Genomic DNA, 100009 nt, shown 5'->3' with positions numbered 1-100009 from the left:
AATCACATTGAGACTCTAAATTTTTTGCCTTGCTTACCTATCTAAAAAGAAAGTTAAGCTCGGCTGTTAGAACTCAATCTGTACGAGTGCCCACACAGATGATTGCTTTATATTGTTAAAGAACGTTTTGATTCGCTTTAGCGACTCAAGGGATGCGAATAATACACCCTTTATTTTTCGAGTCAATACTTTGTTTTAAATTTTCTTTTGGAATATTTAAAACCGAAGTTTTATTTAACTCTCTGATAAGTCCGTGCCTCGCTATGCGTTGGCGTTTCCCGTCTCAGTGGGGTCGCATTATAGGGAGATCCAAAAACAGATCAACACTTTTTTTGAACTTTTTTGATTTAATTGGTTGTTCGAGTGAAATTAGTACAGAAAGGCGGTTTTTAATACTATAAAAGGGCTTTATAGCCCTTTTATCTACTTAACTATAAACTTCCAACCTGCCTTTTCTTGCTGTTTAGACTCTTGTTGAAGCTCACTTGCCATTAAAGGGTGTGCTTTTAACCAATCATTTTCAAATGATAGTGTTAAAGCCTCATTATTAGCAATTAAGGTAAGTTTTGGTAGCACATCATCTTGACGACGCATTGATAGAATCACTGCAATTCTTATTAAACGTGTTACGTATTGAGTTAACTGGGCATGACAACCTAAATAATCAAAACCATTTTTTTGCAGATCCGAACGATGTGCATTTGCAGTCGCCACTATTATCTTATGTTCTGATTGTGAGAACCCTGGCATCTCAGTATTTTCAAGAATATAAGCGGTGTGTTGCTGATATTGCTTGTACTCTATTAATAATCCAATTTCATGTAATTGTGCAATCGCTTTGAGCAAAGGCAATCCGCTTGTATCTAGTAGTGTCCATTGCTCACTAACTTGAAGCGCTAGCTGGCTGGAAAGATCTGCTACACGATTAGCTTGTTTTTGGTCTACATGATAACGCGCCATTAAACCATCAATAGTACGCTTACGAATGTTATGGTTATGAAACTCAGGGATCATGCTATACAAGACGCCTTCTCGGAGTGCTCCTCCGGCAAGTCCCATTTTGTCAATTTCAAGCGACTCAAATAAAGCAATCAAAATTGCTAGCCCAGAAACAAAGACTAATCTGCGTTCTTCACTTAAGCCTGGCAAATCTAATGCGGCAATAGTTTTATAGGTAATTGATTGCTCTTTAATAGCATTGAGTTTGTCTAGACTCAGTAATTCATCTAAAGATTGCGCGACCATAATTTCTTGGATCGCTTGCACTGTACCAGAAGCCCCAGAGGCAATTTCCCACCCAGCGCTCTTATAATCAGATGCTATTTCATCAATCACGAGACGCGCGGCTTTTATTGCTGCATTAAAATTGATTTCATTTAGCTGACAATCTTTGAAGTAGCGTTCAAGGTAGGTAACGCAACCCATATTTAGGCTTTTATAATGCAGTGCATCAAAACCTTTACCAATTACAACTTCAGTGCTCGCACCGCCAATATCGATCACTAACTGACGACCACTACAAGAAGAAGTATGCGCGACACCTTTGTAAATAGTTCGCGCCTCTAACTCACCACTGATAACGTTAATTTTATGGCCAAGAATTTGCTCTGCTTTAATTCTAAATACATCAGCATTTGTTGCTAAGCGTAAAGTAGCTGTGGCAACAATTGTAATATTTTTTTTAGGGATATCCTGTAGACGCTCAGCAAATAAGGCAAGACATTCCCAGCCTCGCTGCATTGCTTGCGTGCTCAGTAAATTATCGTCATTAAGCCCAGCAGCTAATCTGACTTTGCGTTTAACCCGGCCTATGGTTTGTAAGCCGCCAGCAATTGATTTAGCAATCAGCATATGAAAGCTATTTGATCCCAAATCAATTACTGCGTAAACATTTTTTTGCGGTTTAAGTTGCCCCACCGTTCAAAAACCTCTAGTTACTACTACGACTATAATGACGGTCGTAATTACGACCGTGCTTTTTGGTAATTATTATTAGGTCTACGTCCGCTGTTGTTATTACGATTACGAGGACCTGTTGAATAGTTACGCTTTCTTTGAATAGTAGGTTTTGTTAAATCATCAAGCAATGCACTTTTATCGTAATGCGATAAAGGAATGCTATGTTCTATATATTCTTCAATTTCATGAAGGTTGTACGCGTATTGTTCACATGCAAAACTAATCGCTTTACCTGATGCACCTGCACGACCAGTACGACCAATACGATGTACGTAATCTTCACAATCATCTGGTAAGTCAAAGTTAAATACATGACTCACTTCAGGGATATGTAATCCTCGTGCTGCAACATCCGTTGCTACTAGAAAATCTAGATCACCTTTAGTGAACTGCGCTAAAATTGATTGGCGCTTTTTCTGATTTACATCACCGGTAAGCATACCAACACGATGTCCATCTTCTTTTAACCATGCGTACACTGTTTCACAACTATGCTTGGTATTAGCAAAAACAATCGCTTTTTCAGGCCATTCTTCTTCAATCAAGGTTAATAACAGCTTAACTTTGTCTTCTTGAGATGGCTGAAATAACTCTTCACTGATTCGCTTGCCCGTTTTTACATCTGGCTCAACTTGTACATGCTCTGGGTTTGTCATGTGCTCAAACGCCAGCTCTTGAACACGATATGAAAGTGTTGCAGAAAACAATAAATTAAGGCGTTGCGATGTATCCGGCATACGGCGAAACATGTAACGAATATCTTTAATAAAGCCCAAATCAAACATACGATCGGCTTCATCAAGTACCACTACTTCGATTTCATTGAGGGTATAACACCCTTGTTTATATAAATCGATTAAGCGCCCTGTGGTGCCAATTAAAATATCAACGCCTTTTTCTAACTGTGCACGTTGTTTTTCGTAATCTTCGCCACCATATACTAAACCTAAGTTAAGATTACAGTGTGGCGCTAAAATTTTTGCATCTTTGTGAATCTGAATCGCAAGCTCCCGAGTTGGGGCCATGATCAGGGCTCTTGGATGTTTACTAGGTGCTTTGCTAGATTGTAATAACCGATGGCACGTGGCTGTTAAAAACGCCAACGTTTTGCCTGTACCTGTTTGTGCTTGACCCGCAATATCACGGCCATCACAAATAAAAGGTAGGCATTTAGCTTGAATGGGTGTGCAATATTCAAACCCACTTTCGGTTAACCCGGCAACCACTTCCGGTGCAATAGCAAAGTCTGAAAACTTTTTATCGGTCAAATGTGTCTTAGTCATAGCGTTTAAGCATAACGTTTAAACTTGCAATAAGAAACAAGAGTGTTTAAATACGCATTAAATAAATTCGCCTAACTTATCGGAGAGCGCAATGAGCGAGAAAATAATTCAATTAACTGACGATGGCTTTGAAGCTGACGTACTACAATCAGACAAACCTGTACTGGTTGATTTTTGGGCAGAATGGTGCGGACCTTGTAAAATGATCGCCCCTATTCTTAATGAAGTAGCTGACGAATTTGACGGCCGTGTTGTTATCGGTAAATTAAATATCGATCAGAATGCTGGCACACCACCTAAGTTCGGTATTCGTGGTATCCCTACATTATTACTTTTTAAAGATGGCCAAGTTGCAGCAACTAAAGTTGGTGCATTATCTAAAACTCAGTTAATTGAGTTTTTAGAAAATAACATCTAATATTGAATCTAAAAAAGGGCAAATGCCCTTTTTTAGATTTTTTTTGTATAAAGACTGGACGCTACGCCAGTGAGCTGCTAGTTTATAAAGCCAACTAATCCTTAGTTTACCAACGAACCTCTCTCATTAATTAATATCGATTATATGAGCATGATAACTGTAATAAAGAACCCACCAATATGCATTTACGCGAATTAAAAGACAAGTCGATTAAAGAGCTTGTAGACTTAGCTGAGTCCATGGGGCTCGAAAACGTAGCCCGCTTAAGAAAGCAAGATATAATCTTTGCTATCCTTAAAGCCCACGCCAAAAGTGGAGAGAACATTTTTGGCGGTGGTGTACTAGAAATCTTACAGGATGGTTTTGGTTTCTTAAGATCATCAGAAGCCTCTTACCTTGCTGGTCCTGATGACATTTATATATCACCTAGCCAAATTCGTCGTTTTAGTATGCGTACTGGTGACTCTATAATGGGTCTCATACGTCCACCTAAAGACGGTGAACGTTACTTTGCACTACTAAAAGTAAACGAAGTAAATTTTGATAGACCAGAAAATTCTCGCACTAAAATTCTTTTTGAAAATCTAACACCACTTCATGCTAACGAACGTTTACGTATGGAGCGTGGTAATGGTAGTACTGAAGATATTACTGCTCGAGTACTTGATTTAGCCTCACCTATCGGCCGTGGTCAACGTGGTTTATTAGTAGCACCGCCAAAAGCGGGTAAAACAATGCTACTGCAAAATATCGCGCAATCAATTACCCATAATCACCCTGATGCAACGTTGATGGTATTACTAATCGATGAGCGTCCAGAAGAAGTAACTGAGATGCAGCGTCTTGTAAAAGGCGAAGTAATTGCATCTACGTTCGATGAGCCTGCGAGCCGTCACGTTCAAGTTGCTGAAATGGTAATTGAAAAAGCAAAACGTTTAGTTGAACATAAAAAAGATGTCATCATCTTACTAGATTCAATCACTCGTTTAGCGCGTGCTTATAACACCGTAATTCCTTCATCAGGTAAGGTACTCACCGGTGGTGTTGATGCTAACGCATTACACAAGCCAAAGCGTTTCTTTGGCGCTGCACGTAACGTTGAAGAAGGTGGTAGTTTAACAATTATCGCAACTGCCCTTATCGATACCGGCTCTAAGATGGATGAAGTTATCTACGAAGAGTTTAAAGGTACCGGTAATATGGAACTGCACTTAAATCGTAAGATTGCTGAAAAGCGTGTATTCCCTGCAATTGACTTCAATCGTTCAGGTACTCGTCGTGAAGAATTACTGACGAAGACAGATGAACTACAAAAAATGTGGATTTTACGTAAAATCGTACATGAAATGTCTGAAATTGATGCTATGGAATTTTTAATTGATAAACTTTCTATGAGCAAAACCAATGATGAATTTTTTGACTCTATGAGACGTCAGTAAAACTATTCATATTAAAAAAGCCCGTTTTAAACGGGCTTTTTTTTCTCTTATTTACCAACCTACCAATGATTATTTGTCTTACTCTATGCTTTACTCTATAACTTAATTAGTATGCAAAATAAAATCATATGAAATGATTGCTGCTCTGCTAGGGCGTGTTGACCTTTCGTGATTAATTTTGCAGCAGTGTGCTTGGTATTTAGGCAGGGCAGCGCCTATGGTGTGTGGTTATTCCCCATAAATAGGCGATAATGCAGTATAAATGCAGTATAAATGCAGTATAAATGCCAAACATGCGCTGCCCAAAGAGTTCTTCCTAGGGGCGATTAAATACATTATTTTATCTGACAAAATTAAGATCTTAAGGTGTAACGGATGACAATAACTAAAAGTATTTTAATTCTAACTGGCTTTTTAATACTTGGTACGTGTCTAATATGCTACTTTTTTGACCTACAACTCTCTGCACTTTTGAGCTTATTATTTATAATAATGGTAGGTAATGGCACGACCTTACTCATTTATAAAAATGTTGTGTTACCAACTCCGCACTTAGATAACCTAGTCGAAAATTTAATCACCAGTGATTATATAAATTTCACTTTTCGTTTTGACGAAAAACCTAATATCACCCCAAAATCATGCTTTGCACTCAATGCAAGTTTAACCACCATAGAGCATATGTTTCATGAGATATATTGTACTTCATCGCGCTTACTCCCTATGGCAGATGCATTACGAGATACTTATGCTTCAATGACCCAAAAAGCCAGTATTCAACATGCACATGGTGAAGAATTAGCCACAACTATAGAGCACACTATACGTATATCCAGAGAGCTAGAAAGTGATGTTGAACTTATTTACACCTCTGTCGCCTCTGCAACTCAATCAGTTCAACAGACGCGTATTGATAGCGATAATAGCCAAGCAAGCTTATCAAAATTAGCTACAAATATAGAGCAAACAAGTGAACATATGAAAGTCTTAAAACAAGACAGCGATAATATAGGTTCAGTGATTGAAGTAATAAATGCAATTGCAGAACAAACAAATCTACTAGCTCTCAATGCCGCAATTGAAGCGGCCCGTGCTGGCGAGCAAGGCCGAGGCTTCGCTGTTGTCGCTGATGAAGTACGTAATTTAGCAGCACGAACAAGTAATTCCACACAAGAGGTTCGTACTATGGTGGGGAAAATTCAAGAAAGCACTGATCGTGCTGACACTTTGATGAGCAATGCACTAACTGAAGCACAACAAACCGTTAAGCTATCGCATGCAACAAGTAACGAGATTAATACCATTGAACAAGCTATGCTGGCCATCAACGCACTATCAGAAAAAATTAACCATCAAGTTGCTCAACAAAAAATAATGTCCGATGAAGCCCAGTCAAACATTGAAGCAATGGTGGAGCTAAATTCGGATGCACTTTCGAGCACATTGATCCAATCGGTTTCCAGTGAAGATCTTCGAAATTTAGCAAAAAGCCTACATGAAAAGTTGGGGTTATTTCATGTTAGCGAGGGCATTATTGATAACACTCAACGTAATGATAGCGCTAGGCGCAACGAAAATACCTCCAGTAGCAACCAAAACACGACCGCACCAACAAATGATATAGAGTTATTCTAAACCTTAAACTGCTCTAACTCATGGATTAATGACTCAACTAATTCTGTTAACCCTGTATTATTTTCGGCTTCGGTACTGTTTAACAATGCCTTATCCAATAATAATGCTGGTTGAATGACACTATCTAATGCGAACATTTGTGCTGCACCAAGGATCCGATGACTATCTTGTTGCAAAGCAGACAGGTCACCTTGCTGATAGTGATCTTTTAATGCATTTACTTCATCATCAAAGCTGGCTACAAAACTTCTGATTAGATCACTAACATCGATATCGATAGCCATTTCTTTTGAAGCTGGTAACACACTTAAGTGCTCGCTAAGTTTAGTGTAAAAATCTTCTTTATCTAGGGGTTTACTTAAATACCCCGAAAAACCTAAGGCCAGATAATCTGCAATTTCATGGCTCATTGCATTGGCTGTCAGTGCAAAAACCGGTTTATTAAAACCACACTTCTCTAGCAAATCGAAGGCTGTTAAGCCATCCATTATTGGCATTTGTATATCTAGTAAAACTACGTCGGGAAATTCACTAAGGCATTGTTCAACAGCTTCTTCACCATTGCTTACAGCAATAACATCTAGCCCTAAGGTGTTTAAGAAGCGTGTAATTAAGCGACGGTTATCCGGATGGTCTTCAGCAAGTAATACCTTCCCAGCCAATGTTTTCGCTGTAGTAGTTACTGGTAATGATGAAACTGGTATGCCTGGTAGATATTGTTTACATGGCAAATAAAGCATAAATTCACTGCCTTTACCGTATTCACTTTGTGCATTGATATAACCCCCCATCATCATAGCTAACTGTTGTGATAAACTTAAACCAAGCCCCGAGCCACCAAAGCGTCGACTGATTGTGTTATCCCCTTGTTGGAAACACTCAAAAACTATCTTTAACTGCTCAGCCTGAATACCGATACCTGTATCTATTACTGCAAACTGGACGCCCAAAGCGGTTTCATTGATGCGTAATGTAACCGAGCCTTGTTGAGTAAACTTAACTGCATTACTAAGTAAGTTGATTAAAATTTGCTTTACTCGCATCAAATCTAACTTAACCCAGTACTGCTCACCAATTTGATTATCCAATGTAAGCGTCAAACCCTTGCTTCTCGCTTGCAAACTAGACATTGAATACACATCCATTACCAACTGCACTAAATCAAAATCACAAACACTCAGCTCTAAACGATTTGCTTCGATCTTACTGAGATCAAGCACATCATTAATGAGCTCTTTGAGATGATCACTGTGCTTTTTAATTACCAGTAACTCCGCACCTAATTGCTCCGTGTCATATAAACCATTTAATAAATCATCAGTTTGCCCCAAAATAGCTGTTAGAGGAGTGCGGATCTCATGGCTAATATTTGCTAAAAATTGGCTTTTCACTTCATTTGCTGACTGTAATTTTTGAGCAACAGATCGTAACTCTTGCGTACGCTTTTCAACTTTCTCTTCTAGTTGTACTTTGGCTTTTCTTTCAATTGTACGGCGATATAAAGCAACACTGCAGATCAAAACCAGTACGAATACTATCGCCAACAAAATAGTGAGTTGTGAGCGCTTTGCTATCTCTAACTCTTGTAATCGACTAGTTTGCTTCAGATCTTGAATCTCCTGATTCAATTTATTGGATTCAAATTGAGATTGAAACACATTTAGGGCTTTAATTATTTCCTCGCTTGTCATACTACGTTGATACTCTACAAATTTGTCATGTAAGTGCATCGCTCGTTCAAAATCACCTAAGCTTGCACTTAACAACGCTTCAATTCCTAAGCCATCTCTTAAGCGCATTTCATCTTTGTATTGTTTCGCCAGCGCTATTGATTGCTCTAAATTTTTCTTTGCAGCATCAATATCACCTTTGACCAACTGTATTTTTGCTAACACATGCAAAGCGGCTAATAACAGCTGTTTATTATCAATTTGTCGTGCATATCCTTGTGCGGCATTTGAGTGATAATATGCAGCATCCAGTTCGTTTATTTTTAAATTAATGTTGGCTAAATTATTATGTCTTGTAGATAGTTGAAAGGCATTATTGGTACTTTGGTAATAACGTAAAGCCAGCTGGTAGTAATGCAGAGCTAGTTGATTTTGACCCGACTCATCATATGCAACGCCCATATTACCGTGCACTTGAGCAACACCATCTTCATCGCCCAACGCTTGAAATACACTTAGTACTTTGCGGTATATTTCCAATGCTGAATCATAGCGAGATAAACGAATATAAACCCCTGCAATATTATGCAAAATGTCGGCTTGATCTTGTGCACTGCCATCTTGCTCATAAATAACTTTAGCTTGCTGATAGTAATCAAGGGCTAGTTCCATATTATACATATCGAAATATGATAATCCTATATTACTCAATAAATTAGCTTGTTTTAAAGGGCTATTTAAACGAACGGCAAGACTTAATGCTCGACTATAATCAATAACGGCTTGTTGCATCAAACCTTGGTAATACAGCACCACACCCTGCATTTTTACAGCTCTAAAATGCAACTCAGGTAAATCATTAAAATCGCTGCCTTGCTCCAATAATTTATAGTAATGAAGCGCTTGAGTGTAATCGCTTATTTCAAAAGCATTTTTAGCCATTTCAGAATAAATAGCATTTTTTTGTTTATCTGATAGCTGCACTGAAGATAATAACTCACTAGCCAACAACTGCTTTTGAGGCCAATTTTCAGCCAAATCAAACTGCTCTAACATACTGCTTTGTTGCTTTGCAAAACTCGATACTGCAAAAACACTGATGTAGACCATGAGGCCAATAAGCAATGAGCGTTTCAACTGGCTCGGCATAATTATATCCTTGAAACTTTTGTAGCCGTGAAAGCTGTGATAGTTTGTCAAAGATACACTAATTACTAGATTGCAAACAATGCTTAACCCTCTGATTGATGAGATTTTTGAATTGATTTTAACAAAGCAAGTGTGGATGGTTCATACTTTAGCATTGAAATTAAAAGACCGTGGTGTCATTAATAATTTAGACTCTCTTCCTGAACGTGACTTATTTAAACGTAACTTTTTAATCATGAACGCTTTGTATCAGCTTCAACAGCAAGTATTGCCAACGCAGCAATTACTGATATCCAGTTTACATATTGAATTAATCACTGCGCCATCTAATCACTCAGCATTAAATGCAACTGATCCGCTACGTATTTACTACCTTGACTGGAATAATTTTGAGACATCCAGTGTTGAAATAGAAAAGTTATTAAATAGCTTTTGGCATAGCTTCACAACTAAGACTGGCTCGACATTAAAAGTAGATATAATAACCCGAGAATTGCTTTTAAAACGCTGGCAATTACCACCGCAAAGTAAGATAAAAGATGTGCAAAAACGCTGGCGACAGCTAGCAATACAATACCATCCGGATAAAACACACGGCAATGCAGATAAATTTAAACAATTGAAGAGTGAATACGAGCAGCTAAAGAGTAGCTGCTCAACAATATGTAACGGGTAATTATTAACGCGTTAAGCGACGAGCGCGAATTTTACGGCCTTTAATATTACCTTCGGTCAATTTACGTAGTGCAGGTTTTGAAGAGTTACGCTCAACGGCTACAAATGCTACGTTATCAAGTACATTAATTTTACCAACTTGACGCCCTGCGACACCATCTTTACCTGTTAGTGCTCCTAAAATATCACCTGCACGGACCTTCTGCTTTTTACCTGAATCAATCATCAGTGTCACCATTTCAGGCTTGTAAGGCGGTTTTTCTAGTAAGCTAAATGGTGGTAATTGCTCTGGTAAAAAGTCGCATTCATAGTGGTCACCAATTTGCGCCACTTTAAACTGCTCTGCATCACCGTAAATAGAACACGCAATACCTTTTTTACCCGCACGGCCAGTACGACCAATACGATGTACATGCGTTTGTGGGTCATGAGCAAGGTGATAGTTAATTACCATATCCATGTCGTCAATATCCAAACCACGCGCTGCAACGTCTGTAGCCACTAATATTGACGCGCTTTTATTCGAAAAATGGATAAGTGTACGCTCTCGATCTCGCTGCTCTAAATCACCATGCAATGAAACTGCACTAAACCCTTCATCAGCTAGATCGTCACATACTTGTTGAGTTTCAACTTTGGTGTTACAAAACACCACACAGCTTTCTGGCTGAAACTTTAACAACAACAATTTTAAAGTATTAAAACGTTGTTTGTTATTATCCATTTTATAGAAGTACTGTTTGATAGTGCTTTTTTCTTGCTCTTCTTCAACTTTCACCATTACAGGGTTACTTAACACCCGTTTAGCGATTGCTTCAATAGCGCGCGGGAAAGTAGCACTAAATAGTAATGTTTGACGTTGTTTTGGTATACGCTCGATAATTGCATCTAACGTATCTTGAAAGCCCATATCAAGCATTTGATCTGCTTCATCAAGCACTAAAGTTTCTACGTCGTCTAAACGTAACGTACCTTTGCGGATATGATCATCAACACGCCCTGGCGTACCAACAATAATATGCGCGCCGTGTTCAAGCGAGCCTATTTGCGGTCCAATCGATACACCACCACATAAGGTGAGTATTTTAATGTTATGAATGCCGCGTGCTAATTTACGCATTTCAACAGCAACTTGCTCCGCTAATTCACGCGTTGGGCAAAGCACCAAAGATTGAATACGAAAGCGCTTAACATTAAGCTTGGCCAATACACCCAAACTAAACGCCGCAGTTTTACCTGACCCCGTTTTAGCTTGTGCAATAATATCTTTACCTTCAAGTACTGGAGGAAGACTTTGAGCTTGTACAGCAGTCATGTGGGCGTAACCTAAAGTAGATAAGTTATCAACCAAACCTGATGGTAAAGCGAGTGATGAAAAAGCAGTAGCAGTCACAATAAATCCCGAAACAAAAAATAAATTAGCAAGGAATAGCCCTGCCTCTAGTTGCGCTAATGATAGCAGAAATCAGCCATAGCAACCATTAAGGCCTTTATTATAAATCAATCAATAAAGGCATTGTAAATAAAATCTATTTTCATTAAGATCCGCATCGCTTTTTATCTCACTCAGCCGGAACCATTTAATGAAACTTTGCCCGCTTTATCTTGCACTGCTTACCTCTGTAACCGCTGCACACGCCTCAACTACGGATGAAAACATAGAAAAAATTGAAGTTAAAGGTACTTACTTCAATGACTATAAAGTAGACCATGCAAAAGGCGCTATGCGCACATCAGCTTCATTGCTTGAAACCGCACAATCAGTCACCGTCATCACTGACACAATTGTGAATGAACAATTAGCCACAACACTGGGCGAAGTATTAACAAACGATGCCAGCCTAACCGCTGGCTCACAACAACGTAACCGCGAAGTATTTAATTTACGTGGCTTTGGGTTAAGTTCATCAACAGGTTACTTACGTGATGGTCATCAGCATTGGTCTCACTATCAACAGCCGATTGAGATTTTACAGCAAGTAGAAGTTATTAAAGGACCATCAAGTATTTTATATGGTCAATCAGGTCCTGGCGGCTTGGTTAATATGGTGACAAAAAAGCCAACTGCACAAACAATTTTTAATGTAGGTGGCGATGTCGACCAGCATGGTTCTACACGTTTTATGGTCGATGCCGCAGGTGCGCTCACTGATGCTGAAGATTTACGCGCCCGTGGTATTTTAGTAAAACAAGATGTGCAGTACTGGCGTGAATACCAAAATGGCGAAAACCGCGAACGCGACCGTTTTTTAGGTGCTTTCGTGGTTGATTACGATATCAGTGATAATGCATTAGTACGCGTACATTATGATCGTACAGATGATAAAGCAGGCCTAGATACAGGCGCATGGATTGATGAAAATACCAATGTAATTGGTGATGATAAAACAATTCGCGATATGTCTTGGGCATTTACTGATATTACAGTTGAAAACCTAGGCATTGATTTTAATGTGTTTTTATCTGACAACTGGCAAGTAAACCTTGGTTATAACGAACAGACGTTTGAACGCCAACGTTTTGAATCTTCACCAAGTAAAAGTAGTTTTAATGAGGCAACAAACAGCTATAAATCAAACCCGTACGATCGCTATGATGATTGGCAGTTTACCACCGCATTCGTTGATTTTATCGGTGAATTTGAAACTGCGGGCATACAACATCAATTTTTAGTGGGTGCTAACTCGCTTGACTACTTTTACCGCCGATTACTTACCTCTGCAGACTCTTTTAACTTCACTGCTGGTCAAAATGAGCCTGCTCGACCTGATATAAGCTATAAAACACCAGATAGAACAAGCGAAACTGAATACGATTACTACGGTATTTATATACAAGATTTAATTACTTTCTCACCACAGTGGCAAGTTTCACTTGGTGGTCGTTACGATAAACAAACGAGGAAAGGTAGAAATAACGAATCTTTCTTACCTAAATTCGGCGTGCTATATCACCCCAATGAATCAGCGACGATATATACTAGTTACTCTGAAGGATTTGAACCTCAAAACGAAACTATTAATAATCAAAATGATATTAATGATGGTATGAAGATTGATGCGGTTACCTCTGAGCAAAGAGAAGTAGGCATTAAATGGCAATTGTTTGATGATCGCTTAATGCTTAGCAGTGCACTTTTCGACATTAGCAAAACAGGCACGCTCGTTACTGAAGATTTACCTGTCGTTATTGGCGATATTACAACTATTACCACTCAAATTGGTGAACAACGTCATAAAGGCTTTGAACTTGCAGCACAAGGGGCGGTAACTGATCGCCTATTTGTGATGGCATCAACCATGTATTTAGATGCAAATTACGAGCGCGATGCTAAATTACAAGGTAAACGCCCTGCAGATGCACCTAAATGGTCTGCATCACTTTGGACTCGCTACGAATTAAACGATGCGATTGCGTTCAATGCTGGTGCTTTTTATGAAGGGGATCGCTTTGCTGATAGTAAAAATACAATTACCAAAGACGCTTATACGCGTGTAGATGTGGGTGCAACTTATAAATTTGTTATGAGTAACACCGATATTAACTTACGCCTTAACGTTGAAAACTTATTTGATACCAACTACCTTGGCGGTGGTGGTACAAACAATGTAACGGTCGGCGAAGGCACTAGCTTACGTTTAGCAGCGCAGTTTAATTTCTAAATTAGTTAGTAATTTTAAAAAGCCCGCACGTTAAACTGCGGGCTTTTTACTTTTTATCTCATTATATTTTTTAAGTCGGTCATTTAATGGTTAAATAGTCGGTAAATATCTAACAAGCCAAGGTCAATAATGAAAAAAATCATCACAGGGGTTCTGCTTGCTAGCAGCTTTTTGGTAAGTGCAGCAGAGCCTGAGTTTACAGCTCAACAACTTAAGCAAGTAGCAGAGCTCAGAACAAATGCTAGCAACAGTGACTTAAGCTATCAATTACTGGAATCTCTTACTACTGAGATAGGCCCACGCCTTCCTGGTACAGAAAATGATAAAAAAGCCGTTGCATGGGCACAAGAAAAATTTCAAGCGCTGGGTTTTGATAAAGTATGGCTAGAAGAAGCCACGTTCCCTGAATGGCGCCGCTTCAGTGAAAGCGGTAAAATTCTTACCCCGAGTGAACAAACACTACATTTAACCGCACTTGGTCATAGTGTGAGCACACCAAAAGACGGTATTACTGCTGAAGTTATATTATTTGAAACCCTTGATGAGTTGATCGCAGCCCCAGCAAATAGCTTGAAGGGTAAAATTGCTTATATTAACTACCGTATGAACCGCGACATTGATGGTAATGGTTATGGCCCTGCCGTTCGTGCACGCTCAACTGGCTCTGTTGAAGCCGCTAAAAAAGGTGCAATTGGTTATATGATGCGCTCAGTCAGTACTGCACATCACCGTTTTGCACATACTGGTGGTAGCCACTATAAAGACGGTGTAACAAAAATCCCTAACGTAACAATTGCTAACCCTGATGCCGACCAAATTGCTCGCCTCATTGCGCTGGGCAAAAACGTTACTGTAAATATCAATGTGCAAAATGAAGATCGTGGTCAAGGTACTGGCTTTAATGTGATAGGCCAATTCAATGGTACCCAAAACCCTGAACAATATGTACTTATTGGCGGTCATCTAGATTCGTGGGATTTAGGCACTGGTGCGCTCGATGATGGTGCAGGTGTTGCATTAACAATGGCAGCAGCAAAACATATTAGCGAAATAAAGCGTCCTAAGCGTAGTATCCGCGTGGTATTATTTGCCGCCGAAGAACTGGGGTTATGGGGTGCTAAAGCCTACTTTAAGCAACATGCTAAAGAGCTTGATAATATTGTTGCCGCAGCTGAATCTGATTTTGGGGCTGATGTAGTATATGGCTTTGAGTCAAATGTATCTGCGCAGTCACTCCCGGTGGTGCGTGCTATTGCTAAACAACTTGCCCCACTCAATGTTCAATACATTGCAAAAAATACCGCTAACGGTGGACCTGACTTAATTCCATTGAAAAATGCCACCAGCGCACCTATTTTTGATTTACACCAAGATGGTACCGATTATTTTGATTACCACCACACGGCTGATGACACACTTGATAAAGTAGACCCTGAAAAACTGAAGCAAAATACGGCCGCTTATGCTGTGTTTGCTTTTATGGCTGCTGATGCTAGAACAACAATCAAACCAAAACCTGCAAAATAATACATATTTTCTTACAGTTTGCAGCTTTGCTTCTCACCTTCCTTGTTTTAACTTATGTAAAACAAGGAAGGGACCAAGGACTACATGCTACTTTTTAATACCAGCAACTCACTGTCATTCTTCAGCAAAACAAAAACCTGCCCACAGTGCAACAGCAATGACTATCAATTAAAAAACCATAGTCGCTTTTTACGTTTTACTATCCTACCTATCCTGCCACTGGCATGGCGATATAAATACCAATGTGCTAATTGCCGCCACAGCGAACCTGTGTCAATCATCAAATTGCCATTGTTAGAGCAACTGTCATTAGTAAAGTATTTTGCAGGCTCACTCTTACTGATATGTTTATGTATATATTTTTACGCACAACATCTTGAGGAACTCACAACAAAGAAAATGATTCTAGATTCACCTCAAGCATTTGATACCTATTTAGTAAAAGCTGACAAGTTTTCGCATGAACCATTACGTCCAGAAAATTTGAAAGTGGCACAAGTACTCGAGTTCGACGAAAAGTTTATTACCTTTCAAATCAGCAATTATCGTTACAAACGCGATAGAGCAATCACAATGGCAATGCGCACTAGCTTATTAGTGCAAAAAGATTACTTTTCATCAAAGACACTGACCTTACCCCGCAAGGAAGTAAAGCGCTTATACGATGACGGTGCTATTTATAATGTACTTCGCCCATACGCATACAGTTTATATGGTGGGTTTGTTATGTTTCCACCGACACCAAAACCCTTATATGAAGGTGTAAAGCTCAATAAGAATAATCAGCAAGGGATCGTATATTATAAAGATGGCTTATTTGAAGATGCATTTGAAAGCTTTTTGCTCGCCAGTAAGGAAGGTTCTCAGTGGGGACAACTTAATACTGCGCAAATGTATCGTGATGGTGAAGGTGTAACAAAAGATATAACTCAAGCTATCTATTGGTATCAGCAAGCCGCACAACAAAATAACCATAAAGCAAAAGTGCAACTCAAAGAGTTATGCCAAGAGAATAGCTGCAAATAAAAAATGGCAAGCTATAAGCTTGCCATTTTAATTATAAAGATCATATTTTTACAAGGTTAAATGCTGGTCTAAAAATGCCAACACCTGCTTATAATAACGAGTGCGATGCTCTGGCTTGTAAAACCCATGCCCTTCATCTTCTAATAACTCGTAAACATAAGGATGATTCGCTTTTTTAAGCGCGGCCACAAGTGATTCAGCTTGTTCAATAGGTGCTCGCTCATCTTCCCCACCATGTACTATTAACACAGGTGCTTTTAACTTATCGATATTGTAGCTTGGGGAGAAGGCCTTTAGTTGGGCTTCATCAGTGCCAAGTACATTTTTAAGGTAACGCTGACCACTCTCACGCTCTGCCACATCGCCTTCATCAAACATCAGTGGTAAATCGTAAACACCAACAACACCGATAGCACACTTAAACATATCAGGCTCTATAATCGCACTTTGCAAGGCTGAGTAACCACCAAAACTGGCCCCCATAATACACATGTTATTTTTATCAACAGTTCCCTGCTCAATTAGGTGTTTTACGCCATCAATAATATCGTACTGGATCTCAGCTCCCCACTTTCTATGCCCTGCATGCTCAAAGTTACGACCAAAACCACCCGAACCTCTAAAATTCACTTTTAATACCGCCATACCGCGATTGGCTAACAGCTGTGCATCGGGATCAAACCCCCACCAATCACGAGGACCATGAGGGCCACCATGAGGCATAACAACCAGAGGCAAATTTTTCTCTGTTGCATTGTTAGGGAGTGTTAAATAGCCATGAATAGTTAAACCGTCGCGGCTGGTGAAGCTAATTGGTCTTGTTTCAGCCATTAATTCAGGCTTTAGCCAACTACGTGCTGAAAATAAATAACGTAGCTTGTTAGCTTGTGCATTAAAGATATAATAGTCACCAGGATTTCGGTCACTTGATGCAATAATGATATTAGTATTGCCATCAGCAGTGCTACTCACAAGCTGTACTTGGTTACCTGGCAATGAAGCCAAAAATGATTTTAAACGTGCGCTTTTGGGTGAATCAGAATCTATAAATGCATAAGTCGGGTACCCTAACTCAGTCTCAATGGCAAATAACTCTTTCGATGCTTCATCAATCCACACTTTCTTTGGTGAGACACTGTTTTCTTTATGTACTAGTTCAACACTTTTTGTTTTAAGGTTTAATTTATATAACCCGTCAGGCTCCCCATTTAAAGAAGCAGACATAAAAATATTGTCCCCCGATTTATCAAATGTCTCTAAGTAAATGGAGGTATAATTCACATCAGTAAAATCAAAAAGTTTCCAATCTCCGCCAGACTTTTCTTTTATGTGTATTTTTGCATTAATTAGGTCATCACTAGACGAAGCTATACGCACATTGCCTTCATGATCCGTTAAAAACTGTGCCATTTTTGAAGGTGAAGTGGTCACTTTACGACGTTTACCTGAAAAAACATCCACTTCATAAACAACGGTATGTGGCTCACTGTTTGCTGTCCATGGGTAAGTGACAATCAGCATTTTGCGCTTATCGTTCACTAAGGGATCAAGCACAAAAGAGGTGCCGTAAATAGGCGTGGCTTTTTTTAAACGGCTCCCGGTTTGCATTTCACCTTGATACCCTACTAAATACATTGCTTTAGAGCCATCAGCATTAACACCATAGAGCTCGCCATGATATTGCGGGTGATCTTGCCAACCTTTCAAATATTGCTTTTCAAGCACTATGCGCTCATCATTCACCCAATAGTAGTTTCCCACTTGTGCATTAGCTGGAAATCTAACGGCATGGCTTGGTTTAAAGCTTTTTGCATCAAAAATCACCAGTACACTTTTACCTTCAGCTTTAGTTAATACTGCAAGATAAGTACCCTTTGGTGAGATTTTAACGTTGTTATATTCGACATCTTTACTAAATAGATCAACAGGCAACGGTGTATCTTTGGCGTAACTCACGCTAATTGTTAATAACGTAATAAGTATAAAAAAAATTTTTTTATTCACAAATATTCCTTTTTTGTTCTGATTTTATTATGTACTGACTTATACTACCCTTAAATTAAAAAGTTATATTGGTAATAACAATAAACCATCTTTTTGTACCCTTTTTTATTTACTGCATTGTTGTATAAAAAAGCATTTTATACAACTTAAAAAAGATTTTTAGCTAGACGGGTGTTATCCGTATATCAACGGCCAATACAGCCTACCAGCGTTAAATGTTGCGAAGTTCCTGCTGATTCAAATGAATCATTTAGTACGCACTAACTTTATAGTCTCTATTAACACTTTGCCGACAAAGTTAAGCTGTCGGCTTTTTTGCTATAAATCTCATCACAATATAATGTATTAGCACAATCATCGCACCAGCCAACAAACCTAAAGTACCATCAAACAAAAGCGGCGCAATTACCTCTCCAACACTTCCTAAATGCGATAAACCATAATCAGTAACAGTTAGTTGCCAATGATGAAGTATACTAATACCGTGCACTAAAATACCGCCCCCCACCAAAAACATAGCCACAGTGCCTGCAAAAGCCAAAAACTGCATTAAACGTGGGGCAGCCGCTAGTAAACCCTTACCTAATATTTCTTTAAAGCGATTACCTGTTTGCAGGGCTTGTTTAAGCAAATATAATCCGGCATCATCCAGTTTTACTATCCCAGCAACGAGACCATATACACCTATCGTCATCAGTACGGCAATTACACTTAGTACAAGTGCCTGATTAAGTAAACTCGCTCCCGCAACAGTCCCAAGAGTAATTACTATTATTTCTGCTGATAAAATAAAATCTGTCCGGATTGCCCCTTTTATCTTTTGTTTTTCATATTCAACTAAATCAATATCTGCCGCCTCATTATGATCATTAGATTTAGCCGCAGGAAAAGCTTTCTCCACTAACTTTTCAGCACCTTCAAAACATAAAAAAAGACCACCTATCATTAATAAGGGCGTTATCAACCACGGCAGCCACACACTGATCAACAATGCCGCAGGAACTAACATGGTTTTATTTAAAAATGAGCCTTTAGCAACAGCCCATACAACGGGTAATTCTCGATCTGCACTTACCCCTGTCACTTGCTGTGCGTTTAAGGCTAGATCATCACCGAGCACACCCGCCGTTTTTTTAGTCGCAACCTTGCTCATAGTAGCTATATCATCCAATAGCGCAGTTATATCATCAAGCAATGTTAAAAGGTTTGTGCCTGCCATCCTTGTTCCTTAAATTTTAAAATTATTTGATTTTAACATAGCGTAAAGCGACACTTTCACCAACGGTTAATTTTCGTTTGCTATGCTGTGCAAATACCATAACTCAAGGATACCTTTTATGTATAAAGCACTACTATTGACTACGAGCTTATTAATCACACTCAGCGCCTGCACACAGCAGGAGAATATTGATACATTTACATGTGATAGCAAACTCAACGCAACCATAACCAACCAAGATGAAGAGTCTGCAACGCTTGATTACAATAAACACCAATATCAACTAATAAGGCAACGCAGTGCATCAGGCGTAAAATACACCAACAAAAACGTGCTATTTTGGACTAAAGGCAAAGAGGCTATGCTGATTATCGATGGCAATAAATACCACTGCAATTTACAATAACTCAATATCCTCTCATCCTTATATTTTATAAAAAGACTGCTACACTCATTATTTAGCCTGTATTTATGAGTGTGCTATGCAAACAATTGCAATAAAATATAAAGTGGTATTTGCATTTTCCGCAATTGGTCTGCTGATGCTAGCCAGTAGTAGTTTTTTTTATTGGTCTCTTGGCAAAATTAGCATCGCAAACTCAGATATTGAAACGCTCGCAGTCCCTGTGCAGCAGCAAAGTAAGGCACTGCAACTATCACTGCTGTCGATCACTAAATTTAATGCCGTCGCGTATAGCCAAAGTACAGTAGTAAAATTACAGCAAGAGCAGCAACGCACAATAGCTGAGCAAAAAAAGCTAAACGAAAAGCTCTCTCAACTGCAGCAACAGCTACAAGATCAGCCAAAAATGCAATCGCTACTATCACTTATAGGTAATAGCTATACAAACCTCGCTGAGACTAGCTCCAGCATGTTCAGTGCAAAAAAATCTGGCTTAGACGCTGGCATTGCTGTCGAAAAATCAAGCAGTTTTTATACAGAGAATCTCGCTACTTTAAGTAACGCGCTACTTGATTTAGAGCTTTTAGAAGTAACCAGTCAACAACAGCGATTATTGGATTCAATCGTGGGTACTGCAACTCGAATAGATGATCTACTTTTCACTCTTGCCAGTAATGTAAAAAGTATTAAGTACATTAGTTCACTAAAAGTGCTTAGCGAGCACCAACAAGACACTGATTTTTTACTTGATAATATTCGCTCAAACTTTACCTATTTACAGCAACAAGCCAGTGAACTACACAATGCAGCAAACTTTACGTCTCTTACAGCTCAAATGGCTGACGTTAATGAACAACTAGCTACCATTTACCAGCAGCAAAATACAATGCTTACTAATCGCATTTTAGCCGAAAAAACATTCACAGATTTTCAGCAACAATTTCAAGATACCGAACAACTAATAATCCAACTTACTCAACTTGCTGATCAACGCTTTACAGCCTTACAAAACGATGCAAAGTCAACAATAAGTACAGGCTCTACATTGGCTGTAATTATTAGCCTCATACTGATTTCATTTGCAGCTTTGATCTCTGTGCTGACTACAAGATCAATGCTTAAACCCTTAAATGCGGTAAATAAAGCGCTATCCAGAATAGCATCAGGAGATTTATCAAGACGTACTCACCCACGCAGTGATGATGAGTTCGGCGCATTATTAAATAATATTAATCGGCTCAGTGATGATTTAAGTAAATTGCTCGTTGATATCAGCGACAATGCACATACTTTGGACCAATCAGCAATTAGCACCAGCGAACAAGGGCAGCAAATGACTCTTGCAGCACAGCAGCAACTTACACGAATCGCAGACGCGGCATCACTTGCCGAAAATATGCTAAACAATTCTCAAACAGTATGTGAACAAGCTGATATTACCTCTAATGAAATAGCCAATGCTTCGCAATTTGCTAATGACGTAAACCAAATTGCTGATAGGAATAGTCAGCGAATTGAAGCGCTACTTACTCGTCTTGATCAAGCAGTACTTTGTACAGAAGAGCTCACGCAACACACCCAATTAATTGGCGCAATTGTAGATACTATTAGCAGCATTGCCGAGCAAACTAATTTACTTGCCCTCAATGCTGCGATTGAAGCCGCCCGAGCGGGTGAAAATGGCCGCGGTTTCGCTGTTGTGGCCGACGAAGTTCGCTCTCTTGCTGCGCGAACGCAAAGTTCAACGAGCGAAATCCATACCATGATCCAAACGTTACAACATCAAGCCAGTTCTGCCCATCATGAAATCAACGATGGCCAACAACAAGCACAACAATGCGTAACAAACAGCAGTGAGCTAAACCAAGCAGTCGATAAAATAAAAAGTACCTTAGCCACAATTAACCAAATGAGTCAGCAAATAGCTAACTCTTCACACCATCAACTTGATAACAGTAATGATATTAAACAAATCATGGCTAAAGTAACTATACAAGCACAAAATAATGCTAACCACGCCAACACTTTAGCCAGCCAAAGTGAGAATGTAAACCAACTAGCTCACTCTTTAGCAAGTGCTGTTGAAAGGTTTAAATTTTAATGTGCGAGCTATTCGCTTCTAAAAACAACTCAAATTCATCATTCGGTAAGCCCTTACTATATAAAAACCCTTGTATGTAATCGCAATTTAAATTGCGTAGAAAATCCTCTTGTTCTTGAGTTTCAACCCCTTCGGCAATCACTTTTAGTTTTAAATTATTTGCCATGGAAATAATGGCACTGACCAAAGCACAATCTTCAGTGTTATCAGGTAGTTCTTTTATAAACTCGCGATCAATTTTGAGCTTAGTTAACGGAAAGCGCTTTAAATAGCTTAAAGAAGAGTAGCCGGTCCCAAAGTCATCTATTGCTAAACCAACGCCTTGGGCGCGAATTGCTTGTAATTGCTTTAATGTTGTATCACTACTATCTGCAAGCACTGTTTCAGTAATTTCAAGACTTAAACACTCTGCTGCGAGTCCTGTTTCAGCCAAGCACTCTTTAACTAATTCAGATACATTCTGTCGGACAAACTGCACACTAGAGAAGTTAACCGTAATAAAGAAGTTACCATCGAGCTTACAACACCAGTTACTGGCTTGCTGACATGCTTCACGCAATACCCATGCGCCAATCGGCACTATCAAGCCTAGCTCTTCACAAATAGGGATAAAATCAGCAGGCGAAACATGACCTAATTCTGGGTTATACCAACGCAGTAGAGCTTCGCAACCGAGCCTTTCACCATCAATACTTATAATTGGTTGATAATGAATCGTAAACTCATTGTTACTGAGCGCTTTGTGTAACGCCCCCTCAAGCTGACTGCGAGCTTGTGCCTGTTCATGCATGCCTGGTGTAAAGAACTCAAAACAATTTCGCCCCTTTTCTTTCGCTTTATACATTGCACTATCTGCATTGCGAATAAGAATTTTACGCTCCAAGCCATCATCAGGGTAAAGCGTTATACCCATACTGCCCGAAACAAATACTTCATGCTCTGCGATTACAAAAGGTGAGTTCAAAGCATTAAGTACTTTTAACGCAATATGTTCAATTTGATTAACAGTATTGATGTTCGTCAGCAGGAGAGAAAACTCATCCCCCCCCAAGCGCGCAACAAGGTTACCACTACTCATACACGCCTTTATTCGTTTTGACGCCTCTAATAATAATAAGTCTCCCGTTGCATGTCCGAGGGTATCATTCACACTTTTAAATCGATCTAAATCAATAAAGCAAATAGCTAAGCGTTTTTGCTCTGCTTGAGCATGCAACATTTGCTGATCAACCTTATTATAAAAGTGCTGCCTATTTGGCAAGCCTGTTAACGTGTCTAAATTAGTTTGCAGCCACATTTCTTGTTCATTTTCTTTACGTAAGCTAATGTCGTTTAGAATTGCCACAAACATTTCTATATTTTTTGTATCATCAAAAACGACTGCAATACTCAGCCAGCAAGGGTAAATACAACCATCTTTACGTCGGTTCCATATTTCACCTTCCCACTGCCCTTGTGTATTTAATTGCAAATACATCGCTTTGAAAAACTCACTATTATGTCGGCCAGAGTTAAGTAAACTTGGCGTTTTCCCTAAGGCATCATCTTGTGAGTAACCTGTAATATTTATAAAAGCACGATTCACCATAATGATTTCGTTTTTGCCATTGGAAACAAACACTCCCTCATTAGTAGTCGCAAAAACAGTACTCGCTAAACGTTGTTGACGTCGCGTGGCTATACGCTCTGAAATATCATGTATAAAATGAATGCTTCCCAAGTGACGAGCATCATTATCAACCACTTTCGTACAGGTATATTCCCCCCAAAAATTTCCTTCTGCACCTTTATATTCATGCTCATTAATTGCATCGCTAGATAGTGTTTGGCTCACCTCAAACTCATACATAAAACGACCAAAAAGTGGCATTTTAGCGGTTAGTATTTGTTGTGCTTTTTTATTTGCAGCAGAAATACGTTGGTTCGGTTCAGCAAAAATAAGTAAGTCATCAATACTATCAAAAATAGCTTGCAGCTTAGAGCTATCTTGCTGCGCTGCTCGCTTTGCTCTTCGTAATCGTGTTGCCAGTACACTTAAAATTAGTAATAGTACGCATAGTAAAGCAATTGAAATAATCGCTAGTAAAAGCTGATCACTTTGCTTCTTTTCTATTTCACCTATTTGTATACGAATTAGCTCTTCGAGGTTTTCTTGGTAACGCCATAACTCTTTTTCTAAGCTTCGTTGTGAAGAGATATCATGAATCACCGACAACAGCTGTGTTTTACCATTAACATTAAAGGGGGTTGAATAGACACTGACAGTACGCATATCACCGCTTGCTAAACGATGTTTAAAAACAAAATAATTACGACCTTCAGTACGTGCAGCTGCACGCTCTTGTGCCACCTGCTCGTTAGTAAAAATATTAATTTGCTGAATAGATTTTTTTTCCAGCTCACTTACATTGAAACCATAAAATAAGGCCGCGGCATCATTTGCTTGAACAATATCACCTGACTCAGGGTCAATAATTAACATAATAGCACTGTGGTTTTTAAAAAGAGCCGGGGAAATAATAGTGGATAAATCATCGGCAGCAATACCCGTACGACAATGAAGGCAGGCCATAAAAATAATTACTTTTAAAATTAATACCTTATCAATAAAAGTTTTGCGCAAGTGAACCCCCCTTTCTTATCTAAAGTATAACTATAGCCCAATGAAACTTTAATGTGAGAAAGGCAATAAATGAAAAATAATAATGTAGCATAAACAAAGCCGAGTAAACTCGCTAATAAAAATGACTCAAGTATAATGATTCTAATTTAAGCCTTAAAGCAGCCGACAATGAAATATAAAGATCTCCGTGATTTTATCAAATTACTAGAAGAAAAAGGTGAGCTTAAACGTATTCACCAAGAAATTGACCCTTACCTAGAAATGACCGAAATAGCCGATCGCACGCTGCGAGCTCAAGGCCCAGCTTTACTGTTTGAAAACCCCAAAGGGCATTCGATGCCTGTTTTAGCCAACCTATTTGGCACACCTAAACGTGTTGCTATGGGCATGGGTAAAGATGATGTTAGTGAGCTTCGTGAAGTTGGTAAACTACTGGCATTTCTAAAAGAGCCAGAACCACCAAAAGGCATTAAAGAAGCGCTAGGGCAAATTCCGGTATTTAAGCAAGTACTTAATATGCCAGCCAAAGAAGTAAAAAAAGCACCTTGCCAACAAATTATCCTTGAAGGCGATGAGGTAGATTTAACTAAACTGCCAATCCAACATTGCTGGCCTGGCGATGTAGCTCCCCTTATCACTTGGGGCTTAACCGTCACCAAAGGACCTTACAAAAAGCGTCAAAACTTAGGTATTTACCGCCAACAATTACTTGGTAAAAACAAAATAATCATGCGCTGGCTTTCACACCGTGGCGGCGCACTTGATTTTCAAGAATGGTGTAAAGAAAACCCTGGCGAACCTTACCCTGTATCAGTCGCACTTGGCGCAGATCCTGCTACAATTTTAGGTGCAGTAACGCCTGTACCTGACACCCTAAGTGAATACGCATTTGCTGGCTTACTTCGTGGTAGCAAAACAGAAGTAGTTAAGTCGATATCAAATGATCTACAAGTGCCTGCCAGTGCTGAAATCATATTGGAAGGCTATATCATCCCTGGTGAAGTAGCGCCAGAAGGTCCTTATGGCGATCACACTGGTTACTACAATGAAGTGGATGAATTTCCAGTTATGACCGTCACGCATATGACGCATCGCAAGGATCCAATTTACCACAGTACTTTTACCGGCCGTCCACCAGATGAACCTGCAATTCTAGGCGTTGCACTAAACGAAGTATTCGTACCAATCTTACAAAAGCAATTTCCTGAGATTGTCGATTTTTACTTACCGCCTGAAGGCTGCTCATACCGCATGGCTGTCGTGACCATGAAAAAACAATACCCTGGCCATGCTAAACGAGTAATGATGGGTGTATGGTCGTTTTTACGTCAATTTATGTACACTAAGTTTGTAATCGTGTGTGATGACGACGTCAATGCCCGAGACTGGAACGACGTAATTTGGGCTATTACAACACGCATGGATCCCGCTCGTGATACAACTTTAATTGAAAATACACCGATTGACTATTTAGATTTTGCATCACCTGTTTCTGGCCTTGGTTCTAAAATGGGTATGGATGCAACCAACAAATGGCCTGGTGAAACAACTCGCGAATGGGGTGAACCTATCGTTATGGACCAAGCCACTAAAGACCGTGTTGATGATATTTGGCAAAGTCTTGATATTCTATAGTTTGATCATCTAACTGATGAATTAACAGTCTATAAAACCCCTGTGCAGATATGCTAGAATTGAGAAATTCGAATGCGTATCTGCAAACAGTGCTAAAAGGTAAACCATGCAAACATTACATGCTGACGTTGTTGCTATCAGCCCATTAACTGAATTTGTTCACAAAGTTATTTTAAAACCAATTGAAAGTGTTAAATTTGAAGCAGGCCAATACTTACAAGTTGTGCTTGGTGAGAAAGACAAGCGTGCATTTTCAATTGCTAGCCGTCCTTCACAGTGCGACGAGCTTGAATTACATATTGGCGCATCTGCAGTTGACTCATACGCCATGCAAACCCTTGAACATTTACGTGATGCACACGCTAACAATACCAAAGTAACCATTGAAACGGGCTTAGGTATTTCGCAACTACGCCTACAATGCGAACGCCCGATTATTTTACTCGCTGGCGGCACTGGTTTTTCATACGCAAAATCAATGGCTGATCATTTAAGCGAAATTGGTTGTGACCGCCCTGTTTTATTTTACTGGGGTGTACGTGAAGAATCGGCTTTATATGCACACACTGAAATGCAAACGTGGGCTAATAGCCGAGAAAACTTTACTTTTATCCCTGTCGTTGAAAACCCAACAGTCAGCTGGACAGGCCATACTGGCTACGTACATAAAGCCGTGATGAGCGATATTGCCTCCCTTTCGCCATATGATATTTACATGGCAGGGCGTTTTGACATGATTGGCATCGTACGAGATGATTTTATTGCTCATGGTGCAATCCGCGAAAACATGTACGCTGACGCATTCGCGTTTATTAAGTAATAAAAAATCCATTATAGCCAGCTTAATTATTTCAATTGCACCAAATTGATATAATTAAGCTGGCTACTGACACTCCCTGACAATACATTATGGTTTACTGTTCGCTCTTAAACAAGGAGCACAATTATGACCACTAACGTAATCGAAGTTATCACTTTTAAACTAAATAACGACACAGATTTGGCACAATTTCATATCGCCAATAATACCTTCCAAAACTTTATCGACAAGCAACCAGGAGTGTTTTATCGCTCACTTGCTAAACAAGCAGAAACCCAGCAATATATTGATGTTATATACTTTGCGACTCCCGCAGATGCGAAACGAGTGAGTGATATGTTTTTTGAAAACGAGCAGTGCCAACAATTTGCAGCATTAATTGAAAAACAAAGTGTACAATTAACCCATTACGAAGTATTAAGCCAAACAGCTTGCCAGCAAAGTTGAGCTACCTAAAGTCTGAGTTAAATTACTTCCCAAAAATCCGCTTAAATACATTAACTTAAACGATAAAGGATACGTTCGTGCATAAATCAGAGCGGCTGTTTCAATTAGTAAATATGCTAAAAGGTCGCCGCTTTGCGGTTACTGCAAATGAACTTGCTAACCGACTGCAAGTATCTCAACGAACCATTTATCGCGATATTCAACACCTTCAAAGTTCTGGCGTGCCAATTGAAGGTGATACGGGGGTTGGTTACCTAATAACACACTACGATCTTCCCCCAATGATGTTTACATTAGAAGAATTACAAGCGCTTCTACTAGGTAGTAAAATGGTGAGTGCATGGACTGACCCACAATTAGCTGCCAAAGCCCAAGCTGCAATAGCTAAAATAAATGCCGTATTGCCTGAAAAGCTAAAACAGCAAGTCGAAGAATTACCTTATTTAGTATCGGCCTTTAACCATGATAAAACCCATCAAGAAATTACATTGCAACTTCGTAAAGCTATTACCAATAAAACCTGTATTGAATTTCATTACCTAGATGTTAACCAGCAGCCAAGCCACCGCATTGTAGATCCTCTTGGGCTCGTATATTGGGGCGCAAAATGGACGCTCATCGCTCACTGCCAATTACGTAATGACTATCGGGAATTTCGCTTAGATCGCATTCAAAGCATTACCTCACTAGCGAATACATTCAACACCAGTTCACACAAAAGTCTCTCACACTATATTGAGTTAGTTAAAGCAAAATACCACGTTGATATTGATTGCCCGGAAAATAAATAAATTACCAACAACTGGTGATCTGATTGTTTTAACCTATCAGAGCAATCAACATAAACAATTTCCCAAAAACCCATTCATTAACCATACTTTGTACAAGTCATTAACGGGGAGAGACCCAAATGTTAAATACAAAAGTAAAAGATTTTATGCAACGCAAACTACCCAATATCACACCTGAAACTGAAATGACTACGGCTATTTCAGAATTACAAAAATTCAAACTGATGGGGGCACCTGTATTTAATGAGGATAAGTGTTTGGTAGGTTTTATTTCTGAACAAGAACTACTAAAACCTTTAATGCAAAATAGTTATTTTTGTGATGGCGTAGTCAAAGTAGCTCAGCTGATGCAAACTGATGTGGTTACCGTCAGCGGTGATACCAATATTATTGAACTAGCCGAACAAATGAAAACGGGAAAGCCAAAAAATTACCCTGTTGTAGAGGGCACAACGGTGATTGGTATGATTGGCCGAAGCGATATTCTTAAAGCTCTTTTTGACAACTACTTAAGCTGTCAAAAAGAACATTAGGTGGCGTGCGTCGCTGCTATTTAGCAGCGGCACTCTGTTTTAACTGTTGCTTTTCAGCATCACTCAAATAGGCTATCTCGAGTGCATTTACTTGCGCTTTTTCCATGTCAGCTTGCGTCAGACCAGCCGCTGGTGCGGCAACTGCATATTCATGCTCAATTTCAATGCCTTCAACAGCAGGATCATCCGTATTAATACACGCTAAAATACCATGATCTAAAAAGCGTTTCAGTGGATGCACATCTAAGCTAGCAACGGTACTCGTTTGCACATTACTGGTTAAGCATGATTCAATGCCTATGCGATTATCTCGCAGGTAGTCCATTAGCTTTACATCTTCAATCGCTTTTACACCATGGCCAATACGCTCTGCTCCAAGCTCATTAATTGCTTGCCAAATACTTGCAGCACCAAGTGCTTCGCCCGCATGAATAGTAGCGGCTAGGTAGGCATTTCGGACCTGTTTAAAGTGATCAACAAATAGCTCTCCCGGAAAACCAATTTCATCACCGGCTAAATCTACAGCCACTAAATCATTTTTAAATGCAAGCAACGCATCAAGCTCTTGTTGACAAATTTTGGTGCCATAAGTACGTGACATAATGCCAATTAAATTAGCTTTAACACTGCTGCTTTGAGTGGCACTTTTTATACCATCAACCACGGCTTCTACAACGCCTTGCGGATGCAGCCCTTGGCTTTGCGCCATATAATAAGGGCTAAAACGAAGCTCAACATAATCTAAACCTTGCGCTTGTGCATCTTCAATGTTTTCAATTGCAATACGACGACAGGCATCATAATCACCCAGTACGGCGACACCCCAATCTAATTTTTGCAAAAAGGCCATTAGGTTTGGTTCTGGATCAATGACTTGCACATGCGGTATTAGCGCCGCCACATTATCGGCGGGTAATTTGATATTGAACTGACGGCCCAAATCAAGAATAGTTTGCGCACGAACATTACCGTCTAAATGGCGATGGATATCTAGCAAAGGGAGTTTTTTATTAATCATAATTAGCACTCAGTCAGTTAAATTTGCGCGGATCATACGCACTTAAATAGGTAATTCAAGTTTAGATGATTTTGTTTTCTTTATTGAGGTCATTTGTCTGCATGACAAAGATGAAAACATTTAAAATAAATGCCAAAAACGCTTTATACACTTATTGTAAATAATGCCACATCGTTTTAAATAATTTATCAGCATCAATTGGTTTAGTTAAGTAATCGTCCATACCTGTTGCTAATGCTTTTTTCGCATCCTCATCATGCGCATTTGCTGATAAGCCAATAATAGGCAGCTCGCTCATAAATAGCTCATTACGAATAACCTTAGTCGCTTGTAAACCATCCATATTAGGCATTTGAATATCCATAAGAACTAAGTCATAAGGTGTCTGTGACACTTTTTCAATCGCCTCAAAACCATCATTAGCAATATCCGCAACGCACCCTTTTGTTTTTAATATTGCAGTTGCAACATGTTGGTTTAGGGGGTTGTCTTCTACTAATAATATTTTAAAATCAACAAACGATAAGCTGCTTGTATCTATATCGTTGAAGCGTGTTTCTAACTGCTCTGTTTTTGCTAGCGGTGAAATGCGTGGCAAAGTAAAAGTAAATGTAGAGCCCAGCCCTTGTTTACTTTCCAGGCCTATTGCTCCTCCCATCAACTCAACCAGCTTCCTACAAATACTTAAGCCTAAGCCTGTACCACCATACTGGCGTGAAGTAGAACTGTCAGCTTGTGCAAACGGTTGGAATAATTGCTGTTGAGCATTGTCGTTAATACCTATGCCTGTGTCATTCACACTAAAATAAGTAACGCTCTCACTTTGCCATATTTTTAATGTAATAGTCCCTGTTGCGGTAAACTTAATGGCATTATTTAGTAAGTTTAATAACACTTCCTTTAGCCGAATTGGATCGGTATCTATCTGTAATTGTGCGCCACGATCTAACTCCAACTGCAAATTGAGTGCTTTAATATCCGCCTCAAATTGCACTAAGTTCATAACCTCATCAATAAGGTGATTAACCTTTATGGGTTCTTGTGCTAAATCAAGCTTATCGGCTTCCATTTTTGAATAGTCGAGCACATCATTCAGCACCCTCAAAAGCACGCTAAGTGCACCATCAGCTTGTTCTATGTAACGGCGACCTTGTTGCCAATCTTGCTGTTGCAACGCTAAATAATGCAAACCTTTAATACCGTTTATTGGTGTGCGTACTTCATGACTCATGTTCGCTAAAAATTGGCTTTTGATTTGACTCGCTTCATCTGCTTTTTGTTTTTCTTGACGTAAAATCCGTGTTTGCTGAGCAACTTGCTCCCTCACCTGAATATTAGTACCCGTTACTGATATCAAGAAGGTAATTAACAACCAAACAAATAACATACCCACTATTTGTGCAAGCCAATACATGACCCATGATGTTTTTGATTTAGGCTCAAATAGCTGCACTTGCCAAATACGCTTTCCAAGTAAAAGTTGATACTCGTTTAGCAATTCAACATTCGCACTTTGAGTTTGATAAATTAATTGCTGATCATTCTCATCTGTTACATCGTAAAAATGGGCGCTTATTTTACTGTCATGATTAAACCATAACGATTGAGATAAGCGCGATAAACTCACCACCCCAACAACAAACCCTTTAAAATCACCCTGAGTATCTAAATCTCCAAACACAGGGAAGAAAAACAATACACCATTACCATCAGCATTACTTTGGACTAACCCTATAGGTTCACTTATTACCAATTCATTCAATGCTTTTGACATCATTAACGCATCATATCGCTGCTCATTGGAAGCCAAATCAAACCCAAGTACAACCTCATTTCCTACTATTGGATGGGCATATTGCACAGGGTAGTACTCATCTCGAATTGAGACAGGCTGCCAGCTTTGTCCTGATGACTTTTCTTTAATATAAAAATCATCAACCCCTTCAAGCTGAATACCCTGTTGGTATTGGGTTAGCTCGGCTTTAGTAACACGCGGTACCCATTCAAATGCTAAAATTTCATGGCTATAATCCAACTGCTTTGAAGTGAAGCGCTTAAACTCTTGGTAATTAACCTCATCACTACTGGCAAAAAAGGTAGCGAGAAGAGTCAAATGCCCTGTTATTTCAGATATTTTATGATTGATTTCAGATTGCACAGCAGCAATCTTAGCACTTTGTTTTTGAATGTTTTTTTCTTTTTTGACACTAGCCGCAGCGTAAAAACTCAGGCTAATCACCATATAGATAAATAACGAAGGGAGAATAACCTGTAGTCGATGGCGCATTTGTGAATAATTGAACGCTGCCAATATTAGCGGTGTAAAAATCAACACCCCTATACTGTCGCCAATCCACCATGCTATAAAATTATCAACGGCGACATGGGCAGGAATAACCTGATTATAAACTAACAGTGTAGTGCCTATTGACGCTGCAATAACACAACAAATAGGGCCTGCAACAATTAAGCTATGAACGCTGCGTTTTAAAGATGATAAATCTAAAGGGGCTTTAATTACATTTACAATGAGGTAGCTACCAAACCACGCCTGAAAAGTTGCAGCTAAAGAAACTATTAAAGCCTGAAGGAATACTTGCCAATGTAATATATCAACAACACGATCAAGGTGAGCAAGATTAGTAAGCAGTGCACCGAGCAAAATCCCCGCTAAAGCTCGGCGCCCACATAATAAAAAACCAGCTAAAGCGATACCCGATGGCGGCCATGAAGCAACAGCATATCCATCAACAGCCAATAATAAATTACTAAAAAAACCAGTCGTAAAATAAGCAAAAGCAAGGCTAACAGTCAGAGTAAATATATTCTTCATATGCTCTGGCGCTCCTATGCCGATATAAGCCTATTTAGATTATAGGTAAAGATCCAGCGCTTTTTGTGGCTGTGCACTTTTACTATAACTAAGCTGAGCTTGTGCTAAGTAATCTTTACTGTTTTCAGGGTTTAACGCCTTATCAAATACACGTGCAGCAAGCTCGTATTCGCCATGTGCATTCGCTAAACACGCTAGCGATAGTAATAAGTCTTGGTTATCTGGTTCTTTTTTCAGCGTATCTTGTAAGCTCGCCTGTAATTTCAGCGCATCTCCCGGTGCAGAAACGTTTAATACTTTGGCAAGATCATTATGTTGCTCTGATTTTTTAAGCATTTTTAATAAAGTTAGCTCAATTTCATTTAAACGCCCTACTTTTGCCATCACAGATAAATAAGCCATATGCGCTTTTACTTTCAAGCTTTTTGAGAGCTGTTGATATTTATCAATTAACTGCGAGTGCGGCTGTGCCATAAAATAAGCTGTGAATAATGACGACCACTGTGTATCGGTTAATGCTTGTTTACTTAATAAACGTGGCATAAATTGCTCAAGAGCCGTCCACTTTTGTTGTTGAACTAACACTTCCGCGTACATTTTCAGCTCTAATGCAGTTGCTTTTTTAGCTTCTGCTAATGCTTTTAAATCACCAGTCACCGTACTGCAATCGCCTGTGGCTAACCAAAGTTTAGCTGCTTTTAATTGATTTTCTGCTGAAATTTTCTCAAGTAAGGTAATTGCTTTATTTATCTCACTTTTTTGCAAAGCGGCTTTGGCTAATAAAGCATAGCGTACATCATGCCAATTATCCGCCACACTATTGTTTTCCAGCGCAAGCTCTAACTGCTCACTATCGCTGTTAATTAAACTCCAAATACCTTGTTCAATGGCTGCTTGCTTGCGCTCTTCACTGCGAGCAAAAAAGCGATGACGAGTATTACTGTATAAAGACCAAACATAGCGAATGAGTTTATAAGTAACATACAGTCCAAGTGCAATAACTAAAAATGCCGCACAAAAAGCAACAATTGAGCCCTCTAATGTAGTGTGATTAAACGAGATAAGTACATAGCCAACTTCACCGATTAACAAGGGTGATACAGCAAGCAAAATTGCAATGGCTAAAATAACCAAAATAATGCGTATCATTGTGCCCACTCCTTGACCTGCTCAGTACTTTTCAAAGTGATTTCAGGGTTAAAGTTTAGTGACTCTTTATTTAAGCCTGCCAATGTTTTAAGTACACTTTGTGTATGTGGATCATCTTGCTTAAAGTAATCACTCACTAATACATGAGCTTGGTTTAAAGCGGTAAAATATATACTTGCTTGTTTAGTTAAAAGTGCATCTTGCGCTTGAGATAAATACAGACTTAAACGCTGCTTAATTAAATGACGCTCTTGCTCTGTTAATAAAGGCTCAATTGCAATATCTTCACGTTGACGAATTTTAATAAAATTATCTTGCAGCTGTTCCCATGTTTTAGCTACGTTTTGTTGCCAGTCACTGACATCTTCACTCAAAGCATCTTGCTTCGTCGTAATTGCTACTTGTGGTAACGCCACCGCATTAAAATCTAACTTATCTATTTGTTCTAACACACCGTGAAGTTGTAAATAAATCGCTTCAGCAGGGATCGGTTTTACGATACTAAGCGCTTGCATATCACTATGAATTGCTTGGCGAATAGCACCGGTTCCTGGATGCTCTGCTAGCAAAGCATCTAATCGCGCCAGCACTGCGGCTGCACCTTTATAATCTTTCTCAGCCCATAACTTAAACTCGGCCATGCGTTGTAAACTTGTGACTTCGTGCGGATTAAGGCTGTATGCTTGTTGCTGAGCACGTTGCAATGCACTCTCTAGTTGCTTAGCTGTATTACCCGCATTCTCAGCCAAACTAGCAGCTACTTTTTGCTCACTATTAAATAACGCTTGTTGCAGTGTTTGCTGCGCTGCTTTCACTGCTTGCAATTCTTTACTCAATAATTGATTGTCAGCAGATAGCTGAGTAACTAATTGATTGGCTTGCTGCTCTGTATTAAATTTTTGATAAAATTGATAACCCACACCCGATGCAACGATTAGCGAGATAAGCAACGCCAAGCTGCCTGTTTTACTTATTTTTTGTTTATTATTTTGGTTCATCATGGGTTCTTTTTTAGCAGCTGGAGAAGTTGCCGCTGACTTTGCTGTTTGATTAGTTGATGATGCTGTTTTTACTTCAGCTGCCGGTGTTGTTGGCTTTGCATGTTCGCTCATAGTATTACCTTGACTGATGCAGGTAAACATAGCGCTATCGCTCGCACCTGCAGCAATGTGAATATTTTCCGAATTTACATGTTGTAGCTTGAGGTGTTCACAAATACGACTGCTAGCAACATAAAACTGGCACTGTCTTAACCATTCTAGTTGTTTTAAAGGAAGTTGATTAAAAATAGCATCAACCGCCGCATTACTAGTAATGACTATACCTTTAACATTAAGGCTTTGCCAGTGGTCTAGCCAGTTGCTTGGTTCCCCTTCGATTGGGGCTCGCTGATAAATCACTAAGTTATTTAAAAAAGCACTGCGCTGCTTTAATATTTTAGCTATTGTAGGACGACCATCTTTCCCCTTAACAAGCACAATATTTTGCCCGTCAATCTGTTGCAGCGACTGTAATGCAAGTAAACCTTCCGAATCATGCTGCTTAGGCACCGCGGCACGCACACCAAACCCTTGCCAAATGGCCTCTGCGGTTTTTTCACCTACAGCGTAAAACTGCGCTTTGGTGTTTATATCTGGTTTAAGTGCTAATAAAGCTTTGACCGCATCTTGGGAGATAAAAATAATTTTATCTGCGTTCAACAAAGGGGTTAATTGAGCGCTTTGTAGTGTGAAGTAATCAAGTGTTAAAACTGGAAATAAGGTCGCCTGATAACCCCCTTGCAGCAGCTTTTCTGCAAGGTCAGCGCCTTTTCCCTCTGGGCGAGTTATCAGGATATGTGACATTTATGCGTCTCGGTATACGTCAGCTAAAATTTTATCTGCACCTAATGCTAGTAGTTGCTCAGCTAATTGCACGCCCAACGCTTCTGCATCAATCGTGTTACCGCTAATTTCAGCGCGTAGTATTTCACTGCCATCGATAGCACCCACTAAGCCACGAAGATGAACCTGTTCGCCATCAACTAAAGCATAGGCACCAATAGGAACTTGACAACCTCCTTCTAAACGACGATTCATAGCACGCTCAGCATTCACGCGAATACGCGTTTCACTGTGCTCAAGTGGTGCAAGCAATGCTTTGGTAGCCTCGTCATCAATACGACACTCAATACCAACAGCCCCTTGTCCATTGGCCGGTAGCGATACTTCAGGCTCAATAAACGCTTTAATACGCTCATGCATGTCAAGACGAATCAAGCCAGCCGCAGCTAAAATTATCGCATCGTATTGGCCGTCATCAAGCTTTGCTAAACGGGTATTTACATTACCGCGTAGATCACGAATCTCTAGATCCGGGCGCAACGCACGAATTTGACACTGACGACGCAAGCTTGAAGTACCCACAATTGCACCTTGTGGTAACTGCGCAATATCAGCGTATGTATTGGACACAAACGCATCGCGCGGGTCTTCACGCTCACAAATCGTGTGCAGCGCTAAACCTTCTGGAAAATCTACAGGCACATCTTTCATTGAATGCACGGCAATATCAGCACGGCCATCTAATATAGCTTGTTCAAGCTCTTTAACAAATAACCCTTTTCCACCAATTTTAGCCAGAGGTGTATCTAAAATAATATCCCCTTGAGTCGACATCGGCACGAGCTCAACAGTAATGTCTTTATGAAAATGCTCAAGTTGCGCTTTTACAAATTCTGCCTGCCAAAGTGCTAAGGCGCTTTTTCGGGTTGCTATACGAACGAGTTTATTTGTGTTTGTCATAATAAAAAGTATCCAATTTATGTTCTTTACTTAGCCCTGCGCTGCAGCGTTTATCTGGCTAATATACGAAATTCTTTTTGTGCTAATAAGTGACCTTGCTGATCAATCACGTCAACACGCCAGTGGCCAAGTTGCTCTGATAAAATATGCTTCTTTGAATAAGTACGATAACGCGGTGATGTGACATCAAGTTCAATACTGGCCATTATTTCGTTTTCATAACGCCAAACATGGGTCACTTTTTGCCCTTGTAAATTTTTAAGCTCACTAAAAAAAGCTATAGTATCAACAAATTCACCAATTCGAATATCCGCTTTTAAGACATTAACAGGCTCGCGCCCCACTACATCACGCGTCAATACTGCTCGGCTTACTTTGTCTGTATCTATTTTTGCACCCAACGCAACACTTGCAACATGGGCGGTACTGGCAAAACTTTTTGGCTGAGCGACTGTTGAATCAGTCTCATCTGATACTGTCGTAATGTCAGCTTCAATATTCAGTGCTGTTGTTTCACTTAGTTCTGACTCATCGTTATTAGCGCTCTGTAAATCGATGGCATGTTCAATCTCAGCCATCGAGTTATTTGTAATTAGCGCAGGCTCAACCTGCACATCATCACTTTGTTCAATTATAGGCGTAACGAAAGGGAGATCTTCATCAGCACCCTTCGTAGAAACTAATATCGGTACGTCATTTGACACATTAGGCAGATCATTTTGCTCAGCATTAACCGAGCCCAATAGGCTATAAGTAAAAACAACTAATGCAAATAAACCCAGTAAAGTCACAGTGGCAATGCGTTTCCAATGCCATTGATAGGTTACTGACGGTGCACTTGGTTCTGCACGCCTCATATTTGCTGTAATTACTATTTTTTGTTTCATTTTAGCCTCGGTTACTCAACACTATTAACTTAAGCGAGCAATTAACCATTGGCGAATAGCCGCTAGTTCTTCCCCACAAACCTGATGGCCCATTGGGTATTCTTGCCAACTTACATCCATGTTATGCGCTGATAATATGTCAAACGCATGACGACCCGCGCCATAAGGCACAACCTGATCTTGGCTTCCATGAGCCATAAATACAGTTAAGTCTGTATGTTTTGCTTCTGCGGTTAATTTCTCTGGCACGCACATATACGTTGAAAGTGCCATTACTCCTGCAAGCTTTTGCTCTAAACGTGGAGCTAAATGCAGTGAAACAACACCGCCCTGAGAAAAACCAGCCAATATTATTTTATCTGCTGGAATACCTTTTTCAATCTCATGGCTGATCAACGCTTCAACTTTGGCGGCAGATTCCCGTACCCCAGTTTCATCCGCACGTTTATCAAGATCCATTGATTTAATGTCATACCACGAGCGCATTTCCATGCCACCATTAATAGTGACGGGTTGCACCGGCGCATGTGGAAATACAAAGCGTACGCCTAAATCATCAGGAAGTGAAAGTTGAGGTGCGACCGGTAAAAAACCATCACCAGAATCGCCTAGGCCATGTAACCAAATAATCGTTGCTTGATGCTTTGCTTTAGCTGGATATTCAACAAACTCTAAACTCATAATTCAGACTGCCATTGTACAGGTTGGCCGGCTTGACGAGTTGTTGCTTCATTCATAAACTGCCAAAATTCAGCACCAGAGCGGTTATCTATCCATTTATCGCCACGTAATTCAAAGTGGTGACCATTAAATTTTGTTGCAACCCATACTTGATGTAATGGTGCTTGCTTATTAATTACAATTTTACTGCGATCGGCAAAAATAATCTCCAAAATACCTTGTGCAGATTCATAATCAAGATCGGCTTCACAGTCATCCACTTGCTCTTCAATTGTGAACATAAGTGCTTCGGCTAATTGGTGGTATTCATGATCAGTCATTATTATTTCCTTTACGGCAGTAGGATAAATTTGCTTACGGTTAGTGTAACAGGAATAAAATCATCCGCGAATAGCTGCATTTTTTAGATATTCTGTTAATCTGCGATTATAAAGCCAGCAACACGATTAATCTAATGAAAGAGATGCATCTTAAAAAATTAAAACGACTTTCCCCTCTTGGTGTACTACTTATCGCTTTAGCTGGTTGCGGACAAAGCGGACCACTGTATTTGCCTGAAGAAAATACGCAGCCAAATCAAACAGAACAAGTAACTGAATCAGTAGCAAACCAAGACACGCCAACAACCGAATCGAAACAGGACTAACAAATGGACTTTTTTGACTATAAAAATAATCAGCTGCATGGCGAAGACATCGCTGTCAGTGACATAGCAGCACAATATGGTACACCTTGTTATATTTACTCACGCAAAACATTTGAACGTCACTACCTTGCGTTTGCACAAGCGGCTAAAAACCATAAAAATTTAGTGTGCTATGCCGTTAAAGCTAATTCAAATATTGCAGTATTAAATGTGTTGGCTCGCTTAGGTTCTGGTTTTGATATTGTCTCTAAAGGTGAGCTTGCCCGTGTTATTGAAGCGGGTGGTAACGCCAGTAAAGTAGTTTTTTCCGGTGTTGCAAAAACAGCTGACGAAATTGCTTATGCGCTAAAGCTTGGAATTAAATGCTTTAATGTTGAATCTGTATCTGAACTTGACCGTATATCTGAAGTAGCCAATGAGCTTAATTTGGTTGCGCCAATTTCGATTCGTGTTAATCCTGATATTGATGCAAAAACTCATCCCTATATTTCAACTGGCTTAAAAGAAAATAAATTCGGTATTGATATTCTCACTGCAGTGAGTGTTTATCAATATGCCGCTTCATTACCTGGTTTGAAAATCACCGGTGTTGATTGCCATATTGGCTCGCAGCTCACCGAAATAAAACCATTTTTAGAAGCGTTAGATAAAGTACTCGCCCTTATTAATGACTTAAAAGCCAATGGTATTGAGCTAAGCCATTTAGATATTGGCGGTGGTTTAGGCGTGCCATACAATGGTGAAACACCACCACATCCAAGTGAATATGTGGCTCATATCACTGACCGTTTAACTGACTACCAACACCTAGAGCTGATTTTTGAGCCCGGCCGTGCCATTGCCGCCAATGCTGGGATTTTAGTAACAAAAGTTGAGTTTATTAAGCAAAACCAAGATAAGTTCTTTGCAATAGTTGATGCGGGCATGAACGATATGCTGCGCCCTGCGTTATATCAAGCATGGCAAAATATTGTGCCGGTAACGCCACGCAATGACGATACCCCCACACACAACTTTGATATTGTTGGGCCGGTGTGTGAAACAGGTGACTTTTTAGGTAAAGACCGCATGCTTGCACTACAACAAGGGGATTTACTTGCCCAACGTAGTGCCGGTGCTTATGGTTTCACAATGAGCTCAAATTACAACTCGCGCCCGCGCGTAGCTGAAATTATGGTTGATGGCGAACAAAGCCATTTGATACGCGCTCGTGAAACTGTCGAAAGCTTATGGCAGGGCGAGAAAATTTTACCATAAACTTTTTGTAACACGGCTGCTCTGTGGCATGATTAGCGCAGAGCAAATCCGAATTAGAGCGCTATGTTAGTTAATTTTTCCAAAATGCACGGCCTAGGCAACGATTTTGTTGTAATTGATAACATTACACAAAACGTTTTCTTGTCACGAGATCAAATAAAAAAACTGGCCGATCGCCATTTCGGCATTGGCTTTGACCAATTGTTAATGGTTGAAGCGCCCTATTCTCCCGATCTTGATTTTCACTATCGTATTTTTAATGCTGATGGCAATGAAGTCGAGCAATGTGGCAATGGTGCCCGCTGTTTCGCCCGCTTTGTGCGGATGAAAGGCCTGACCAACAAACACAAAATTACTGTGTCTACAAAATCAGGTAACCTCACCCTGTATATCGAAAAAGACGGCCAAGTGACCGTTAATATGGGGCACCCTAATTTTGAGCCAAGCAAAATCCCGCTTAAAGCCACTAAACGTGAACTGACATATATTATTCGTGCACAAGAACACACTGTTTTTAGCGGTGCGGTCTCAATGGGCAACCCTCACTGCGTATTAGAAGTTGACGACATAGTAACAGCCGATGTCAGCACGTTAGGACCATTGCTTGAGAATCACGAGCGCTTTCCGCAGCGCGTAAATGTAGGTTTTATGCAAGTAATAAACGAAGAGCACATTAAATTAAGAGTGTGGGAGCGCGGCGTAAACGAAACACTAGCCTGTGGTACAGGCGCATGTGCTGCGATGGTCATTGGCCAAATTCAAAATAAGCTAGCCACCACAGTGCAAGTTGACTTACCAGGCGGAAGTTTACAAATTCGCTGGCAAGGTGAAGGTCACCCAGTGCGTATGACAGGCCCTGCGGAGCATGTATTTGATGGTCAAGTTGCCTTATGAGTAACATTCCCAGTAAACTAACAAATGAACAAGTTAGTGAGTTTTTGCTAGAAAACCCTGATTTTTTACTGCAAAACCCAGCACTGTTAACGCAACTTGAATTGCAACAGCATGCTCAAGGCGCCACCTCTTTAGTGCATATTCAGCAGCGTCAATTGCGTGAACATAATGCAATGTTAAAACACAAAATTGATGAACTTATTGAACACGCAAAAGAAAACGAGCAAATTTATAGTTTATTTAGTGAGTGCCACCGCCAACTGTGGACTAATTATGACTTTAAAACGCTAGCAGTAAACTTACGTAATATTATTTGTACCAATGCGGCTATTAGTGAATGCCATTTACTTAAGTATGACACTAAGTTTGATGATTTAATTACACATCGCTTAATGAACGATGGTACGTACCTTGGCCGTGTAAGCCAGCAAGAACGCGATTTACTGTTCCGCCCACAAACACAATCAACTGCGCTTTACTTAATTGGCAATAGTAAACACCCAGTGGCTATTTTGGCATTTGGCAGTGATGATGCAAACCACTTTGAACCCGCCAAAGACAGCCTGTTTGTGCTTGAATTTGTACGCTCATTACAATTGAGATTACTGGAACTTGAGCTGGCATGATCGAGCCGCAGCCGCCAAGTGTTGATGAATTGCATGAGCAATTAAGCGACCAGTGGCGCACACCTATTCAATCATTTAGTGATTATCTGCGTTTTGAAAGGCAATACTCTCCACACACGATCACCCAATACACCACGCAACTGAACTTTGCTGCGTTGTATTTCAGTAAGCTATGCGATGATTGGTCAAGCGTACAAGGTGAACATATTCGCCGCTACAGTATGCAGCTCAGAAGCAAGCAACTGAGCGGGCGTACAATTAGTTTAAAGCTCAGCTGCATTCGTAGTTTATATAAATTTTTAAAAGCTAAAAATATCGCCCAACAAACACATTATCATAACCCTGCAGAGGCAATTAAAGGCCCTAAATTTGCCAAGCCATTACCTAAAAATCTTGATGTAGACCAAATGGCACGGTTACTTGATATTCAAGATGACGACCCTCTTGCGATTCGTGATCAAGCGATAATGGAATTAATGTATTCTTCTGGCCTACGTATAAGTGAGTTAGTTGGTGCTAACCTACAAGATATAAACCGCAGCGCCAAAGAAATTTTAGTACGGGGTAAAGGCAGTAAAGAACGCTTATTACCCGTAGGCGGTAAAGCATTAGAATCATTAAATAAATGGCTAAAAATACGCCCTCAATTTGCTCATCCTGACGAAATTGCGGTATTTGTTAGCAGTAAAAAATGCCGAATATCAGCACGTCACGTTAGGTCACGCATGCAAGAATGGGGAATAAAGCAAGGCATAAGTAGCCAAGTCCACCCGCATAAATTACGCCACTCTTTTGCATCTCATATTTTAGAATCTTCTGGTGACTTACGCGCTGTGCAAGAGTTATTAGGGCATAGCAGCTTATCCGCAACACAAGTTTACACTCATTTAGATTTTCAGCATTTAGCAAAAGTGTACGATAACACGCACCCTCGCGCCAAAAAGCGCACAGACCCAGAATAAGGAGCTTTTATGATCCGCTTTAATCGTGCTATTTCCCCTTTTTCCGTGCTTAGTTTTGATTTAGACGATACCTTGTATAACAATCGCCCCATCATTAAAGCCGCAGTACAGGCGCAGTTTGACTATTTAAACTCACTCACTCAGTGGCAAGCACAGGGTAGACATTATTGGCAACAATGCCGTGACCAAGCAGCTCAATCAAACCCCGCTTTAATTGATAATGTAACCCTATGGCGTAAACACACGCTTATGCTAGGGTTAAGTAAAATTGGTTATCACGATGCTGAACTCGAATATCATGTAAACAATGCCTACACAGCATTTACTGACGCACGCAGCAATATTGTCGTCAGTGATCAGGTACTCGAATTACTCTCTCAACTAGCTAAGCAATATCGCTTAATTGCTATTACAAATGGCAATGCTGATGTTGAACAGTTTAACTTAAAGGGAGTGTTTGAACTCGTATTACAAGCTGGCATGCATGGAAAAGCCAAACCACACCCAACCATGTTTGAGCAAGCTTGCGCGTATTTAAATGTCGCTCCACAGCAAATTTTACATATTGGTGATAGCTTAGATTCTGACGTACACGGCGCTCATAATGCAGGTTGCCAATCTGTGTGGTTAAACGATCAGCATATTAATTATGCTTACAAGGGGTTACCTGACATAGAAATTGCGAATGTGTTTGCTCTCAAGCAATTACTTAATTCTGCATCAGGGCAATAAAAACAGGATGCAAAGCACGCTATACGTCAAAGTCATCACACTGTTATTATTGGCCTCAGTCGCTTTAAATGGCTATTTTTTATGGCCAAAAGAGCAGGTGCAATTAGCATCAAAGCCGACGTTAATAACACACGAAAACACCTTGATAAATGATAAAAGCAAAACCAATCCGCTATATGAACAAGCCACAGCTGATTTTCAGCAACAGCGTTTTTCTCAGGCGGTTACAAGCTACCAAAAACTAAAAAACACACACCCTTTACACGCTGAGCGCCTTTATTTTCACTGGCTCGATACGCTCGATAATTGGCTTAAAAATAATGAGCTCACCGTTGCAGATACTTTTTTACAAGCGTTTTTAAACAAGTACCCTTATGATATAAAAATGCTACGTCTTAATGCTGAGCACTTAGTTAAAAATCAGCAAATTCATCAAGCGATTGTCGCGTTTTTTTCTTTAAATTCATTCGCAAATGAGAGTGAGCAAGCTTTTATTTTACAACGCTTACAGCAATTGACCTTCGCACAAATAAATACGTTGAGCAAACAACATGCTTGGCAAAAAATAGTTTCTCAAACTTCTGTGTGGCTTGATTATGATAACGACAATCCTCATTACTTACTCGCATTGGCAAATGCGTATTATCAACTCGATGATATAACCAGCTCACAATCAACTTTAGAGCGCTTTGCAGTGGAACACCCGCTACAAAAACAAGTTGATGAACTACAAATGCAGATAACACATGCACAAAGTGGTGTAGATTTAATCTCACTCAAATCATACGGCGCGCACTATTTATTAAACATGCAAATCAATAGCTCATTCAATACCGAGCTAATGATAGACACCGGCGCGAGCTATACGGTGATACCCAATACAGTATTTCAAGCATTACGACCAATACCAGACTATATTGATAGCATAAGAGTTAATACTGCCAACGGCCAAGCAATTGCGCAGCGCTATCAGGTAGATTCCATTTTAATTGGCAAACAATATATTGAGAACTTTGAAGTATTAGTAATTGATAGTCATAGTGACTATGGATTGCTTGGTATGAACTTTTTACAATTGTTTAAATTTAATATAAACCAACAAACTAATCAGCTAGAGCTAGCTAAATAATTAAGGATAACTATGACACTCAATGACTTTTTAAGTCGCCTAGCGGACGAACCACAGAATATCGCTTTTGCAGATACAATGGCCGTGATCGAAGCAAATTACACATTTACACCTAGCGCATTTAATAATCATGGGCTGAAAAGCACTGCAACTGAAAACAATGGTTCATGTAAAATTTTTGCTTTTGCCAAACTCAATCAGCTAACGAAACAAAACACCTTAGATTGCTTTGGCGCATTTTACCGTGATGACGTTCTGAAAGATCCTGATAACAACGACCATATGAACATTCGTACTTTTATGTTGGCACCAGAGGCAACACCGTTTTTAGGTCTCACTTTTGAACAAAAAAACGTACTTATTCCATCCTTTAGCAGCCAAATAGAAAAATAGCGTATATAATTCAAGCTATCATTTTTGAAATTATTAACTCAGGAGCTTATATGACTGATGTGAGCAATTCAATAAAGCGTATATCGCAAGCACCACGAAAAGATCCTCTTATAGATTTAAAAACCCTCAGCACGACGGCTAAATCAGCAACAGTGCGCGCAAAGTTAAGGGCTAAAATGAATAGAGCAACGATTACAATCGCTAAAAATGGATACATAGTTAAAGTTTCCCCCGATGGTCAGGAAACGAGAGTTAAATCCCTTACAGCAATCCATAACTTCCCATCTTTAGTTGATGATTTATGTCAAGGCTGAGACTAATTGCAGGCCCTAATGGTTCAGGGAAAACAACTCTCACGGATGAGTTGCGGCAAAAATACGATGTACCTCTGGGTCAATACACAAATCCCGATGAAATTGAAAAATCACTTTTAATTGATGACCCAATTAAAAGGTCACAGCAAGCACAATTAATATCAAAAAACTTACGACAAAGCTGGCTCGATAAAAAGATTTCTCACAGCTACGAATCTGTCATGAGCCACCACAGCCATCTCGACTATATCTCTCAAGCAAATATGTTAGGGTTTAAGAGTTACCTCTATTATGTATGTATAAACGACCCTGAAATTAATTTAGATCGCGTTGATGAGCGTGTGGTATCAGGAGGACATCCAGTACCACCAGAAAAAATATTGAGCCGCTATGAGCGAAGTCTGAAGCAGTTGTATGCTATGACAAAACTTTGCCACAGAGCATATTTTTTTGACAACTCCAATGAATTAACCCCTTTCGCTGAAGTTACGCCTAAAGGCTTTTTAGATATCAAAGAAAAAGCATATAACAAATTGCAGCCAGTGTGGTTTCGTAGTCATGTGCTACTCAAATGGAAAAAAGATAAAATCCGAATAATCCGTTAACGCTCTAAAAAATAAAATTAATACAAGTGATTTTTACCATAAGGAACTTCTAACATATTGCTCGCTGTTTTTTCGCTTTGACCACACATTTCATCGTATGCACTGGTATGGCGTAACACCATTTGTGCGTAGCTCAAATGATCAAGGCGCTTTTGAATATGCAATGGACTCAGCCCTCGAATAAATTCACCTTTTTCGTCAGTGACATAATATTCAACGTTATTAATCATTACTGATACTTGGTATAACGCCATTTCCAATGAATGAACAATGACTTTTTGTAACGGTTGATGATCTTTAAGTTCTGATAATTTAATAGCCATGATCTGACCTTTTTAGTATTAGGTTAAATTATCTGTACGCAGGTTTGATATACTTTGATCAACTTAAAACCAAATGAATTAATTAATGACTGAACAAACTCGCCTTGCTAAATATATCGCTCATGCGGGTGTTTGCTCTCGCAAACAAGCCTCTCGCTTAATTGACGAAGGTATAGTAAGTGTTAATAACCGCCCAGCAAACCATATTGACCATGTTGATGATAACGACAATATACGTATCGATGGCAAACGAATTCAAGGGCGTGCTGCGTTAACCTATTTTGCTTATAACAAACCCGTTGGCATTGATTGTAAACTCAATCCAAATGATGCAAGTAGCCTCATTCACCATTTACCTAGTGGTACGCGTGTTTACCCCATTGGCAGACTTGATAAAGATTCCCGAGGCCTCCTAATACTCACTAACGATGGCGAGTTTTGTAATCAACTGATCCATCCTGACTTCCACCAGCCAAAGCGTTATTTAGTGACTGTTGATAAACCACTTGATGATAAATTTTGCCAAACAATGGCAAAAGGGGTGCCTGTTGATAAGCACATCACCTTGCCTTGCACAGTTGAAAAAATAGCTGAGCACCAATTTAGCATTATTTTAAAACAAGGCCTTAACCGACAAATACGTAAAATGGCGCATTATTGTGGCTATAAAGTTGTTGATTTATACCGTGAGCAAATTGCCGACCTTAATTTAGCGACTCTCAACTTAACTGAAAACACCCACCTTAAAATAGACAAATCTAACATTTTAAAAAATTAATTTATTTTTCATAAACTAGTTGCAAATTATGATTACAGGTGTAATCTGTTATTAAAGATTACACTTGTAGGCAATATATTAATGATTGAGTTATCTAAAGCAGAATTTGAAGTGCTTGATGCCCTGTGGGTTAACTACCCTGCCACAGCAAGCCAAATTATCGAACGCTTAAATGACGAAAAACAATGGCACGAAAAAACCATTAAAACTTTACTCGGACGCTTAGTAAAAAAAGGCGCTCTGAGCTTTGAAAAAGACGGTCGCCAATACATTTACACGCCTTGTATGGAGCGTGCTGAATACACACTAAAAGAAAGCCAAAACTTTATCGAACGCTTTTTTAGTGGCCGTATTGCACCTTTGGTAAGCGGCTTTGCTAAATCCGAGCAACTTTCTCAACAAGACATCAATGAGCTAAAAAAAGTGATTGATGAGTGGGAAAAACAGCAAAAGTAAGGGATTACTATGTTAGAAATTACCTTTAACTGGCTTATTGAACAGCAATTATTAATCAGTGTAATCATATTCAGTTTACTCATTTTAGAGCGCTATTCGCTTAAGTGGCTCAGTGCAAATTTTGTGTATAAGTTATGGTTATTACTACCCGTTGCACTGCTGCTCGTTAATTTACCCGCGCATTTAAAGCCATTACAAAGCTCGATTATAAGCACGATGCTGATCACCCCAAATCAAGCACTGAACACTCATTTCAGTATTAGCTGGGCACTATTGTATAACGTAGTGCTTGGGTTATTGCTTATTGCTACGATTGTGACGCATCAGCGCTTTATCAAGCAATTAAGACTAACCAAGCTTAATGATGAACAACTGACCATCAGCAACCCTAATATACAGTTACTACAAAGTGAGGTCGTCAGTACCCCCATGGTGATTGGCCTATTTCGTACTCAATTAGTGATGCCAATCGATTATATGCAAAAAGTCGATAGTGCGTCATTAGTACTGATCATAGAACATGAAAAAGTACATATAAAACGCGCCGACAATTTATTCAACATGCTGCTATTAACAACCACCTTGGTGTTTTGGTTTAACCCATTAGCATGGCTTGGCTACATCAGCTTTAGGCGTTTACAAGAGCTTTCATGCGATGAAAAGGTACTCAAAAATAAAACCACCCAACAACGGATTTTATACAGCAAAGCGCTAGTAAACTGTGCTGCAAATACCCGCACCAGCTTAATGGCATATTCACACTATGGAGATAAAAATACGATGTTACAACGACTCAATCAAATCAAACACACTGGTAGTAGCTCAATGATTGCCAAAGGCGCGCTACTCATTTTTGCTGCGGGAATGCTAAGTAGCTTTGCTATTGCAAAACAACCTGATGGGATGAAACAAGTGGATAAAATCACGCCAATTATCCGCATTGAACCAAAATACCCCACTCAAGCCGTCGAACAAAGTATAAGTGGCTCAGTGGTATTAAAATACGATATTAGCCCAACGGGAAAAACACTTAATGTATCGGTTGTCAGTGCTAGCCCTGACGGTGTATTCAATAAGGAAGCTAAAAAAGCGCTAAAACAATGGGAATATAAGCCGTCGGATTCAGGCTTTAAAGATTTGCTCGTACGGTTAGACTTTGCAATAAATGATGATTATAAATCAAAAGATTTAATAGAAAAAATTACGGTTGCTTCCAAGTAAGCATTTGTACCCAAAGACCCCAAAGCAAGCGCCTTGTTTAAGCCGCTTGCTTTGGCGTTTATACTGCAGCAAAATCAATCACGAAAGGTCAACACGCCCAAGTAACCTCAGCTTTTAAATCAACGTATTACATACTGACCGCAATCATTGCCACGGCAGAACCTAAGCCCACAAACCACACCAATGAACGTAATACATCTAAATTTAAGTAATAAAAAACACAATATAATACACGTGCAATAATATGGGTAATAGCGAGCAATTCGGTTACCTGATGAACACTGTTTGTCCCTAACACCACCGCCAAAGCCACTGCGAATACCGCCAAAGCTTCAAAACAGTTTTGATGTGCAGCTAAAGCTCTTGCGCCAAACCCTGTTAGCTTAGTTTGCTGGTCGCGCGGATGTTTATTATCGTAGCCATCGAGTTTGTTCATCGCGAACGCCACCGGAGCCTTAGCAAAGTAAGGCATCAGTACAGCAAGTAGTGCGCAAATAAGTAATATCGTCATTGTTATTCCTCGTTAACCTGAGTTTAAGTTAGTTAAAATTTTAATTAACTTAGCACAGCTAAACTCAACTCGTTATAACTTAAGACACAATTCGAGTAATAAAAAAGCCGCGATTGCTTATATAAGCAATCGCGGCTAGCAATAACATCACACTAACTATAGCGCAGCGTGAGGTATTTGAAACTGTGGCATATTGTCGCAGTTGATGAATATTCATAAGCGGTAATCCTCCCTCGCTTTAAACTTCGCGGCCTGTTAACTTACCTCTCACTGCTATTTTTTTGTAACGATCATGATCTGGATATTTTTCACTTTTTTAGCCGCCTTTATGCAAGCGTGGCGTAATGCACTGCAAAGTAAATTAAGTAATGATATGAGCGTAGCGGGTGTAACATTAGCGCGCTTTATTGTTGCCAGCCCTATTGCCGCGATTTATCTTTATTCACTTTATCAATACCAGCCGACAGCTATGCCCTCATTTAATAATACCTTTTGGGCCTTTATTGTAGGTGCAAGTGTGATGCAAATTATTGCTACTGGTTTAATGGTTAAGCTATTTAAAATGAACAATTATGCTGTGGGTGCTGGGCTTGCAAAAAGTGAAGCGCTGGTTGCCGCAATTCTAGGCGTACTGTTTTTTGGTTCTGCACTGAGTTTACTCGGTTGGTTAGGGGTGTTTTTAGGCGCTATCGCTGTATTGATACTCAGCGGTATTACTAAAGTTAAACAGTTTAATTTAACCACCGCCTTGCTTGGGCTTGCCTGTGGCACCTGCTTTGCGCTTACTTCGTTGTGGGTGCGTGAAGCAAGCTTAAACTCGGGCCTATTATTTCCTCACTCTGCAGCATGGGTCTTACTATTTGTGATCAGCCTACAAAGTATTATGTTACTTGTGTATTTAGCTATTAAAGAGCCGCACACATTAAAGCAAATGTGGCGCTATAAAAGAATGGTCAGCTTAGTGAGCTTCTTTAGCTGTATAGGATCAATTGGCTGGTTTAGTGCCATGAGTTTACAACATGTCCCCTACGTTAAAACGCTGGGGCAGGTAGAGGTTTTCTTTACCATGTTGATCTCGGTGTTATGGCTCAAACAGCCTTTAAAACGCCAAGATACCGCTGGGCTTGTATTAATCGCTATTGCCGCGATATTGGTAATGTTGCCCACCAATTAAATAACTTCCACTTAAATAAAAAGCGGCTCACCAAGTAGCCGCTTTTTATTTTTTAGTTATTCCACTTAATGACTTATTTTTAAGGTAATTACACCGCTGATAATCATTAATACACCGGCTACACGGCCAAATGTAGCGGCATCATTATAAAAAAGGATCCCCACTATAAATGTCCCGGCCGCGCCAATACCAGTCCATACAGCGTAGGATGTCCCCATTGAAATATAACGCTGTGCCAGCCATAACATAAAGCCACTGGCAACCATAAACGCCACGGCAACACCTATACCCAACCAACGATTTTCACCCTCTTGTGACATTTTCAATCCAACAGGCCAACCAATTTCAAGCAGGCCTGCGATAATTAAATACACCCATGCCATTTTTTAGCTATCCCTCTTTTTCAAAATAACGTCGTATAAGTCTTCACGACGATCTTTTAAGTTACGGACGGTGCCTTCGCTGTGGAGTACCTTTAACTTATCCATATCTAAATCACTGAATAACAGCATTTCAGTATTGGGAGTGGCCTCGTTGAGCGTCGCATCGTGTGGGAATGAAAAATCCGACGGAGTCAGTACGGCTGATTGCGAATATTGCACATCTAGGCTTTCTACTTCTGGTAAATTGCCGACAGAACCTGCAATGACTACATAGCATTCGTTTTCAATGGCGCGAGCCTGTGCACAATGGCGAACACGTAAATAACTGTTTTTAGTGTCTGTCCAAAATGGTACAAACAGAATGTCGAGCCCTTGCTTTGCTAAAATGCGCGACAATTCAGGGAACTCTACATCGTAACAAATTTGAATACCCACACGCCCTGCATCAGTTTCAAACACCGCTATTTTATCGCCACCTTGGATCACCCAATCATTTTGCTCATGCGGGGTAATATGAATTTTACGTTGCTCATCAATTTTACCGCTACGGTGACATAAATAGCTGACATTATAAATTTTATCGCCTTCGGCAAGCGGCATTGAACCGGTAATTATATTGGCGTTATATTCAATCGCCATTCGCGACATCGCATCACGAAAAGTCTCTGTGTATTCAGCTAAATAACGAATTGCTTCGGTTTGATTTCTTTGTTCGCTGAGCCCCATTAATGGAGCATTAAAAAATTCAGGGAATAAAATAAAGTCACTTTTGTAATCAGATACTGTGTCTACAAAATACTCAACTTGCGTGAGCATTTCTTCAACCGATGCAACACTACGCATTTGCCATTGCACAGCACCAACTCGCACTATCGATTTGGTCGATTCGAGTACAGTGTCAGTTGGTTCAAACATAATGTTATTCCACTCAAGCAACGTGGCATAACCAACCGAGTTTTGATCTTCAGGCAAGTACTTTTTAAGCAATCTTTTAACCTGAAAGTCGTTCGATAATTGAAAGCTCAATATAGGATCATACAGTTCCTTATGATCCACCTTGGCGATATATTCTGTTGGTGTCATTTCATCGCTGTGATTGTAATAACGCGGAATACGCCCACCCGCTAAAATGGCTCGTAAGTTATACTGACGGCACAATTCTTTACGTGCATCATAGAGTCTGCGGCCTAAGCGCATACCTCGGTGAGTTGATGAAATAACAACATCAAGCCCATACAACGCATCTCCATCGGGGTCACTAAATACCCGATCATGACCGTCAACAATATCTTCGTAGGTATGTGGATTTGAAAAACGTGTGTAGTCAACTTGCACACTGAGCGCAATCCCTACTAATACACCATCATCAACCATACCTAATTGACCTTCTGGGAATTGGTCTATCAACCTAAAAATAGTATGGCTAGGCCATGCCCCGCCTAAATCAGGATAGGCTTGGTCCATCAATGTTTTAATTTGTGGATATTGTTCTTTTGTTAAGTTACAAATCTCTAGATGGGTCTTTTCTGCCGGCATACACAACTCCTTTAGGCGTAGGACATTAGTTTGTGGCCACCGCAGTGGCCAAATTTATTATTTTAAGCTTCGATAAAACAGTGTAGTAACGCGCTCTTTTGGTAACCACCCTGCAAATTCAATATTCAACTGGGCAAGAGGATCCGCTTTTAGTACATGTTCTAAACTGGCATTATCTTTCATCGCATTGAGCATAATTGCTTTTGCTCTAGCAACCAAGTCACGATATACCACCAGCTCTGAACGCTTGCTTAGCGGCCCATGACCAGGAATAATGTGCGTGTTATCGTTAATGCTTAGTAAAACATCGTCAACCGCATTTAATATGCCGTCAACACTACCACCACTGTCTACATCTACAAATGGTAAACCACCTGTATTAAAGAAGATATCACCCATGTGCACAATATTTTCTGATTCGAAAAAAACAACGGCATCACCATCGGTATGCGCATGAGGGTAATGCTTGAGCTTGGCGTGTTCGTTATTGAAATGCAACGTTAAATCATCATTAAAACTGATGCGCGGTAAGTAGTCAGAGCCCACACCATGCTTTTCAGTTAATCGCTTATGTACATTATTATGTGCGATGACATGAGCCCCCGCTTTCGCAAAGTTTTCATTACCCCCAGTGTGATCGCCGTGATGGTGTGTATTTATGACAAACTGAGCACTGCCGGGTTTTAATTCAGTTAACGATTGCTTGATCTGCTCAGATAACGTTGCAAACTGGTCATCAACAATATAAATACCATCGTCACCAACACTTGCAGCAATATTGCCACCTTGGCCAAATAATACATACATATGCTCACTGATTTTTTGTGTTTTAACAACGCTTTGTTCAGCATGACAACTTAAACTTAAAAGTGCTGACGTAATGAATACCGGAATTAATTTTTTCATTATTGTTCTCTTATTTTATATGTAGGTTAAATATAGAACGTTATGCTCATTATTTTCGCTCAAATTAATTTTTTATCTCCTATACTTTTAAAATGACTCACTCACATTTAGGAGGCCTTTTGACAACATCAGAACAACCCCTACATGCAAGTCTTGATGACGTTGAGCAAGTGAAATTTCAAATTATCAAAAAAGTGGCGTACTTTGCCTTAGCAACCCACGTATTACTGATATTATTTTTTGCGCAAATTGGTGCTCTGACTTTAGCAATTGTCAATATTTTTAGTGTCCTTGCTTGGGGCTCTGGGATCTTTTTAATAAGCCAAAGGTTGCATGCATTAGCCTTGCGAATATTTTGCATAGAAGTGGTATTACACTCGATTTTGGCATGTGCAACATTAGGATTAGAGCTCGGTTTTCAATTTTATCTATGGACCATTTCGTCAATGCTGTTAGTTGATTATCAACTTAAATTGAAGCAGGCTGTTATTTACAGCATGACATTAATAATTACCTTTGCTGGATTGTATTTTTTCTTTGCTGATGTCACTTACAACTATGCGTATGTATCACTTTTACCTTACATTAATATTATTAATATTATTATCGCCGGGCTTCCCATGATTTATGCATTTAGCTTGATCAGAGAAATCTCGATTTCACAGCGTATTGAATTAACTGAAATGGCAGCAAAAGATCACCTTACTAAATTATATAACCGGCGTTTTGCTAAACAGTTAATTATAGAAACTCGTCAAAAAAGCATCATGGCCGACAACCAAATTTGTGTAGTTATGGCTGATATAGATATGTTTAAACAGATCAACGACACCTATGGTCATGATAAAGGTGATGCTATCTTAACGATTATTGCAAGCGCACTAACAAACCAATTAAATTCAACCGATATTATTGTACGCTGGGGTGGCGAAGAGTTCTTGATCGTCCTCGCTAATACTAATGAAGCGGATGCTTTTGAACGTATTGAAGCATTACGCAATCACATACAAGCGCTATCACTTTTATCTATTAAACCAAATCTAACCATTACTATGAGTTTTGGTTTAATAGAATGGCGTCCTTTGGCATCATTAGAAAAAACATTACAACAAGCCGATGCTGCACTTTATAAAAGTAAAAACGATGGCAGAAATATGACCACCATCGCCACACCAGAACAAGACTACATGATAGGTGTATAATTTAGACTTACAGGTGTTATTACAATTTGATGGTTCAGCTTTTGCGGTAATAATGGCGTGAGTTCCGCTGCAATATAGCCCATGAAACCCGCTCGATAAAAAGGTGATAACGGATGCCCAGATTGCCCTCCAGGAATAGCCATTACTGCTTTATCTAGGTGGCCTGGTTGAGCTATAAATCGCTGTGAAGCACCAAAGTTTGGCCCTTGCACTGCTGGCATAAAACTATCACCAAACCCTGCCGCTTTAGGCATATTTAATAAATTACTTAATTGAGGGATCTGCTTTGAAAACGGGTGTTCAATGACTAATTCATTCACCTTACCCCATTGCCAATTTTGAATATCACTGCCAAATTCCAGCGTTAAATTTTCAATCGTTTTAATAAACGCACCGACTAATTGAGCATCCCAACTTTTAAATTGAGGATTGAGCCAACTGCTTGGCTGCTGCTCAATTAATTGCCAAATTGCAGGCTCTAAATCACGCTTAATATAACGCAGCGATCCACCCTCGGTTTTTAGCTTTGCCTGCATTGCACTAAAGGCAATGTTAATTACTTCATCACGATAGCGCCTTACTAAAGTGTACCCTATAGACTCTGCACATGCGCACGCTTGCCAGTTTTCAACTGCGCTAATATAGCGCTTATTCTCAAGACTATTTTGATTAAGCTGCCTAAGCAACAAGGTATGCCATGGCTTTAAAAAGCGCGCCTCATTATCATGTTGTAATTGATTAAAGTCAGCTTCAGTAAACTGCTGTTTTTCGTTAAGCCGGTCACGTATTTGACTAGAACGTGCGCCAAGCGCATAACCACCATTACCAAAACGCTTATTATCTTGCGCTGACACAACGCGAGAATTACCCGTCCATAAACGACCATTTTCAGGGTTTTTAACGTCCGGCCTAATTAATTCATTATCCTGCCACTGCGCTGAATAATCACTTTCCTGCACAGCGAGTTCACTAGGTTGAATACGCCCAGGAATTGCCCCCATATTTTTCCATGCGGCATTCCCCTGACTATCGACCACCATTAGGTTTTGTACGGGTATACCCACATCACTTGCAATTGTCAGCGCATCGTCAACCGTAACTGCCTGCTCGAGTTTTAGTAAATCCATATCAACCGCATAAGATTGATGTGCAACCCAACTTAATGCGTAACGTTTACCGCTAATTTCACGCACTGGTCCATAATTACTGAGCGTAAGCTCATAGGGCTGTGTTGTACCATCAGGCAACCTAATTTGCTCTGTCACTTGCCAAGTTTTACTCTCTGCATCAAGCGCAACCCAATCAGCCGTATCAAGGTAACCGTTCGTGAAACCCCAGGCGATTTTATTATTAGTTCCCACCACGATAGCCGGCGCGCCGGGTAAAGAAACCCCCGTTACTTGAGTCGCTTGCCCCGATACTACATAATTAAGTTGAGCTCGATACCAAATAACAGGAACCGCCATCGATAAATGCATATCGTCAGAAAGCATACCCGCACCCGTTTGTGTTAATTGCCCTGTGACCGCCCAGTTATTACTACCACGCTCTTGATTAACTGCAATTGATTGCCATGCATAAGCATCTGGTATTGCAGGATCTTGCTTTCGCAGCTGCGGTATGTCATCTATGTATTGACTAAGGAGACTGCCATCTAGTGCTGCTTGGAATTTACTTGGCTGCGTTAAAAAGGCCACCATTTCTGCGCCATATAATTGCTCTATTTGTATTAACGCTTTATCTCGTTCGAATGTTGCCGTTTGCAAATCCAAATACATACTAAAAATCACCAGTAAACTATCTTCACTGCGCCACGGTTTTTGAGCCGCGCCAGTTAATATATATTCAAAACTAGCAAACCCTATTTGCGCTAACCCTTCATTGACACCCGCAGCATAGCTTTTTAGCAATAGCTGATCAGCCGCTGGCAACTGCTTAACAATCGTGACACTACGTTTACGCAATTGATGAAAACGCATTTTTTTATCCAACTCTAAAGCTGCCTCACCAAATAGCTCACTCAATTCTCCTGCTGCGTTTCGGCGCAATAAATCCATTTGAAAAAACCGATCCTGCCCATGCGCAAAACCTAAACCATAGGCAGCATCATTTCGGCTATTAGCATTGATCACAGCTTGCCCTAATTCATCTCGGGAAATTGTCACTTTGTTACCGACTTCATGGCTGTGTCCGTTACCATCAAGGGTTGGTAAGCTTAATGACAGAGCACCATAAATGATACCGGTAGCAGCAAGCCCTAAAATCAGTACTGTTAGTCCCAACCACTTAATAATTTTTAGCATGAACGTAATCCTTACAAATGAGTTGCCCTATTCTAAGCATACTTTTATGAAAAAATAATGTTCATTTATTGAAAAATGAAACAAATCAAAACGAAGGACTTTAAATGAGCTAACAAGCCAAAAAGCTGAATAAAAACATATAGTGTAATTTTTCCACACTATTTTTCTTTCCGTGATAAATTGACTATAGTTGAACAGTCTAACCATAAAAAGCTTAATCACTAATGCCGTTGTCACAAACACAAGATCACAAACAAATATATAAGTTTAAGCTGGCATTTTGGTTGTCACTTACTTTTATAGTGCTTACGAGCCTAGTGTTAGATCAAATAAGTTATAGCCGCGCTAAAGATGCGCATCGCTTGCTTATCCTATCCGAAATTAGCACCTATCGCACGCGCCTAGAATCAAAGCTTGTTTCTAATATACAATTAGTACGAGGCTTAGCTGTTGCTGTAGCGGCGGAGCCCAATTTAGATCCGCAGCGTTTTGCACAAATTGCTGCACCATTATTTGATACCTCATCAGAGCTGCGCAATATAGGTGGAGCGCCAGATATGGTGATCCGCATGACCTACCCGTTAAAAGGTAACGAAAAAGCCATTGGCTTAGATTTTCGTAAAAATAAATACCAACGCGCAGATGCCCTTCGCGCTCGCGACACTAATCAAATAGTGATGGCAGGGCCGCTGACTTTAGTACAAGGCGGTGAAGCACTAATCGCCCGAGTTCCTGTTTTTATCCCGCCAGAACAGCAGTTCTGGGGATTGCTTTCTGTTGTACTAGACATTGAAAAAATTTATAAAAATTCAGGTATTTATGAGCTTGAAAAAAATTATGACGTGGCCATACAAGGCCGCAATGGGTTAGGAACTAAAGGTGCTTTTTTTCGGGGTTCAGCAGAAATATTGGCCCGCGACCCGCTAGCATTTAATTTAAACTTTCAAGGGGGAGAATGGGAAATTTATGTCACCCCTAAAGCAGGCTGGGCTCCTCCAGGTTCAGCCATCTGGCCATTAAGGCTCGCCATATTAATCATTTGCGGATTGTTAATATGGGCATTTATGTTCTTCTTAAAAATGCTAAACCGTCAGCAACAAAGTGAAAAAATACTGATCACCATGAGTAATATTGCAAAAATCGGCGCATGGTCATTTAGCCTTGAAAATCAAAAAGTTTATTGGTCTGATATGACCAAAGAGATTTTTAAATACCCGTTGGATAAGCAACCAGATTGGCCCACAAACCTTAATTACTTTAAACAAGGTGAAAGTAGAGACACGATAAAAATACTCATTGAGCGCGCAATTAAGTTTGCCGAGAGTTATGAGGTTGAACTCCAGGTGATGAACTCTGAAAGTGAATCGATTTGGGTGTTAGTTCACGGTGAACCGGAGTTTCGTAACGGGCGCTGCGTGCGTATTTTTGGATCCTTGCAAGATATTAATACCCGTAAAATTGTTGAGCTAGAAAACAGTAAAATTGCACTTCATAATGAAGTTCTTGCATCTTTGACCGTTAATAATGCTGTTTTAACCGGCTATTTAAAACAATCTAAAGATATTATCACGCAGGCTATTTGCCAAGGGCTCACTGTTGAGCGCGCAAGTATATGGCTTTTTAATGAATCTAAAACCCAACTAATTCCTTTTGCTTATCATGGTAAAAATGTACATGAACATTCGATGCTGCAAGTATGGGAAAGCACTGAGCTCCATGATTTTTTCATTGCGGTAAACAAACAAGCAGTCGTCGATGCCTCAAATGCCAAAAGTCATAAGCTTACAGCCCCACTGAGTCAAAGTTATTTAACGCCTTTAGGCATTCAATCAATGCTCATAGCCAGCCTTTCCGGCGGAAGTGGGACTATTGGCATTGTGTGCGCCGAACAATGCCAACATCCTCGCGTGTGGTCACGAAACGAAGAAAGCTTTTTAATTGCAGTTGCCGCTTTAATTGGCAGCTTACACTCTAGTGAGCAACGCATTGAAACAGAGCAAAAATTAGTAACCGCTAAAGAGGCCGCTGAACAAGCCGTTGCTGCTAAAAGCGAGTTTTTAGCCAGTATGAGTCATGAAATACGCACACCAATGAATGGTGTATTAGGCATGCTTAATATTGTGCAACAAACTGTGCTTGATCAACAACAAGCGCATCATATTGAATTAGCACAATCGTCAGCACAATCGCTGCTGAATATAATTAATGACATTTTGGATTTTTCTAAAATTGAAGCAGGCAAATTAGATATAGAAGAAGTGGCTTTTAATTTACCTAAATTACTCGGTGAAGTAGTCGAATCTTTTGCCTTGAAGGTAGAGCAAAACAATACTAAATTAATTTTAGACGCCACTCGAATAAACGTTAATAAGATCGTTAGTGATCCAAATAGATTACGCCAAATTATTAATAATCTATTAGGCAACGCAGTAAAATTTACCACCGATGGTGAAATTATTGTGATTGCTGACTTAAAAGACACCACCGATGGGACTTTCCTACATTGTTCTATTATTGATACTGGAATTGGGATTAAACTAAATAAACAAGCCACTTTATTTGATTCATTTACTCAAGCTGACACCTCAACTACACGCCAATATGGTGGTACGGGCCTTGGTTTAGCTATTGTAAAGCAGCTATGCCAATTAATGGATGGAGAAATTAATGTTACCAGCGTGCATGGACAAGGAAGCACTTTCACATTCTCCATCAAAGTAAAACCATTGCTCAGTAAAGCCAGTGACTTGCCAAGCCATATCATTAAAAATAAACATATATTAATTATTGAAAACTGCCCATTAAATAGCACGATTGCAAAAAAACAGTTAACGACATGGGGAGCTGAAGCAGAAATCATTAATGATTATTCACAAGTGGTTGAAATAATAAATGAGGAGCATAAAAATCCAGACGCCATCTTGCTCGACTATTATTACTTTAAACAAGTAAATAATCATGATATCCAACGCTTAAAAGCATACATTAGCAAACATAAAATCAAGCTTATCTTAATGGCGCCTATGAGCTTATCTCAAGAAGATGCCAAACTAGAAATCAATGTAGATTGCATGATTTTCAAACCCCTGACTCCTTCAGATTTATTTGACTCTTTAGCAAATGAGAAGTTTATTGAGCAACAGCTTAGTAATAGCTCGCCAATCACTGATATTAAACTAACCAACCAAGGCACTGAAAATATTTCCACCTTATTGCTTGTTGAAGATAATAAAGTCAACCAAGTAGTCGCTTCTGCACTACTCAAACAAGCGGGTGTTAATTTCGATATTGCTGAAAATGGTTTGCAAGCTATTAACCAGTTAAAAGAGCGAGTCAAACAACCCTACCAATTGATATTAATGGATTGCCAGATGCCAGAAATGGATGGCTACCAAGCGACGCAAGCGATTCGTAATGGGGACGCCGGCGAGCTTTATAAAAACATAACGATCATTGCCTTAACAGCAAATGCAATGCAAGGCGATAGAGAAAAGTGCCTAACAGCAGGAATGGACGATTATTTAACTAAACCACTCGATGCAGGCGCACTTAACCCCAAACTACAGCAATGGCTTGGCAAACAATAAACGTGTAAGCTCAGAGTCAGTAATTTGAATTCAGGATAATAAAGCTATCTCCTGCGGCTATTTTAAACGCTAACTGCGTTGAACTCACTTGCAATAGGCCTGCTTAAAGGATAGTAAATAATTAAATCAATGTGTTAATAAATATCTTAACCCCAGTTTAGGTTAAGTAACAAAAAGAGAACATTTATTATGCTACTTAGCGCAATTCAACAACGAGTCATTGGTTGTTTGCTTGAAAAACAAAGTACAACACCCGAACATTATCCACTTTCACTTAATGGATTGACCAATGCCTGTAATCAAAAATCGAATCGCGACCCCGTACTCGCTCTAAGTGAAGCACAGGTGCAAGATGCACTTGATGAACTTACTACACAACGCTTGGTAACAACCGATGAGGGTATTTCTGGGCGAGTAAATAAATACGCTCACCGTTTTTGCAATACCGAATTTGGTAGCCTGCAACTGACTGAACAACAACGTGCAATTATTTGTTTACTGCTTTTACGAGGCCCACAAACACCGGGTGAACTACGAACGCGTAGTAACCGCTTAGCTGAGTTTACTAATGTAAATGAGGTTGAAGCTGCACTTAATGAGTTAATTGGCGCAGAGCATGTTGTTAAACACCCTCGCGAGCCGGGTAAGCGAGAAAGCCGCTACAGTCATTTGTTTGCCGATCAACAAAGTGCACTTGAAATTCAACCAAGTGCAGCTATTTCACCAGAACTAAAAGGTGATGACCTGAATGATTTACTTACTGAAATAAACGAGCTAAAAAGCGAACTGCAAAAAATAAAACTGCATTTGGGGCTTTAAATCCCCCCTTTGAATTACATTATAATAGTGACAACCAGCATATTTAATTAGGAGCCCTGCATGCGCGCCCAGATCATGGCAGAAATGAAAGTTCAGCCAAATATTAACGTAGCAACCGAAATTACTCGTCGTGTTAACTTCATTAAAAGTCGCTTAATAGCCGCCCACTCTCGCTCTCTAGTGTTGGGTATTAGCGGCGGTGTGGATTCCTCAACATGCGGGCGTTTATGTCAACTTGCTGTCGATGAATTGAACAACGAGCAACAAACAGACCGCTACCAATTTATTGCCGTACGCTTACCCTATGGCGTGCAAGCGGATGAAGATGAGGCACAACTTGCAGTTGAGTTCATTCAGCCAAGTAAACGCATGACTGTGAATATAAAACCTGCCGCTGATGGTATGCATGACCAAGCGCTTGAGGCTGTTGTTGGCTGTGGTGAAGCACTGCCTGAGCAAGCACAAATTGACTTTATAAAAGGCAATGTAAAAGCTCGCCAACGCATGGTTGCCCAATATGAAATTGCTGGACTGTGTCAAGGCTTGGTTGTGGGCACTGACCACAGCGCAGAAAACATTACCGGTTTTTACACTAAGTTTGGTGATGGTGCATGTGACTTAGCGCCTTTATTTGGCTTATCAAAACGTCAGGTTCGTGCGTTAGCGCATCAATTAGGAGCGCCTGACTTACTCGTAAATAAAGCACCTACAGCCGATTTAGAATGTGATCGACCAGGCCTTACTGATGAAGAAGCGTTAGGTTTAAGCTACGAACAAATTGATGATTTTTTAGAAGGCAAAAATGTAAGTGACGACGTAAACGAAAAGCTCATCACCATTTATCTGCGTACTCAACATAAACGTCAAGCGATCCCAACTGTTTACGACGAGCTTTAAGCAATCAATACTCAACCAGCATGGCTTCAAGGGCAATTAATAGCAGTGAAAACGAATTAATTGCCCTGTTTTTACTTTTGTACACACTCACTGCCAGTGATTAAAGTGTAATGGCTGATCCCCGTAATTATTTTTTACGTATATCAAATACATCTTTACGCTATAGGTGAAATATTACTGTAATTTAGTTTATAGTTAATGGCACTGAAATATAGCGTTAAACAGAGAACACTGAATTTTATGACATCGCCCATTTTGATAACAGGCGCAGGCCAACGCATTGGTTTGGCGTTAGCAGAGCATTTGCTCGCGACAGGACAAGACATCATCGTCACTTATCGTACTCGTCACTTGTCTATTGATGATTTAGAGCGTAAAGGCGCTACCTGCCTGTACGCTGACTTTAGCCAGGATGATGCTATTTACTCATTCATTAATGAATTGAAGCACCACACAACAAGTTTAAAGGCGATCATTCATAATGCATCAAGCTGGGACTGCGAAGCGAACAACCCTGACAGCGCTGCACTTTTTGATAACATGATGCGCATTCATGCAAAAACACCATACCTAATCAATTTGCAGTGTGCTGATCTACTATTGGCTTATCAAAATAAAAATAATACTCCCGCTGATATTATTCATCTAACCGATTATGTTGTCGAAACAGGCAGTCCAAAACACTTAGCTTATGCTGCCAGTAAAGCTGCTTTACATAATTTAACTAAATCATTTGCCGCTAAATATGCGCCACATATAAAAGTAAATGCCATTGCACCATCGCTGATAATTTTTAATGACGATGACGACGAACATTACCGTGCTAAAACCTTAAAAAAATCGCTAATGGGTATTGAGCCAGGCTGTGGTGAAATAATTAACAGTGTCGAATTATTACTAAATAGTCATTACATCACAGGGCGCTCCTTACCTGTTGATGGTGGCCGACACTTAAAATAAATAATTTAAAAGGATTGAGAGATTTATGCATAACGAATTAAAAAATAGTTACCAAGAAATTATTAGTGCTGTGGGCGAAGATCCACAACGTGAAGGCTTACTAGATACACCAAAACGCGCAGCAAAAGCGATGGAGTATTTAACAAAAGGGTATCGTCAAACATTAGATGAAATCACTAATAACGCCGTATTTACGTCAGATGCGGATGACATGGTGTTAATTCAAGATATTGAACTTTACTCTATGTGTGAGCATCATTTACTGCCATTTGTAGGGCGTTGTCATATTGCTTACATTCCTAACGGTAAGGTATTAGGTTTGTCTAAATTCGCGCGCATTGTAGATATGTACGCACGTCGTTTTCAAATTCAAGAACAACTTACCCACCAAATTGCCAAAGCCGTTGAAGAAGTAACAGGCGCCAAGGGTGTTGGTGTTATTGTTGAAGCAAAACACATGTGTATGATGATGCGCGGTGTTGAAAAGCAAAACTCAAGTATGCGAACATCTGTTATGCTGGGTAACTTTAGAGCCGATCCAAAAACCCGCAATGAGTTTTTACAGCTAATAAAGGGCTAATAGCATGGCGAATGCGATTATTAACGTCACCAATTTACGATTACGCACGTTTATTGGCTTTAACCCAGAAGAACGTGAAAAGAAGCAAGACGTAGTGATCAATCTTGAGATTCACTACCCTGCAGATGAAGCCTGTGAAACTGATGAAGTCGACCAAGCGCTAAATTATAAAGTGATCACAAAAGAAGTAATCACTATCGTCGAGCAAGGGCACTTTTTGTTATTAGAAAAGCTCGTTGCTGAGATATTAGCCGTATGTCATAGCCACAGCAGTGTGAATTACGCAAAAGTACGCGTTGATAAACCCCATGCTTTGCGTTTTGCAGACTCAGTATCTCTGACATTAGATTGGGTTAAAGCCTAAATTAGTGTGTCTAAACCTAGGGCAAAGGCCAGCACCACTAGATAGCGTGCGCCTTTGCCAAGACTTACAATCCACAAAAATGTCCACCAGCGTACTTTAAAAATCCCCCCGACAACGGTCAGTGGATCGCCAACAATGGGCAGCCATGCAAACAACAAGCTATACACACCATATTTTTCAAAGTGAGCTGTAGCCTTATCAATATTTTCCTGCGAAACAGGAAACCACTTACGCTCCTTAAAACGCATAACTTGCGTGCCTAACCAATAATTTACGCAACTCCCTAATACATTACCAAGCGTCGCGCACAACCATAATAACCAAAGCAAATACTCTCCTTTGGCAACCATTGCCGTTAGTATCACTTCCGATGAACCGGGCAGTAAAGTTGCCGAAAAAAACGCAGTAAAAAATAGGGTTATATAAGCCATGCCAACCTTTAAATTAAGCAAATAAAAACCCAGCAATTTGCTGGGTTTTATAATACGACTAATAGTAACTTAAAATAACGAGTGAGCTATGTAATTACTTAATCAAATTTAAGCTCAGCGGATAATTAAACTCTTTTCCATCATTGGTTTTAATTGCGCCAACAACCACCATAATGAACGAAAAAATAGCCACTAGAGGCAATAAGATAACGCCAATTACAGCGAACATTAAAATAAAACATACAATATAAGCAATTAGCATCGTAATTTGAAAGTTTAATGATTTACGACCATGCTCAGCAACAAGTGGCATTTCATCTTTTTTTATTAACCACACTATCAATGGGCCAATAATGCTACCCATAGGCACAATAAACCCCGTTAACGCACTCAAGTGACATAACATCGCCCACATACGCTCATCTTTAGTCGTTACAACTGGTTCAACCTGTTGATTATCTTCCATTATCATCTCCTTGTTTATTTATCCTTTATCCTGAGTGTTTTCTGGCATAATGTCTAGATTATAATCAACATAAATAAAAGGAACTTAAAATGAAACCCCTATTAAGCCATATAGCTGCATTATGTTTAACCTCTTTTGCCTTAACGGCCTGTAGTAATAATGCTCATACACCAGAGCAAATGCCAGCTGCCACTGCAACCACTAACGACAAAGGTTATCAAACTTACATCCACGCAGGTGAACATTTTAAGCAAAACACCTTTACTGATATTGATAATCAAGAAGTGAAACTAGGTGATAATAAAAAGCTGGTTATTTTATTTGCCACATGGTGCTCTGACTCACAGCGGGTTATTAAGCAAATTCAAGCATCGCCACTGATCAATGATACTCAACTACAAATCATTGCCATAGGCCGAGAGGAAACAACACAGTCTCTTACCCAATTTGCACAAGATTATAACCTTGAATTTTCACTCATTGCCGACCCTGAGCGTGCCATTTACAGTCAATATGCAAATAAAGGGATCCCACGCTTAATTTTACTTGATGAGCATAACAAAGTAATAAAAACACTCATTGGTGAAGATCCTAATACCCTCCAACAGGTTGTTTGGTAAGGTTTAACTATACTGTGATAAAAAAGTGATAAGTTTGTGAGGCTTTCATGATGTCGGTATTTGATACTCGTACTCGAATCATCAATTACAGGAACTAAAAATGAAAGCTTCTACCCTATCTCTCGCTGCAATTGCAGTACTAGCAAGTCAATCAGTTATGGCTGCAGAACTTGAATTAAAACTTACTAACCTTACTCAAGGCATTCACTTCACGCCGATTTTAATTACTGCACACAATAACGAAGAGCACTTATTTGAAGTTGCAATGCCTGCATCAACGGCACTGCAAACAATGGCTGAAGGCGGAAATCTTGATCCATTAGTTGCACAGGCAACTGCCGCTGGCAGTGATATGGCAGCTAATCCAGCTGCAGGGTTATTAGCCCCGACCACATCAACAATGACTACACTTATGACAACTGACGGTAATGATTACCTGTCGGTTACTGCAATGTTACTGCCTACCAATGATGGTTTTGTTGGTCTTGATAGCTGGAAAATCCCAACAGAAGCAGGTACCTACACTGTTTATTTAAATGGTTATGATGCTGGTACTGAAGCAAACGATGAACTTGTCGTAGCGGGTTCTGGCGCGCCGGGCACACCAGGTATCCCAGCAGCTCCAGGTGGTAATGCAGGAACTGGCGGGGCAGGTTTAACCAGTACCGAAAGCAACACGAATGTACATATCCACGCAGGTAATTTAGGTGATGACGATCTAAGTGCTGGTGCCAGTGATTTAAGCAATACAGTGCATAGATGGTTGAACCCTGTTGCGAAACTCACCGTCACGGTTAAGTAGGAGCGCTGTTATGTTACGTTTTAATAAAAGCTTAATTATTATTGCCCTTGGAGCGAGTTTAGCTGCATGTGGCGATTCAAATAACAATGAAGTCGTTACACCGCCGACTCCTGAACCTGTTAGTTATCAATTTAGCGTAGAAGTAAGTAACTTAACCGCTGGGCAACCGTTCTCACCTGTTGCACTCATCGCACACAATGAAGGTAACTTATGGCAAATAGGTGAAAGTTCATCAGCAGCGTTAGAGTTAATGGCTGAAGGGGGTGATAATTCAGAGTTACTAAATTTTGCCTCTGCAATTGCTACCAGCTCGGGTGATGCACCGGTAGGCCCTGGCGCGCAAACGACCTTAACAGTCACAACCAGCAGCCTAGAAGAATTAAAATTATCACTTGCGACAATGATGGTGAATACAAATGATGGTTTTACCGGTCTTAACTCTATTGATGTGTCCGCATTAACTGTAGACGAAGCATTAACTCACTTCACATTCGCGTATGACGCAGGAACTGAAGCAAACTCAGAAGCAGAAGGTTCAATTCCAGGTCCTGCAGATGGGGGAGAAGGGTTTAATGAAGCACGCGACGATATAGACCTTGTTTCTATGCATCCAGGTGTTGTAAGCCAACAAGACGGGCTGTCTGGCTCCACCTTAAACAGCGAACACAAGTTTGATAATCCGCTAGCTAAAATCGTTATTACACGGACACAGTAATCATTAAACTGCCTAGCAGTTTAGGGGGAAGTTAGAGCTCATGGATGGGCTTTTTCCATTAGGATGACTGTATGCGCCATGAAAAAATATTAATCGTTGAAGACGATCGAGCTATCGGCCAATTAATTATTACCCAGCTTGAACCACTTAACTTACACATTGAACATGTAGAAAGCGCAGAGTTAGCGCTAAAAAAAATAGCAAAACAACCTTACGGTTTAATTTTACTCGATATTAATTTGCCACAAATGGATGGCTTAAGTTTGTGTCGTAAAATTAAAGAGCACTATCCCACCACGTCGGTTATTTTACTCACCGCGCTAAGCTCAGATATGGATCGAGTCATTGGCCTTGAAATGGGTGCTGATGATTATATCTGCAAGCCTTTTTTTGCACGTGAGTTACAAGCGCGTATAAAAACTCAATTACGCCACCGCGCCCAAATACTTGCTGCAAATCCTAGTGTTGAGGAAGCTATCGCGACTGAAAAAAATATTCAGCTAGGATCGTTGAATATTGAGTTTTCTAGCCACCAAGTATACCTCGCTGAGCGGGCTTTAAATCTCACAGCCACAGAATTTGATTTGCTCGCCTACTTTGCTCGCCACCCAAACCATGTTTTTAGTCGCCAACAATTACTCGATAAAGTATGGGGTTATCAACATAGTGGTTATGAGCATACCGTAAATTCTCATATTAACCGATTACGCGCTAAGCTTGAACTACACCATCAAGCACCTTTTATCGAAACAGTTTGGGGAGTCGGCTATAAATTAAATCCGACTCAACTGAGTAACTGATTAACGAAATAACACAGCTCAAAAAGCAACGGGTGAAAATCACATGAATTTATCTCTGTATCAAAAACTAGCATGGTCTTTAGTCGTTATTTTTTGTTTTATTTGCGCACTTGTTTACGGTTGGAGTAAGCAACTTGAACAAACTTCTCAGCATCATGGCGAGCAAAATTTACATCTACAACTTGCGGAACATTTAGTACAAGATAACCCGCTGATAAAAAAGGGGATTTATGACTATAAAGCGCTTGAAAACCTATTCCATACTTTAATGTTATTAGGCCCTGCTTTTGAATTTTATTTTGTTGATCCACAAGGAAAAATCCTCACTTACTCAGCCGAACCAGGAAAAGTAAAGCGTAGCCATATAAACCTCACACCATTAAAGCGATTAATTACCGATCCAACAATTACGCCTTTATATGGCGATGACCCGCGAGATAATAATAAACAAAAAATATTTTCTGTTGCACCTGTTTATAATCAAGACTCATTGCAGGGTTATTTATATGTGATTATTGGTGGAGAAGCCTATGACACCACTCTTAACAATATCAAAGCCAATGATAGTCTGTGGCTGGCTGTACTTTGGTTAGCGGCAGCTTTGTTATTTTTGTTTGTTGCAATGCTGGTTTTATTCCGCTTTTTTACCGCTCCAATTAAGAAGTTAGCAGCCGAAGTAAGTCTTATTGAAGCCGCTAATTACAGCTTAACCGATAGCAAACTATCTGCCTATTCAAATAAAAATAATGAAGTAGATAATCTTGGTAGAGGCATTCAAGCTATGCTCACGCGCATTGATGAGCAATTCAAAGCCCTAGAACAAAGCGACAAGCAACGCCGCGAATTACTCACTCATTTATCACATGATCTGCGTACGCCGCTGGCATCATTGCAAGGGTTTTTAGAGGTGCTAAACCAGCCTCATCGCCAATTAAGCACGCAAGAGCGTCAGCACTACCTTGACGTTTCTAGTGATAACTGTCAGCAGCTAAAACAATTAATAGAGCAAATATTTGAGTTAGCAAACCTAGAAAATGGCCAAGTGAAAATTCACCCAGAAACCCTTAATTTAGGTGAGCTAATTTACGATTGTGTTGCTAAGTTTTGTTTAACAGCCGATCACAAAGAAATTAATTTAAGTGTTGAGCCCGCGATTTGCGATTTTACCGTCGTTGCCGACATCGCCAAACTGGAGCGGGTTTTAAGTAACTTAATTGATAATGCGATTCGCCATACCCCTAGGGGTGGAAAAATCATTGTACATGTGCAGGATGTAGGATCTGAGCAGCTTTATGTGGATGTTAGTGATACGGGCGTTGGAATTAATCAAGATGAATTAACGGCAATATTTGAACCTCATTATCAAGCCAGTAATTCAAATAAAGCGGGCCGTCAACAAGGTGGCTTAGGCTTAGCTATTTGCAAAGGCTTATTGCAACTAATGAACAGCGAGATTAACGTTCAAAGTGAGTTGGGCAAAGGTACTCAGTTTCGATTTAATCTACCGCAAAAAATCAAGGCGTAACCTCTGTCACGCCTTGATTAATCGTTACTTTTTAATACCTGCTAGATCTAACATAAAGGCATAATTAAGCGCCGTATCTTCAAGGCTTTTAAAACGCCCTGATGCACCGCCATGACCTGCTTCCATATCGATTTTAAACAGGAGTTTGTTATCATCTGTCTTAAAGTCACGTAGTTTCGCGACCCACTTTGCAGGTTCAAAATACTGCACCTGCGAGTCATGTAAACCAGTAGTAACCAACATATTTGGATACGCTTGCTTACTTACTTGGTCATACGGAGAATACGACAGCATATAATCATAATATACTTTGTCGTTTGGATTGCCCCACTCGCCGTATTCATTGGTTGTTAATGGCAAGCTTGCATCAAGCATCGTCGTAACTACATCAACAAATGGTACAGCCGCTACCATCCCTTGATAAAGCTCTGGCGCTTGATTTGCCACAGCCCCCATTAATAATCCACCCGCACTGCCGCCCATAGCAAAAATTTGCTCTTCATTGCCATACTGCTGAGTAACTAAGCCTTTGGTAACATCAACAAAGTCATTAAAGGTATTCTTTTTATTTAGTAGCTTGCCGTCTTCATACCAAGGGCGACCAAGCATTTGAGAACCACGAATATGCGCAATTGCAAATACAAAACCACGATCAAGCAAGCTCAAGCGACCACTTGAAAAACTTGGGTCCATTGTTGCGCCATATGATCCATAAGCATATTGCAATAATGGGTTAGTACCGTCTTTTTTGAATTTATCTTTACGATAAACCAAACTTACGGGTACTTTTACGCCATCACGTGCGGTAATAAATAGTCGCTCTGATGCGTAGTTATCTGCGTCAAAATCCCCCATAACTTGTTGTTGTTTTAACAGTGTTTTAGCGGTGCTATTTAAGTCAATATCATACGTTGAACCAGGGGTTGTCATACTGGCGTAATATACACGCAAACTTTGGCTATCTAATTCATTATTGCCGTAAGCATGAATCATATAACTGCTATCGTTAAAGCTCAGTTGTTGCTCATCGCCAGATGTTAAATTACGTATCGTTAAACGAGACTGACCCATTTCACGCTCTTTATACACCAGGTGATCGGCAAACAAGTCGATACCTTCAAGTTTAATGTCATCACGTGCCGGGATCAGCGTTCGCCAATTCGCTTTATCATGTGCTTTGTCTTTGTGCACAGTCATAAGCTGAAAATTCACCGCGTTAAGATTAGTGACGATATAATAAGTATCGCCATGTTTGGCAATGTCATACTCAAGGTTTTCTTCGCGTGCGATTAAGCGTGTTGGTTTTGATTTGGCATCGTTAGCATCAATCGCAGAGACGCCTGAGGCACTCGTACTGCCATGCCAAATATAAATTTCTTGCTTGTCTTTACTTTTACCAAGGCCAGTGTAATAGCTGGTATTTGTCTCTTCGTACACTAATTCATCTTGTGCTTGTGGCGTACCTAAGGTATGGCGGTAGACCTGATAGCCAAGCAACGTTTGTAAGTCTTTTTTAATGTAATAGAAGGTCTTATTGTCGTTAGCCCAGACAATATCGCCATCGGTCCCTTCGAGCTTATCTTCTAGTAATTTACCCGTGTTTAAATCTTTCACTAAAATAGTGTAAATACGACGACTTACCGTGTCCTCACCGTACGCTAACAAATTACCATTTGGGCTTACAGACAAACCTGTAGCCGAATAATAATCGTGATCTTTGGCAAGCTCATTTACATCTAATATAACTTTTTGATCAGTACCTTTAGCATCGCTACTGCGAACATAAGTTGGGTACTCGTTTTCACCACGCGTTTGCGATGAATAATAAAAGTCACCACTTTTAGTAGGCACTGAATCATCGTCTTTTTGAATACGCCCTTTTAACTCTTCAAACAGCGTAGCCTGCAACGTTTTAGTGTGTGCTAGCATTGCGTCTGTATACGTATTTTCAGCATTCAGATGTGCAATAACAGCCGGATCTTTTCGCTCATCATCACGCATCCAATAATAATTATCGGTACGAGTATCACCATGAATTTCCATTGCAAATGGTATTTTATTAGCCACTGGCGCCGTTACACCTGCCATATTAATTTCCTGAGATACGCTAGCTTCACTAGCATTTTTTTGCTCTGGTGCTTTATTGCACCCCGCTAGTACAGCCAAAGATAATGCTGCCAGCGTAAAAGATTGAACAACTTTCATGATAAATAAATTCCCTTAAGTTATATAAACCAATTAGGCAGGCTCTTTAAGCTTCACTGCTATTGAATTGGTCTTATTATTTTTATTCCTTAAGCAATATATCTGATTACAGAGAACTTACTATATTGCTTTGTAACAGAATGTAAAAAGGGAGCCTAAGCTCCCTTTTATTTTTTAATTCTCAATTACTCATTAGTAATTGTTAATTATAACTTCTTATTTTTGTTTACGACGACGCATAAATGCGAATGGTGCCGCTAATAAAGTTAACCAAGCTAAAGAACCTGAACTTTTCTTCTTAGGTTCTGGAACAACAACATCTTCAGCTGGGTCCTGAGTTACAGCAACTACAACTTCAACTGCTTCAGATGTATGACCTGCTGTATCTACCGCAGAAACCATGAACTTGATTTCTGTAATTGTTTCATAATCGATAGCGCCACTAACTGTAATTTCACCGGCCTCTGAAACGCTTACTAGATCACTACCTGTAACGATGTAACTTGCTATCGGTGTTGCATCAGCATCTGGATCAGTAACAGCAAGTGTGCCAATTACAGTCCCTGTTGTTACATTTTCTTGTACCGAGAAGCTTTGCTCTATTGTAACAACTGGCGTTACTTCAGCGCCTTCATCTGCAAGGTTAGTAATATTAATAGTAAGTGCTACCGGTTCTGATACGTTACCTTGAATATCAATAGCAACTACAACTAACTCTGCCGTTTGTAAACCTTTCTCAAAGTCAACAACGTCGCTATTAGTAACTATTACCTCACCATTATTATTAACATCGAAACCTTGATGAGTTTTAGACTGAACATAAAACTCAGAAATAGCTACATCTTTATTAGAAGCAGAAACTACAATAGTTCCAACAACATGGCCATTTTCAGAGTTTTCAGCTACATCGAATGTTGCACTTTCTAACATAGGAGCTTCAATACTTGGTAATGTTAAGTCTTCTGCAGTTACAAGTTTCACAACATCTTGAAGTGATGTAGAAGTGAATGCAAATGGCGCTGTTGCATTGACAATTGCTTTCTCACCTGGTGCAAGTGAACGTACTGGTGTATCTGTACCATCAATTGCAGTTAAGCTCACTGGCGCAGAAGTACTGAATGTGGTTGAGCCTACAATATTATCAGTTTCAAAATACACGCCACCATTATAAGCAGCATAACCTACAGATGCTTTTATGTTTAACGTATCACCTAAATTATCTTGATTTAAACCAATTAAATTACTACATGCTGAAAAAGTAATTGTATCTTCACCAGCTGAATGATAAAGAGGTGTTAAATATCGTAACGTTTCAACGCCAGTCTCATCAATTGTACCAATCACAGTGCGTGTGCGACCTGGAGAAGCAGTACGACGTCCGCGATCATTGTAGTTTTGCACTAAGAAGTCATAAGCGCCATCGTTGTTAGTATCAATATCTAAACGGTAGCCAGCTTGGAACACATGTGTCAGCTCATCACGCAATTGAATTGATGCTGTAAACAATACACCTGAATCACAGCTTTCAACCGCTAGTGCATTAAATGTTGAAGAAATAACATTGAATGGAGCTTCTTCCGCTGATTTTTCAACACCTTCTGCTACGATATTTTCAGTTAATGTTGAAACAGTTGTTGCACCTGTATTTTCAACAATTAGCTGCATTGAATTACCTACAACTTCTGAAGCAAGACTTAGTTCAGTTGCCGCTTTCGGTAGTGCATGATAAACAACGTGTAAAGCATGATCAGAGTTTGTATCATCTACATCATCAAAAACTAATGCGCCGTCAAACTCAGCAAGTGTTAATGCTGGGCTACGTGCTGCTATATCTTCAGCACTAAACGGGTTCTCAAGTTTCCATTCATGTAATTTGCTAGGATCAACTGTTAACGTTACATCAAATTCAACCGTTTGACCGGCAGGAATCATAACACTCGCTGGAATATTCCAGCTAATTGCGCCAGTCTCATCATCGTTACTGTAACGAGCTTCAGTACGAAGGTTATATGTCTTCTCATCAGTTGAGAAATTTTTAACCGTCACTGTTTTGGTGAATGAAGTGATCTCTTTAATGTTTTCTAAACCAAACGATAATGCCGCTTGCTTAGTGCTAAATTCAGTATTATTCACCCATGCAGCTACTGGTAAGTTTACTGCTTTTTCAACATCAACAAGACCCGCACCGATCATACTAATTGGTGCTAATTCACTATCAGGTGTCGTGCTTAGTGGCTCATTTGTCACATTTAAGTTTGCAGAGTTCATTAGCGTGGCTTTAATCTCAAGCGCATTACGCTCTGGGTGCGCTTCACGTACTAATGCAACGGCACCAGCCGTGATTGGTCCTGAGAATGACGTACCTGAAGCAGGTGCTAACTTATCTTGTGTTCCTGTTGCTGCAACCATGATACTAGTACCAGGCGCAGTAATTTCAGGCTTTAATAAACCAGCCATAGAAGGACCACGTGAAGAGAAAGTAGCTACTGCACCAGCTTGTGTTACTTTTTTACCAGTAAAGCTGTAAACTGGTTGCTCACCTGCTGCTAATTTTTCTTTTAACAACACTCCCACTTCTTGTGTTACAGAAACAGTACGAATTGTTACAGCTTCAGCACCTGGACTTGCGCCCATTCCTGGAGCTGCACCCGCCGTATTGTTGGCTAAAACAACAAACGCAGCACCTTTATTCTGTGCATTCAATGCTTTTACTGAGAAACCACAAGCACCACGGTCAATAACCACCGCTTTGCCTGTAAAGTCAACATCATCAGCAAATGCATCACAACCATTTTGGTTTGCATCAGGGTAAACTAATTCAGCGTCATCACTACCAAATGTAAATTCACCTTGCGCACCGAAGCTTGCAGAACCTAATTCAACTTCAGCACCATCAACAGTCCCACTTAATACGTCTGATTCTAATGTTGGGTGCGTCATCGCGCCTACAGATAAAGCATTAGGCGTTGTACTTGGTCCACCAACACGGAAAGGGTTATCGCTATCATTACCCGCTGAAATAACAACATTAACACCTAAATCTACTGCTTTTTGGATAAGAAGCTGTGCGCCACCGTCAATATAAGTGCCACCAAACTCACCACCAAGTGACATATTTATTACATCAACACGGTCAGAAATATCGCCATCACCGTTTGGATCCATTGCTGATTCTAAAGCCGCCGCTTGAGCTGCACCAGAACACCCACCACCACATACTGAATAAACATAAAGTTCAACTTCTGGGGCTATACCTGTTACAGAGTGAGAAACCGAAGTACCGTGACTTGTAGGTGCATTTGCCTCCGTTGGTTCAGCCGGATCATTTTCAATTGGATCGGCATCATCACGCACGTAATCGTAACCACCTTGCACTTGACCTTGTGGCCATGCAACTGATGTAGGATCTGCTTGTGCAGCGTCATAAGCTTCGACAGTACCAGCACCACCAAAGATTTTGTGAGTGTAATCAATACCAGTATCTAATACTGCAACTGTTTGACCTTTACCCGTAACTACACCAGTGCTAACTAAAGGAGAGGCATTTAAATAATCAGCCGATGCAGCTACGTGTAATTCATAGTCATACATAGGTAGTACTTTTGCTACGCGTCGGTCTAATGCAATTCTTTCTAGGGCTTCAGGGCTTGCTTGTACAATTAATGTTGGTGCAAGTACTTTTGTTTGACCGATAATTTTGGCACCGAAGTCTAGGCTGCTTAATTCAAGTGTTACTTCAGATTGCACTTGCTCAATTTGCGCTATTGTTGCACGGCTATCACCTGCCTGATAAGTGCCTTGTGTCATTAAATCTGCAGCTGTTGTAGCGTGTAATACAATCATATGAGCTGAAGGTGATTGCTCTTGTGTTTCACTAGCGGTGAAAGATGTTGCAGTGTAGTTATTTAATGCCGATACACTATTTGCTGTTTGTGCATTTACAACACTTGCCATTAATGCTGATGATACAGCAAGTGATAACGCTGTTTTTGTAATTAACTTGTTAGACATAAATTCCCCAGACGAGATTATTGTTATTAAGTGTTCCTTAAAAGGAACTGACAGTTCCGAATACTACACCATCAATAAACAAAAAAACAACATCTAAACAATAAATGTAACAGTCGTTACTTATGATTACAGGTTAAAACAAAAACACCGCCAATTGGCGGTGCTTTAATTCAGGTAAATATTACCTAATAAAAACCAGATTATTTTTGCTTACGACGACGCATAAATGCAAATGGCGCAGCAAATAACGTCAACCAAGCAAGTGAACCACCTGAACTTTTCTTCTCTGGTGTTGGTACAACAACATCTTCGGCTGGGTCTTGTGTCACTGCAATAATGACCTCCACAGCTTCAGATGTATGACCCATAGAATCGACCGCAGCTACCATTACTTTAATCTCAGTTATTGCTTCATAGTCAATACTGCCTGCGACTTTCAGTTCACCTGTAGCTGAAATACTTACAAGCTCACTGCCCGTCACAGTATAACTAGCAATTGGTGTCGCATCCGCATCAGGGTCTGTTGCTGTGACTGAACCAATTACAGTATCCACTGCTGCATTTTCTTGCACAGAGAAACTTTGTTCTGCATCAACAACAGGTGTTACTTCAGCGCCTTCATCTGCAATATTATTTATAGTGACAGTAACCATCGCCGACTCAGAAATATTTCCAGCGGTATCAGTCGCAACGACTTCCAGTTCAACCATCATCAGACCTGCTTCGTAGTTAAGCATATCTTGATTCATCACAGTAACTTCACCCATTTTTGAAACAGATATAGCCGTAGAAGTAGAGCTTAAAACAATGAACTCCGACACTGGATTAGCTAAGTCAGCGCCATATGTTACTTCAAGCATACCGATAACAGTGCCATTTACCGTATTTTCATCAACCGAGAACGCTGCATCAGTAACCATTGGTGCTGTACCACTGTCTGCGCGAGGTGTCGCAACTAAAGGTGCTGAACCTGAACTAGACAGAACCATAAAGTCTTGTCCTGCATTCATCAATGTTCCTGACTCGCCGGGTTGCAACTCAGTGATTTGATTTTCATTACTATCAACCACAGCTGCTAACACGTCGTTAGATGCGTCTCTAAAGGTATAAGTGCCCATTACGGTATCACCAGAACCCGTCGCGATAGGTGTCCATGTCGCTTCTTCTGTTCTAAAGCGAACATTGGCTGTTACTGTATCGATGCTTTCAGCAGTTAAACCAAATGCACCTAAACAACTTTGCATTGTGAAATGGTTATTACCGATAACTTGATAGATATTATTTAGATTACCACGGCTTGAACCATAACCATGTGTAAAGGTAAGTGCGCTTCCTGGTTCTACATCGTCAGAAAACCATTCGTTTTTACCATTTTGAACCGTGATGTCATAAGTGCCATCTTGATCTAAGTCAAAATCAGCCATGAACCCACCCACGTATGTGTGAGTAATACCTTCATTGAAGATCATTGTTGTTAGTGTTACAAAACCGTCTGCACATATATCAGTAGAAACTGCGAATGTTTCAATTGATCCACCGACAATATCAAAGCGCTGATCTTCATCAACCTCACCTGTTGCTACAACTGGCGCAAATACTGGTTTAAGCACTGTCGCACCGGTATTTGTCAATTTATGCATTGGACCTTTCTCAGTCATTTCAGGTGTTACCGTTACCTGTGCATTTGCTTTTGGTAATACGTGATACACAAGGTGGAACGCTTTCATATCCCCTTCAGAGAAAACAAGCGCACCGTCTAATTCAAGGTTCGTTAAATCTGCTGTGACAGCCTCAGAACCAACATTAGATGCATCCAATGTCCACTCTGGCAAGGTTGAAGGATCAATTTTTGCCATTACGTCAAATGACATTGTTTGACCTGCAGGCACAGTGATTGTTGCAGGGTATTGCATTGTTAACGAGTTACGCTCTACATCATTTGCATAACGCTGTTCTAATGAAAGTGTATAAACTTTATCAACGTTTGAGAAGTTCTTCACTTGAACCGTTTTAGTCAGCTCTACCATTTCAGCGGCATTAACTAAACCAAACGAAAGCGCAGCTTGTTTAGTGTCTTTAGCCCAGGCTGCAACTGGTAATTCAGCTGCTTTTTTAACATCAACCAAGCCAGCACCGATATAACTAATTGGCGCAAGTTCGGCATCTGGATTAATTGCGCGAGGCTCCATTGTTACATCAAGATTAGCAGCATTCATTAATGTCGCTTTAAGCTCAAATGCATTGCGTTCTGGGTGTGCTTCTTTAAGAAGGCTCATCGCACCAGCGGTTATAGGGCCAGAGAATGAAGTACCAGTAGCACCTGTCAAGCCATCACCTAAACCTGGGTGAGCAGTCATGATATTTACACCTGGAGCGGTAATTTCAGGTTTTAGTAATCCACCCATTGAAGGACCACGTGATGTAAAGTCAGCAATTGCCCCAGCTAGTACAAGGCGCTCTACAGCAAGGGTAAATTCTTTCCCTTCTTTAAGTGCCATACCCGTTTCTAAGTTAACACCAACTGATGGAATCGTTACGGCAGCATCAGAGCCCCCCATAGGTGCCGGTGTACCATCATCTGAATTATTGGCGATAATCACAAATGCAGCGCCTTTAGCTTGTGCTGCCAATACTTTTGTTGTAAATGCACAGCCACCGCGGTCAATAATCACGCCTTTACCTGTAAAATCAATACCCTCAGCAAAGTCGACACACGCAGTTTGATTTTCAGCTGGGTAAACCAGCTCAATATCACCCGTGGCAAAACTAAATGCTGTTTGAGGACCGAAACTAGCTGGTTGCACAGTGACATCTTTACCATCAACCATGCCATTACCGATACCTTGGTCGCCCGTTGGGTGAGTCATTGCACCTACAGACAGTGCATTTTCAGATGTACTAGGTCCGCCAACAATAAATGGATATGCGCCGTCATTACCCGCTGAAATAACAACGTTAGTACCTAGTTTAACCGCTTTATTAATAAATAGACCTACCGCGTCATTTGCAAAGTCACCATAATCACCACCCAGTGACATGTTAATAACATCAACACGGTCGGAAATGTCACCATCTTTATTCGGATCCATTGCATTTTCAAGAGCAAGTAACTGGGCTAAACCAGGACAACCACTGTTACATACTGAATATACGTAAAGATCAACATTTGGGGCAATACCATTTACTGAATTAGAAACGTGTGTACCGTGGTTAGTGTTAACATCGATTGGATCGGCATCATCATTTATATAGTCATAGCCGCCTTTGATTTGCGCTTGCGGCCAATCAACACTTGCTGGATCTGCCACTGCAGCATCATATGCTTCTTTAGTGCCCGCCCCACCAAAGGCTGCGTGGGTATAATCAACACCAGTATCAAGCACAGCAACTTTAATGCCTTGGCCTGATGCAACACCACTTTCAACTAATGGTGTCGCCATTATGTAATCAGCGCTATCTGCAACACTTAGTTCATAATCATATACAGGGTAAATAGCCTCTACTTGTTGATTATTCAATAAACGTGCTACGTCTTCTTGATTACCGTTAACGACGATTGAACTCACTAGAGTAGACGTTTTTGCAATGACTTGTAGCTGCAAATCCATAGAAGAAATAGCTTGCTCAACACTTGTTTGCGCTACTAAAGCTTGCGTACGAACAGCTGAAACGTCAGTACTTACTACTTGAGCTGTTGCAGGGGCATGCAGTTTAATCAACCAGCTAGATGCTTCGCCGCGAACCTGTTCTTTTTTTACGCCAGCTGTAGATTGGACATTTTTTTGAGACGTCAGATTATATTTTTCAAAATTATTAGCATGAGCTGATGCGCAAAAAGCACTTGCGACAGCAAGAGCAACCGCCGTTCGCTTAATTGAATTAGAATTCATAGTATTCCCCTGGATATATAATGGTTATGATTGTTTTTATTCGAGACTTTAAGTCATGTACAATATAAAACCATAATGTCGTAAATAACAACTATTTTATTACTTACCGTTTACACTTTGTTTCTACAAACAAAACAATAAATCTCAAAACGCTGATTATAATGAAATTTTAAATATTCACCCTTGTAAATGAATGTAAACACAAACGCAACAATACCCAAAAGAGAAACTGATGAACAATGAAGTTATCAATATATTAACAATGGCTAAGGTAATACAGACAGCTGTAGCGCCGGTATTTTTGATCACAGGTATTGCCGCAACGTTGGGCGTATTATCAAATCGTTTAGCACGAATAACTGACCGAGCCCGCCAGCTTGAACGTAAATTGAAGGTCAGTACTGATGAGGAATTTAATACCTCGCTAACCACAGAGCTCAGAGCACTACTAAAACGATCTCGCTTTATCCATATCGCATTTAGTTTAAGTGTATTAAGTGCTGTACTTGTGTGTGCCGTGGTTATGCTGCTGTTTTTATCGCATATTCAGGCAGTTAATTTAGGAGTCACTATCGGTAGTTGTTTTGTCGGCGCCATGGCGTTACTGATTTGTGCGTTTATGTCACTCCTTGGTGAAGTATTCTTAGCCACGCGCAGTATGCGCAGAGGAATGATATTTGCCGACATAGATATCAATGACTAAAAATATGAATCAAAAACGATAACTTAAGTTTAATGGTTAAAGCTCAGTTAAGTTTAACCGCAATAAACTTGAATAATATGACCTACTGATATACAACAACGGTTGTTAACGCTATGAATACAATTAAGGGGCGAAAGGAATGAAATTAAAACAGCTATTTTTAGGCACAGTATTATCAACATTAGCGCTGGGCGCATCAGCTGAATCTGTATTTGAAGAGCCAAGTGATGCGATTGAATATCGCCAAGCTGCATTTTCAATGATCCGTGTACAAATTGGTGATATGGGCGACATGCTAAAAGGCAAAGTAGAGTTTGATGCACAACGCTTTCAAAAGCGTGCAAATAATGCAGCAGCATTGTCTAAAATGCCATGGGAAGCATTTGGCGCTGGCACTGATAAAGGCGATACATCTGCCCTTCCAGCAATTTGGAGTGATAACGAAACCTTTATGAAAAAAGCAACTGCATTTCAGCAATATGCTGATGAGCTAGCCGTTGCTGCACAATCTGGTGATAAAAAGCTAATTGCCAAAGCGTTTGGTCCTTGGGCTAAAGGATGTAAAGATTGCCACACATCATTTAAAGATTAATCTTTGAACCGATAAGCTTTAAACAAAATGGCGCTCAATCAGCGCCATTTTTGTTTTTTAATTGCTAACTAACTAAATAACTTAGCGGCTCTGCGCCCCATGTCATCAATAGTCCACTTAGTAATACAACAAAAATAACAATTGCTAACCAAGGCGATTTGGTTACTTTAACCTCTGCATTACCTGCTTCTTTGTCCGTATACCCGGTGACCATCGCTTTAACTAACCTTTTGCCTTTAATGCGGTAAATAACAATTGCCACAACGTGTAAAATAATCGCATAAAATAATAAGTCGAAATTTGTGTGGTGCAACCAGCCCGCCCACTCAACCACATTATTAGAGGCATATTGCACCAATGGTCCGTCGGTTAAAATATCGTCCGTGGTCATTAAGCCACTCACTAACTGCACCAATAACAATGCAAAAAAAGCGAGCACCATATAACTGCCCGCAGCACCATGACCCACTGGCTCATTAGTTTGTTTAAACGATTTGATTGCCGCAATAGGAGAATGTAGCAATGCACTTAACTTCGCCGTTTTACTACCAATTAAGCCCCATATAAGACGCGTTAACAGCAGCGCTAATGTAAAAAAACCTGCGATAAAATGCAGTTCCATCATGCCTTCTTCAGCACTAAAATACAGTGTGGCAATTGCTATTACGAGTAGCCAGTGAAAGCTACGAATAAACCCATCCCATACTTTAATACGTTTAACCACTTGATCATCCATCGTAATAACTACCTCTTAAATATATACTCTATAATAATGCCACAGACTGCTTTACACGACTATTTCAACGCGGCGAATAACCGCAGGTATAACGCGCAATTTTTTACAAGCTTTGTATATTGGTTTAGATATACTCAAAGCTATAAGAGCTAAAATAACAAAAGCGGCGCCAATGAAAGATGAACAATCAACTTTTTATCACCATGAGAAATTAGGCGGGTTAGAGGCTTTACAAGCACGCTTTACTCATCAGAATTTTTCACGCCATAGCCATGAAGGCTACACCATTGGTTTAATTGATTGCGGCGCGCAAAAGTTTTATCGCAGTGGCAGTGACCATATCGCACCAAAAAATAGTATTATTTTAGTCAATGCCGACCAAATTCATAATGGCCAAACAGCAACCGAAGCAGGCTGGTCATACAGAGCAATGTATCCGCGTCCAGAGCAATTTGACGCACTTTCTCAAGAGTTAATAGGTATTCGCTGTGGCGCACCTTATTTTGATTTTGCTGTTTACAACAATCGCTCACTTACCCACCAATTAAATCAACTACTTAATTGCTTAACAACTACAGTGAAAAATAATAACCAACTGCACACTGAAAGCTTATTTTACAGTGTGATGACTCAGTTAATGCTGTCATTTAAACAAGATTACCGACAATTAAAACAACTAAAACCCAAAGCAAACCTTACACATGCACAGCAATACCTTGATGAATATTGCTGTGAAGAGATAAGCCTTGAGCGAATAGCCGCCCTGAGTCACATGAGTCCATTTCATTTTATTCGCCAATATAAAAAACAATATGGTTTAACTCCTCATGCATACCAAATACAGCGCCGTATTCGCCATGCAAAGACATTGTTAAAACATGGTTTAAATGTCAGCCAAACAGCAAACGAATGTGGCTTTCATGATCAAAGTCACTTACATCATCACTTTAAATCTCGCATTGGCATTACGCCTGGCCAATATAGAAATCTATTTAGCAGTTCATTAACGAAGGATACACAGTGAAAAAGGCATTACTTAAAGGTTTTTTAGATATGCTACCGCTGTGTTTAGCGGTGATCCCATGGGGTATTTTATGTGGATCGTTAGCGGTACAGAATGGTTTTACAGCTCTCGAAACACAAGCTATGTCACTATTGGTTTTTGCAGGCTCAGCGCAACTGGTTGCCATTGAACTAATGGCTGGTAATACGCCGTTATTAACTATTTTATTTACTACTTTTATTATTAGTTCACGGCATTTTTTATATGGGTTAGCGGTACGCCACAAAGTAATAGATCAACCTTTGCGTTGGCGCCTACCTGTAAGCTTTGTACTCACTGATGAATTATTTGCATTTTCTCACCACCGCAAAGCCTACCGTACAAAAACGCGTTTAACCTATGCGCTAAGTGCCGGATTTAGTTTTTATATAGCGTGGAATTTATGGACTTTTATTGGCATTGTAGCAGGGAGTTTATTGCCCGATTTAACCACCCTCGGTTTAGATTTTGCCATTGCCGCAACATTTATAGCGCTGGTTATTCCTGGCATAAAAAACCTTGCAACCTTAGCAACGGTTGTAACCGCAGGCATAGTTGCTAGCGTTTTAAAAAGCCAAGGGTTTGAGTTGTGGTTGGTTGTTGCTGCACTGAGTGCTATGACCGTGGGGTATATTATTAGCCGTGTTATTAGTCGCACAAATAGCCAAATACATATAAAACAGGCGCCTAAATCATGATGACAACTATTTTATTAATGGCCTGTATTACTTTTTTTACCCGTTACTTATTTTTACACCGCGCTTTGCCCTTTAAAGTCGGACCAAAAATGCAGCAATTTTTAAGCTTTAGCGCCCCTGCAGTGCTCACTGCTATTTGGGTGCCTATCGTATTTGTAACAGATAATGGTATTAACCTAAACTGGCAAAACCCATACCTCAGCGCTGCAGTTGTCGCAATTATTGTCGCGTATAAAACGCATAATATTTACTACACAACGCTGGCTGGTATGGGCCTGTTTTTAATTTTGAATTAGCGCCAGATCAATGCGCCAATTCAATTGCCGATACTGGCGCTAAACACTGGCAAGTAAAACAGCGCGGCTCTTTTCAAGAGTAACTTGCTCTCGCTCACCGAGCGCCGTCATGCCGTGGCGCTCAAGCTGCTTAACAATTTTATCTGCCACTTCTTCACCTAAGTTGTAATCACTTAGACGAGTTGGCATGTTTACACTATGGAAAAACGCCTCTGTTGCAGCAATTGCTTGCTCAATAGCGGCATCTTCATCGCTAATATCAAGGCCTAAAACACGTTGTGCATATTGTAAAATTTTACCGCGTTTCGTTTCTTTTTGCTCAGCCATCATACGTGGCAATACAATCGCTAACGTTTGTGCATGATCAAGGCCATACACTGCCGTCATTTCGTGCCCTAGCATATGCGTTGACCAATCTTGCGGCACACCAGCACCAATTAATCCATTTAAGGCCATCGTTGCCGACCACATAATATTAGCGCGCACTTTGTAGTTGTCTGGCTCACTGAATGCTTTTGGGCCTTCTTCAAGTAAGGTCATTAAAATACCTTCAGCAAAACGATCTTGTAACTTAGCGTCTACATCGTACGTTAAGTATTGTTCCATAGTATGAACAAACGCATCAACAATACCGTTAGCTACTTGGCGTTTAGGCAATGAGTAAGTCACTGCAGGGTCAAGCACAGCAAATTGCGGTTGTACAAATGGGCTAGCAAATGGCAATTTGTCATGACTATCAAGGTTAGATACAACACTAAAGGTATTTGACTCAGACCCCGTTGCTGGCAAAGTTAGCACTACACCTAACGAAATCGCTGACTTAATTTCACCACCTTTAGCTAAAATATCCCACGGTTCACCTTCATAATTTGCCGCTGCAGCAATAAATTTACTGCCGTCAATAACAGAACCGCCACCAACAGCTAAAATATAGTCAATCTGTTTCTCTTTAACTAAAGCAACCGCTTTCATGCACGTTTGATAACTTGGGTTTGGCTCGATACCTGCAAATTCAAACCAAGTATGCTCACTTAACGCATTACTTACTTGTTCATAAATACCATTTTTTTTGATGCTGCCGCCGCCATACGTAACCAGTACTTTTGCGTCAGTTGGGATCTCACTTTTAATTAATGCGATTTGTTGTTCGCCAAAATGAATTTTTGTTGGGTTTGCAAAACTAAAATTTAACATGCTTGCTCCATTAATTGATTATGTATAATGCGTGGTGACCAAATGATTGTAGACTTTTAACGTTTAAATTAAAGATTAAGATCAGGCAATCACTTTTGCACAGCTGCAACAATGAATGATATAAACTATAATTACTTAATATTTTGAGAACATAATATATGTGGCAAGGCCTTGATGAATTTTTACATGTCGTTGAACATGGCAGCTTTACCCATGCAGCAAAAGCTATGGAAGTGTCAACATCTCATATTAGTCGCCAAGTACAACAATTAGAAAACCGCTTAGGCTCAGTGCTGTTTCAACGTACCACCCGTAAAATAAGCTTAACTGACGCAGGGCGTGAATACGCAGTTAAACTCAAAGCCATAAAACAAGAACTTATAGACGCTAATAATCAATTACAAGGCGAACAACGCAGACCCAAAGGCCTTATTCGCATTACCGGCGCGGGGGAATTTGTCGCAACTAATGTAGCACCCAAAATTGTTGAATTCGTAAAACGCTACCCTGACGTGGAAGTCGATATGGACTTTAATAATCGCAACGTTGACCTCGTAGAAGAAGGTTTTGATTTAGCCATTCGTTTTGGGCGTATGCAAGACTCGAATTTAATCGCGAGACCACTATGCCCTCGCATCATGACGCTCGTTGCAAGCCCTGACTATTTACAACAAAACCCCGCTCCTACAACACCTCACCAGCTCACTAAACATAATTGCTTAGTGGCAATGGGTAAACGCTGGCGATTTAATTTTAATGGCGAAATCAAAGAAGTAAAAATTACTGGAAACTGGCGCAGTAATCATCCACGCGCATTACTCAGTGCAACATTGGGTGGATTAGGGATTGCCCACTTAGCTTGCGATATTGTTGAACAATACGTGCAACAAGGCCAATTAGTAACGCTGCTTGATGAATTTCAAGTCACTGATAATGCATCTTGGTTAGTATACCCACGCAAAGATTTAATGCCGTATAGAGTACGTTTATTGATTGAATATTTACTCACAAGTTTTAGGGCGTGTTGACCTTTGCAGATTAAAATTCGTTCAATCCAAAGGCGATTTAATCGCGGCGCGAGGTTTGTAACCGAGTGGGCTAAGTAAAAATCGAGCAAAGCTAGATTTAAGCTGTATGTCTGTCACAACTCAGGATAGAATTTACCAAACAACAATAATAAAGTGAGCATCATGAACGACTTTCACCAACTTTCAGCCACAAACTTACAGGGCCAAACATTTGATTTTAGCAACCTTGAAGGCAAAGTGGTTTTAATTATTAATACCGCCAGCAAATGTGGCTTTACACCGCAATACGAAGGCCTGCAACAATTGCATGCAAAATACGCCGAGCAAGGATTGGTTATTATTGGTTTTCCATGTAATCAATTTGGTCAACAAGAACCTGGAAACGCTAAGGATATCGAGCAGGGCTGTTTAATTAATTATGGCGTTGACTTTGTGATGATGGGCAAAGTAGATGTAAACGGCGAACATGCACACCCCGTGTTTAGGCATTTAAAATCAGCCTTACCAGGGTTTTTGAGTCGTAAAATAAAATGGAATTTCACAAAATTTTTAATCGGCCGCAATGGCGAACCTATTAAACGTTTCGCTCCTTTTACCAAGCCGCAACAAATCGAAAGCACGATCATTAAAGCACTTAAAAACTAAAAGCAATAAAGAGGCATACGCCTCTTTATTTTAAACTGTTGCTTAGTGATTCATGTACTCATCAAAGTCATCATCACCTAAGTTTTTACGCAAGCGTTTTTGCTCCAGGTAGTCTTCCAACTTTTTCTTCACCTTTTGCTTATTCTTGTCGTGTTGATTACGCCCAACCATTTCGTACTCGTCTTCAACAAAAGCGTCATCTAGCGCATCGTAACTAAATGTCTTACCCACAACCCACTCCATAAAGTGTTTGAGACCAATGTAGGATTTTTATCACTGCCATTGGTAAAATTAAAATGTTCAGTGCGCTTATTCAACATAGTGAAGCGCACCAAAGTAAAGCCACAACCCATTCTAAAATGATGTTATGTCAGTAATGTGAATAAATAGCGTTAAATTTGAATTCTGGAAAGTGAGACTTTTTTATCGAAACGATAAACATTATTTATGCTTATAAATTTTTTAGTCATTTTGACTAAAAATTAGTTTTTTTATCATTTAATAGACCAATCAAAAAATAAAGAAAAGACCCTAACAACATGATTATTAATATTAATTTTTTTTGGCATCAAACTTGATAACAACTAAGTAAGCATTCGTTATAATCAACACATTAGCAGGATATAAAAATGAAAAAATTACTTTTAGTAGGTTCTTTATTTATTGCCACAGGGGCAATGGCGCACAATGATAACGACTCGCATATTTCATTTAGCGGCGATTCGTGCAAAGTAGAGTTTCAAAATGATGTTCGCATTAAACCAAACGAACTCGAAATTTTTACCGCTAACGATCACACCATGACTTTCACTAACAATGGCGAGCTCATTGTTGATGGCCAAACATTGGCATTAGATGAGCAGCAGCGTCAAGCAATCAGCGACTACTCAGACAGCCTACGAGGCCAGCTACCTGAAGTTGCTAACATTGCACTTGAAGGTGTAAAAATTGCCGGCGTTGCAATTGAAGAAGTCGCCAATGCATTTAACATCCAAGGTCTAGACAGTATTAATGACCTAATGGCAGAGATTCAGGTTGAGGTAGAAAATACCTTTTATCAACAAGGTGCCTTTGTAATGGGGCAGCAAAGTTTCAATGACTTTGGCGAAAATTTTGAAAGCCATTTTGATGAACAAATTGAAAGTGCCGTTGAATCAGCAATGATGCAATCAATGGGCAGTATTTTGATGGCATTAGGGTCTGAGTTAATGGGTGCCGGCGGCGATATGCAAGCCTTTGAACAGCGTATGGAAAATATGGGTGCACAAATAGAAGAAAAGGTAGAACTGCAAGCAAACGCACTAGAAAAACGTGCTGATGCATTATGTGATAATTTTTCAACGATTGCAGCGCAAGAGCAGCAACTTGTTAAATTAGTACCAGAGCTAAAAAATTATCAATTATTTAGCTACAAACAAAACAACTAAACTCATATAACAATTTGATATCCCTTTAGCAGCACTCTTTTAAACGTGCTGCTTTTTTACTTTTTAGCTAAATGTATTAACTCACCAAGTTTAATAATTGCTTGCTCGACTCGTTCATTCCAAGGCAAGCCATAACTTAACCGTATACAGCTGCGATACTTATTCGTTGCCGAAAATATATAACCCGGTGTAATACTAATACCATTTTCTAACGCGAGTTGAAATAGCTTAATACTGTCAAAGCTTGGCCCTAAATCAACCCAGACCACGCAGCCACCTTGCGGATCACTAATACGTGCCGTGGCAGGAAAAGCTTGCTGCAAACACCAAATCATCCGCTCTTTATTGGTACGCAGACGCTGCCTAAGTAATTTTAAGTTACGCTCATAATCACCACTGGCCACAAACTCATATAACGTCCATTGATTAATTAAAGATGTTGAGCAGCTTAGTGCTCGTTTATAACGTCTTGCGCGCGCTGCAAACTTTCCCGCAATTAACCAACCAACACGATAACTCGGAGCCGCTGTTTTTGAAAACGAAGAACACGTTAACACGAGCCCCTTTTTTGAATACGCTTGTGCAGGTATGCCTCGCTCGGGAGTAAAATGCAAATCGCCGTACACATCATCTTCAATAAGCACTACATCTTGTGATTCTAATAGCTCAACTAATTGTTTACGCTTATGATCCGGCATAAAGCTGCCAACCGGATTGTTGATCGAAGTTGAAAACACACAGGCTTTAATATCGTGATCTTGCAAAGCTTGGTTCAGATCATCAAGCCAGATCCCATCATCAGGACATAGCGGGATCTCCAGTGCTTTAAGGCCTAAACTCTCGATCAATTCAATGATCCCAAAATAACAAGGTGACTCGATCGCAATCACATCCCCCGGCTTTGTCGCACATTTTAACGCGATCGCCAGAGCCTCTTGTGCACCATTGGTAATCACTAATTCATGGCTATCAACCCCAATACCAAAATCTAAATAACGATGGATCAACTGCTTTTTAAGCGGCGCAAAGCCATCCATCGCCCCATAGTTTATTGCACGACTCCCTGCAATCGACATTACCCGACGCATGGTCCGGCTAAGCATTTTATCGGTTGGGGCTGCCGCAACAGGGTTTGCAATACCAAAAGGCACCACATTCGCTTGATGGATTGCATCGTATACTTGCTCAATTAACACCTGCATATTAACTGATACAGGCGCGCGACTCAGCTTTACCCGTTTAGGCCGAGCAAGTTGTGTATTAACTGTTTTTAAAAAGTAACCAGACTTTTCCCGCGCTTCAACAAGACCTTGTGCCTCAAGAGACTGATAAGCCAATTTTACAGTCGGGATGCTCACATTGAGTTTTTCGGCCATTTTGCGTAATGAAGGAAGTTTCTCACCAGGGAGCAGTGTGCCCTGCTCACTTAAATCGCGAACAAGTTGCATGACTTGCTGGTATAAAAAATCATGATTAGTTTTACTGATCACTAACGACATTGCATTTACCTTTCACTCAAAGCACCCCAAATCTGTATAGGTTGCATTTATAGTTTTCTGTGTATGTTAAGTATACAGAAGCGAACTAAAATGAACACTTCATCTTCACACTTGGACCAAGGCCATGAAAAGTATCGCGCTGTACACTCTCACCGTTTTGATTTGGGGCTCTACTTGGCTCGCTATTGAATTTCAATTAGGTGACATCGCCGTTGAAGTTTCGCTATTCTATCGCTTTAGCCTTGCAGCTATTTTGATGTGGATGTGGGTGGGCGTAAAAAAACTCCCCATGAATTACACCCGCCGAGACCATGGCTTTTTTGTTTTATTAGCGCTGTGTAATTTTGGACTTAATTATTTGGTTCTTTACTGGGCACAAAATTACTTAACGTCAGCCATGACATCCATTGCTTTTTCAATGCTGCTCATAATGAATATTATTAATACCCGCTTATTCTTTGGTAAACCTATCGCCAAACGTATTTACAGCGGCGCTATTTTAGGTGTTTTAGGCATCATTTGCTTGTTTTGGCCACAGTTACAGCAGTTCGACTTGAGTAACGGGGTGTTGGTCGGGTTACTACTTGCTCTAAGTGGTACCTTTGTGGCTTCATTAGGGAATATGGTCAGTGTTCGCAATTCTCACCAGCAAATAGGTGTTATGCAAGGTAATGCGTGGGGCATGCTATATAGCGCGATTGGGCTGTTATTTTACGTCATTATTAGCGATGCTCAGTTTAGCTTGTCGGCACCTGCAAGCTATTGGTATTCATTAGTTTATTTATCTGTATTTGGCACTGTTATCGCATTTGCTTGTTACTTTGCATTACTAAGAAACATAGGCCCAGAACGCGCCAGTTATGTGATTGTATTATTTCCTTTAGTTGCCGTTGCACTGAGCACATTATTTGAAGGGTTTATCTGGCAAACGAATACGTTTATAGGCTTTAGTTTAGTGCTGGTAGGTAACGCCATTGTACTAACCCCAACAAAACGAATTAAAGCATTTTTTGCAGCGCGGTCATTGCAGCAAAAAAGCTCCATCCCCGGTTAGAATACGTTTTAAACGTAACTAACCCCAAAGCGCCTACTTGTTAGGCGCTTTTTTTATTTTTAACTGCATACTTTTTTTATCTCTAACTGTATAGAGGTACACGTTGGCACACAAAAACGTAGGGCTCGTGGATGCACTTGAATAGAAGCAGGTGTTACACCAATCAACTCGCCATCGGCTTCAATAGGTAAATTAGGTGTATTAATGGTTGCAACCGTCACGCGTTGATACTCAAGTCCTGTCATTGTATGGTGATTGCGTAGTAATAAACGCATAAAACTATATAGGTTGCCCAACAACCCACGCGCAGGCATGGCATAGCATTCCAAGTAACCACTGTTCAATCGTGCCTTAGGTGCAATAGCCAAGCCACCACCAAAATAACGATGGTTCGCAAATACAGTGATTAGATTTTTATACGCATACTCACGCCCTGAAAAATCACTGGTGATATGCGTACCTTTATAACCTAATAGATATTTAAATCCTGCCAAGCTATAACCAAGCGAGGACCGAGCAGGTTTTGTCTGCAATGCTTTGACAACATGAGCGTCAAAACCAACCCCTGCAATATTGACAAAATAACGGTCATTTATTTGCCCAACATCTATTTTTACATCACCTTGACTAAAAACCGCCGTGCGCCACTCTTTATCAGAGCAGCCAAAGCCTCGTGAAAAATCATTCCCTGTACCTAATGGCAATAACGCCAACGAACACGAAAGTCCCACAAGTGCATTAACAGCTAAATTGAGTGTACCATCCCCTCCAACCACCACTGCACGTTGATAATATTCCGCGCGTTGAGTTATTTTTTTGCAATCTGGATGAAAATTTCCCGTGGTATATATTATTTCAGTACTTATTTGTCGTTGATTGCACTCATGGAGTAACCAATCACATACTTTTTTATGATTTTTATTTGTACTTGGTTTAATAATTATCAACATCGTAATACCAATCTACCCACCTATTTAAAAAAACACATTAACAAAAGATAAATTAATCTGAATAATTAGTCACTTTTTCTATTTCACAATGCATAAAAAATAAAAAATAAAATTAAAACCCTTTAAATACAGACAAAAAATACCACCCAACCTTCATAACCATGCAGTTATCACAGATCATAAAATCTGAACTGCACGTTAAAAAAATATATTCAGATTAGTTATTTCTATCCGACCACCCTAATTTTTATCGTTTTATTTTTGTGCAATTAAGCGTCAGAATAGCCCTGTTGTCAAAACAGACATAACCCGGAGCAAAGTAATGAACCCAGTAAATACATTAAATGAAAATGCAGCAACGCATGTTGCCGTAAAACCAACCAATCGCAAAGCAAAAATGCTCGCTAAACTTAACCGTTATGGTAAAAAGCTAGCACTTGGCGGCGCAGTTCAATATAAGTAACCACCCAACCATGGTTACTTTAGCGGTGCAGCAAACACCCAACCACTAAATGAAAACACTTATTTAGCTCCCTCGTTTGCTGCAACCCCTTCTTAAAACACCTCAAAAACACTTAATTTCAAAAAAAAACCACTTTTTAGAACAAAAAACCAGCAAACGATCTTTTTCCTATTTACACAGCCCACACACCTAAGTATTATCTTGCGTCAACGGAGAGATGGCAGAGTGGTCGAATGCACCGGTCTTGAAAACCGGCAGGGGTTTATAGCCCCTCTAGGGTTCAAATCCCTATCTCTCCACCATTATTACTTTTTGGTGGTTCACTCGACTATCAAAATGAAAAGTTTATGCGCTGGAGAGGTGGCCGAGTGGCCGAAGGCGCTCCCCTGCTAAGGGAGTATAGGGTTTGTAGCTCTATCGAGGGTTCGAATCCCTCCTTCTCCGCCATTTAATAACGAAAAAAGCCCCGCAATTTATTGTGGGGCTTTTTTTGTTGTTAAAAATGGTAGAAGGAAGCTGAAAACTCTCGACACGGATGCTATGGATAACACAAAATATGATTAAACCTTTCATTCCTAACACTTTCATACCACCTACAACTTTTCAAACCGATCATTTTTATTTTAAGGTGCTCGATGATGATATAGCCGAATTAGATTATGCCGCGGTCATGTCTAGCCAAAAAAGGTTACAGGGTATTTTTGGCCCTGCATCTAACTGGCCAGATCCAAAAATGACTCTCGCTGATAATATCGCCAGTTTAAAGATTCATAAACATGAATTTAATACCCGTAAAGCATTTGCATTTTCAGTATTAGATAAATCCCAGAACATATATCTTGGCTCAATATATATCGACCCAAGTCCATCTGTAGATTATGACTGTTGCGTGTACCTATGGATCAAAGATGAATATATTTGCTTAGATAAAACACTTCATCAAGCTGTCAGTGCATGGCTTTGCACACATTGGCCTTTTGAAAACGTTTTATATCCTGATCGGGATTATTAGGGCGTGTTGACCTTTTTGGATTGAAATTTGTTCAATCTAGGGGCGATTTAATCGCGGCGCGAGGTTTGTAACCTAGCGGGCTAAGTAAAAACCGAGCAAAGCTTGTGCGTCCTGCTCACGCCCCTTACCTACATCCGTGTAGGTAACAAAGAGTCAATCGCCCCTAGGAAGAACCCTTTGGGCAGCGCATGTTTGGCATTTATCAATCACGAAAAGTCAATACGCTCTAGAGCGTATAGCAAACTTGTCTGCACGATATAAAAAGAGTAACTTGCTTGTATACATAATAATCAGAGTCTCTAAGGCAAGTCTATTATATTGTTCAAAGTCATTGAATAAAGGGTAACTATGTTTCCGTTGGATGTTTTTATTGCTTATACACTAGCGTGCCTATTATTAGTCATTTCGCCAGGGCCTGACAATTTACTGGCAATTAGTCGAGGCTTAAGCCAAGGTAAATCGGCCGCAATAATTTCAGGACTGTCATCTGGCCTAGGGATATTATTTCATGTGCTAGCAGCAACTTTTGGTTTAACTCTGCTAATCCAAACCTCTGAATTTGCTTTTTATATGATTAAAGCAATCGGTGCGGCCTACCTTATTTATTTAGGCATTAAAGTTTTACGTTCAAAAAATTTGATTTCTTTAGAACCAAGTAATAAAGAATCATTTAAACGTATATTTTCAACCGGCTTTCTCTCTGCTGCACTCAACCCAAAACCTGGCATATTTGTACTCGCTTTTTTACCACAATTTATAAATCCAGCTTTAGGGTCTATCACGGCTCAAATGATTGGCTATGGCCTGTGGTTTGCCATTTTAACCACAATTGGCTTTAGTTTAATGGGAGTGTTTTCATCTCAGCTTGCCAGTTGGCTAAAAAACAAACCTAAACTAATAAACAACTTGAATATTGGTGCTGGAATAACGTTTATTTTTTCCGGGCTCACTGTCGCATTTATGAAGCAAAGATAACTAAAAAATCAATAATTTTATTACTGATTTTCAATTAGAGCATCACGATGAATGAACTTGAAAAAATGCAGGTAGGTTTATACCCTATATTGCCTCAGATCCAGAACTAGCAAACACGCAAACTCACGCAAAACTGGTATGCCATCAGTTTAATTTGGCCGATCCAACAACACCGTATGAGCGAGTTAAAATTCTTGGTGCCTTATTAAAGTTTAAAGGTAAGGCCTACCTTGAACCGATGTTTTATTGCGGTTTTGGTTTTAATATAGAGCTTGGCGATAATTGTGTGATTGGCGCAGGCAGTGTAGTGACAAAAGATATTCCGGCCAATTCGGTGGCCGTTGTAATCCCTGCAAAGTGATTAGGGCGATAAAAACTAAATAGTCGCCCTGGTTGTTAACGCAGGTTAATCTTGCAAACTAAACCCATCTGCATCTAAATGCGCGGGGAAACTTTGCTTAAATAGTTCAAGCGGCTCTTTCTTTAAAGTGGTAATTACAATGTCTGATTCATTGTCTATTGCAGCGACTAGCACATCACCTTTGAAATCATACACTGCAGTGCCGCCATTATGCGCAACGCCATTGCCATCTTCCCCCACACGGTTCACACCAACCACATAGCACTGGTTTTCCATCGCACGCGCCATTAATAGGGTATCCCATACATTACGCCTTGCTGCGGGCCAATTGGCGACATTTATCATCACATCGTAATCGTTACGATTACGTTGAAAAACCGGGAAGCGTAGGTCATAACACACTTGCGGTAAAACCCTAAAACCATTAATGGTGAATATTTGGCGCTGCTGCCCAGCTTTTACAAAATCACCTTCTTTACCCAAACAAAATAGGTGGCGTTTGTCGTAAAACTTAACCTCACCACTGGGCCACACCCAGTAAAAACGATTGGCTTTTTTGTCACCTTGCTCTACTAATACGGAGCCTGCAACCACTGCATTGGCCGATTTAGCTGTCGCGATTAACCAAGCAAGTACTTGACCGTTTTCCGGTTCAGCGCAATCGAGGCTTATCGCAAAGCCGGTGGCGAACGTTTCGGGTAATAAAATAAGATCAACCGCTTTATCTATATTAGCTATTTTATTGCCAAAATTTTCCAAGTTAGCAGCTTTATCTAACCAGTTAAGCGAGGTTTGCACCAAAGCGAGCGTTAAAGTTGACATAAAATCTCCGCAGCTTGCAGCAAAGTTTCATCGCTTTTAGCAAAGCACAAACGAATTACTTTATCGTGACTTGGTTGTTGATAAAACACACTCAATGGGATAGCAGCAACGCTCGCCTGTTCAACTAGCCATTGGCAAAACTCAACATCATTTAACTCAGACACATCACTGTAATCGAGTAGCAAAAAGTAAGTGCCTTCGCTGGGCAAAATAGTAAAGCGGCTACCTTTAAGGGCATTACTGAGCACATCGCGTTTTTGTTGATAAAACTCACTAAGCTCATCCACATGCTCTCCTTGTTGCTCTAACATATCGGCTAATGCATGTTGTGCAGGCGTAAAACTTGAAAAGGTCACATATTGATGGATTTTACGGAACTCCACAGCCAAGCTTGCTGGTGCGATGCAATATCCCATTTTCCAACCCGTACTGTGAAATGTTTTACCGAAACTTGAAATAACAAAGCTTTTTGCAAATAGCGCATCATCACGCAGTACACTTAAGTGAGGCTGCCCATCAAAGGTAATGTGCTCGTATACTTCATCGCTGATGACATATAAATCATGCGCTGAAACTATCGCTTTAAGGGCATTTATATCTTGCTGCTTTAATGTTTTGCCACTGGGATTATGTGGGGTATTTATAATTATTGCGCGGGTGTTTTTATTTACGGCACTGGCAACAGCTTGCCAATCAATCACATAATCTGGCGCATGTAGCGCAATATTAACCGACTTACCGCCTGCCAGCTCTATTGCCGGTTGATAAGAGTCATAAGCGGGGTCAAATATAATGACCTCATCGCCGCGACGTACAATAGCTTGAATTGCCACAAATAATGCCTCTGTAGCGCCTGATGTAACGGTTACCTGCTGATCGGCATTAATTTCTGCACCGTATTTTCGCTGTGCTAATTCAGCTATTTGTTGCTGTAGTCGCGGCACACCACTTGAAGGCGAATATTGATTCATTCCTTCTAATACATAATGGTTCAGCTGTTTTTTTAGCAGCTCTGGCGCGTCAAATTCAGGGAAACCCTGCGATAAATTAATTGCTTCATATTGATTTGCTAAAGTGGTCATTTGACTAAAAATACTGGTGCCTAAATTTGGCAATTTACTTTCAAACACTGGTTACCCTTAATGATGGTTTTGCGCCCAAAGCGATGCTATCATTGCTTATAAAAGAAGTATAGCCGTCTAAATCGTTTTAGTAGCTCGAGGATTATATGCATAACAATACCGCTATTTCAGAACTTATAGAAGCAGGAAAATGGATCAGTCAACGTGGTTGGGTTCCTGCAACGGGTGGCAACTTTTCAGCTCGTACAACCACCGGATTTGTTGTAACTGCCAGCGGCTTTGATAAAGGTCAGCTCGGAACTCATACCTTTATTCAGTTAGACCATAATGGTGATCGCAGCGCAGGTTCAGCCAAACCTTCTGCCGAAACAGAGCTGCATTTATGCATGTACAAACTCATTCCTTCAGCTAACTTTGTATTGCATACCCACTCTGTTGCAGCCACGGTACTATCGCGAATAATTAAAGGCCACAGCCTTGATTTACAAGGCTACGAAATGCAAAAGTCAATTGCAGGCAATACGTCACATTTAGACACACTTAGTATTCCTATTTTTGATAACGACCAAGATATTGATCGCCTAAGCTTATTAGTAAGTGACCATCACTTACACACGCCGATTGAGTATGCAGTGCTTATTCGCGGCCATGGTCTATATGTTGTAGGGCGTGATATTCGTGAAGTACGTCGCCACTTAGAAGGCTTAGAGTTTTTATTTAGTTGTGAGCTTGAGCGTTTAAAATTAGAAGGTATTTCAGCAGAGGCAAAAGTATGATCAAGGCATTATTAACTGATATTGAAGGCACAATTACCCGAATTTCATTTGTTAAAGAAGTGCTGTTTCCTTATGCCGCTGCGCGGTTACCCGAATTTGTAAAAGCAAACGAGCAACAAGACGCCGTAGCTGAACAATTAAATGCCGTAAAAGAATTTATCGAGCAGCCAGATGCCCCTATAGATACGGTTATTAGCACCTTACTCAAATGGGTTGCCGACGATAAAAAAATTACCCCACTTAAGCAACTGCAAGGTTTGATTTGGCAGGCGGGTTACGAAAATGGTGATTTTACTGGTCACTTATATCCTGATGCCTACCAGTTTTTACAACAGCAAAAACTCGCAGGTCAGCAGCTTTATGTGTATTCGTCAGGTTCAGTAAAAGCACAACATTTGATTTTTCAATACTCCGATTTTGGTGACATCCGCCCACTATTTACTGATTACTTTGATACCAAGGTTGGTGCAAAACAAGAGCAATCATCGTATGAAAACATTATTACGCAACTGCCATTTGACGCAAATGAAGTGTTATTTTTGAGCGATGTGGTTAGCGAGCTTGATGCTGCTAAGGCCGCAGGCCTAAATACGTTGCACTTAATCCGCGATGGTCAAGCCTGCTCGGTTGAACATAATTACATTAACGATTTTAGCCAGTTTACAGCGGAGTATTTAACATGAGCCAATTAACTATTTTTGCTGACTGTAATGGCGAAAATGCGCTTTTTACAAGTCATGACAACAACGAGATAGCCGCAGAGTTAAATAAGGTCGGTGTACGTTTTGAGCAGTGGCAAGCAAGTGCAGTGATCACCGCCACTACTAATAATGAGGAGATCATTGCATCTTATAACGCCGATATCGAGCGCCTAAAGCAACAAGGGGGCTATCAAACTGTTGATGTAATTTCATTGGCTAAAGGTAACCCCTCAGCGGCGGATTTACGCGCTAAGTTTTTATTTGAGCACACCCATAGTGAAGATGAAGTACGCTTTTTTGTGAAAGGCCAAGGGTTGTTTTGCCTACACATTAACGACAAAGTTTACCAAGTGTTGTGCCAACAGGGTGACTTGATTTCAGTCCCTGAACTCACGCCGCATTGGTTTGATATGGGCAGCGATCCTGAGTTTACCGCGATTCGTTTGTTCAATAACACTGAGGGCTGGGTTGCACAAAGCACAGAATCAGAGATTGCCAAGCAATTTCCGTTATTAGATTAACGACCTGTTATTTAAAACCAAAAGGCTAAAAATGGAAAAGCTATTCTCATACGGTACGCTGCAATTAGAGCAAGTACAGCTTGATACCTTTGGCCGTTTGCTTGAAGGCCAAGCCGATACACTACAAGGTTACGTAATAGGTGAAGTTGAGATCTCCGATGCCGCCGTGCTGAAAAGCAGCGGCCAACGGTTTCATCCTGCATTAATTAAAACAGGACTGGCGACAGATATAGTAATCGGCACCATTTTTACTATCACCGCAGAAGAACTCGCCAACGCAGACAACTACGAAGTTGATGATTACGTACGAGTTGAAGAGATATTTAGCTGCGGTATTAATGCGTGGGTGTATGTAGCTAAAAGCCTAATATAGCTTACATTAGTTTACAAACACCCAACAAAAATACCCTAAAGACAAACAACTTCTGTTATTATTCTTTGTGATAAAAGCAATAAATAATTAAAGGATTAGATATGGGGCTGGCGCGTTTTCTCACTCAAGGAAACTTAATATTAGTTGGCGAGTGGCAACTAAATATTGATCAGCAAAGTATTAGTGACGGTGATAACGTTAGGGAATTAGAACCCCTGCTGTTCAAACTATTATGCTATTTTATTGAGCATAATGAACGAATAATTCCTCGCCAAGAACTCGCTGAAAATATTTGGCAACAAAGTCATGTAGATGATAATGCTATTAACCGCGCCATCTCTGAGTTAAGAAAAGCCCTCAAGTCAGCAAAACAGCCCGGCCAGAGTATCAAAACTCATTACCGAGCTGGCTACAGTTTATTTATTCCAGTAAGCTCAAACGCAATTAGCGCTGAACCAGAACTTGCGGTAACCAAACCTATTATAACCCATTTAGCTCCGCCAATACTGCAACCGACGGGCACACCGAAAAAAGTATATTGGCCTTGGACTATGGTCTTGCTGCTCTTAGTGATTTGCTTTTCTTGGTTTTATCAAGAGCAGCCATCTGCCAGCAATGAAACACAAAATTCTATGCCTTTTCTTACTTTAGAAGCAGAAACTATTTCTTGGCATAAGGGAAGTTACTATAACTTATTGCTTCCCCCTGATAAAAGTAAGCTGGCTTACACGGTTACCGCTACAAAACCAAGCGAAACAAATAATATATATGTGATGGACTTGGGCAGTAAAAAAGAATATTTGCTTGATGCTGGCAAAGTTTATATTCAAGGTTGGTCAAGTGATGGTGAACGATTATTTTACATCAAGTGTAAGAAAAATAATAAATACCAGTGCCAGCAATGGCAAGCCAGTAATTTTATTTCTAAAGAGATAAAAAAGATGCCCCTACCGTATAGCATTACAGGGGGTGAAGAACTAACTCAGTACACGGAAATTGGCGATACAGCAATATTTCGTAGAAATAACTATCGTGGACTTACCCACCTCAATGCACTCTATGCCTATGATAAAAAAACAGGTGAGGAGCTGCGTATTACTACACCCAATATAACAGGTACTGGTGACTACTTATTAACATCGCTCTCAAATCCCGATAGAATTATCTTTGAGCGCCATAACGTTAGCCAATCTGAGATTTACATGGCTAACCTTGATGGGAGTTCGTTGAAGTTATTAACGACCAACACCCACAGAGCATGGGCGGCTACCTATGACAAAGATGACAACACACTAATTTGGTACAACCGCTTTAATTCGACAATTGAGTCATTTTCGCTTGATACTATGCAGCTGGAGCAAGTGATTGAAGCTCCTGTAAATGCAGCAAATTACGCATACCCACTTGATAAGCAAACCATATTAATCAGCACTGACTTACACGATTTAGATGTCAATATCTTTGATTTTAAAACGGCAACCATGGAACATATTGCCACGGCAAATAAACATGAGCGCGATGGCGTAGCACTGAAAAATGGTGATATTTACTTTGCCGATGCTTATCACTACGATAAACGCGAACATTGGTTAAAAACTAACAACCAATTTATCAACATTACTGATCAGTTAGGCACTGATAATATAATTATAGCTGCTGATGCTAA

General features: G+C 40.1%; 91 protein-coding genes, 2 tRNA genes and 1 pseudogene (1 of these 94 only partly in view). 61 read left to right on the top strand and 33 right to left on the bottom strand.

The window, feature by feature from the left end:
* Positions 1 to 423: 423 nt before the first annotated feature.
* Both gppA and rhlB read right to left on the bottom strand, forming a co-directional pair.
* Positions 424 to 1917 carry a guanosine-5'-triphosphate,3'-diphosphate diphosphatase gene (gppA, locus tag HJP15_RS07160; protein WP_054454394.1) on the bottom strand — a complete coding sequence of 498 codons (1494 nt, stop codon included), beginning with the start codon at positions 1915 to 1917 and terminating at the stop codon, positions 424 to 426.
* 47 nt (positions 1918 to 1964) lie between these two features.
* Entirely contained in the window at positions 1965 to 3242 is a 1278-nt protein-coding gene (gene rhlB / locus HJP15_RS07155; RefSeq protein ID WP_054205210.1) for an ATP-dependent RNA helicase RhlB, read from the bottom strand.
* Positions 3243 to 3333: 91 nt separating this feature from the next.
* Between rhlB and trxA the strand changes: the two genes are divergently transcribed.
* From trxA to HJP15_RS07140, 3 genes are all read left to right on the top strand, one after another.
* Positions 3334 to 3660, top strand: coding sequence for a thioredoxin TrxA (trxA, locus tag HJP15_RS07150; RefSeq protein ID WP_054205211.1), 327 nt, complete (start codon positions 3334 to 3336; stop codon positions 3658 to 3660).
* A gap of 179 nt (positions 3661 to 3839) precedes the next feature.
* Entirely contained in the window at positions 3840 to 5099 is a 1260-nt protein-coding gene (gene rho / locus HJP15_RS07145) for a transcription termination factor Rho (protein ID WP_054205212.1), read from the top strand.
* Between the two features lie 375 nt (positions 5100 to 5474).
* Positions 5475 to 6734 carry a methyl-accepting chemotaxis protein gene (locus tag HJP15_RS07140; RefSeq protein WP_170173350.1) on the top strand — a complete coding sequence of 420 codons (1260 nt, stop codon included), beginning with the start codon at positions 5475 to 5477 and terminating at the stop codon, positions 6732 to 6734.
* On the opposite strand, the gene HJP15_RS07135 is transcribed toward HJP15_RS07140, so the two are convergent.
* The gene (locus HJP15_RS07135; protein WP_170173349.1) at positions 6731 to 9553 is read right to left on the bottom strand and encodes an ATP-binding protein; all 2823 of its coding nucleotides are present in this window, start codon (positions 9551 to 9553) and stop codon (positions 6731 to 6733) included. The two genes, HJP15_RS07140 and HJP15_RS07135, sit on opposite strands and share 4 nt — an antisense overlap.
* Before the next feature lie 79 nt (positions 9554 to 9632).
* Here HJP15_RS07135 and HJP15_RS07130 point away from each other — a divergent pair, with 79 nt between their 5' ends.
* On the top strand, positions 9633 to 10229 hold the full coding sequence (locus HJP15_RS07130) for a DNA-J related domain-containing protein (RefSeq protein ID WP_170173348.1): 597 nt from the start codon (positions 9633 to 9635) through the stop codon (positions 10227 to 10229).
* Between the two features lie 3 nt (positions 10230 to 10232).
* On the opposite strand, the gene dbpA is transcribed toward HJP15_RS07130, so the two are convergent.
* Positions 10233 to 11621: an ATP-dependent RNA helicase DbpA gene (gene dbpA, locus HJP15_RS07125; protein ID WP_054205216.1), complete on the bottom strand. Its 1389-nt coding sequence runs from the start codon at positions 11619 to 11621 to the stop codon at positions 10233 to 10235.
* Between the two features lie 190 nt (positions 11622 to 11811).
* On the opposite strand from dbpA, the gene HJP15_RS07120 reads away from it, so the two are divergent.
* The 3 genes from HJP15_RS07120 to HJP15_RS07110 all read left to right on the top strand — a co-directional run bounded on the left by HJP15_RS07120 (position 11812) and on the right by HJP15_RS07110 (position 16443).
* Positions 11812 to 13890, top strand: coding sequence for a TonB-dependent siderophore receptor (locus tag HJP15_RS07120; RefSeq protein ID WP_170173347.1), 2079 nt, complete (start codon positions 11812 to 11814; stop codon positions 13888 to 13890).
* A 129-nt stretch (positions 13891 to 14019) separates the two neighbouring features.
* On the top strand, positions 14020 to 15417 hold the full coding sequence (locus HJP15_RS07115) for a M20/M25/M40 family metallo-hydrolase (RefSeq protein WP_054205218.1): 1398 nt from the start codon (positions 14020 to 14022) through the stop codon (positions 15415 to 15417).
* Positions 15418 to 15501: 84 nt separating this feature from the next.
* A complete protein-coding gene (locus HJP15_RS07110) occupies positions 15502 to 16443 on the top strand; it encodes a tetratricopeptide repeat protein (protein ID WP_054205219.1) in 942 nt (313 codons plus the stop codon).
* Between the two features lie 48 nt (positions 16444 to 16491).
* On the opposite strand, the gene HJP15_RS22305 is transcribed toward HJP15_RS07110, so the two are convergent.
* Positions 16492 to 18447, bottom strand: coding sequence for a prolyl oligopeptidase family serine peptidase (locus HJP15_RS22305; RefSeq protein WP_170173346.1), 1956 nt, complete (start codon positions 18445 to 18447; stop codon positions 16492 to 16494).
* Between the two features lie 298 nt (positions 18448 to 18745).
* Positions 18746 to 19666 (bottom strand): DUF808 domain-containing protein, encoded by a 921-nt coding sequence (locus HJP15_RS07100; protein ID WP_170173345.1) that lies wholly within the window; start codon positions 19664 to 19666, stop codon positions 18746 to 18748.
* 118 nt (positions 19667 to 19784) lie between these two features.
* On the opposite strand from HJP15_RS07100, the gene HJP15_RS07095 reads away from it, so the two are divergent.
* Both HJP15_RS07095 and HJP15_RS07090 read left to right on the top strand, forming a co-directional pair.
* Positions 19785 to 20072 carry an MliC family protein gene (locus HJP15_RS07095; RefSeq protein ID WP_170173344.1) on the top strand — a complete coding sequence of 96 codons (288 nt, stop codon included), beginning with the start codon at positions 19785 to 19787 and terminating at the stop codon, positions 20070 to 20072.
* A 76-nt stretch (positions 20073 to 20148) separates the two neighbouring features.
* Positions 20149 to 22170, top strand: coding sequence for a methyl-accepting chemotaxis protein (locus HJP15_RS07090; RefSeq protein ID WP_170173343.1), 2022 nt, complete (start codon positions 20149 to 20151; stop codon positions 22168 to 22170).
* On the opposite strand, the gene HJP15_RS07085 is transcribed toward HJP15_RS07090, so the two are convergent.
* Positions 22160 to 24793: a sensor domain-containing protein gene (locus tag HJP15_RS07085; protein WP_235575764.1), complete on the bottom strand. Its 2634-nt coding sequence runs from the start codon at positions 24791 to 24793 to the stop codon at positions 22160 to 22162. The genes HJP15_RS07090 and HJP15_RS07085 overlap by 11 nt on opposite strands.
* A 168-nt stretch (positions 24794 to 24961) precedes the next feature.
* Between HJP15_RS07085 and ubiD the strand changes: the two genes are divergently transcribed.
* The 5 genes from ubiD (at position 24962) to HJP15_RS07060 (ending at position 29019) form a co-directional block, all read left to right on the top strand.
* Entirely contained in the window at positions 24962 to 26428 is a 1467-nt protein-coding gene (ubiD, locus tag HJP15_RS07080; protein ID WP_170173342.1) for a 4-hydroxy-3-polyprenylbenzoate decarboxylase, read from the top strand.
* A gap of 106 nt (positions 26429 to 26534) precedes the next feature.
* Positions 26535 to 27248, top strand: a complete 714-nt coding sequence (gene fre / locus HJP15_RS07075) for an NAD(P)H-flavin reductase (RefSeq protein ID WP_170173341.1) — start codon at positions 26535 to 26537, stop codon at positions 27246 to 27248.
* A 126-nt stretch (positions 27249 to 27374) separates the two neighbouring features.
* A complete protein-coding gene (locus HJP15_RS07070; RefSeq protein WP_054205226.1) occupies positions 27375 to 27695 on the top strand; it encodes a hypothetical protein in 321 nt (106 codons plus the stop codon).
* 77 nt (positions 27696 to 27772) lie between these two features.
* Positions 27773 to 28486: a helix-turn-helix transcriptional regulator gene (locus HJP15_RS07065; RefSeq protein ID WP_054454409.1), complete on the top strand. Its 714-nt coding sequence runs from the start codon at positions 27773 to 27775 to the stop codon at positions 28484 to 28486.
* A 119-nt stretch (positions 28487 to 28605) separates the two neighbouring features.
* A complete protein-coding gene (locus HJP15_RS07060; RefSeq protein ID WP_054205228.1) occupies positions 28606 to 29019 on the top strand; it encodes a CBS domain-containing protein in 414 nt (137 codons plus the stop codon).
* Between the two features lie 16 nt (positions 29020 to 29035).
* Here HJP15_RS07060 and add read toward each other — a convergent pair whose 3' ends face one another.
* The 8 genes from add to cyaY form a co-directional block, all read right to left on the bottom strand.
* Positions 29036 to 30037, bottom strand: coding sequence for an adenosine deaminase (add, locus tag HJP15_RS07055; RefSeq protein WP_054454413.1), 1002 nt, complete (start codon positions 30035 to 30037; stop codon positions 29036 to 29038).
* A 151-nt stretch (positions 30038 to 30188) separates the two neighbouring features.
* Positions 30189 to 32870 carry a CHASE domain-containing protein gene (locus HJP15_RS07050; RefSeq protein ID WP_170173340.1) on the bottom strand — a complete coding sequence of 894 codons (2682 nt, stop codon included), beginning with the start codon at positions 32868 to 32870 and terminating at the stop codon, positions 30189 to 30191.
* A gap of 39 nt (positions 32871 to 32909) precedes the next feature.
* Positions 32910 to 34019, bottom strand: a complete 1110-nt coding sequence (locus HJP15_RS07045; protein ID WP_054205231.1) for a heme biosynthesis HemY N-terminal domain-containing protein — start codon at positions 34017 to 34019, stop codon at positions 32910 to 32912.
* Positions 34016 to 35863, bottom strand: coding sequence for a uroporphyrinogen-III synthase (locus tag HJP15_RS07040; protein WP_170173339.1), 1848 nt, complete (start codon positions 35861 to 35863; stop codon positions 34016 to 34018). Before HJP15_RS07040 ends, HJP15_RS07045 begins: the two co-directional genes overlap by 4 nt.
* Positions 35864 to 36802, bottom strand: coding sequence for a hydroxymethylbilane synthase (gene hemC, locus HJP15_RS07035; RefSeq protein ID WP_170173338.1), 939 nt, complete (start codon positions 36800 to 36802; stop codon positions 35864 to 35866).
* A gap of 50 nt (positions 36803 to 36852) precedes the next feature.
* Complete coding sequence (locus HJP15_RS07030; RefSeq protein ID WP_054205234.1) at positions 36853 to 37689, bottom strand: DUF2914 domain-containing protein; 837 nt, start codon at positions 37687 to 37689, stop codon at positions 36853 to 36855.
* Positions 37690 to 37713: 24 nt separating this feature from the next.
* Positions 37714 to 38370 (bottom strand): alpha/beta hydrolase, encoded by a 657-nt coding sequence (locus HJP15_RS07025; protein ID WP_054454422.1) that lies wholly within the window; start codon positions 38368 to 38370, stop codon positions 37714 to 37716.
* Positions 38367 to 38690: an iron donor protein CyaY gene (gene cyaY, locus HJP15_RS07020; RefSeq protein ID WP_054205236.1), complete on the bottom strand. Its 324-nt coding sequence runs from the start codon at positions 38688 to 38690 to the stop codon at positions 38367 to 38369. Before cyaY ends, HJP15_RS07025 begins: the two co-directional genes overlap by 4 nt.
* 134 nt (positions 38691 to 38824) lie before the next feature.
* Between cyaY and lptM the strand changes: the two genes are divergently transcribed.
* The 10 genes from lptM (at position 38825) to HJP15_RS06970 (ending at position 45928) form a co-directional block, all read left to right on the top strand.
* Complete coding sequence (gene lptM, locus HJP15_RS07015; protein ID WP_054454424.1) at positions 38825 to 39016, top strand: LPS translocon maturation chaperone LptM; 192 nt, start codon at positions 38825 to 38827, stop codon at positions 39014 to 39016.
* Between the two features lie 3 nt (positions 39017 to 39019).
* A complete protein-coding gene (lysA, locus tag HJP15_RS07010) occupies positions 39020 to 40273 on the top strand; it encodes a diaminopimelate decarboxylase (RefSeq protein ID WP_170173337.1) in 1254 nt (417 codons plus the stop codon).
* A 63-nt stretch (positions 40274 to 40336) separates the two neighbouring features.
* Entirely contained in the window at positions 40337 to 41167 is an 831-nt protein-coding gene (dapF, locus tag HJP15_RS07005) for a diaminopimelate epimerase (protein ID WP_054205239.1), read from the top strand.
* Positions 41164 to 41793: a DUF484 family protein gene (locus tag HJP15_RS07000; protein WP_054205240.1), complete on the top strand. Its 630-nt coding sequence runs from the start codon at positions 41164 to 41166 to the stop codon at positions 41791 to 41793. Before dapF ends, HJP15_RS07000 begins: the two co-directional genes overlap by 4 nt.
* On the top strand, positions 41790 to 42755 hold the full coding sequence (locus HJP15_RS06995) for a tyrosine recombinase XerC (RefSeq protein WP_054205241.1): 966 nt from the start codon (positions 41790 to 41792) through the stop codon (positions 42753 to 42755). The genes HJP15_RS07000 and HJP15_RS06995 overlap by 4 nt, the downstream gene beginning before the upstream one ends.
* A 9-nt stretch (positions 42756 to 42764) precedes the next feature.
* On the top strand, positions 42765 to 43487 hold the full coding sequence (locus HJP15_RS06990; RefSeq protein ID WP_170173336.1) for an HAD-IA family hydrolase: 723 nt from the start codon (positions 42765 to 42767) through the stop codon (positions 43485 to 43487).
* A gap of 7 nt (positions 43488 to 43494) precedes the next feature.
* On the top strand, positions 43495 to 44616 hold the full coding sequence (locus tag HJP15_RS06985; RefSeq protein ID WP_170173335.1) for a retroviral-like aspartic protease family protein: 1122 nt from the start codon (positions 43495 to 43497) through the stop codon (positions 44614 to 44616).
* Between the two features lie 12 nt (positions 44617 to 44628).
* Positions 44629 to 45009: a HopJ type III effector protein gene (locus HJP15_RS06980; RefSeq protein WP_170173334.1), complete on the top strand. Its 381-nt coding sequence runs from the start codon at positions 44629 to 44631 to the stop codon at positions 45007 to 45009.
* A gap of 50 nt (positions 45010 to 45059) precedes the next feature.
* On the top strand, positions 45060 to 45323 hold the full coding sequence (locus tag HJP15_RS06975) for a hypothetical protein (protein ID WP_170173333.1): 264 nt from the start codon (positions 45060 to 45062) through the stop codon (positions 45321 to 45323).
* Positions 45311 to 45928 (top strand): ATPase, encoded by a 618-nt coding sequence (locus HJP15_RS06970; RefSeq protein ID WP_170173332.1) that lies wholly within the window; start codon positions 45311 to 45313, stop codon positions 45926 to 45928. The genes HJP15_RS06975 and HJP15_RS06970 overlap by 13 nt, the downstream gene beginning before the upstream one ends.
* 17 nt (positions 45929 to 45945) lie before the next feature.
* Here the strand turns inward: HJP15_RS06970 and HJP15_RS06965 are convergent, their stop codons facing one another.
* The gene (locus HJP15_RS06965; RefSeq protein ID WP_054205245.1) at positions 45946 to 46251 is read right to left on the bottom strand and encodes a DUF6482 family protein; all 306 of its coding nucleotides are present in this window, start codon (positions 46249 to 46251) and stop codon (positions 45946 to 45948) included.
* 85 nt (positions 46252 to 46336) lie between these two features.
* On the opposite strand from HJP15_RS06965, the gene HJP15_RS06960 reads away from it, so the two are divergent.
* The 3 genes from HJP15_RS06960 (at position 46337) to HJP15_RS06950 (ending at position 48706) form a co-directional block, all read left to right on the top strand.
* Positions 46337 to 47029 carry a pseudouridine synthase gene (locus HJP15_RS06960; RefSeq protein ID WP_054205246.1) on the top strand — a complete coding sequence of 231 codons (693 nt, stop codon included), beginning with the start codon at positions 46337 to 46339 and terminating at the stop codon, positions 47027 to 47029.
* A gap of 81 nt (positions 47030 to 47110) precedes the next feature.
* Positions 47111 to 47485, top strand: a complete 375-nt coding sequence (locus HJP15_RS06955) for a BlaI/MecI/CopY family transcriptional regulator (protein ID WP_170173331.1) — start codon at positions 47111 to 47113, stop codon at positions 47483 to 47485.
* 9 nt (positions 47486 to 47494) lie between these two features.
* Positions 47495 to 48706, top strand: coding sequence for a M56 family metallopeptidase (locus HJP15_RS06950; RefSeq protein ID WP_170173330.1), 1212 nt, complete (start codon positions 47495 to 47497; stop codon positions 48704 to 48706).
* Between the two features lie 127 nt (positions 48707 to 48833).
* On the opposite strand, the gene HJP15_RS06945 is transcribed toward HJP15_RS06950, so the two are convergent.
* Entirely contained in the window at positions 48834 to 49217 is a 384-nt protein-coding gene (locus HJP15_RS06945; protein WP_054205249.1) for an MAPEG family protein, read from the bottom strand.
* A gap of 292 nt (positions 49218 to 49509) precedes the next feature.
* On the opposite strand from HJP15_RS06945, the gene HJP15_RS06940 reads away from it, so the two are divergent.
* On the top strand, positions 49510 to 50391 hold the full coding sequence (locus HJP15_RS06940; protein ID WP_170173329.1) for an EamA family transporter: 882 nt from the start codon (positions 49510 to 49512) through the stop codon (positions 50389 to 50391).
* 65 nt (positions 50392 to 50456) lie between these two features.
* On the opposite strand, the gene HJP15_RS06935 is transcribed toward HJP15_RS06940, so the two are convergent.
* From HJP15_RS06935 to HJP15_RS06925, 3 genes are read right to left on the bottom strand one after another with little or no spacing between them, the layout of a single operon-like run.
* The gene (locus HJP15_RS06935; RefSeq protein ID WP_170173328.1) at positions 50457 to 50774 is read right to left on the bottom strand and encodes a DMT family transporter; all 318 of its coding nucleotides are present in this window, start codon (positions 50772 to 50774) and stop codon (positions 50457 to 50459) included.
* A 3-nt stretch (positions 50775 to 50777) separates the two neighbouring features.
* Positions 50778 to 52310 carry a carbon-nitrogen hydrolase family protein gene (locus tag HJP15_RS06930; RefSeq protein ID WP_054205252.1) on the bottom strand — a complete coding sequence of 511 codons (1533 nt, stop codon included), beginning with the start codon at positions 52308 to 52310 and terminating at the stop codon, positions 50778 to 50780.
* 57 nt (positions 52311 to 52367) lie between these two features.
* On the bottom strand, positions 52368 to 53216 hold the full coding sequence (locus tag HJP15_RS06925; protein ID WP_170173327.1) for an MBL fold metallo-hydrolase: 849 nt from the start codon (positions 53214 to 53216) through the stop codon (positions 52368 to 52370).
* 119 nt (positions 53217 to 53335) lie between these two features.
* Between HJP15_RS06925 and HJP15_RS06920 the strand changes: the two genes are divergently transcribed.
* A complete protein-coding gene (locus tag HJP15_RS06920; protein ID WP_249118437.1) occupies positions 53336 to 54418 on the top strand; it encodes a GGDEF domain-containing protein in 1083 nt (360 codons plus the stop codon).
* Here HJP15_RS06920 and HJP15_RS06915 read toward each other — a convergent pair.
* Entirely contained in the window at positions 54400 to 56721 is a 2322-nt protein-coding gene (locus HJP15_RS06915) for a penicillin acylase family protein (RefSeq protein WP_170173326.1), read from the bottom strand. The genes HJP15_RS06920 and HJP15_RS06915 overlap by 19 nt on opposite strands.
* A gap of 224 nt (positions 56722 to 56945) precedes the next feature.
* Between HJP15_RS06915 and HJP15_RS06910 the strand changes: the two genes are divergently transcribed.
* From HJP15_RS06910 to folX, 6 genes are all read left to right on the top strand, one after another.
* On the top strand, positions 56946 to 60308 hold the full coding sequence (locus HJP15_RS06910) for a response regulator (protein ID WP_170173325.1): 3363 nt from the start codon (positions 56946 to 56948) through the stop codon (positions 60306 to 60308).
* A 189-nt stretch (positions 60309 to 60497) separates the two neighbouring features.
* Entirely contained in the window at positions 60498 to 61127 is a 630-nt protein-coding gene (locus HJP15_RS06905; protein WP_054205257.1) for a YceH family protein, read from the top strand.
* A gap of 60 nt (positions 61128 to 61187) precedes the next feature.
* Entirely contained in the window at positions 61188 to 62024 is an 837-nt protein-coding gene (nadE, locus tag HJP15_RS06900; protein ID WP_170173324.1) for an NAD(+) synthase, read from the top strand.
* 240 nt (positions 62025 to 62264) lie between these two features.
* Entirely contained in the window at positions 62265 to 62984 is a 720-nt protein-coding gene (gene folM / locus HJP15_RS06895; protein WP_054205259.1) for a dihydromonapterin reductase, read from the top strand.
* A 25-nt stretch (positions 62985 to 63009) separates the two neighbouring features.
* Positions 63010 to 63564 (top strand): GTP cyclohydrolase I FolE, encoded by a 555-nt coding sequence (gene folE, locus HJP15_RS06890; protein ID WP_054205260.1) that lies wholly within the window; start codon positions 63010 to 63012, stop codon positions 63562 to 63564.
* A 4-nt stretch (positions 63565 to 63568) separates the two neighbouring features.
* Positions 63569 to 63928, top strand: coding sequence for a dihydroneopterin triphosphate 2'-epimerase (folX, locus tag HJP15_RS06885; protein WP_054205261.1), 360 nt, complete (start codon positions 63569 to 63571; stop codon positions 63926 to 63928).
* Here folX and HJP15_RS06880 read toward each other — a convergent pair.
* Both HJP15_RS06880 and HJP15_RS06875 read right to left on the bottom strand, forming a co-directional pair.
* Positions 63925 to 64359, bottom strand: a complete 435-nt coding sequence (locus HJP15_RS06880) for a YqaA family protein (protein WP_054454442.1) — start codon at positions 64357 to 64359, stop codon at positions 63925 to 63927. The two genes, folX and HJP15_RS06880, sit on opposite strands and share 4 nt — an antisense overlap.
* 94 nt (positions 64360 to 64453) lie before the next feature.
* Complete coding sequence (locus tag HJP15_RS06875; RefSeq protein WP_054205263.1) at positions 64454 to 64825, bottom strand: DUF4870 domain-containing protein; 372 nt, start codon at positions 64823 to 64825, stop codon at positions 64454 to 64456.
* Between the two features lie 89 nt (positions 64826 to 64914).
* Here HJP15_RS06875 and HJP15_RS06870 point away from each other — a divergent pair, with 89 nt between their 5' ends.
* From HJP15_RS06870 to HJP15_RS06850, 5 genes are all read left to right on the top strand, one after another.
* Positions 64915 to 65445 (top strand): TlpA family protein disulfide reductase, encoded by a 531-nt coding sequence (locus HJP15_RS06870; protein WP_054454444.1) that lies wholly within the window; start codon positions 64915 to 64917, stop codon positions 65443 to 65445.
* 100 nt (positions 65446 to 65545) lie between these two features.
* Positions 65546 to 66247 (top strand): spondin domain-containing protein, encoded by a 702-nt coding sequence (locus HJP15_RS06865; RefSeq protein WP_054205265.1) that lies wholly within the window; start codon positions 65546 to 65548, stop codon positions 66245 to 66247.
* 10 nt (positions 66248 to 66257) lie between these two features.
* A complete protein-coding gene (locus HJP15_RS06860; RefSeq protein ID WP_054205266.1) occupies positions 66258 to 66962 on the top strand; it encodes a spondin domain-containing protein in 705 nt (234 codons plus the stop codon).
* 71 nt (positions 66963 to 67033) lie between these two features.
* Positions 67034 to 67762 (top strand): response regulator transcription factor, encoded by a 729-nt coding sequence (locus tag HJP15_RS06855; RefSeq protein ID WP_054205267.1) that lies wholly within the window; start codon positions 67034 to 67036, stop codon positions 67760 to 67762.
* Between the two features lie 43 nt (positions 67763 to 67805).
* Entirely contained in the window at positions 67806 to 69287 is a 1482-nt protein-coding gene (locus HJP15_RS06850) for a sensor histidine kinase (RefSeq protein ID WP_170173323.1), read from the top strand.
* Positions 69288 to 69311: 24 nt separating this feature from the next.
* Here HJP15_RS06850 and HJP15_RS06845 read toward each other — a convergent pair whose 3' ends face one another.
* The 3 genes from HJP15_RS06845 to HJP15_RS06835 all read right to left on the bottom strand — a co-directional run bounded on the left by HJP15_RS06845 (position 69312) and on the right by HJP15_RS06835 (position 79393).
* Positions 69312 to 71492: a S9 family peptidase gene (locus HJP15_RS06845; RefSeq protein WP_170173322.1), complete on the bottom strand. Its 2181-nt coding sequence runs from the start codon at positions 71490 to 71492 to the stop codon at positions 69312 to 69314.
* 216 nt (positions 71493 to 71708) lie between these two features.
* Positions 71709 to 75503: a S8 family serine peptidase gene (locus tag HJP15_RS06840; RefSeq protein ID WP_170173321.1), complete on the bottom strand. Its 3795-nt coding sequence runs from the start codon at positions 75501 to 75503 to the stop codon at positions 71709 to 71711.
* 200 nt (positions 75504 to 75703) lie between these two features.
* Positions 75704 to 79393: a S8 family serine peptidase gene (locus tag HJP15_RS06835; RefSeq protein WP_170173320.1), complete on the bottom strand. Its 3690-nt coding sequence runs from the start codon at positions 79391 to 79393 to the stop codon at positions 75704 to 75706.
* Positions 79394 to 79625: 232 nt separating this feature from the next.
* On the opposite strand from HJP15_RS06835, the gene HJP15_RS06830 reads away from it, so the two are divergent.
* On the top strand, positions 79626 to 80096 hold the full coding sequence (locus HJP15_RS06830; RefSeq protein ID WP_054205272.1) for a DUF2721 domain-containing protein: 471 nt from the start codon (positions 79626 to 79628) through the stop codon (positions 80094 to 80096).
* A gap of 139 nt (positions 80097 to 80235) precedes the next feature.
* Entirely contained in the window at positions 80236 to 80688 is a 453-nt protein-coding gene (locus HJP15_RS06825; RefSeq protein WP_054205273.1) for a c-type cytochrome, read from the top strand.
* Positions 80689 to 80752: 64 nt separating this feature from the next.
* Here the strand turns inward: HJP15_RS06825 and HJP15_RS06820 are convergent, their stop codons facing one another.
* Entirely contained in the window at positions 80753 to 81424 is a 672-nt protein-coding gene (locus HJP15_RS06820; protein ID WP_170173319.1) for a cytochrome b/b6 domain-containing protein, read from the bottom strand.
* 172 nt (positions 81425 to 81596) lie between these two features.
* Between HJP15_RS06820 and HJP15_RS06815 the strand changes: the two genes are divergently transcribed.
* The 3 genes from HJP15_RS06815 to HJP15_RS06805 are packed head-to-tail and all read left to right on the top strand — an operon-like array spanning position 81597 to position 83460.
* On the top strand, positions 81597 to 82448 hold the full coding sequence (locus HJP15_RS06815) for an AraC family transcriptional regulator (protein WP_082379035.1): 852 nt from the start codon (positions 81597 to 81599) through the stop codon (positions 82446 to 82448).
* Positions 82449 to 82477: 29 nt separating this feature from the next.
* A complete protein-coding gene (locus tag HJP15_RS06810) occupies positions 82478 to 83164 on the top strand; it encodes an AzlC family ABC transporter permease (RefSeq protein WP_054205319.1) in 687 nt (228 codons plus the stop codon).
* Positions 83161 to 83460: an AzlD domain-containing protein gene (locus tag HJP15_RS06805; RefSeq protein WP_054205275.1), complete on the top strand. Its 300-nt coding sequence runs from the start codon at positions 83161 to 83163 to the stop codon at positions 83458 to 83460. The genes HJP15_RS06810 and HJP15_RS06805 overlap by 4 nt, the downstream gene beginning before the upstream one ends.
* A gap of 39 nt (positions 83461 to 83499) precedes the next feature.
* Here the strand turns inward: HJP15_RS06805 and HJP15_RS06800 are convergent, their stop codons facing one another.
* Positions 83500 to 84654, bottom strand: a complete 1155-nt coding sequence (locus tag HJP15_RS06800; protein WP_054454460.1) for an iron-containing alcohol dehydrogenase — start codon at positions 84652 to 84654, stop codon at positions 83500 to 83502.
* Between the two features lie 158 nt (positions 84655 to 84812).
* On the opposite strand from HJP15_RS06800, the gene HJP15_RS06795 reads away from it, so the two are divergent.
* The gene (locus HJP15_RS06795; RefSeq protein WP_054205277.1) at positions 84813 to 85682 is read left to right on the top strand and encodes a LysR family transcriptional regulator; all 870 of its coding nucleotides are present in this window, start codon (positions 84813 to 84815) and stop codon (positions 85680 to 85682) included.
* A 162-nt stretch (positions 85683 to 85844) separates the two neighbouring features.
* Entirely contained in the window at positions 85845 to 86327 is a 483-nt protein-coding gene (locus tag HJP15_RS06790) for a glutathione peroxidase (RefSeq protein ID WP_054454461.1), read from the top strand.
* A 42-nt stretch (positions 86328 to 86369) separates the two neighbouring features.
* On the opposite strand, the gene HJP15_RS06785 is transcribed toward HJP15_RS06790, so the two are convergent.
* The gene (locus tag HJP15_RS06785; RefSeq protein WP_082355672.1) at positions 86370 to 86558 is read right to left on the bottom strand and encodes a PA3496 family putative envelope integrity protein; all 189 of its coding nucleotides are present in this window, start codon (positions 86556 to 86558) and stop codon (positions 86370 to 86372) included.
* Between the two features lie 398 nt (positions 86559 to 86956).
* Between HJP15_RS06785 and HJP15_RS06780 the strand changes: the two genes are divergently transcribed.
* Positions 86957 to 87754, top strand: a complete 798-nt coding sequence (locus HJP15_RS06780; RefSeq protein ID WP_054205280.1) for a YggN family protein — start codon at positions 86957 to 86959, stop codon at positions 87752 to 87754.
* A 56-nt stretch (positions 87755 to 87810) separates the two neighbouring features.
* Here HJP15_RS06780 and HJP15_RS06775 read toward each other — a convergent pair whose 3' ends face one another.
* Positions 87811 to 89253 carry an aminotransferase-like domain-containing protein gene (locus HJP15_RS06775; RefSeq protein ID WP_170173318.1) on the bottom strand — a complete coding sequence of 481 codons (1443 nt, stop codon included), beginning with the start codon at positions 89251 to 89253 and terminating at the stop codon, positions 87811 to 87813.
* A gap of 124 nt (positions 89254 to 89377) precedes the next feature.
* Here HJP15_RS06775 and HJP15_RS06770 point away from each other — a divergent pair, with 124 nt between their 5' ends.
* Complete coding sequence (locus HJP15_RS06770) at positions 89378 to 90307, top strand: DMT family transporter (protein ID WP_054454465.1); 930 nt, start codon at positions 89378 to 89380, stop codon at positions 90305 to 90307.
* Between the two features lie 59 nt (positions 90308 to 90366).
* Here HJP15_RS06770 and HJP15_RS06765 read toward each other — a convergent pair whose 3' ends face one another.
* On the bottom strand, positions 90367 to 91257 hold the full coding sequence (locus HJP15_RS06765) for a diacylglycerol/lipid kinase family protein (protein ID WP_082355671.1): 891 nt from the start codon (positions 91255 to 91257) through the stop codon (positions 90367 to 90369).
* A gap of 322 nt (positions 91258 to 91579) precedes the next feature.
* Here HJP15_RS06765 and HJP15_RS06760 point away from each other — a divergent pair, with 322 nt between their 5' ends.
* From HJP15_RS06760 to HJP15_RS22180, 7 genes and pseudogenes are all read left to right on the top strand, one after another.
* Positions 91580 to 91720, top strand: a complete 141-nt coding sequence (locus HJP15_RS06760; protein WP_167349695.1) for a hypothetical protein — start codon at positions 91580 to 91582, stop codon at positions 91718 to 91720.
* Between the two features lie 211 nt (positions 91721 to 91931).
* Positions 91932 to 92022 (top strand) — tRNA-Ser (locus tag HJP15_RS06755).
* 52 nt (positions 92023 to 92074) lie between these two features.
* Positions 92075 to 92167, top strand: a tRNA-Ser gene (locus HJP15_RS06750).
* 109 nt (positions 92168 to 92276) lie between these two features.
* Complete coding sequence (locus HJP15_RS06745) at positions 92277 to 92732, top strand: hypothetical protein (RefSeq protein ID WP_170173317.1); 456 nt, start codon at positions 92277 to 92279, stop codon at positions 92730 to 92732.
* Between the two features lie 348 nt (positions 92733 to 93080).
* Positions 93081 to 93707: a LysE family translocator gene (locus tag HJP15_RS06740; RefSeq protein WP_169326624.1), complete on the top strand. Its 627-nt coding sequence runs from the start codon at positions 93081 to 93083 to the stop codon at positions 93705 to 93707.
* Positions 93708 to 93786: 79 nt separating this feature from the next.
* Positions 93787 to 93855, top strand: a pseudogene (locus HJP15_RS22300) (maltose acetyltransferase domain-containing protein); the annotation flags it as partial.
* 6 nt (positions 93856 to 93861) lie between these two features.
* Positions 93862 to 94068: an LbetaH domain-containing protein gene (locus tag HJP15_RS22180; protein WP_282960284.1), complete on the top strand. Its 207-nt coding sequence runs from the start codon at positions 93862 to 93864 to the stop codon at positions 94066 to 94068.
* A gap of 45 nt (positions 94069 to 94113) precedes the next feature.
* Here the strand turns inward: HJP15_RS22180 and HJP15_RS06725 are convergent, their stop codons facing one another.
* Both HJP15_RS06725 and HJP15_RS06720 read right to left on the bottom strand, forming a co-directional pair.
* Positions 94114 to 94890 (bottom strand): amidohydrolase, encoded by a 777-nt coding sequence (locus HJP15_RS06725; protein WP_169326625.1) that lies wholly within the window; start codon positions 94888 to 94890, stop codon positions 94114 to 94116.
* Positions 94878 to 96020, bottom strand: coding sequence for a methionine aminotransferase (locus HJP15_RS06720; protein ID WP_054205285.1), 1143 nt, complete (start codon positions 96018 to 96020; stop codon positions 94878 to 94880). The genes HJP15_RS06725 and HJP15_RS06720 overlap by 13 nt, the downstream gene beginning before the upstream one ends.
* A 98-nt stretch (positions 96021 to 96118) precedes the next feature.
* Here HJP15_RS06720 and HJP15_RS06715 point away from each other — a divergent pair, with 98 nt between their 5' ends.
* From HJP15_RS06715 to HJP15_RS06695, 5 genes are all read left to right on the top strand, one after another.
* Positions 96119 to 96748, top strand: coding sequence for a methylthioribulose 1-phosphate dehydratase (locus tag HJP15_RS06715; RefSeq protein ID WP_170173316.1), 630 nt, complete (start codon positions 96119 to 96121; stop codon positions 96746 to 96748).
* Positions 96745 to 97431: an acireductone synthase gene (mtnC, locus tag HJP15_RS06710; RefSeq protein ID WP_170173315.1), complete on the top strand. Its 687-nt coding sequence runs from the start codon at positions 96745 to 96747 to the stop codon at positions 97429 to 97431. Before HJP15_RS06715 ends, mtnC begins: the two co-directional genes overlap by 4 nt.
* Positions 97428 to 97970 (top strand): 1,2-dihydroxy-3-keto-5-methylthiopentene dioxygenase, encoded by a 543-nt coding sequence (locus HJP15_RS06705; RefSeq protein WP_169326629.1) that lies wholly within the window; start codon positions 97428 to 97430, stop codon positions 97968 to 97970. Before mtnC ends, HJP15_RS06705 begins: the two co-directional genes overlap by 4 nt.
* A 31-nt stretch (positions 97971 to 98001) precedes the next feature.
* The gene (locus HJP15_RS06700; protein WP_170173314.1) at positions 98002 to 98343 is read left to right on the top strand and encodes a gamma-glutamylcyclotransferase family protein; all 342 of its coding nucleotides are present in this window, start codon (positions 98002 to 98004) and stop codon (positions 98341 to 98343) included.
* Between the two features lie 101 nt (positions 98344 to 98444).
* Positions 98445 to 100009 carry the 5' portion of a winged helix-turn-helix domain-containing protein gene (locus HJP15_RS06695; protein ID WP_170173313.1) on the top strand. It continues 592 nt past the right edge of the window, so 1565 of the gene's 2157 nt are visible here — the first part of the coding sequence; its start codon is at positions 98445 to 98447; the stop codon falls past the right edge of the window.

This window comes from Pseudoalteromonas sp. NEC-BIFX-2020_002, assembly GCF_013002825.1.
Classification (GTDB): Bacteria; Pseudomonadota; Gammaproteobacteria; order Enterobacterales; family Alteromonadaceae; genus Pseudoalteromonas; species Pseudoalteromonas neustonica.
The sequence above is the reverse complement of the archived record's forward strand: the minus strand, read 5'-3'. Positions and strand labels throughout refer to the sequence as shown.

Bases quoted from the DNA above. Each gene is read 5' to 3' on its own strand.
- HJP15_RS06905 (WP_054205257.1), top strand. From the start codon at position 60,498: ATGCTACTTAGCGCAATTCAACAACGAGTCATTGGTTGTTTGCTTGAA.
- HJP15_RS06775 (WP_170173318.1), bottom strand. From the start codon at position 89,253: ATGTCGTTAGTGATCAGTAAAACTAATCATGATTTTTTATACCAGCAA.
- HJP15_RS07000 (WP_054205240.1), top strand. From the start codon at position 41,164: ATGAGTAACATTCCCAGTAAACTAACAAATGAACAAGTTAGTGAGTTT.
- HJP15_RS06725 (WP_169326625.1), bottom strand. From the start codon at position 94,890: ATGTCAACTTTAACGCTCGCTTTGGTGCAAACCTCGCTTAACTGGTTA.
- HJP15_RS07110 (WP_054205219.1), top strand. From the start codon at position 15,502: ATGCTACTTTTTAATACCAGCAACTCACTGTCATTCTTCAGCAAAACA.
- HJP15_RS06880 (WP_054454442.1), bottom strand. From the start codon at position 64,359: ATGGCTTATATAACCCTATTTTTTACTGCGTTTTTTTCGGCAACTTTA.
- HJP15_RS06800 (WP_054454460.1), bottom strand. From the start codon at position 84,654: ATGTTAAATTTTAGTTTTGCAAACCCAACAAAAATTCATTTTGGCGAA.
- HJP15_RS06745 (WP_170173317.1), top strand. From the start codon at position 92,277: ATGATTAAACCTTTCATTCCTAACACTTTCATACCACCTACAACTTTT.
- add (WP_054454413.1), bottom strand. From the start codon at position 30,037: ATGATTAATAAAAAACTCCCTTTGCTAGATATCCATCGCCATTTAGAC.
- lptM (WP_054454424.1), top strand. From the start codon at position 38,825: ATGAAAGAGATGCATCTTAAAAAATTAAAACGACTTTCCCCTCTTGGT.
- HJP15_RS06830 (WP_054205272.1), top strand. From the start codon at position 79,626: ATGAACAATGAAGTTATCAATATATTAACAATGGCTAAGGTAATACAG.
- lysA (WP_170173337.1), top strand. From the start codon at position 39,020: ATGGACTTTTTTGACTATAAAAATAATCAGCTGCATGGCGAAGACATC.
- HJP15_RS06945 (WP_054205249.1), bottom strand. From the start codon at position 49,217: ATGACGATATTACTTATTTGCGCACTACTTGCTGTACTGATGCCTTAC.
- HJP15_RS06715 (WP_170173316.1), top strand. From the start codon at position 96,119: ATGCATAACAATACCGCTATTTCAGAACTTATAGAAGCAGGAAAATGG.
- HJP15_RS06975 (WP_170173333.1), top strand. From the start codon at position 45,060: ATGACTGATGTGAGCAATTCAATAAAGCGTATATCGCAAGCACCACGA.
- HJP15_RS07025 (WP_054454422.1), bottom strand. From the start codon at position 38,370: ATGAGTTTAGAGTTTGTTGAATATCCAGCTAAAGCAAAGCATCAAGCA.
- rho (WP_054205212.1), top strand. From the start codon at position 3,840: ATGCATTTACGCGAATTAAAAGACAAGTCGATTAAAGAGCTTGTAGAC.
- HJP15_RS06955 (WP_170173331.1), top strand. From the start codon at position 47,111: ATGATTGAGTTATCTAAAGCAGAATTTGAAGTGCTTGATGCCCTGTGG.
- HJP15_RS06820 (WP_170173319.1), bottom strand. From the start codon at position 81,424: ATGGATGATCAAGTGGTTAAACGTATTAAAGTATGGGATGGGTTTATT.
- HJP15_RS06760 (WP_167349695.1), top strand. From the start codon at position 91,580: ATGAACCCAGTAAATACATTAAATGAAAATGCAGCAACGCATGTTGCC.
- HJP15_RS06970 (WP_170173332.1), top strand. From the start codon at position 45,311: ATGTCAAGGCTGAGACTAATTGCAGGCCCTAATGGTTCAGGGAAAACA.
- HJP15_RS06705 (WP_169326629.1), top strand. From the start codon at position 97,428: ATGAGCCAATTAACTATTTTTGCTGACTGTAATGGCGAAAATGCGCTT.
- folE (WP_054205260.1), top strand. From the start codon at position 63,010: ATGCATAACGAATTAAAAAATAGTTACCAAGAAATTATTAGTGCTGTG.
- HJP15_RS06805 (WP_054205275.1), top strand. From the start codon at position 83,161: ATGATGACAACTATTTTATTAATGGCCTGTATTACTTTTTTTACCCGT.
- HJP15_RS06940 (WP_170173329.1), top strand. From the start codon at position 49,510: ATGATCTGGATATTTTTCACTTTTTTAGCCGCCTTTATGCAAGCGTGG.
- HJP15_RS06780 (WP_054205280.1), top strand. From the start codon at position 86,957: ATGAAAAAATTACTTTTAGTAGGTTCTTTATTTATTGCCACAGGGGCA.
- HJP15_RS06915 (WP_170173326.1), bottom strand. From the start codon at position 56,721: ATGCTAAAAATTATTAAGTGGTTGGGACTAACAGTACTGATTTTAGGG.
- HJP15_RS07115 (WP_054205218.1), top strand. From the start codon at position 14,020: ATGAAAAAAATCATCACAGGGGTTCTGCTTGCTAGCAGCTTTTTGGTA.
- HJP15_RS06980 (WP_170173334.1), top strand. From the start codon at position 44,629: ATGACACTCAATGACTTTTTAAGTCGCCTAGCGGACGAACCACAGAAT.
- HJP15_RS07030 (WP_054205234.1), bottom strand. From the start codon at position 37,689: ATGAAACAAAAAATAGTAATTACAGCAAATATGAGGCGTGCAGAACCA.
- HJP15_RS06825 (WP_054205273.1), top strand. From the start codon at position 80,236: ATGAAATTAAAACAGCTATTTTTAGGCACAGTATTATCAACATTAGCG.
- nadE (WP_170173324.1), top strand. From the start codon at position 61,188: ATGCGCGCCCAGATCATGGCAGAAATGAAAGTTCAGCCAAATATTAAC.
- HJP15_RS06925 (WP_170173327.1), bottom strand. From the start codon at position 53,216: ATGAAAAAATTAATTCCGGTATTCATTACGTCAGCACTTTTAAGTTTA.
- HJP15_RS07050 (WP_170173340.1), bottom strand. From the start codon at position 32,870: ATGAAGAATATATTTACTCTGACTGTTAGCCTTGCTTTTGCTTATTTT.
- HJP15_RS06930 (WP_054205252.1), bottom strand. From the start codon at position 52,310: ATGCCGGCAGAAAAGACCCATCTAGAGATTTGTAACTTAACAAAAGAA.
- folM (WP_054205259.1), top strand. From the start codon at position 62,265: ATGACATCGCCCATTTTGATAACAGGCGCAGGCCAACGCATTGGTTTG.
- HJP15_RS06810 (WP_054205319.1), top strand. From the start codon at position 82,478: ATGCTACCGCTGTGTTTAGCGGTGATCCCATGGGGTATTTTATGTGGA.
- HJP15_RS07095 (WP_170173344.1), top strand. From the start codon at position 19,785: ATGTATAAAGCACTACTATTGACTACGAGCTTATTAATCACACTCAGC.
- folX (WP_054205261.1), top strand. From the start codon at position 63,569: ATGGCGAATGCGATTATTAACGTCACCAATTTACGATTACGCACGTTT.
- HJP15_RS06965 (WP_054205245.1), bottom strand. From the start codon at position 46,251: ATGGCTATTAAATTATCAGAACTTAAAGATCATCAACCGTTACAAAAA.
- HJP15_RS07070 (WP_054205226.1), top strand. From the start codon at position 27,375: ATGACCACTAACGTAATCGAAGTTATCACTTTTAAACTAAATAACGAC.
- HJP15_RS06790 (WP_054454461.1), top strand. From the start codon at position 85,845: ATGAACGACTTTCACCAACTTTCAGCCACAAACTTACAGGGCCAAACA.
- dapF (WP_054205239.1), top strand. From the start codon at position 40,337: ATGTTAGTTAATTTTTCCAAAATGCACGGCCTAGGCAACGATTTTGTT.
- HJP15_RS06935 (WP_170173328.1), bottom strand. From the start codon at position 50,774: ATGGCATGGGTGTATTTAATTATCGCAGGCCTGCTTGAAATTGGTTGG.
- trxA (WP_054205211.1), top strand. From the start codon at position 3,334: ATGAGCGAGAAAATAATTCAATTAACTGACGATGGCTTTGAAGCTGAC.
- HJP15_RS06960 (WP_054205246.1), top strand. From the start codon at position 46,337: ATGACTGAACAAACTCGCCTTGCTAAATATATCGCTCATGCGGGTGTT.
- HJP15_RS06910 (WP_170173325.1), top strand. From the start codon at position 56,946: ATGCCGTTGTCACAAACACAAGATCACAAACAAATATATAAGTTTAAG.
- HJP15_RS06865 (WP_054205265.1), top strand. From the start codon at position 65,546: ATGAAAGCTTCTACCCTATCTCTCGCTGCAATTGCAGTACTAGCAAGT.
- HJP15_RS07090 (WP_170173343.1), top strand. From the start codon at position 20,149: ATGCAAACAATTGCAATAAAATATAAAGTGGTATTTGCATTTTCCGCA.
- HJP15_RS06990 (WP_170173336.1), top strand. From the start codon at position 42,765: ATGATCCGCTTTAATCGTGCTATTTCCCCTTTTTCCGTGCTTAGTTTT.
- HJP15_RS06845 (WP_170173322.1), bottom strand. From the start codon at position 71,492: ATGAAAGTTGTTCAATCTTTTACGCTGGCAGCATTATCTTTGGCTGTA.
- HJP15_RS07040 (WP_170173339.1), bottom strand. From the start codon at position 35,863: ATGTCACATATCCTGATAACTCGCCCAGAGGGAAAAGGCGCTGACCTT.
- mtnC (WP_170173315.1), top strand. From the start codon at position 96,745: ATGATCAAGGCATTATTAACTGATATTGAAGGCACAATTACCCGAATT.
- HJP15_RS06875 (WP_054205263.1), bottom strand. From the start codon at position 64,825: ATGGAAGATAATCAACAGGTTGAACCAGTTGTAACGACTAAAGATGAG.
- HJP15_RS07045 (WP_054205231.1), bottom strand. From the start codon at position 34,019: ATGATACGCATTATTTTGGTTATTTTAGCCATTGCAATTTTGCTTGCT.
- HJP15_RS06835 (WP_170173320.1), bottom strand. From the start codon at position 79,393: ATGAATTCTAATTCAATTAAGCGAACGGCGGTTGCTCTTGCTGTCGCA.
- hemC (WP_170173338.1), bottom strand. From the start codon at position 36,802: ATGACAAACACAAATAAACTCGTTCGTATAGCAACCCGAAAAAGCGCC.
- HJP15_RS06740 (WP_169326624.1), top strand. From the start codon at position 93,081: ATGTTTCCGTTGGATGTTTTTATTGCTTATACACTAGCGTGCCTATTA.
- rhlB (WP_054205210.1), bottom strand. From the start codon at position 3,242: ATGACTAAGACACATTTGACCGATAAAAAGTTTTCAGACTTTGCTATT.
- HJP15_RS07060 (WP_054205228.1), top strand. From the start codon at position 28,606: ATGTTAAATACAAAAGTAAAAGATTTTATGCAACGCAAACTACCCAAT.
- HJP15_RS07120 (WP_170173347.1), top strand. From the start codon at position 11,812: ATGAAACTTTGCCCGCTTTATCTTGCACTGCTTACCTCTGTAACCGCT.
- HJP15_RS06840 (WP_170173321.1), bottom strand. From the start codon at position 75,503: ATGTCTAACAAGTTAATTACAAAAACAGCGTTATCACTTGCTGTATCA.
- cyaY (WP_054205236.1), bottom strand. From the start codon at position 38,690: ATGACTGATCATGAATACCACCAATTAGCCGAAGCACTTATGTTCACA.
- HJP15_RS06995 (WP_054205241.1), top strand. From the start codon at position 41,790: ATGATCGAGCCGCAGCCGCCAAGTGTTGATGAATTGCATGAGCAATTA.
- HJP15_RS06860 (WP_054205266.1), top strand. From the start codon at position 66,258: ATGTTACGTTTTAATAAAAGCTTAATTATTATTGCCCTTGGAGCGAGT.
- HJP15_RS06770 (WP_054454465.1), top strand. From the start codon at position 89,378: ATGAAAAGTATCGCGCTGTACACTCTCACCGTTTTGATTTGGGGCTCT.
- HJP15_RS06850 (WP_170173323.1), top strand. From the start codon at position 67,806: ATGAATTTATCTCTGTATCAAAAACTAGCATGGTCTTTAGTCGTTATT.
- HJP15_RS06855 (WP_054205267.1), top strand. From the start codon at position 67,034: ATGCGCCATGAAAAAATATTAATCGTTGAAGACGATCGAGCTATCGGC.
- HJP15_RS07100 (WP_170173345.1), bottom strand. From the start codon at position 19,666: ATGGCAGGCACAAACCTTTTAACATTGCTTGATGATATAACTGCGCTA.
- HJP15_RS06815 (WP_082379035.1), top strand. From the start codon at position 81,597: ATGAAAGATGAACAATCAACTTTTTATCACCATGAGAAATTAGGCGGG.
- ubiD (WP_170173342.1), top strand. From the start codon at position 24,962: ATGAAATATAAAGATCTCCGTGATTTTATCAAATTACTAGAAGAAAAA.
- HJP15_RS07140 (WP_170173350.1), top strand. From the start codon at position 5,475: ATGACAATAACTAAAAGTATTTTAATTCTAACTGGCTTTTTAATACTT.
- HJP15_RS06765 (WP_082355671.1), bottom strand. From the start codon at position 91,257: ATGTTGATAATTATTAAACCAAGTACAAATAAAAATCATAAAAAAGTA.
- HJP15_RS06870 (WP_054454444.1), top strand. From the start codon at position 64,915: ATGAAACCCCTATTAAGCCATATAGCTGCATTATGTTTAACCTCTTTT.
- fre (WP_170173341.1), top strand. From the start codon at position 26,535: ATGCAAACATTACATGCTGACGTTGTTGCTATCAGCCCATTAACTGAA.
- HJP15_RS06950 (WP_170173330.1), top strand. From the start codon at position 47,495: ATGTTAGAAATTACCTTTAACTGGCTTATTGAACAGCAATTATTAATC.
- HJP15_RS06700 (WP_170173314.1), top strand. From the start codon at position 98,002: ATGGAAAAGCTATTCTCATACGGTACGCTGCAATTAGAGCAAGTACAG.
- HJP15_RS07130 (WP_170173348.1), top strand. From the start codon at position 9,633: ATGCTTAACCCTCTGATTGATGAGATTTTTGAATTGATTTTAACAAAG.
- HJP15_RS07135 (WP_170173349.1), bottom strand. From the start codon at position 9,553: ATGCCGAGCCAGTTGAAACGCTCATTGCTTATTGGCCTCATGGTCTAC.
- HJP15_RS06795 (WP_054205277.1), top strand. From the start codon at position 84,813: ATGTGGCAAGGCCTTGATGAATTTTTACATGTCGTTGAACATGGCAGC.
- HJP15_RS06985 (WP_170173335.1), top strand. From the start codon at position 43,495: ATGCAAAGCACGCTATACGTCAAAGTCATCACACTGTTATTATTGGCC.